Origin of the sequence: Alkanindiges illinoisensis DSM 15370, from assembly GCF_000619845.1 — a bacterium.
Classification (GTDB): domain Bacteria; phylum Pseudomonadota; class Gammaproteobacteria; order Pseudomonadales; family Moraxellaceae; genus Alkanindiges; species Alkanindiges illinoisensis.
On the sequence record NZ_JHUX01000004.1, the window covers coordinates 173,014 to 288,356 of the forward strand.

106 protein-coding genes and 2 tRNA genes (1 of these 108 running past the window's edge) are annotated in these 115,343 nt (G+C 48.0%); 43 read left to right on the forward strand and 65 right to left on the reverse strand.

Features of this window, described 5'->3' with window-relative positions; genetic code table 11:
- From lpdA to sdhC, 7 genes are all read right to left on the reverse strand, one after another.
- A protein-coding gene (gene lpdA, locus Q337_RS0109625; protein ID WP_026471420.1) for a dihydrolipoyl dehydrogenase crosses the window boundary here: on the reverse strand, window positions 1-173 show its 5' portion. The gene continues 1,264 nt to the left of window position 1, outside the view; the window shows 173 of its 1,437 coding nt (coding positions 1-173); it begins with the start codon at window positions 171-173; its stop codon lies beyond the left edge, outside the window.
- Between the two features lie 141 nt (window positions 174-314).
- A complete protein-coding gene (gene odhB / locus Q337_RS0109630) occupies window positions 315-1,568 on the reverse strand; it encodes a 2-oxoglutarate dehydrogenase complex dihydrolipoyllysine-residue succinyltransferase (RefSeq protein ID WP_026471421.1) in 1,254 nt (417 codons plus the stop codon).
- Window positions 1,569-1,570: 2 nt separating this feature from the next.
- Complete coding sequence (locus tag Q337_RS0109635) at window positions 1,571-4,426, reverse strand: 2-oxoglutarate dehydrogenase E1 component (RefSeq protein ID WP_034279993.1); 2,856 nt, start codon at window positions 4,424-4,426, stop codon at window positions 1,571-1,573.
- 698 nt (window positions 4,427-5,124) lie between these two features.
- Window positions 5,125-5,835, reverse strand: coding sequence for a succinate dehydrogenase iron-sulfur subunit (locus Q337_RS0109640; RefSeq protein ID WP_026471423.1), 711 nt, complete (start codon window positions 5,833-5,835; stop codon window positions 5,125-5,127).
- 13 nt (window positions 5,836-5,848) lie between these two features.
- Window positions 5,849-7,693 (reverse strand): succinate dehydrogenase flavoprotein subunit, encoded by a 1,845-nt coding sequence (gene sdhA, locus Q337_RS0109645; protein ID WP_026471424.1) that lies wholly within the window; start codon window positions 7,691-7,693, stop codon window positions 5,849-5,851.
- 12 nt (window positions 7,694-7,705) lie between these two features.
- The gene (gene sdhD, locus Q337_RS0109650; RefSeq protein ID WP_026471425.1) at window positions 7,706-8,071 is read right to left on the reverse strand and encodes a succinate dehydrogenase, hydrophobic membrane anchor protein; all 366 of its coding nucleotides are present in this window, start codon (window positions 8,069-8,071) and stop codon (window positions 7,706-7,708) included.
- Window positions 8,071-8,475 carry a succinate dehydrogenase, cytochrome b556 subunit gene (sdhC, locus tag Q337_RS0109655; protein ID WP_083698576.1) on the reverse strand — a complete coding sequence of 135 codons (405 nt, stop codon included), beginning with the start codon at window positions 8,473-8,475 and terminating at the stop codon, window positions 8,071-8,073. The genes sdhD and sdhC overlap by 1 nt, the downstream gene beginning before the upstream one ends.
- An 818-nt stretch (window positions 8,476-9,293) precedes the next feature.
- Between sdhC and gltA the strand changes: the two genes are divergently transcribed.
- Window positions 9,294-10,580 (forward strand): citrate synthase, encoded by a 1,287-nt coding sequence (gene gltA, locus Q337_RS0109665; RefSeq protein ID WP_026471427.1) that lies wholly within the window; start codon window positions 9,294-9,296, stop codon window positions 10,578-10,580.
- Between the two features lie 299 nt (window positions 10,581-10,879).
- Here the strand turns inward: gltA and Q337_RS0109670 are convergent, their stop codons facing one another.
- From Q337_RS0109670 to Q337_RS0109680, 3 genes are read right to left on the reverse strand one after another with little or no spacing between them, the layout of a single operon-like run.
- On the reverse strand, window positions 10,880-11,293 hold the full coding sequence (locus Q337_RS0109670; RefSeq protein ID WP_026471428.1) for an ExbD/TolR family protein: 414 nt from the start codon (window positions 11,291-11,293) through the stop codon (window positions 10,880-10,882).
- On the reverse strand, window positions 11,294-11,920 hold the full coding sequence (locus Q337_RS0109675) for a MotA/TolQ/ExbB proton channel family protein (RefSeq protein ID WP_026471429.1): 627 nt from the start codon (window positions 11,918-11,920) through the stop codon (window positions 11,294-11,296).
- A 16-nt stretch (window positions 11,921-11,936) separates the two neighbouring features.
- A complete protein-coding gene (locus Q337_RS0109680) occupies window positions 11,937-12,683 on the reverse strand; it encodes an energy transducer TonB (RefSeq protein ID WP_156935767.1) in 747 nt (248 codons plus the stop codon).
- A gap of 373 nt (window positions 12,684-13,056) precedes the next feature.
- Between Q337_RS0109680 and Q337_RS0109690 the strand changes: the two genes are divergently transcribed.
- The 3 genes from Q337_RS0109690 to Q337_RS0109705 all read left to right on the forward strand — a co-directional run bounded on the left by Q337_RS0109690 (window position 13,057) and on the right by Q337_RS0109705 (window position 15,465).
- Window positions 13,057-13,983: a patatin-like phospholipase family protein gene (locus Q337_RS0109690; protein ID WP_051526765.1), complete on the forward strand. Its 927-nt coding sequence runs from the start codon at window positions 13,057-13,059 to the stop codon at window positions 13,981-13,983.
- A 142-nt stretch (window positions 13,984-14,125) separates the two neighbouring features.
- On the forward strand, window positions 14,126-14,578 hold the full coding sequence (locus Q337_RS0109700; RefSeq protein WP_026471432.1) for an NfeD family protein: 453 nt from the start codon (window positions 14,126-14,128) through the stop codon (window positions 14,576-14,578).
- A gap of 35 nt (window positions 14,579-14,613) precedes the next feature.
- A complete protein-coding gene (locus Q337_RS0109705) occupies window positions 14,614-15,465 on the forward strand; it encodes an SPFH domain-containing protein (RefSeq protein ID WP_026471433.1) in 852 nt (283 codons plus the stop codon).
- A 95-nt stretch (window positions 15,466-15,560) separates the two neighbouring features.
- Here the strand turns inward: Q337_RS0109705 and Q337_RS0109710 are convergent, their stop codons facing one another.
- From Q337_RS0109710 to mazG, 11 genes are all read right to left on the reverse strand, one after another.
- A complete protein-coding gene (locus Q337_RS0109710) occupies window positions 15,561-16,490 on the reverse strand; it encodes a polyprenyl synthetase family protein (protein ID WP_026471434.1) in 930 nt (309 codons plus the stop codon).
- A gap of 163 nt (window positions 16,491-16,653) precedes the next feature.
- A complete protein-coding gene (locus Q337_RS0109715) occupies window positions 16,654-16,998 on the reverse strand; it encodes a zinc ribbon domain-containing protein YjdM (protein ID WP_026471435.1) in 345 nt (114 codons plus the stop codon).
- A 131-nt stretch (window positions 16,999-17,129) separates the two neighbouring features.
- Window positions 17,130-17,675, reverse strand: a complete 546-nt coding sequence (yjgA, locus tag Q337_RS0109720) for a ribosome biogenesis factor YjgA (RefSeq protein WP_026471436.1) — start codon at window positions 17,673-17,675, stop codon at window positions 17,130-17,132.
- Window positions 17,676-17,678: 3 nt separating this feature from the next.
- A complete protein-coding gene (locus Q337_RS0109725) occupies window positions 17,679-17,948 on the reverse strand; it encodes an HPr family phosphocarrier protein (RefSeq protein WP_026471437.1) in 270 nt (89 codons plus the stop codon).
- Window positions 17,945-18,796: an RNase adapter RapZ gene (gene rapZ / locus Q337_RS0109730; protein ID WP_026471438.1), complete on the reverse strand. Its 852-nt coding sequence runs from the start codon at window positions 18,794-18,796 to the stop codon at window positions 17,945-17,947. Before rapZ ends, Q337_RS0109725 begins: the two co-directional genes overlap by 4 nt.
- Before the next feature lie 113 nt (window positions 18,797-18,909).
- Window positions 18,910-19,758 (reverse strand): pantoate--beta-alanine ligase, encoded by an 849-nt coding sequence (panC, locus tag Q337_RS0109735; RefSeq protein ID WP_026471439.1) that lies wholly within the window; start codon window positions 19,756-19,758, stop codon window positions 18,910-18,912.
- A gap of 145 nt (window positions 19,759-19,903) precedes the next feature.
- Window positions 19,904-20,710 (reverse strand): 3-methyl-2-oxobutanoate hydroxymethyltransferase, encoded by an 807-nt coding sequence (panB, locus tag Q337_RS0109740; RefSeq protein WP_026471440.1) that lies wholly within the window; start codon window positions 20,708-20,710, stop codon window positions 19,904-19,906.
- A gap of 98 nt (window positions 20,711-20,808) precedes the next feature.
- Entirely contained in the window at window positions 20,809-21,348 is a 540-nt protein-coding gene (gene folK, locus Q337_RS0109745; protein ID WP_051526766.1) for a 2-amino-4-hydroxy-6-hydroxymethyldihydropteridine diphosphokinase, read from the reverse strand.
- Window positions 21,345-22,844 carry a polynucleotide adenylyltransferase PcnB gene (gene pcnB, locus Q337_RS0109750; RefSeq protein ID WP_026471442.1) on the reverse strand — a complete coding sequence of 500 codons (1,500 nt, stop codon included), beginning with the start codon at window positions 22,842-22,844 and terminating at the stop codon, window positions 21,345-21,347. Before pcnB ends, folK begins: the two co-directional genes overlap by 4 nt.
- 163 nt (window positions 22,845-23,007) lie before the next feature.
- Window positions 23,008-23,430, reverse strand: coding sequence for a helix-hairpin-helix domain-containing protein (locus Q337_RS18390; RefSeq protein WP_084494807.1), 423 nt, complete (start codon window positions 23,428-23,430; stop codon window positions 23,008-23,010).
- Between the two features lie 202 nt (window positions 23,431-23,632).
- Entirely contained in the window at window positions 23,633-24,451 is an 819-nt protein-coding gene (mazG, locus tag Q337_RS0109765; RefSeq protein WP_228133114.1) for a nucleoside triphosphate pyrophosphohydrolase, read from the reverse strand.
- An 84-nt stretch (window positions 24,452-24,535) separates the two neighbouring features.
- Between mazG and Q337_RS0109770 the strand changes: the two genes are divergently transcribed.
- On the forward strand, window positions 24,536-25,309 hold the full coding sequence (locus Q337_RS0109770; RefSeq protein ID WP_026471444.1) for an SDR family oxidoreductase: 774 nt from the start codon (window positions 24,536-24,538) through the stop codon (window positions 25,307-25,309).
- A gap of 82 nt (window positions 25,310-25,391) precedes the next feature.
- On the forward strand, window positions 25,392-25,919 hold the full coding sequence (locus Q337_RS0109775) for a hypothetical protein (protein WP_026471445.1): 528 nt from the start codon (window positions 25,392-25,394) through the stop codon (window positions 25,917-25,919).
- 166 nt (window positions 25,920-26,085) lie between these two features.
- Here Q337_RS0109775 and Q337_RS0109780 read toward each other — a convergent pair whose 3' ends face one another.
- From Q337_RS0109780 to cysM, 4 genes are all read right to left on the reverse strand, one after another.
- Window positions 26,086-28,392, reverse strand: coding sequence for a RelA/SpoT family protein (locus Q337_RS0109780; protein ID WP_026471446.1), 2,307 nt, complete (start codon window positions 28,390-28,392; stop codon window positions 26,086-26,088).
- Between the two features lie 67 nt (window positions 28,393-28,459).
- The gene (gene rlmD, locus Q337_RS0109785) at window positions 28,460-29,878 is read right to left on the reverse strand and encodes a 23S rRNA (uracil(1939)-C(5))-methyltransferase RlmD (RefSeq protein WP_026471447.1); all 1,419 of its coding nucleotides are present in this window, start codon (window positions 29,876-29,878) and stop codon (window positions 28,460-28,462) included.
- Between the two features lie 97 nt (window positions 29,879-29,975).
- Window positions 29,976-30,782 (reverse strand): 3'-5' exonuclease, encoded by an 807-nt coding sequence (locus Q337_RS0109790; RefSeq protein ID WP_026471448.1) that lies wholly within the window; start codon window positions 30,780-30,782, stop codon window positions 29,976-29,978.
- Window positions 30,783-30,850: 68 nt separating this feature from the next.
- Window positions 30,851-31,792, reverse strand: coding sequence for a cysteine synthase CysM (gene cysM / locus Q337_RS0109795; protein ID WP_407636767.1), 942 nt, complete (start codon window positions 31,790-31,792; stop codon window positions 30,851-30,853).
- A 210-nt stretch (window positions 31,793-32,002) separates the two neighbouring features.
- Here cysM and Q337_RS0109800 point away from each other — a divergent pair, with 210 nt between their 5' ends.
- Together Q337_RS0109800 and Q337_RS0109805 are read left to right on the forward strand one after the other, a co-directional pair.
- Window positions 32,003-34,942: an ATP-binding protein gene (locus Q337_RS0109800; protein ID WP_026471450.1), complete on the forward strand. Its 2,940-nt coding sequence runs from the start codon at window positions 32,003-32,005 to the stop codon at window positions 34,940-34,942.
- A gap of 95 nt (window positions 34,943-35,037) precedes the next feature.
- Window positions 35,038-35,826, forward strand: a complete 789-nt coding sequence (locus Q337_RS0109805; RefSeq protein ID WP_026471451.1) for a crotonase/enoyl-CoA hydratase family protein — start codon at window positions 35,038-35,040, stop codon at window positions 35,824-35,826.
- Between the two features lie 294 nt (window positions 35,827-36,120).
- Here the strand turns inward: Q337_RS0109805 and Q337_RS0109810 are convergent, their stop codons facing one another.
- Window positions 36,121-36,552 (reverse strand): hypothetical protein, encoded by a 432-nt coding sequence (locus Q337_RS0109810; protein ID WP_026471452.1) that lies wholly within the window; start codon window positions 36,550-36,552, stop codon window positions 36,121-36,123.
- A 219-nt stretch (window positions 36,553-36,771) separates the two neighbouring features.
- Entirely contained in the window at window positions 36,772-37,194 is a 423-nt protein-coding gene (locus Q337_RS0109815; RefSeq protein ID WP_026471453.1) for a hypothetical protein, read from the reverse strand.
- A gap of 220 nt (window positions 37,195-37,414) precedes the next feature.
- Between Q337_RS0109815 and Q337_RS0109820 the strand changes: the two genes are divergently transcribed.
- The 3 genes from Q337_RS0109820 to Q337_RS0109830 all read left to right on the forward strand — a co-directional run bounded on the left by Q337_RS0109820 (window position 37,415) and on the right by Q337_RS0109830 (window position 39,645).
- Window positions 37,415-38,290, forward strand: coding sequence for an NAD(P)-dependent oxidoreductase (locus tag Q337_RS0109820; RefSeq protein WP_026471454.1), 876 nt, complete (start codon window positions 37,415-37,417; stop codon window positions 38,288-38,290).
- A gap of 87 nt (window positions 38,291-38,377) precedes the next feature.
- Complete coding sequence (locus Q337_RS0109825; protein ID WP_026471455.1) at window positions 38,378-39,157, forward strand: hydroxypyruvate isomerase family protein; 780 nt, start codon at window positions 38,378-38,380, stop codon at window positions 39,155-39,157.
- 98 nt (window positions 39,158-39,255) lie between these two features.
- A complete protein-coding gene (locus Q337_RS0109830; protein WP_026471456.1) occupies window positions 39,256-39,645 on the forward strand; it encodes a tautomerase family protein in 390 nt (129 codons plus the stop codon).
- Window positions 39,646-39,710: 65 nt separating this feature from the next.
- Here Q337_RS0109830 and Q337_RS0109835 read toward each other — a convergent pair whose 3' ends face one another.
- The 4 genes from Q337_RS0109835 to Q337_RS0109855 form a co-directional block, all read right to left on the reverse strand.
- Complete coding sequence (locus tag Q337_RS0109835; RefSeq protein WP_034279862.1) at window positions 39,711-40,370, reverse strand: fumarylacetoacetate hydrolase family protein; 660 nt, start codon at window positions 40,368-40,370, stop codon at window positions 39,711-39,713.
- An 81-nt stretch (window positions 40,371-40,451) separates the two neighbouring features.
- Window positions 40,452-40,748: a ribosomal protein L7/L12 gene (locus Q337_RS0109840; protein ID WP_051526768.1), complete on the reverse strand. Its 297-nt coding sequence runs from the start codon at window positions 40,746-40,748 to the stop codon at window positions 40,452-40,454.
- The gene (locus Q337_RS18395; RefSeq protein ID WP_051526769.1) at window positions 40,726-41,337 is read right to left on the reverse strand and encodes a hypothetical protein; all 612 of its coding nucleotides are present in this window, start codon (window positions 41,335-41,337) and stop codon (window positions 40,726-40,728) included. The genes Q337_RS0109840 and Q337_RS18395 overlap by 23 nt, the downstream gene beginning before the upstream one ends.
- 177 nt (window positions 41,338-41,514) lie before the next feature.
- The gene (locus Q337_RS0109855; protein WP_026471459.1) at window positions 41,515-43,002 is read right to left on the reverse strand and encodes a SulP family inorganic anion transporter; all 1,488 of its coding nucleotides are present in this window, start codon (window positions 43,000-43,002) and stop codon (window positions 41,515-41,517) included.
- 317 nt (window positions 43,003-43,319) lie between these two features.
- Between Q337_RS0109855 and Q337_RS17370 the strand changes: the two genes are divergently transcribed.
- Window positions 43,320-44,669, forward strand: coding sequence for an SRPBCC family protein (locus Q337_RS17370; protein WP_051526770.1), 1,350 nt, complete (start codon window positions 43,320-43,322; stop codon window positions 44,667-44,669).
- 121 nt (window positions 44,670-44,790) lie between these two features.
- Here Q337_RS17370 and truB read toward each other — a convergent pair whose 3' ends face one another.
- The gene (truB, locus tag Q337_RS0109865; protein WP_026471460.1) at window positions 44,791-45,696 is read right to left on the reverse strand and encodes a tRNA pseudouridine(55) synthase TruB; all 906 of its coding nucleotides are present in this window, start codon (window positions 45,694-45,696) and stop codon (window positions 44,791-44,793) included.
- Between the two features lie 264 nt (window positions 45,697-45,960).
- On the opposite strand from truB, the gene Q337_RS0109870 reads away from it, so the two are divergent.
- Window positions 45,961-46,440 (forward strand): Hsp20 family protein, encoded by a 480-nt coding sequence (locus tag Q337_RS0109870; RefSeq protein WP_026471461.1) that lies wholly within the window; start codon window positions 45,961-45,963, stop codon window positions 46,438-46,440.
- 102 nt (window positions 46,441-46,542) lie between these two features.
- On the opposite strand, the gene Q337_RS17375 is transcribed toward Q337_RS0109870, so the two are convergent.
- The 8 genes from Q337_RS17375 to tpiA all read right to left on the reverse strand — a co-directional run bounded on the left by Q337_RS17375 (window position 46,543) and on the right by tpiA (window position 53,634).
- A complete protein-coding gene (locus tag Q337_RS17375; RefSeq protein WP_051526771.1) occupies window positions 46,543-46,968 on the reverse strand; it encodes a ribosome-binding factor A in 426 nt (141 codons plus the stop codon).
- Window positions 46,968-49,721, reverse strand: a complete 2,754-nt coding sequence (gene infB, locus Q337_RS0109880; RefSeq protein ID WP_026471462.1) for a translation initiation factor IF-2 — start codon at window positions 49,719-49,721, stop codon at window positions 46,968-46,970. The genes Q337_RS17375 and infB overlap by 1 nt, the downstream gene beginning before the upstream one ends.
- Before the next feature lie 12 nt (window positions 49,722-49,733).
- On the reverse strand, window positions 49,734-51,218 hold the full coding sequence (nusA, locus tag Q337_RS0109885) for a transcription termination factor NusA (protein ID WP_026471463.1): 1,485 nt from the start codon (window positions 51,216-51,218) through the stop codon (window positions 49,734-49,736).
- A 95-nt stretch (window positions 51,219-51,313) separates the two neighbouring features.
- The gene (rimP, locus tag Q337_RS0109890) at window positions 51,314-51,868 is read right to left on the reverse strand and encodes a ribosome maturation factor RimP (protein WP_026471464.1); all 555 of its coding nucleotides are present in this window, start codon (window positions 51,866-51,868) and stop codon (window positions 51,314-51,316) included.
- Between the two features lie 266 nt (window positions 51,869-52,134).
- Window positions 52,135-52,211 (reverse strand) — tRNA-Met (locus Q337_RS0109895).
- Window positions 52,212-52,327: 116 nt separating this feature from the next.
- Window positions 52,328-52,412 (reverse strand) — tRNA-Leu (locus Q337_RS0109900).
- A gap of 43 nt (window positions 52,413-52,455) precedes the next feature.
- On the reverse strand, window positions 52,456-52,815 hold the full coding sequence (gene secG, locus Q337_RS17380; RefSeq protein WP_051526772.1) for a preprotein translocase subunit SecG: 360 nt from the start codon (window positions 52,813-52,815) through the stop codon (window positions 52,456-52,458).
- Between the two features lie 9 nt (window positions 52,816-52,824).
- Complete coding sequence (gene tpiA, locus Q337_RS0109910; RefSeq protein WP_034280009.1) at window positions 52,825-53,634, reverse strand: triose-phosphate isomerase; 810 nt, start codon at window positions 53,632-53,634, stop codon at window positions 52,825-52,827.
- An 82-nt stretch (window positions 53,635-53,716) separates the two neighbouring features.
- Between tpiA and Q337_RS0109915 the strand changes: the two genes are divergently transcribed.
- From Q337_RS0109915 to coaE, 6 genes are all read left to right on the forward strand, one after another.
- Window positions 53,717-54,238 (forward strand): hypothetical protein, encoded by a 522-nt coding sequence (locus Q337_RS0109915; protein ID WP_156935768.1) that lies wholly within the window; start codon window positions 53,717-53,719, stop codon window positions 54,236-54,238.
- Between the two features lie 112 nt (window positions 54,239-54,350).
- Window positions 54,351-54,599, forward strand: a complete 249-nt coding sequence (locus Q337_RS0109920) for a DUF1653 domain-containing protein (RefSeq protein WP_026471467.1) — start codon at window positions 54,351-54,353, stop codon at window positions 54,597-54,599.
- Window positions 54,600-54,699: 100 nt separating this feature from the next.
- Window positions 54,700-56,421 (forward strand): type IV-A pilus assembly ATPase PilB, encoded by a 1,722-nt coding sequence (gene pilB / locus Q337_RS0109925; RefSeq protein WP_026471468.1) that lies wholly within the window; start codon window positions 54,700-54,702, stop codon window positions 56,419-56,421.
- A gap of 23 nt (window positions 56,422-56,444) precedes the next feature.
- Complete coding sequence (locus Q337_RS0109930) at window positions 56,445-57,671, forward strand: type II secretion system F family protein (RefSeq protein ID WP_026471469.1); 1,227 nt, start codon at window positions 56,445-56,447, stop codon at window positions 57,669-57,671.
- Window positions 57,671-58,543: a prepilin peptidase gene (locus tag Q337_RS0109935; RefSeq protein ID WP_026471470.1), complete on the forward strand. Its 873-nt coding sequence runs from the start codon at window positions 57,671-57,673 to the stop codon at window positions 58,541-58,543. The genes Q337_RS0109930 and Q337_RS0109935 overlap by 1 nt, the downstream gene beginning before the upstream one ends.
- A gap of 21 nt (window positions 58,544-58,564) precedes the next feature.
- Window positions 58,565-59,167 carry a dephospho-CoA kinase gene (coaE, locus tag Q337_RS0109940; protein ID WP_026471471.1) on the forward strand — a complete coding sequence of 201 codons (603 nt, stop codon included), beginning with the start codon at window positions 58,565-58,567 and terminating at the stop codon, window positions 59,165-59,167.
- A gap of 14 nt (window positions 59,168-59,181) precedes the next feature.
- Here the strand turns inward: coaE and Q337_RS17385 are convergent, their stop codons facing one another.
- From Q337_RS17385 to Q337_RS0109965, 4 genes are all read right to left on the reverse strand, one after another.
- Complete coding sequence (locus tag Q337_RS17385) at window positions 59,182-60,072, reverse strand: DMT family transporter (RefSeq protein ID WP_051526773.1); 891 nt, start codon at window positions 60,070-60,072, stop codon at window positions 59,182-59,184.
- 2 nt (window positions 60,073-60,074) lie between these two features.
- Window positions 60,075-60,824: a 23S rRNA (guanosine(2251)-2'-O)-methyltransferase RlmB gene (gene rlmB / locus Q337_RS0109950; RefSeq protein WP_026471472.1), complete on the reverse strand. Its 750-nt coding sequence runs from the start codon at window positions 60,822-60,824 to the stop codon at window positions 60,075-60,077.
- Between the two features lie 209 nt (window positions 60,825-61,033).
- Window positions 61,034-61,360, reverse strand: a complete 327-nt coding sequence (ppnP, locus tag Q337_RS0109960; protein ID WP_026471473.1) for a pyrimidine/purine nucleoside phosphorylase — start codon at window positions 61,358-61,360, stop codon at window positions 61,034-61,036.
- Between the two features lie 150 nt (window positions 61,361-61,510).
- Entirely contained in the window at window positions 61,511-61,948 is a 438-nt protein-coding gene (locus Q337_RS0109965) for a secondary thiamine-phosphate synthase enzyme YjbQ (protein ID WP_026471474.1), read from the reverse strand.
- Between the two features lie 249 nt (window positions 61,949-62,197).
- Here Q337_RS0109965 and recN point away from each other — a divergent pair, with 249 nt between their 5' ends.
- The 4 genes from recN to Q337_RS0109990 all read left to right on the forward strand — a co-directional run bounded on the left by recN (window position 62,198) and on the right by Q337_RS0109990 (window position 67,087).
- The gene (gene recN / locus Q337_RS0109975) at window positions 62,198-63,871 is read left to right on the forward strand and encodes a DNA repair protein RecN (RefSeq protein WP_026471475.1); all 1,674 of its coding nucleotides are present in this window, start codon (window positions 62,198-62,200) and stop codon (window positions 63,869-63,871) included.
- A gap of 219 nt (window positions 63,872-64,090) precedes the next feature.
- On the forward strand, window positions 64,091-64,645 hold the full coding sequence (locus Q337_RS0109980; RefSeq protein ID WP_026471476.1) for a YqgE/AlgH family protein: 555 nt from the start codon (window positions 64,091-64,093) through the stop codon (window positions 64,643-64,645).
- Window positions 64,645-65,082, forward strand: coding sequence for a Holliday junction resolvase RuvX (gene ruvX / locus Q337_RS0109985; RefSeq protein WP_034279867.1), 438 nt, complete (start codon window positions 64,645-64,647; stop codon window positions 65,080-65,082). Before Q337_RS0109980 ends, ruvX begins: the two co-directional genes overlap by 1 nt.
- 208 nt (window positions 65,083-65,290) lie before the next feature.
- On the forward strand, window positions 65,291-67,087 hold the full coding sequence (locus Q337_RS0109990) for an ABC transporter ATP-binding protein (RefSeq protein WP_026471478.1): 1,797 nt from the start codon (window positions 65,291-65,293) through the stop codon (window positions 67,085-67,087).
- A gap of 64 nt (window positions 67,088-67,151) precedes the next feature.
- On the opposite strand, the gene pgsA is transcribed toward Q337_RS0109990, so the two are convergent.
- From pgsA to Q337_RS0110020, 5 genes are all read right to left on the reverse strand, one after another.
- Window positions 67,152-67,736 (reverse strand): CDP-diacylglycerol--glycerol-3-phosphate 3-phosphatidyltransferase, encoded by a 585-nt coding sequence (gene pgsA / locus Q337_RS0109995; protein ID WP_034279870.1) that lies wholly within the window; start codon window positions 67,734-67,736, stop codon window positions 67,152-67,154.
- A gap of 266 nt (window positions 67,737-68,002) precedes the next feature.
- Complete coding sequence (locus Q337_RS0110000) at window positions 68,003-68,800, reverse strand: thioesterase family protein (RefSeq protein ID WP_026471480.1); 798 nt, start codon at window positions 68,798-68,800, stop codon at window positions 68,003-68,005.
- Between the two features lie 266 nt (window positions 68,801-69,066).
- The gene (gene uvrC, locus Q337_RS0110010; protein WP_034280017.1) at window positions 69,067-70,902 is read right to left on the reverse strand and encodes an excinuclease ABC subunit UvrC; all 1,836 of its coding nucleotides are present in this window, start codon (window positions 70,900-70,902) and stop codon (window positions 69,067-69,069) included.
- 252 nt (window positions 70,903-71,154) lie between these two features.
- Complete coding sequence (gene lpxO, locus Q337_RS0110015) at window positions 71,155-72,063, reverse strand: lipid A hydroxylase LpxO (RefSeq protein WP_026471482.1); 909 nt, start codon at window positions 72,061-72,063, stop codon at window positions 71,155-71,157.
- A gap of 146 nt (window positions 72,064-72,209) precedes the next feature.
- Entirely contained in the window at window positions 72,210-73,313 is a 1,104-nt protein-coding gene (locus tag Q337_RS0110020; RefSeq protein WP_026471483.1) for a hypothetical protein, read from the reverse strand.
- Window positions 73,314-73,658: 345 nt separating this feature from the next.
- Between Q337_RS0110020 and fadB the strand changes: the two genes are divergently transcribed.
- The 5 genes from fadB (at window position 73,659) to Q337_RS0110045 (ending at window position 80,137) form a co-directional block, all read left to right on the forward strand.
- Window positions 73,659-75,812: a fatty acid oxidation complex subunit alpha FadB gene (gene fadB, locus Q337_RS0110025; RefSeq protein ID WP_026471484.1), complete on the forward strand. Its 2,154-nt coding sequence runs from the start codon at window positions 73,659-73,661 to the stop codon at window positions 75,810-75,812.
- 12 nt (window positions 75,813-75,824) lie between these two features.
- Window positions 75,825-77,000 carry an acetyl-CoA C-acyltransferase FadA gene (fadA, locus tag Q337_RS0110030; RefSeq protein WP_026471485.1) on the forward strand — a complete coding sequence of 392 codons (1,176 nt, stop codon included), beginning with the start codon at window positions 75,825-75,827 and terminating at the stop codon, window positions 76,998-77,000.
- 99 nt (window positions 77,001-77,099) lie between these two features.
- Window positions 77,100-78,440: an SRPBCC family protein gene (locus Q337_RS18835; RefSeq protein WP_156935769.1), complete on the forward strand. Its 1,341-nt coding sequence runs from the start codon at window positions 77,100-77,102 to the stop codon at window positions 78,438-78,440.
- A gap of 128 nt (window positions 78,441-78,568) precedes the next feature.
- A complete protein-coding gene (locus tag Q337_RS0110040) occupies window positions 78,569-79,273 on the forward strand; it encodes a YidX family protein (RefSeq protein ID WP_407636773.1) in 705 nt (234 codons plus the stop codon).
- A gap of 153 nt (window positions 79,274-79,426) precedes the next feature.
- The gene (locus Q337_RS0110045) at window positions 79,427-80,137 is read left to right on the forward strand and encodes a DsbA family oxidoreductase (protein WP_026471487.1); all 711 of its coding nucleotides are present in this window, start codon (window positions 79,427-79,429) and stop codon (window positions 80,135-80,137) included.
- Window positions 80,138-80,236: 99 nt separating this feature from the next.
- On the opposite strand, the gene Q337_RS0110050 is transcribed toward Q337_RS0110045, so the two are convergent.
- From Q337_RS0110050 to Q337_RS0110060, 3 genes are all read right to left on the reverse strand, one after another.
- Window positions 80,237-81,307, reverse strand: coding sequence for an HlyD family secretion protein (locus tag Q337_RS0110050; RefSeq protein ID WP_026471488.1), 1,071 nt, complete (start codon window positions 81,305-81,307; stop codon window positions 80,237-80,239).
- An 84-nt stretch (window positions 81,308-81,391) separates the two neighbouring features.
- On the reverse strand, window positions 81,392-81,598 hold the full coding sequence (locus Q337_RS0110055; RefSeq protein ID WP_026471489.1) for a DUF1656 domain-containing protein: 207 nt from the start codon (window positions 81,596-81,598) through the stop codon (window positions 81,392-81,394).
- Window positions 81,582-83,690, reverse strand: a complete 2,109-nt coding sequence (locus Q337_RS0110060; RefSeq protein ID WP_026471490.1) for an FUSC family protein — start codon at window positions 83,688-83,690, stop codon at window positions 81,582-81,584. The genes Q337_RS0110055 and Q337_RS0110060 overlap by 17 nt, the downstream gene beginning before the upstream one ends.
- Window positions 83,691-83,997: 307 nt before the next feature.
- Here Q337_RS0110060 and Q337_RS0110065 point away from each other — a divergent pair, with 307 nt between their 5' ends.
- Window positions 83,998-85,305 (forward strand): hypothetical protein, encoded by a 1,308-nt coding sequence (locus tag Q337_RS0110065; RefSeq protein ID WP_228133115.1) that lies wholly within the window; start codon window positions 83,998-84,000, stop codon window positions 85,303-85,305.
- Between the two features lie 42 nt (window positions 85,306-85,347).
- On the opposite strand, the gene Q337_RS0110070 is transcribed toward Q337_RS0110065, so the two are convergent.
- The 3 genes from Q337_RS0110070 to Q337_RS0110080 all read right to left on the reverse strand — a co-directional run bounded on the left by Q337_RS0110070 (window position 85,348) and on the right by Q337_RS0110080 (window position 88,487).
- The gene (locus Q337_RS0110070; RefSeq protein WP_026471492.1) at window positions 85,348-85,878 is read right to left on the reverse strand and encodes a GNAT family N-acetyltransferase; all 531 of its coding nucleotides are present in this window, start codon (window positions 85,876-85,878) and stop codon (window positions 85,348-85,350) included.
- Window positions 85,879-86,000: 122 nt separating this feature from the next.
- Entirely contained in the window at window positions 86,001-87,974 is a 1,974-nt protein-coding gene (gene htpG / locus Q337_RS17395) for a molecular chaperone HtpG (protein ID WP_084494792.1), read from the reverse strand.
- Between the two features lie 216 nt (window positions 87,975-88,190).
- Window positions 88,191-88,487, reverse strand: coding sequence for a lysozyme inhibitor LprI family protein (locus tag Q337_RS0110080; protein WP_228133121.1), 297 nt, complete (start codon window positions 88,485-88,487; stop codon window positions 88,191-88,193).
- Between the two features lie 576 nt (window positions 88,488-89,063).
- Between Q337_RS0110080 and Q337_RS0110085 the strand changes: the two genes are divergently transcribed.
- Together Q337_RS0110085 and Q337_RS17400 are read left to right on the forward strand one after the other, a co-directional pair.
- Complete coding sequence (locus Q337_RS0110085) at window positions 89,064-90,767, forward strand: outer membrane protein assembly factor BamB family protein (RefSeq protein ID WP_026471494.1); 1,704 nt, start codon at window positions 89,064-89,066, stop codon at window positions 90,765-90,767.
- Between the two features lie 154 nt (window positions 90,768-90,921).
- A complete protein-coding gene (locus tag Q337_RS17400) occupies window positions 90,922-93,231 on the forward strand; it encodes a TonB-dependent receptor (protein WP_051526776.1) in 2,310 nt (769 codons plus the stop codon).
- Window positions 93,232-93,337: 106 nt separating this feature from the next.
- Here the strand turns inward: Q337_RS17400 and Q337_RS0110095 are convergent, their stop codons facing one another.
- From Q337_RS0110095 to Q337_RS0110105, 3 genes are all read right to left on the reverse strand, one after another.
- Window positions 93,338-94,705, reverse strand: a complete 1,368-nt coding sequence (locus Q337_RS0110095; protein WP_026471495.1) for a Na+/H+ antiporter family protein — start codon at window positions 94,703-94,705, stop codon at window positions 93,338-93,340.
- An 85-nt stretch (window positions 94,706-94,790) separates the two neighbouring features.
- Window positions 94,791-95,141 carry a hypothetical protein gene (locus tag Q337_RS0110100; protein WP_051526777.1) on the reverse strand — a complete coding sequence of 117 codons (351 nt, stop codon included), beginning with the start codon at window positions 95,139-95,141 and terminating at the stop codon, window positions 94,791-94,793.
- Window positions 95,142-95,174: 33 nt separating this feature from the next.
- On the reverse strand, window positions 95,175-96,056 hold the full coding sequence (locus tag Q337_RS0110105) for an alpha/beta fold hydrolase (protein WP_026471497.1): 882 nt from the start codon (window positions 96,054-96,056) through the stop codon (window positions 95,175-95,177).
- A 361-nt stretch (window positions 96,057-96,417) separates the two neighbouring features.
- Between Q337_RS0110105 and Q337_RS0110110 the strand changes: the two genes are divergently transcribed.
- On the forward strand, window positions 96,418-96,924 hold the full coding sequence (locus Q337_RS0110110; protein WP_026471498.1) for a GNAT family N-acetyltransferase: 507 nt from the start codon (window positions 96,418-96,420) through the stop codon (window positions 96,922-96,924).
- Between the two features lie 87 nt (window positions 96,925-97,011).
- On the opposite strand, the gene Q337_RS0110115 is transcribed toward Q337_RS0110110, so the two are convergent.
- The gene (locus tag Q337_RS0110115; protein ID WP_051526778.1) at window positions 97,012-97,392 is read right to left on the reverse strand and encodes a glycine zipper domain-containing protein; all 381 of its coding nucleotides are present in this window, start codon (window positions 97,390-97,392) and stop codon (window positions 97,012-97,014) included.
- A gap of 243 nt (window positions 97,393-97,635) precedes the next feature.
- On the opposite strand from Q337_RS0110115, the gene aroE reads away from it, so the two are divergent.
- Complete coding sequence (aroE, locus tag Q337_RS0110120; protein WP_026471500.1) at window positions 97,636-98,436, forward strand: shikimate dehydrogenase; 801 nt, start codon at window positions 97,636-97,638, stop codon at window positions 98,434-98,436.
- Between the two features lie 43 nt (window positions 98,437-98,479).
- On the opposite strand, the gene Q337_RS0110125 is transcribed toward aroE, so the two are convergent.
- The gene (locus Q337_RS0110125; RefSeq protein ID WP_026471501.1) at window positions 98,480-100,039 is read right to left on the reverse strand and encodes a hypothetical protein; all 1,560 of its coding nucleotides are present in this window, start codon (window positions 100,037-100,039) and stop codon (window positions 98,480-98,482) included.
- Window positions 100,040-100,306: 267 nt separating this feature from the next.
- Between Q337_RS0110125 and Q337_RS0110130 the strand changes: the two genes are divergently transcribed.
- Window positions 100,307-102,127, forward strand: a complete 1,821-nt coding sequence (locus tag Q337_RS0110130; protein ID WP_026471502.1) for an acyl-CoA dehydrogenase C-terminal domain-containing protein — start codon at window positions 100,307-100,309, stop codon at window positions 102,125-102,127.
- Between the two features lie 114 nt (window positions 102,128-102,241).
- On the opposite strand, the gene Q337_RS0110135 is transcribed toward Q337_RS0110130, so the two are convergent.
- Window positions 102,242-102,937, reverse strand: a complete 696-nt coding sequence (locus tag Q337_RS0110135; protein WP_026471503.1) for a hypothetical protein — start codon at window positions 102,935-102,937, stop codon at window positions 102,242-102,244.
- Window positions 102,938-103,321: 384 nt separating this feature from the next.
- Here Q337_RS0110135 and Q337_RS0110140 point away from each other — a divergent pair, with 384 nt between their 5' ends.
- A complete protein-coding gene (locus tag Q337_RS0110140; RefSeq protein WP_026471504.1) occupies window positions 103,322-103,561 on the forward strand; it encodes a PspC domain-containing protein in 240 nt (79 codons plus the stop codon).
- A 100-nt stretch (window positions 103,562-103,661) separates the two neighbouring features.
- On the opposite strand, the gene Q337_RS0110145 is transcribed toward Q337_RS0110140, so the two are convergent.
- Window positions 103,662-104,015, reverse strand: coding sequence for a hypothetical protein (locus Q337_RS0110145; protein ID WP_026471505.1), 354 nt, complete (start codon window positions 104,013-104,015; stop codon window positions 103,662-103,664).
- Between the two features lie 280 nt (window positions 104,016-104,295).
- Between Q337_RS0110145 and glyQ the strand changes: the two genes are divergently transcribed.
- From glyQ to Q337_RS0110160, 3 genes are all read left to right on the forward strand, one after another.
- Window positions 104,296-105,300, forward strand: coding sequence for a glycine--tRNA ligase subunit alpha (gene glyQ / locus Q337_RS0110150; RefSeq protein ID WP_026471506.1), 1,005 nt, complete (start codon window positions 104,296-104,298; stop codon window positions 105,298-105,300).
- Window positions 105,300-107,366, forward strand: a complete 2,067-nt coding sequence (gene glyS, locus Q337_RS0110155; RefSeq protein ID WP_026471507.1) for a glycine--tRNA ligase subunit beta — start codon at window positions 105,300-105,302, stop codon at window positions 107,364-107,366. Before glyQ ends, glyS begins: the two co-directional genes overlap by 1 nt.
- Window positions 107,367-107,528: 162 nt before the next feature.
- Window positions 107,529-108,416 (forward strand): TIGR01777 family oxidoreductase, encoded by an 888-nt coding sequence (locus Q337_RS0110160; protein ID WP_026471508.1) that lies wholly within the window; start codon window positions 107,529-107,531, stop codon window positions 108,414-108,416.
- Window positions 108,417-108,429: 13 nt separating this feature from the next.
- Here Q337_RS0110160 and Q337_RS0110165 read toward each other — a convergent pair whose 3' ends face one another.
- Window positions 108,430-108,990, reverse strand: coding sequence for a hypothetical protein (locus Q337_RS0110165; protein ID WP_026471509.1), 561 nt, complete (start codon window positions 108,988-108,990; stop codon window positions 108,430-108,432).
- 363 nt (window positions 108,991-109,353) lie between these two features.
- Window positions 109,354-109,917 carry a hypothetical protein gene (locus Q337_RS0110170; protein WP_026471510.1) on the reverse strand — a complete coding sequence of 188 codons (564 nt, stop codon included), beginning with the start codon at window positions 109,915-109,917 and terminating at the stop codon, window positions 109,354-109,356.
- A 219-nt stretch (window positions 109,918-110,136) separates the two neighbouring features.
- Here Q337_RS0110170 and Q337_RS0110175 point away from each other — a divergent pair, with 219 nt between their 5' ends.
- On the forward strand, window positions 110,137-110,796 hold the full coding sequence (locus Q337_RS0110175; protein ID WP_026471511.1) for a ParA family protein: 660 nt from the start codon (window positions 110,137-110,139) through the stop codon (window positions 110,794-110,796).
- 176 nt (window positions 110,797-110,972) lie between these two features.
- The gene (locus Q337_RS17405; protein ID WP_034279878.1) at window positions 110,973-112,061 is read left to right on the forward strand and encodes an AI-2E family transporter; all 1,089 of its coding nucleotides are present in this window, start codon (window positions 110,973-110,975) and stop codon (window positions 112,059-112,061) included.
- Window positions 112,062-112,106: 45 nt separating this feature from the next.
- Here Q337_RS17405 and hemW read toward each other — a convergent pair whose 3' ends face one another.
- Entirely contained in the window at window positions 112,107-113,330 is a 1,224-nt protein-coding gene (hemW, locus tag Q337_RS0110185; RefSeq protein ID WP_034279881.1) for a radical SAM family heme chaperone HemW, read from the reverse strand.
- 24 nt (window positions 113,331-113,354) lie between these two features.
- Between hemW and Q337_RS0110190 the strand changes: the two genes are divergently transcribed.
- The 3 genes from Q337_RS0110190 (at window position 113,355) to Q337_RS0110200 (ending at window position 115,326) form a co-directional block, all read left to right on the forward strand.
- Window positions 113,355-113,813 carry an EVE domain-containing protein gene (locus Q337_RS0110190; protein ID WP_026471513.1) on the forward strand — a complete coding sequence of 153 codons (459 nt, stop codon included), beginning with the start codon at window positions 113,355-113,357 and terminating at the stop codon, window positions 113,811-113,813.
- Between the two features lie 86 nt (window positions 113,814-113,899).
- Entirely contained in the window at window positions 113,900-114,355 is a 456-nt protein-coding gene (locus Q337_RS0110195) for a DMT family transporter (protein WP_026471514.1), read from the forward strand.
- A 158-nt stretch (window positions 114,356-114,513) separates the two neighbouring features.
- Window positions 114,514-115,326, forward strand: coding sequence for a hypothetical protein (locus Q337_RS0110200; protein ID WP_026471515.1), 813 nt, complete (start codon window positions 114,514-114,516; stop codon window positions 115,324-115,326).
- Window positions 115,327-115,343: the final 17 nt, after the last annotated feature.

A 115,343-nucleotide genomic window follows, 5' to 3' on the forward strand; every position in this document is an offset into this window, starting at 1 on the left:
GCTTTGGACGGAATACAGCCCACGTTCAGGCAGGTGCCGCCCATGGAAGGCTTGCCGTTATGTATACGTTTTTCAATACAGGCAACTTTATAGCCCAGTTGGGCTGCACGAATGGCAGCTTCATAGCCACCCGGGCCACCACCAATGACGACCAGGTCATATTGTTGTGCCATAGTTTTACTCCTTAACTTACAAAAGCTCAGGCTTCTGTAAGTGGCTTAATTTTTTCAAGAGGCAAATCATCAGAAATTTGTGCTTGCCTGTATTAATGACAAGCACTTGAACTTCATTGAGCCAATTACAGATCAAGCAGCCTACAAATCAAGCAGCAAGGACGCTGGATCTTCAATAAACTGTTTAATCGCAACCAGGAAGCCAACAGCTTCTTTACCATCAATCATGCGATGGTCATAAGACAGCGCCAGATACATCATCGGCAGAATGACCACTTGACCATTCACCGCCATTGGACGTTCCTGAATCTTGTGCATGCCCAAAATAGCGGTTTGGGGCGGGTTCAGAATTGGCGTGGACAGTAATGAACCAAAGGTACCGCCATTGGAAATGGTAAAGGTACCGCCAGTCATGTCTTCAATCGACAGCTTGCCTTCACGTGCCTTTTTACCAAAGTCGATAATGTTTTTTTCTACTTCGGCATGGTTCAGGCGATCCGTATCACGCAGCACGGGCACGACCAGACCACGATCAGAAGATACCGCCACACCAATGTCATAGTAACCATGGTAAACAATGTCATCGCCATCAATAGAAGCATTCACTGCCGGATAGCGCTTTAGGGCTTCAGTTGCTGCTTTAACAAAGAACGACATAAAACCTAGCTTGGTGCCATGACGCTTTTCAAAACGCTCCTGATACAGCTTGCGCATGTCCATAATGGGTTTCATGTTGACTTCATTGAATGTGGTCAACATGGCAGTTTGCTGGGTGGCAGACAATAAACGCTCAGCCACACGCTTGCGCAAGCGGGTCATAGGAACACGTTTTTCTACACGTTCGCCAACCGCCTGGCTCAATGCAGTAGGCGCTTGTGCAGTTGCTGGCTGGCTTGAGGTTTGTGTTGCTGCTTTAGGCGCATTCACATGATTGGTGACGTCTTCCTTGGTGACACGGCCACCACGACCTGTACCGGAAATATCCTTGATATCCAGACCCTGCTCGGATACTGCCTTGCGTACCGCTGGACTTTGATCGTTGGAAGATTCACCAGTTTGCTGGGTTGCTGCCGGCTCATCACGTTTTACAATCGGGGTTGCGCCTGCTTCAATTTTTTCAACATTCTTGGCAACGTCGTTTGCGCTAACAGCACCAACACCTGTCTCAAAGGTTGCAATCACTTCGCCAGACAGTACGGTTTCACCTTCCTGCTTGGCAATATTGCTCAAGGTGCCATCCGCAGGCGCTACAACTTCCAGCACAACCTTGTCGGTTTCAATATCAGCAATCACTTCATCGCGGGAAACAGGCTCGCCTACTTTTTTGTGCCAGGTTGCAATAGTGCCGTCAGCAACTGACTCTGGAAAGACGGGTGCTTTAATTTCGGTTGCCATAATTAGGATTCTCCTTGTTGATCAGGCTTACTTGTAGAGTCAAGACCCAGGGCATCAATCACCAGAGTAGCTTGCTGTTTTGCGTGTAAATAGGGTGAACCACTGGCCGGTGCTGCCGAGGCTGGACGACCAGCATAGTTGACCGGGATAAGCTGGTCTGGACGCAGACTGGCCACATCGCTATAGATCAGGTGAGCAATAAACAGCCATGCACCCTGATTCTGTGGTTCTTCCTGTGCCCACATGACGCGTTCCAGATTTGGATATTGCGATAACACTTCGCGCACACGGGTTTGCGGATATGGATAAAGCTGCTCAATGCGCACAATCGCCACATCATCCAGTTCTTCTTCGCGGCGTTTTTCCAGCAAATCGTAATAAACCTTGCCACCGCACAGTACCACGCGCTTAACGGCAGATTTATCCAGGTTATCCACCTCATCAATCACAGTTTCAAAGCGACCAGTGGCCAGTTCATCCAGTGTTGAGGTCGCCAGCTTATGGCGCAGCAAGCTCTTGGGTGACATGATCACCAGCGGCTTACGGGCTGGCCGAACCACCTGCCGACGTAATAAATGGAAAATTTGCGCGGGTGTAGTTGGCGTGCAAACCTGCATGTTGTCTTCAGCACACAATTGCAGGAAACGCTCCAGACGCGCGCTGGAATGCTCAGGCCCCTGTCCTTCATAGCCATGCGGCAACAGCAGCGTTAGGCCGCACAGGCGCTCCCATTTGGTTTCGCCTGAGCTGATGAACTGGTCAATCACCACCTGTGCACCATTGGCAAAGTCGCCAAACTGGGCTTCCCACACAATCAGGCTGCTTGGAATGGTGGTGGCATAACCATATTCAAACGCCAGCACAGCTTCTTCGGAAAGCAAAGAATCATATAGTGCAAAACGGGGCTGGTTTTCCTTAATGTGACACAGCGGAATATACTGGCTGCCATCTGTCTGGCTTAATAGCTTGGCATGACGATGCGAAAAAGTACCACGGCCTACATCCTGACCGGTGAGCCGAACCAGATAGCCTTCATCCAGCAAGGTGGCATACGCCATTGTTTCTGCCGCACCCCAGTTGAGGGGCAGTTTACCGGTTTGCATTTTCAGACGGTCATCAATGACTTTTTGCACCTGCTTTTGCAGCACAAACCCTTGCGGGAGCTGTGCCATTTTCTGGCCTAGCTCTTTTAGGCGTTCAAGTGAAACACCTGTATCCCAGCTATCTTCCAGCTGATGACCGACATAAGGCGACCAGTCTACATACAGCTTTTTATTGGGCTCACGTACCAAGGCATTGGCCACGTGTTCACCAGCCTCCAATGCAGAACGATAACTTTCAATCATATTGTCAGCATCGCTACGGTTAATCACTTCTTCCTTGATCAGCTTGTCAGCATATAAGGTGCGGGTTGTTGGTAGCTTGCTAATGACTTGATACATCAGCGGCTGGGTTGCAGACGGCTCATCCGCTTCATTATGACCACGGCGACGGTAACAGAACAGGTCAATCACCACGTCTTTACGGAATTCCTGCCGGAAATCCAGTGCCAGCTGGGTAATGAACACCACTGCCTCAGGATCATCACCATTGACATGGAAAATCGGCGCCTGCACCATTTTGGCAATATCAGTGCAGTATTCAGTCGAACGCGCATCTTCCTGATTGCTGGTGGTAAAACCAACCTGATTATTAATAATCACATGCATGGTGCCGCCCACGGTATAACCGCGGGTTTGTGACATCTGGAAGGTTTCCATCACCACACCCTGCCCGGCAAAAGCAGCATCACCATGCACAATAATTGGCAGTACGTCGTCACCACCAATATCTTCACGGCGTACCTGACGGGCCCGCACTGAACCTTCAACCACAGGGCCAACAATTTCAAGGTGGGATGGGTTAAATGCCAGCGCCAGATGAATTTCTCCACCGGGTGTCATCACATTACTGGAAAAGCCCTGATGGTATTTCACATCACCAGAACCCTTCTTGTTAAAGGTCTTGCCTTCAAACTCGCCAAACAGGTCAGCCGGGTTCTTGCCCAGAATATTGACCAGCATGTTCAGGCGGCCACGGTGCGCCATGCCAATGACCACTTCCTTGGTTCCTGCCTTACCGGAACGCTGAATGATTTCATTGATCATGGGAATAAAACTTTCGCCACCTTCCAGGCCAAAACGCTTGGCGCCGACATAACGACTGCCCAGATACTTTTCCAGACCTTCAGCAGCAGTCAGACGCTCTAAAATTGCGGTTTTTTGTTCACTGTTAAAATTAAACTGGCCACGGGCACCTTCAAGACGCTGCTGAATCCAGCGCTTTTCCTTGGTATCTACAATGTGCATGTATTCTGAGCCAATCGACCCACAATAAATGGCCTCCATGGCATCGACCATTTCACCCAGTGTGGTTTCAACCTTGCCAATGGCCAGATTACCGGTCTGAAAAACCGTATCCAGATCGGAACGTGACAAGCCATGCGCCGCCAGATCCAGATCAGGCACTTGCTCACGCTTGGCCAGATGAAGCGGATCAAGTTTGGCTTTTTGATGACCCCGGTTGCGATAGGCTGCAATCAGTTGCAGTACCCCAACCTGACGGCGCTCATGCTCAGTACTGACTGAACTTTGCGGCATGGGTTGCACACGGGTACTATTGCGGGCTAGTAATAGAAATTGTTCTTTGATATTGCGATGCGGCTGATCCCCTTTGGGGAACTGATCAAAATAGGCCCGCCAATCGTCTCCTACTGTTTCTGGGGCAGTGAGGTAACATTCATAAAGTTCTTCAATATATGCCGCATTTTCTGCGGATAATTCTGTGTCCAGACGCTGTGCGTCAACAACTTCTTGCATGAGACGACCCATTTTTCAATTGCAAAAATAATAGCTTGCCGGATAAACAAGCCACTTCACATTAAAGTTTCGGATACAAAACTTTAATGCTGCGTAAATGCCCCAGATTAAGAATCCAAGCCACCCACACACGACGACAACACAACCAAGCCAGGTTAACTGGCAAACGCATGCTTCCAGACAGACAAGTAAAACAGGCTTTTACGTCAGACACGTTACCCTGTTTTACTTACTTATCTAGCCGTACACCGTACCCGTCCTAAAACGGGCAATTTTTGCAAATCGAATTGGCCAAAACAAAGGATAGTGTAAGACACAGGTCTTTTGGCTTGGCGAATGCGACTTATTCAGCGGCATCTGTCCAGTAAATCTGGCAAAACTTTCAAATACAGACAAAAAGCGTTATCAATAATGGCTATTATTATGACCTTTCATCATCTGTTTTTCATGTGACAAATCGTATCATGAGTTACATAACCATCTGGATTTTTTTATTCAATAGCTGATATTAAGCCGTGAAATAATCCTGCTGATAATGAATAGCATACGAGATTTATGCCCTGTTTTCAGCCCAAATAAGACCAAAGTTGAAGCATAACTGCACTAAAAAGAAACACACGGGTTTTTTACAGTTAACCTGCAGCGAAAAAACAAAAAACGCGCCTCAAGGACGCGTTTTCTGACAGAACGAAACAGATTTAGCCTGCCTGCTCCAGTAACAGATTACGGATATGACCAATGGCTTTGGTTGGATTCAAGCCTTTTGGACATACCGAAATACAGTTCATGATACCGCGGCAACGGAACAGGCTAAATGGATCATCCATACGTGCCAGACGTTCGGCCTGTGCTGTGTCACGCGAATCAATAATGAAACGGTATGCCTGAATCAGTGCAGATGGTCCCAGAAACTTGTCCGGGTTCCACCAGAACGATGGGCATGAGGTTGAACAACAGGCACATAGAATACATTCATACAGGCCATTCAGCTTTTCACGGTCTTCCTGTGACTGCAAACGCTCTTTTGGTGGCGCAGGCTGGTCATTCAACAGATAAGGGCGAACCTTTTCATATTGAACATAGAACTGGTTCATGTCGACCACCAGATCACGGATCACCGGCAAGCCCGGCAATGGGCGAATGACGATCTTTTGTGGCAGTTCGTTCAGGTTCAATAAACAGGCCAGACCATTCTTACCATTGATGTTCATGCCATCAGAACCACAGATTCCTTCACGGCAAGAACGACGGAAAGTCAGGGTTTCATCCTGCTTTTTCAACTCAAGCAATGCATCCAGCAACATACGGTGGCTATCATTCAGCTCCAGCGTATATGTCTGCATATAGGGTGCTTTATCCTTATCAGGATCATAGCGATAAATTTCGAAAGTACGAGTACCTCTGCTCATCTTGAACTCCTGATTAGAATGTACGTGGCTTAGGTGGAATTTCATCCACTGTGAGTGGCTTTTGACGCACAGGCTTGTATTCAAGACGGTTGTCAACAGAATACCAGAGCGTATGCTTCATCCATTCGTCATCACGGCGACCATTGGCATAGGTTGGGTGATCACCCGGCAACTCATAATCAACCACGGTATGCGCACCACGGCACTCGGTACGCGCCGCTGCAGAAATCATGGTTGCCTTGGCAACTTCATACAGGTTTTCAACTTCCAGTGCTTCAATACGGGCAGTATTGAATACTTTGGATTTGTCTTTCAAATGCAGGTTCTTCACCCGTGGTGCCAGCGCAAGAATCTGTTTGACACCTTCATTCATCAGAGCCTGTGTACGGAACACACCGGCGTGCTGCTGCATGACTTCACGAATCGCATCCGCAACATCCTGCGCATTTTCGCCAGTAGACGAATTTTGCAGGGCATTCAAGCGACGGTTGGTGTTTTCCAGCACTGCATTTGGCAATGGCGCATAGTCATCGCCATGATGCTTGGTCACATAATCAATGATATGTTCACCAGCAGCCTTACCAAACACCACCAGATCAAGCAGTGAGTTGGTACCCAGACGGTTTGCACCGTGCACGCTTACACATGAACACTCACCAATCGCATAGAAGCCTTTTACAACTTCTGTAGGGTTATCCCCTTTGGGAACAACCACCTGACCATGAATGTTGGTTGGAATACCACCCATCTGATAGTGAATGGTCGGTACTACTGGAATTGGCTCTTTGGTACAGTCTACGTTGGCAAACTTCTTGCCAATTTCGAATACGGATGGCAAACGTTTCATGATGGTATCCGCACCCAGATGGGTCAGATCCAGTACCACGTAATCGCCATTCGGGCCACAGCCACGGCCTTCCTTGATTTCCTGATCCATGGAACGGGAAACAAAGTCACGCGGGGCAAGGTCTTTTAAGGTGGGCGCATAACGTTCCATGAACGGCTCACCGCTCTTGTTACGCAGCACGCCGCCTTCACCACGGCAGCCTTCAGTTAACAGTACACCAGCACCAGCCACGCCAGTCGGGTGGAACTGCCAGAATTCCATATCCTGCAATGGAATGCCCGCGCGGGATGCCATACCCAAACCGTCACCGGTATTGATATAGGCATTGGTAGACGCACGGAAAATACGGCCTGCACCACCAGTTGCAAACAGGGTTGCCTTAGCCTGGAATACCGCCACATTGCCAGTTTCCTGATCAATGGCCGTTACACCCAGAACATCACCCGCTTCGTTACGAATCAGGTCAAGTGCAATCCATTCCACAAAGAACTGGGTACCCAGCTCAAGGTTTTTCTGGTACAGGGTATGCAGCAGCGCATGGCCAGTACGGTCAGCGGCAGCACAGGCACGTGGCACGGCTTTTTCACCGTAGTTGGCAGAGTGACCACCAAACGGACGCTGATAGATGGTGCCATCTTCATTGCGGTCAAACGGCATGCCCATATGCTCAAGCTCATACACCACCTTGGGTGCTTCACGGCACATGAACTCAATGGCATCCTGATCACCTAACCAGTCGCCACCTTTGACGGTGTCATAAAAATGGTAGTGCCAGTTGTCTTCCTGCATGTTGCCTAAAGACGCACCAATACCACCCTGGGCAGCAACGGTGTGAGAACGGGTTGGGAATACTTTGGTCAATACGGCAACCTTCAAGCCAGCCTCAGCCAGCTGCAAAGATGCACGCATGCCCGAACCACCGCCGCCAACAATCACGGCATCGAAGTTCAGGGTTTCAATATTGGTAAAATCTTGATGTGGGGTTGATTTATTAAGATCAGTTGCTGCCATGATATGTTCCTATCAATGTGCCCAGAAAATCTGGATACCCCAGACCATAAACACAATTATTGCAACAATCGTTGCACATTGCAGAATCAGACGGTATGCACTTGCAGAAGGACCAATCTGCGCTGGCGTAATGTAGTCAGTAAATACTGTCCACATGCCCACCCATGCATGCCCAACCAGAGATAAAATAGCCAGCAGGCTAAAAATCTTCATCGGCAGGGTCATCATAAAGCCATACCAGGCCGTGTAGTCAAAACCAGGATGGAGCAAAATCCAGCCCAGAATCAGAATGGTATATACCGCCAGAATGACAGCACTCAGGCGCTGTACAATCCAGTCACGTGAACCGGAACCGGTCAAACCTGTTGCACTTCTCATCACAGCACCACCAACCAGATAAATGACGCCACAATACCAATGGCAGAAAGTACCAGCGCAGTAGTCGCAGCAGCACGGCCACTTTGCAGGCCCTCAGCGAAACCGATGTCGCCAAGCAAGTGCTTGATGCCCATAATCAAATGGTAGATCAGACCAGCCACAAATGCCCACACCACCAGACGGACAAGCAGGTTGCCGAAAATCTGGTCATGCACATAGGCAAAACGTTCTGGAGAAGCCAAAGAACCCTGTAATAGCCAGAGCAATACAGGAATAAGTAAAAAAATGATGATTCCAGACACGCGGTGTAGAATCGAAGCAATAGCCACGGGAGAGCGCAAATTTACCGCTAACACTTGGCCCATGGACAAATTGACAGGTCTGTTGCTTTTCACAGCGGGCATCCTGTAGGTAAAAACTCCCATTGGAGTTTGTATTAATTCGAAGGAAAGCTGGCGAAACAGGCGCTAAGCCTGTTAAAAACGACACGAAATTATAGTGCTGTTATGATTTAATTACAAACTGGCAGCGAAAATGAATTTCGTTTTTTTTGAAGCGCAAATGAGAATTGCTTCTTTAGTCAGGCTGTAATTCCATAACCTCCTGCCTGATGCATGCATTATCATTTACATGATTTTAGCCTGCATGCTAGAGATGCCAAGTGCTAGAGCAGTTCCAAGTGGCCTTCTTGCTTTAATGGATAGTTTGCCAAAATATGCCTGAAAAAAATCTTTTAATAAGGTCAAGTAAAATTTATGCGGCTAAAGTCTAAGAATAATTTTAAGCCATTGCCCTAAAAAGCAGCATCTGCATTTATTTAAAAATTATCATTCAATTCATTAAATTAGCTTAATAAAAACTTTGATACTGCATTTTTTTGGTCTTAAAGATTCAGGAATGGCAATTTTTTACAAATCTGCTTACAAATAGGATTGTCACCAATAACTTTGGCATATTGTATGCTATGTGACTTTGGCTGCTTGCCTGTCATTTATTATTGTGACCATGCATCAGCAAAGCAATCAACCAAGGTCGTATTTGTGATGACTTTTTTTGATTAAATTGGCATTTTAGCTTGAAGTATGATTGACAAAATTTTAGTTCAAACTAAGCTTATAGCGCATTTTTTTACATGGCGTTAACGGAATTTAACAATTACTTGTCTTGTAATTGATTTTCCGCACAATCGCATCCTATAACACCAGGACAGGAGAGTTTTTGAATGTCTGACGCAACTGGCAAAAAAGCCGTTCTTTCGCTTGATGGCAAACAAATTGATCTACCAATTTACAGCGGCACACTCGGGCCAGACGTTATTGATGTAAAGGATGTGTTGGCCCAAGGACACTTCACCTTTGATCCTGGTTTTATGGCAACTGCTGCCTGTGAATCCAAAATTACATTTATCGATGGTGATAAGGGCGTTTTATTACACCGCGGCTATCCAATTGATCAACTGGCTGAAAAAGCAGATTATCTGGAAGTTTGCTACCTGTTGTTGCACGGCGAGTTACCGAATGCCGAGCAAAAAGATGAGTTTGATAAACTGGTTCGCAACCACACCATGTTGCATGATCAGGTTCAGCGCTTCTATAACGGTTTCCGCCGTGACGCGCATCCAATGGCAGTAATGTGTGGTGTGGTAGGTGCGCTGTCTGCGTTCTATCACGATGGTCTGGACGTTGAAAATCCAAAACACCGTGAAATTACTGCAATCCGTCTGGTTGCCAAGATTCCAACCATTGCGGCCTGGAGCTACAAGTACACCATCGGCCAGCCGTTCATGTATCCGCGTAATGATTTGAGCTACGCTGAAAACTTCCTGTACATGATGTTTGCTACCCCTGCTGATGTGGACTACAAGGTAAATCCGGTACTGGCCAAAGCCATGGACCGTATTTTTACCCTGCATGCTGACCACGAGCAAAATGCTTCTACCTCTACGGTACGCATGGCTGGCTCTACTGGTGCCAATCCATATGCGTGTATTGCGGCTGGTATTGCGGCGCTGTGGGGTCCTGCGCATGGCGGTGCTAACGAAGCCGTGCTGAAAATGCTGGATGAAATTGGCAGCGTTGAAAATGTGGCTGAGTTCATGGAAAAAGTAAAACGCAAGGAAGTGAAGCTGATGGGCTTCGGTCACCGCGTTTACAAAAACTTTGATCCACGTGCCAAAGTCATGAAGCAAACCTGTGATGAAGTACTGGCTGCTCTGGGTATCAATGATCCTCAGCTTGCACTGGCTATGGAACTGGAAAAAATTGCACTAAGTGATGAATACTTCATTAAGCGCAACCTGTATCCAAACGTTGACTTCTACTCTGGCATTATCCTTAAAGCCATTGGTATCCCCACTGCAATGTTTACCGTAATCTTTGCACTGGCGCGTACTGTGGGCTGGATTAGCCATTGGCTGGAAATGCATAGCGCACCTTACAAGATTGCCCGTCCACGTCAGTTGTACACTGGCGCGACCCAGCGTGATTTTGTCAAGGTAGACCAGCGTTAATTTGCTGATTAATGCTTGAATACAAAAAACTCCCGTAAGGGAGTTTTTTGTTGGGCCTGATAAAAATTGATGTTCTTTAATAAAGATAAAATATTTACCTTTGGCCTCTTAATGGCTAATAATCCTTATCTTCTTTTTATTAAAATTATCAATGGCTTGTGCTGTATTAAGTTGCTTAGCATAAAATATTCATATCACTAAAAATTAAAGCCACCTATAAAAAGATGCGGCCTAGAACCTATGGCCAGACCGCGTTTTGCAAACAGAAGCTGTTAAATTTTTAGTCACTTCATCGGTTATTAAGACGCAGGCGCATCACTGACAAACGCCAGATCACTTAAACCGGCTTTGCTGGCACGCGCCATCACTTGCGCTACTGTATCGTAACGGGCATCTTTATCCGCACGAATTTGTAATGATGGCTTTTTGGCCTGCTGGGCAGCCCCATTCATACGCTCAGCCAGTTGCTCAAGACTGACCGCATCCTGATTCCAGTACACCTGCCCCTGTGCATTAATGTTTACCGACACAATTTCGGGTGGTTGCGGCGGTGTTGAGGCATCAGTTTTGGGCAAGGTTAGCGGAATACTGGGGTTCATGACAGTGGCCGTTACCAGAAAGATGATCATCAGCACCAGCATAATATCAATCAGGGGAATGAGGTTCATCTCATTCATGCCCTGTTCGTTTTCTTCTCCCAGATTAAAGGACATTTAGGCCTGCCCTCCAACCAGTGAGCTGGCTGTTGCTTTATGTGCCTGAGTCGTTTCTTGATTAGTTGCACCGGGCAGCAGGTTTTCAATCAGTACGCTATGCGCCTTGTCATGCAGCTCATGCGTCAGGACACGGTTCATGCGGGTGCAAATGTTGTAGGCCAGTACCGCAGGAATCGCCACGGCCAAACCAAGACCAGTCATGATTAGCGCTTCACCTACCGGCGCAGCAACCTGTGCCAGGCCAGCCTGCCCGCTGTTACCAATCGCCACCAGTGCATGAAAAATACCCCAGACTGTACCAAACAATCCCACAAATGGTGCAATGGAAGCAATCGTCCCCAGCACTGGCAAACCACGCTCAATATCAACCCGACTACGGGCCATTTGCTGTAATAAAGCCTGCTCGGCTACTACTTTGCGCTGTTCGGTACTTAATACAGAAAATTTGCCTTTCAGGTTATCAACCGATTGGGTCAATGCAAGCACTGCTGTGTTTTTGGCTTGACGGGTTGCCATGACACGTAGGATAAAAATGCACCACGTTGCAATCGACATGGCCAGTAAAACAAAGTACAGGGTTTTACTGATGGCATCGGCATGTTGCCAGTAGATTGAAAAATTCATGAGCGGGTGCTCCTCATTATTTAGATAAATTCAGTTCAAATGGCTGGATGGTATAAACAGGCACGGCAATCCCATTAACCCGATGTGGCGTAAATGTAGCGCGCTTTAAGGCACGGGCAACTTTTTGATCCAGGTTTGACAAACCAGAACTACTCACCACTTGCACATCGTCAACTTTACCGCTGGCAGAAATGGAAATTCTTAGTTTTACAGTACGCGCCTGACCTTTTAAGTCACTATCTGAAATTTCCAGACGCGGTGGACGAATATAGGACACCCCTTCAACCAGTTGTGGCGTGGTTGGCGGTGCTGGTTGCGGCTTAGGCTCTGGCTTGGCAACCGGTGGTGGCACAGGTGCTGGCTCAGGCACTACAGGCTTTACCGGTTCTGGTAAAGGCTCAGGCTGCGGTGCAATCACCGGCTGTGGTCGCTCGGAAACAGTCGGGGTTGCCAGCACTGGCTTAGGTTTGGGCAAGGGCTTAGGCTGCTGCTTAACCACCTTGACTTCTTTAGGCTTTGGCTTGGGTTCCGGCTTGGGCGGTTTAGGCTCAGGTGGTTTGGGTTTTGGCTGTTCAAGCTGGATGAAACGAACTTCCACCGGTTTTGGCGTTTCAGGCATTTTAAGCGTGATAGGCTTCATGGTCGCTAGCGCAGCCAATACGGCCACATGCGCCAGCAGTACCACAGCAACTGTCCCTAATGCATGGGGCTTGGTGCTGTTTTGCTTTGCTGGTGTTGTGTCTGCCTGAATCATTGCAGTCATAAACAATTACTCATCCGCGAGGACTTTTCAATAAAACGTGCCTGATGTACACCGTCCCTTGACTATATTGCCTAGTTGCAATACCGAGCTACCTGCTCCCCTGCACAGTTTGCAGGTTTTGTGAAGTGGTATAATAAATGAGAAGTGTTTTCATTTGCAATGCTGTTTGGTAAAAGTTTTTTTCAATGACTGTATTTATGACAGGTGGCTGGACTTTTTAGGCTATCTAAGGCGAGGTAAATGGGTTATTTAAATCCTGTCAAAATACCGGTAATCATAAAGATAAATCAGGTATCAAATGACAAAATTGCGCTTGTCTTTATGCAATAGGCTTTTATGATATCGGCTTTATTTTAAGCACCTGTTTGCACCTATGCTGTCGTTAAATTCTTATTTGAATCGTTTTTTTGTATTGATATTAAGCTGTGCCGTACTGGCTGGCTGCGATAAAAGCAGCAAAACAGTGACCCCTACTACCCCAGTGGTTAAGGTACGTGAACCTGTCATTGCGCTGGCGCTAGGCGGTGGTGGTGCCAAGGGATTTGCTCATATTGGTGCTATTAAGGTGCTGGAATCGCATGGCATTAAGCCAAAAATTGTGACTGGAACCAGTGCAGGCAGTTTTGTGGGTAGCCTGTATGCCAGTGGCAAGACCCCTTTTCAGCTACAGGAGCTGGCATTACAGCTTGAAGAAGCCGATATCCGTGATTTAACCATTAGCAAACAGGGCTTTATTACTGGTCAGAAACTTCAGGATTATGTCAATAAAAATGTTGGCAACCGTCCCATTCAGCAATTCCCGATCCGCTTTGCGGCGATTGCCACCCAACTAGATAATGGGCAAAAGGTCGCGTTCAACCGTGGTAATGCGGGTCAGGCAGTACGCGCATCCTGCAGTATTCCCAATGTGTTTGTGCCTGCCACGATTGCCGGCAAACGTTATGTGGATGGTGGGCTGGTTAGTCCAATTCCAGTGCAAACTGCCCGTGACATGGGCGCTGATATTGTAATTGCCATTGATATTTCAGCCCGACCCAAAGCTGGACAATCTACTAATTTATGGGGCCTGCTTGATCAGACCCTGAATATTATGGGTCAGCAAAGCATTAATCAGGAACTCGCGCAAGCGGATGTGGTGATTAAGCCTGCGGTGGGCAATCTGGGCGTTATGGACTTGAAATCCCGTCATCAAAGCATTCTGGAAGGTGAACGGGCAGCACAGGCACAACTGGCGGCCATTGACCTGAAAATCCAGCAGTTCAAGCAGTCTGCCCGAGCCCGGCAATCTGTTACCCGCTAGGTTTTTTAAGCAGTAATTTCAATAAAAATAAAAGATTAAGCCAAACTGCTTTTTTGACTTATTTTATCCTATAGCCGCCCAAACCATGGCGGCTTGCGGTATGATCAAAATAATAACGTAAACAGCAGGCAGGAGAAAAACCATGGATTTGATCCTTCAACCCTGGCACTGGATGGTTTTGGGACTCGCATTAATTATCTTTGAAATTTTTCTTCCTTCATTTACCGCACTCTGGTTTGGTGTGGCAGCCTGTGTGGTGGCCGTACTGCTCTGGATATTTCCGAGGCTAGGCACCGAAGTCCAATTGATGAGCTGGATCATTCTGTCAATTGGCTTTACGGTGCTGTGGTTCAAGTTTCTTAAACCCTTGTCACGCGATAAAACCAAGGCTGGTCTCGCCCGCGAAGCCATATTAGGTCAAGTGGGGATTATTATTGCTGTGCCGCTGGTTGAACATACAGGCGTGGTGCGTTTTGCCATACCGCTGCTAGGGGCTGATGAATGGCGCTGCCGCTCGCAGCAGGAACTGGCGGTGGGAGATCGGGTTACGGTGGTTGAAATACTGGGTAATGAGCTGGTCGTTATTAAAAATTAGGCTTTTGCAAAACGGTGATAACAAGGAGAATAATGATGTCAGGCAGTTTTATTGTGGTGCTGGTGCTGCTGATATTTGTCGCGGTGACCATTGCCAAAGGGGTACGCTTAGTGCCGCAAGGCTACAAATGGATTGTACAGCGGCTGGGTAAATATCATGGTACGCTGAATCCAGGCCTTAACTTTGTGATTCCTTATGTGGATGAAGTGGCCTATAAAGTCACCACCAAGGATATTGTGCTGGATATTCCCTCGCAAGAAGTCATTACCCGTGATAATGCAGTGCTGATCATGAATGCCGTGGCATACATTAATCTGGTGACGCCGGAAAAAGCGGTGTATGGCATTGAAAACTATACCTGGGCAATTCAAAATCTGGTACAGACCTCCCTGCGCTCCATTGTGGGTGAAATGGATTTGGATGATGCCCTGTCTTCACGCGATCACATCAAAGCACGCTTAAAGGCAGCCATTTCAGATGATATTTCTGACTGGGGCATTATGCTTAAAACTGTAGAAATTCAGGATATTCGTCCGTCCTCGACCATGCAGCAAGCGATGGAAGCCCAAGCTGCCGCAGAACGCCAGCGCCGTGCTACCGTGACCCGCGCCGATGGTGAAAAACAGGCCGCTATTCTGGAAGCGGAAGGTCGTCTTGAAGCCTCGCGCCGGGATGCTGAGGCACAGGTGGTATTGGCCAAGGCCAGCCAGGAAGCCATTGATCTGGTGTCATCAGCAATTGGTGAAAAGGAACTGCCGGTGACCTATATTCTGGGTGAGCAGTATGTCAAAGCCATGCAGGAAATTTCCAAATCGCCAAACAGTAAAACCGTGGTATTGCCTGCCGACTTGTTGAATACCTTACGCGGCTTTATTGGTAAGCCATAACTTTTTGCTTTATAGTTCAAAGCAAATATGACGCCAAAAAAACTACCTGTGTCAGGTAGTTTTTTTATAGCTTTTAACCGGACAGTATGATGCTGCTACTGCTCACGGTTAAGTAAAAAACGGGCAATCCCTTCCAGCGGTTCCATGTCCTTGGCGCTATAAGGCAAGCTCTTTAAAGCATTAAAGGCGCGCTGGTGTAGATCCTGTGCCAATGCAGTGGCTTTATCCAGTCCAATAATGGAAGGATAAGTGGCTTTCTGGTTACGCTGGTCAAGGCCAGCCGTTTTGCCCAATGCTTCTGTACTTGCCGTCACATCCAGAATGTCGTCCTGTACCTGATAGGCCAGCCCTAAAAATCCGCCAAATTCAATCAGCTGGCTATACAAGGAATCGCGCATTTCAATGCCAACACTGAGTGCGCCCATACCAATGGCAGCCTGGATGAGTGCACCAGTCTTGTTCAGGTGAATGGTTTCCAGATCCAGTTCACTAATGGTTTTGTTTTCCGCACTTAAATCCAGAACCTGACCCTGCACCATACGATTGGCGGCTTGTGCCAGTACACAGGATTGCTGGCTGCTCACCACCATGTCACGCGGTGTTTTCTCGGTATCCTGTGAAAAATAATTACTGTTTAAGACTTCAAATGCCATGGTTTGCAGAATATCCCCCGCCAGCAAGGCTGTGGCTTCACCAAAAACCTTGTGACAGGTGGGCTGGCCGCGGCGTAGCTCATCGTCATCCATGCAAGGCAAGTCATCATGCACCAGTGAATAACAGTGGATCAGCTCGATTGCGACAGCAGCACGGCGCGCCGCAATATTCAGGATTGGCTCATGCATAATGGCAGTGGCATAAGTGAGCGCGGGACGAATCCGCTTGCCGCCCAGCATGACTGCATGATGCACAGCTTCTTTAAGCGGTGATGGCAATAATTGCTGATCCAGAACAGTCTGCAAATCCAACTGGATGCGATCACGGGCTGCCGTTAAACTGTCTTGTTCTTCAGTGGTTAGCGTTACCATGGAATTTCTCACGTATCATTTTATGTTTTAACTGATTGTGCCTTAACTAAAATAACAATCTGTATTTGTTGTGTTTTTGCATACAGCATTTTTGAAGAAAGCGCATTTGTTAGCTTCTACCAGCATCAGACTCATCAAAGCAGACAGCCTGAATCAAAAGCCATCAGGCCTTTTTAACAAATTCGGATTTTAGCTTCATGGCGCCAATGCCATCAATCTTGCAGTCTATATCATGGCCATCACTTGCATCCGGCAGCAAGCGAATATTCTTGACCTTGGTGCCAACCTTCACCACCAGCGATGAACCTTTAACTTTCAGGTCTTTAATGACGGTCACAGTATCGCCATCACTCAGTAGATTACCATTGGCATCTTTAATCGGTTGAACTTCATCAGCAGTGGCTGTATCAGTGGCGCTCCACTCATGGGCACATTCAGGGCAAATCAGTTGGCTTCCATCTTCGTAAGTATAGATGGACTGGCATTGCGGGCAGGCAGGTAAGCTCATACGATATCCCCTAAAAAATTTAAGGGATTATACGGGATTTATGCAACCAAGACCTGCTTCATCACTACCAAAATGGACAACTCTTTCAAGTCGTACAAATGAAAAATGCAGGACATTGTTTGTTAAATACTTTATTTACTTTCATCAGACAGCAAGGCTACCTGCTGGACATAATTAACCAGTTTTTGCCGTGACTGTTGCTGGGTATTTTCATCACTGTTCTGGGTTATATCACGCTGCAAACGCAGGATATGCTGACGCAGGGTATGCCGCTCTGCCGCATGATACTGGCGCACAAAATCGTTAACGGCCTGATCGCCCTGTTCCAGCAAGCGGTCAATCCAGCGCATCAGTTGTGCCTGTTTTTTGGCCCCCTGCCGTGGCGATAGCGCACCCATGAGCACACTTTCATCTTCATTGCGCAATAGCTTGCCAATGCGCTGAAAATGCCGCCGTCGCGCCTCGAAGGATGTAATCTGCCCTAACTGTAGCAGGGCATCTTTTAATGCCTCATCAATCGGCAGTTTTTTAATCTGGTTGGCAGACAAGGTCGCCAGTTGCTCACCCAAGGCAGCAAAACGCTGTACAGCTTTTTTCTGTTCGGTCTTGCTGGGCCTGCCATCTAGGGCTTCCCATTCCTCTTCAATGGTCTTGCGTGATGCATTCTTGTATGGCATGGGCTATTCTGCCTCCATAAAACGGGCAGCAAATAAGTCACGAATCGCCTCAAAGGCTTTGTCTTCATCTGGACCGTTAATCACTAAACGTAAGGTACTTCCCTTGCCTGCACCCAGCATGAGCAGCGACATGATATTTTTGGCATCAATCAGGTTATTGCCACGACCCAGCTGGATATCGGAACGATAGCGGGTGGTGACTTCAATCAGGCGCCCGGAGGCGCGTGCATGTAAACCTAGTTTGTTAATGACATCTATGGTGGTATCTATCATGACCAGTGCTTCATTTCTCGATGCAAGGTTTGGGTAGGCCATTGTAGCTTAAGTGCGTCGCTGAGTCTGTTTACCAGATAAACAGACCGGTGCTGTCCGCCTGTGCAGCCAATGGCAACGGTCAGGTAATGTCGATGGCTTTCGGCAAATACCGGCATCCATTTGCTCAGAAACTGATAAATGTCATCAAACATTCCATTTACATTTTTATCAGAACCTAAAAAATCTTGCACGTCTTTATCAAGGCCTGTTTTGGGACGCAGTGCTGCTTGCCAGTGCGGATTTGGTAAATGGCGCACATCAAAGACAAAATCAGCATCCAGTGGAATACCATGCTTATAGCCAAATGATTGCAAAATCAGAATCATCTGGTCGCCCTGCCCCATCTTGACGGTCAGGGTTTGCTTAAGCTCATGCACATTCAGGCTGCTGGTATCCAGTGTCAGGGTAGCGCGGTTGGCAACCGGTGCCAGCAGTGCTTCCTCGGCAACCAATGCTTCCTGCAAGGTGCTATAGCGATCAGCCAGCGGATGACGGCGACGGGTTGCGCCAAAACGTGCCAGCAACACATCATCGCGTGCATTCAAAAATAGAACTTCAACTTCGCCATGTGCTTTAAGCTGCTCTAAAATGGATTCAAACTCCATCAGGTCAGAGCGCGGCGTACGTACATCCACACCCAGCGCCAGCATATCCAGATGGTTTTCCTGATCCAGCTTGGCCACGATTTCCGGCAATAGGGATAATGGCAAATTATCAATACTGTAATAGCCAATATCCTCCAGAATGTGCAGCGCAGAACTTTTCCCTGAACCGGAACGCCCGGATACAATAAGTAGTCTTTTCACCCTTCCCCCTGATACTTAAACAACTGATATTTCACTATTTGCAGGCAAGGTCTATCTAACTACGAAACTATGCGCCCAGTGTGTAGATTCAGTGTGTGGTTTCGGTTATTGATTTAGTGAATACTCTTAATGTGCAGGTTATCAATCAGGCGGGTACTACCCAGCTTGGCGGCTGCCAGAATTATCATATCCTGCTGAATGTCATTTACCGGTTTCAGGTCAGGCGTACGGGCTTCCAGATAATCCACCACAAAACCCTGGCTGGCCAGGTAGTCACGACCACGCTGCAAGATGGCATCCAGATCAGTCTGTCCCGATTTAATGTCCTGCTCCACCATTTTCAGGGTCTGATAAATCTGGATGGCCGTTTGTTTTTCTTCAGAAGATAAATACCCGTTACGTGAACTTAAGGCCAGCCCTTGTTCATCACGCACAATCGGCACCCCAATAATATCAATGGAAAAACACAGATCCGTGGTGAGGTGACGAATGACTGCCAGTTGCTGCCAGTCCTTTTCACCAAAAAATGCGGCATTGGGCTGTACCATGTTGAATAGCTTGGTAACTACCGTTGCCACTCCCGTAAAATGTCCGGGACGGCTTTTGCCACATAAGTCATTGGCAATATCATCAACCTGTACGGTGGTCAGCTGCGGCTTGTTGCCATACATCTGCTGCACACTGGGCGCAAAAATCATATCGCAGCCGGCATCAGCCAGTAACTGGCTATCCGCTTCCAGCGTGCGTGGATATTTTTCAAAGTCCTCGCCTGCCCCAAACTGGGTGGGATTGACAAAAATACTGACCACCACCACATCACAGTATTTTTTGGCTTCCTTAACCAAGGCAATATGGCCCTGATGCAGATTGCCCATGGTAGGCACAAAACCAATGCTCTTGCGAGCCAGACGTACCGGGCTTAGCGCAGCCTGTAGGCCTTGCAGGGTTACTTCAGTTCTCATTTTTTATAACTCTGTCACTTTTTGGCTAATTTTGATGGCGATGTATAAACACAGGCTTGTTAAGGGATTGAATCCTGTTTCAGTCTTGCCGTCAGGTTAACTTGCTTTAATCCTGCAAATCCACCGACGGCTAAACGGCTTAAATTTATAGTTCAATTTGAAAGGTATGCTCGGGTGCTGGATAGGTTCCTTCACGCACCGCCTGATGATAGCTTTTAAAAGCCTCAACAATTGGGTTTTCGCCCTGCTGATCTTGTAAAAAGTTGCGTACAAAACGCGCTGATTTGCCAAAGGTCAGGCCCAGCATGTCCTGCATCACCAGTACCTGACCATCACAATGCAGGCCAGCACCAATACCAATGACGGGTACTCCAAAACGTGATTGTACTTCCTTGGCTGCCTGCACGGGCACGCATTCCAGCAAGAGCATGGCAGCACCAGCTTCAACCACAGCTTCGCAATCGGCCAGCAACTGGTCGGCGGCGCTACGGGTTTTGGCCTGCACCTTATAGCCACCAAAAACATTTACCGACTGTGGGGTCAAACCCAGATGCACACAGGTCGGAATGCCACCCTGCGCCAGCACACGAACGGTATCAGCCAGCCATGCCCCGCCTTCGATCTTGATCATTTGCGCCCCGGCCTGCATCACCTGACGTGCCGAATCAATGGCTTCCGGCAAGGTGCTATAACTCATAAATGGCAGGTCGGCAATAATCAGTGCATGCTGGTTGCCACGGCGCACGGCACGGGTATGGTAGGCCATGTCCTGTACTGTTACTGGCAATGTTGAATCATGTCCCTGAATGGTCATTCCCAGTGAATCCCCAATCAGGATGGTATCAATCTGCGCCACTTCCATTGCCTTGGCCATGGTTGCATCATAGCAGGTCAGGCAGGAAAAGCGGGTACCTTCTGCCTTGTACTGTTGCAACTTGCTTAGACTAATCATGAGATATTCTCCGTGGCCAGATAGGGAAATAACAGCAACTGGTATCATTGCCGTAATGATGGCTTCGCTTAACTGCTGATTGTTTAGGATAAAGCTGCCTAAGAAGAAGCTACCCAAGATGAATCAGCAATCTGGCAAATACCCTTAGACTCTTGTGCAGCAAGACAATCCTTGATGGGCATGTCAGCAATATGCAACTGCGCATCAAGTTCAAGCAGCGGAATCACTACAAAATTGCGTTGCAGGATGCCGACATGCGGAATGGTGAGTTCCGGTGTATCAATGCATTGTTCAGCATATAGCAGGATATCCAGATCCAGCGTGCGTTCACCCCAGCGGCGCAGGCGAATACGGCCAGCCTGCTGTTCAATCTGTTGCAGTGCAGCCAGTAGTTCATGTGCGGTTAGCTGGGTTTCAAAGCCAGCCACCGCATTCAAATAATCCGGCTGGTCTTGCGGTCCCATTGGTTTGCTCAAGTACAAGCCAGATACGCGCACCAAACCCGTGGACAGCTTTTTTAGCGCCTGTACGGCCTGCTGCAAAATCTGTCTGGAATTGCCACTGTCATTGGACAGGTTGCTACCCAGCCCAATATAAACCAGATGGCTTTCTACAAGATAATTGGCCGCCACACTCATTTATTGCGGCCCATTTCCACCTGAAACTGCTCGCGCGGCTTGCGGCGACGGCGCGTAATCGGATGATTGGCATTTTGAACAGTCTTACTGGATGCAATCACGGCATGATCCAGCGAGTTATCAATTGCGCGGGCAACCTCGGCATTTTTTGAAGCACGGCGGCGCGCGGCTGGCCGGGTAGACGCCAGATCAGGAATTGATAAAATCACTTCATCGGTATCATCTGCGCTATCAGTAACACTGTCATCAGCAACATGACCCTCAGCAACCCGCTTGCGCTTGTCACGGATCAGCTGGCGGTTGTATTTCTGGATGGCACGCTCTTTGTCATCGGTGCTGAGTTCCTGATAGTCATGCCACCACTGCCCCATACCCTGCGTGCCGGTATCGCCAGATTGCTCACGCAAATACAGGAAATCATAGGCAGCACGGAAACGCGCATGTGTTGCCAGTGCTGGAATCTGGCGGGTTCGGGGTTCAATCAGCCGCGGCTGCATTTCCCACACTTCACGGATAAAGTTTTCTGAATAACGCGGAATAGCGGTTCTTAATGCCTGACGCCGTAGTGTATCCATCCCGGCCTGCGTGCGTGCTTCCACATCAGGCAAGCCTTTGTCTTTTAAAAGTTGTAGGCGCTTTAAATAAGCTTCCCACAGCAGCACCGCATAGAAAAATGCCGGATTAATGCTCTTGCCCTGCTTGATGCGCTGATCGGTATTAACCGCAGCCCGCTCAATAAATGGCGTGACCTGTTGTGGCACATCAGCAAACAGCTGCGACCAGATATGATGCTTAATCAGTAGCGGCAATAATTCAGTGAGATGACCAGCACTAAACATTTTCTGGCTTTCATCATACAACCGGTGCGGCGACACTTCGCGCAGCAGCACGGTCATATCGGGAATCAGAATATTGAGGATGGGCTGGTCAATGCTAAAGTTCAGCTTGGCCGCAAAGCGCAGCACACGCAACATGCGCACCGGATCCTCCTCAAAGCGTTGCACCGGATCACCCAGCAGACGCAGTTTCTTATTCTTGATATCATCCAGCGCATGGCAAAAATCCAGCAGCTTGTTTTTATGCGGCTGGTAGTACAGCGTGTTAATAGAAAAATCGCGTCGCGCATAATCCTGCTGAATGGTGCCCCAGGCATTATCACGCAGCACCATGCCACTGGCACTGGTCTGGGCCTGCCGTGGTGGGGCGCGGAAAGTGGCAACTTCAATCATGTCACGGCCAATAAACACGTGCGCCAGCTCAAAGCGACGGCCAATAATACGGCAACGGCGGCCAAATGTTTCACGGATCTGGGACGGGGTGGCATTGGTCACCGCATCAAAATCCTTGGGATGCAAGCCCAGCAGCAAATCACGGACACTGCCACCAACAATGTAGGCTTCATATCCTGCTTTGGTCAGGGTGTCGATAACTTCCACAATGGCCGGTGACAATAAGGCAATTGATAAACCATAGTCAGACGCGCGCAAAGTTTGCACAGACGGCAGGCTCCTAAAGGCAAATGCAACAACTAATAATGCGGCTGATAATAGCCTGTTGCCCGGTAATGAGCAATTATGCTTGGGTTTTTTTTCTTAACGGGCAAGCGCTCGCCAGCATTACCACTACATGGATTAAGGCTAAGCGCCTGCAAAATATCCGTTAGTTGAGACGAATCCGGTCACGGTTTTTCTCAAGGGTGGCTGGGCCAATTCCCTTTACAGCCAGCAAATCTTCCGGCTGTTTGAATTTTCCGTTTTGTTGCCGGTATTCCACAATGGCTTTGGCCTTTGCTGGGCCAACCCCAACCAGCGTATTGCTTAGGCTGGCTTCATCTGCCGTATTGATATTGATTGGCGTACTGCTTTTTTGCGAGGCAGACTTTTTGCCCGCCGTTACAGTTTTGTTTGCCGCAGGATTTTTAACCGTAGTGCTATTGGTTGCAGCACCAGGGCTTGTTGTAGTTTTGCGGGTTGCGGTACGCTGCTGGGCCAGAATTTGGTCATGCTGCTGTTGCTGGCGCGCATATTCATCAAAGCTGGTGTGCAATTCACGCGGCGGGTCGGCTTGTACCGGGCTAATCATGCTGAGCAGCCCTAACAGTACTAAGTCCAGCCACGTTAACAGCTTAGCCCTGTCATGCTTTGATTGATAAAATTTTTTGTTCATCATTGCTCTCTTTCACTTTTATTTTAACATGCTGTTTTTGAAAATTTAAAGTATATTGTTCTTAAAAATACTGGATAAAACCCAATTTCAAAAAATCAGGCTTAATTCTTTTCCTGCATTACTTTTTCAGGTGAATCTTGGCCTGTTCCCACAGGATATCCATGTCGTGCAAATTGCTTTGCTCAGGCGTTATCCCCTGTGCAGCCAACTGGTCTTCAATATAGGCAAACCGCTGGCGAAATTTGGCGACTGTACCCAGTAAAGCGGTTTCACTTTGAACATTGAGCTTGCGTGCCACATTGATCAGGGCAAAAAAGCAGTCGCCCAGTTCATCTGCAATCTGCGCACTATCCTGATGACTGATAGCCTGCTCCAGCTCGGCAATTTCTTCATACAGCTTGTCTTTGGCACCCTGCACATCCGGCCAGTCAAAGCCCAGTTTGGCTGCCTGCTTTTGCAAGTCCTGTGCCTGCATCAGCGCTGGCCCCGGCTTGATCTCATCCAGACGACGGCGCGGAGTTTTACCTTCATTTAACCGCTCGGTTTGCTTCACCTGCTCCCATAGCTGATTCACTTCAGTCTGGCTGGTTGCACTGGCCTCGCTAAATACATGCGGATGACGGCGGATCAGTTTGTGCGCCAAGCTATTCACCACATCACTAAAGTTAAAGGCCTGATTTTTACCAAAGGCAGGCTCGCTAAACATTTGTGCCTGAAACACCACCTGTAGCAGCAAGTCGCCCAGTTCATCGCGAATATCCGCAAGATGTCCCGACTGAATGGCAGCCTCAACCTCATAAGCTTCCTCAATGGCATAGCGGGTCAGGCTTTTTGGGGTTTGTGCCTTGTCCCACGGGCATTCATTACGCAAGCGCTGCATGATATGCAGCAGGTCATCAAGCTGGTAGGTTGACATTTTTTCTGATTCGCACCACATTGGTTTATCCTGCGCATTAAACACAAAAAGTGCCAGACTGCACAACATTAAACAATTTTAAATCGGTTTTTCAGGAGTTTTGCCATGTCCAAGGCCATTTTTATTACCGGTGCAGGCGCTGGCATCGGTGCAGCAACGGCCCAGCTTTTTTTGAACAAGGGCTGGCGTGTGGGTCTGTATGACCTTGATGTTAGTGCTATGCAGGCAGTTGCCGCACAGTATCCACAGGATCAGGTTCTCACAGGCTGGCTGGACGTTACCCAGCCGGAAGCATGGCAAGAAGCACTGGCCGGTTTTTTTGCATGGGCAGGCCGGCTGGATGTGTTACTGAACAACGCGGGCATTTTATTTTCCGGCCCATTTGAGCAAACACCGCTGGCCCAGCATGCCAAAACGCTTAATGTGAATGTGCAGGGTGTGATGAATGGCTGCCACAACGCACTGCCCTATTTAAAGCAAACCAAAGAGGCCTGTGTAATTAATCTATCCTCCGCCTCAGCGATTTATGGTCAGGCTGATCTGGCCAGTTATTCATCCAGCAAGTTTGCCGTGCGCGGCCTGACCGAAGCACTGAACATTGAATGGCACAAATATGGTATTCGCGTGATGGATATCATGCCATTGTTTGTACAAACCGGCATGGTTACTGATATGAATGCCTCCAGCATTAAACGTATGGGCGTTAATCTTACTGCCAGTGATGTGGCCAATACAGTCTATAAGGCCGCTACTGCATCGCCTGCGCTGGCACTGGTACACTGGCCGGTTGGCCTGCCTGCTAAGTTAATGTTTACCCTGTCACGCTTAAGCCCGCAACTCCTGAACGAAAAGGTAAACCAGTGGCTGACGCGCGGCTAGTTTTAATTGACTAATGTTTTAAATTTCAATACATTGAAAGCCAATAATCACAACGATAGCCTTGCCTACTCAGGAGCGCATCATGCGTCTATTTTTACTTGCTACAACGTTAAGCTTAGGGGTTACCACTGCACATGCTGGCCTGTTTGATACTTTAAATGCAGTCAGCCAGATTGCTGCCAATGTGAGCAGTTCAGGTAAAGTCACGACCAATGCTACCCCGTCTACACCGACGACCACCAGCTCAACCACACCGATTTCCACCAGCACATTGTCCCAGATGGATTGCCCAGCGCTGGAAGTTGCTGCACTGAATGGCACCCGTGAACTAGAACTGGTTAAAGCCAATATCCAACAAATTGATAGCCTGAATAATAACCCGCAGTACCAGCAACAAAAAGCAGCCAGCAGTGCCATTGGCACACTGGGTAGTTTACTGGCCAGCAAAGGCGGTAAAACCGGGGAATATGCACAGGCAGCTCAGCAACTGGGCAATGCTGGTGCTAGCTCGCCTGATCTGGATCTGGATACCCAGTTGGCATTAGGCAAAAAATACATGACGGATCTGGACAACATCCGTATTTATCAAAAACATAAGAAATGTTCATAAGATAAAATCTTCAATTAAAAAATAGCCCAGCGTGTTCGGGCTATTTTTTTGTCTTGTGAATTATTTTCTTTGAAATTATTAGAGCTATACTGCTGTCGATAACTCAGAAGTTATCCACAGCAGCGTTTGAATTGGCGTACTTTTTAATCAAGACTCATGATCAAGCTTATGCATTACCCAGCACCAGACGGCGCGCACTGATAATCCCCGGTTGTTGCTCCAACCGTGCCAGTAAGCGCGATAATTGCGCCAAGCCTTTGACTTCAATGGATAATTTCATATTGGCAATGCCGTCAGCCTCTGAAATAGTATTAACCTGACGGATATTGATATGATCGGCAAAAATAACCTGGGTTAAATCCTTGAGCAAACCACGGCGATCATAGGCTTCCACCACAATTTGCACGCTTTGACCCCGGGTAGGCTGCATTTCCCAGTCGGCTTCAATGGCACGTTCCGGTTCATGCTTGATCATGCGGCCATATTCCGGACAGGTCAGCTTATGAATGCTAACGCCCCGGTTTAGGGTAATATAACCACCAATCGCTTCACCATGCACGGGCTGACAGCACTGCGCCACATGCAGCTCGACATTATCCAGACCATCAATCAGGATGCCATGCGCAGACAATGTGTGGCTGGCACGCGGGTTTAAGGCTGGCTTGAGCACCAGCTCCGGCTCATCCTGATCAATACGCATTTGCCGGTTAATCTGGTTCATGAGCTGATGCAGGCCAATATCGCCAGTCACCAATCCAATCAGCACATCATCGCCGGTTTTAACATTAAACACCTGACAGTAATCGCTCAGGTCAATGCTTTTAGGATGAACTGCCAGCCGTGATAGTTCCTTGTTTAAAATATCCCGGCCAATTTCCAGATTCTTGCTGCGATCCTGCTGGCGAAACCAGTGGCGCAGCTTGTCACGCGCGCGTGAGGTGGTAATGTAGCCCAGCGAATTAACCAGCCAGTCGCGGTTGGGTTCACGGTCACGCTTGGTCAGGATTTCAACCTGCTCGCCAGTTTTTAAGCGATAGGTTAATGGCACATAGCGCTGATTGACTCGCGCCGCATAGCAATGGTTACCGACTTCAGTATGCACATGATAGGCAAAATCCAGCACGGTGGAATCGCGCGGCAGTTCCTTGATATCGCCATCGCGGGTGAACACATAAATCTGCTCAAATCCGTCCAGATCCTGCAACTGCTCAATATCATCAATATTGGGATCCTGATTGGAATCCTCATCTTCCAGCCGATCCTGATAATGCTCCAGCACGGCACGTAATGAATGCAGCCGATGGTTAAAGGACTGGTCGGTGCGCTTGGTGCCTTCCTTATAATTAAAGTGCGAACATACCCCAAGCTCAGCCTCATGGTGCATGGTAAAGGTGCGAATCTGCACTTCCAGCGACTTGTGCTCGGCAATCACGGCCGTGTGCAGCGAGCGGTAGCCATTGGCCTTGGGATTGGTAATGTAATCATCAAACTGGTTGGGAATGTGCCGCCACAACTGATGCACGATGCCCAGACTGTGATAGCACTCGGGCACGGTGTCGACCAGCACCCGTAAAGCGCGGATATCATAAAGCTGATCAAAGCTTAAGGCCTTGCTGCGCATCTTGCGGTAAATGGAATAAATATGCTTGGCGCGGCCAGTGACTTCCGCCGTAATGCCCTGTGCAGCCAGTTCAGTTTTAAGCTGCCGGGTGACATTCTGGATGTATTGCTCACGCTCCAGTCGTTTTTCATTCAGCAGGGTGGCAATTTCCTTGTAGCGCTCGGGCGACAAATAGCGAAACGCAAGGTCTTCCAGTTCCCACTTGAGCTGGGCAATCCCCAGACGGTGCGCAAGCGGGGCATAAATGGATAAAATTTCGCGGCCCACCCGCTCTTGGCGTTCGCGCGAGGCACTCGACAACTCACGCAGGGCAAAGGTTCGCTCGGCCAGCTTAATGAGCACTACACGCACATCTTCAGTGACTGAAATCAGCATCTTGTAGATGCCAGTTAAATGCTCGCGCTGGTTATTTTCAAAATGGTCTTCCAGTCTCTTATTGTTTTCAATCAGGTCAGACAGGCGACCCATGGCCAGTGTGCCCTTAACCAGCAAGGCCACATGCTCACCAAACAGACTTAATACTTCATCAAGATTAATAATATCTTCGCGTACACTGCGATACAGCAGGGCCGCAACCAAAGTGTCTTCATCGACTTTCAGATGCGCCAGAATATCGGTCATGCCGACACCGGTTGAAAATGCATTGGAGCGATGGGCTTTTTTCTGTGCCAGCGTACGCTCCATCACCAGATGGCAGGCACTGGACAGCTGGCTTAAATCGGTATCATCCAGCTGGGTACGCAAGCGTTCCAGCCAGATTTCCAGATCAATCTCGCCAAAGGACAGTTCGTCAGATTGAGCAACATCAGCATCGTCTAGCCGTCTGGGCAACTCTTCGCGTACGGTGACCATGCTACACTCCCATTATGCTTTTCAACAGTCAAATGACCTAAAGCCGTTCAAACCCAACTTTTCGCGCCTAGCTTTTTTCAAACAGGGCAATCGATTCCACATGTCCGGTGTGGGTAAACATATCCATAACCCCCGCCTTTTTCATGCGGTAACCCGACTGCGCCAGTATACCTGCATCACGCGCCAAGGTGGCTGGATTACACGAGACATAAACAATTCGTCTGGCATTAAATTTTGGTAAATAATGCATGACTTCTTCAGCACCCGAGCGTGGCGGATCAATCAGCAGGGCGTCAAATCCCTGTGCAGCCCACGGCTGGTATGAAAAGTCCTTGGTGAGGTCCTGCGCGTAAAACTCAAGGTTGTTCATGCCATTTAATGCAGCATTTTCAAACCCACGCGCCACCATCTCACTGCTGCCTTCCACCGCAACCACCTGACCGCTTGGGCCAACCCGGCGTGCCAGTGGCAATGAAAAGTTGCCCAAACCGCAAAACAGGTCCAGCACACGTTCGCCTTGTTTTAAGTCAAGCAAATCGCAGGCCAGAGTGACCATTTGCCGGTTCATATCCCGATTCACCTGGGTAAAATCCAGCGGTGAAAAGGCAAAGCGCACATTAAAATCCGGCAACTCATAATACAGGCGCATGGGGGCATCCGGCTGGTCGATGCGGTGCACGCTGTCATAGCCTTCAGGTTGTAAATACAGTTGCCAGTTAACTTCGTGGGCAAATGCCAGCAATTGTTGCACATCGCTGTCAATCAGTGGCTTGAGATGACGCACAATCATGGCTACCGATTTGTTGTCGATCGCCTGCCCATCAGCCGTAACATTTGCAATCTCATCGCCAATGGCCATTTCCAGTTGGGAAATGTTTTCACGGCCAGCAAGACCAATTAGCAATTGCTTGAGCTGCTCAAGTCGCTCGCCAATTTGCGCATCCAGTACCTTGCAGACATTCAAGTCCGTCAGATAGCTGCTTTTGCGCTCGCGAAAACCCACCAGCATGCGGTCTTTTTTAGCCACCCAGCGCACTCCCAGCCGTGCTTTGCGTCGGTAATCGGTGCGGGTGGAACGCAACGGAGGTAGCCATTGTTCTGGTTCTAGCCCACCAAAATGCTGAAAATGTGAGGCCAGTACATCGTGCTTAAAGCGGATTTGCGCATCCGGATGCATGTGTTGCAAGCTGCAACCGCCACAGATGCCAAAATGCGGACAAACTGGCTCAATCCGGTCTGGCGATGGGTTAGCCAATACCATCTCACAATCGGCTTCTTCGTATTTTTTATGGGTTTCATGCACTTGGGCATTCACGGTTTCACCGGGTAAAGCAAACGCCACAAACACCTTTTTACCAGTCTTATCAATGGGATGGCCTTCTTGCGTAGCATAGTGGCTAATGCCGCGTCCTTCATGACTTAACGCTTCAATGTTAAAGGTTAAAGATGGTTGCTGGCGTTGTTTTTCACGTTGCTTGCGTCTCATGTATCTATCCCAAAATGAACTTTCAGGCTGGCAAACAGGCTTTAACATACAAGCCTTAAGCTGGCTAAAAAATATAGGCGGTCGATAAAGCTAAAAATTAGCAAAGCGGATTAAAGGGCGTTAGTTTGGCATTGTTCTGCCAGTTGGCTAAAAACTCATGCTGGCCGGGCAACTGCTCGGCAATATAGTCATGGGTGAATTTAATCCAGTGCTGGTGTTCATCGCGGTTTAAATGCCCGCGCAGTAACTGCCAGCGCAGATAAATCAGCCAGGTGTTGATCACATCGCTTTCACAGTACTGGCACAGTACTTTCCAGTCCTGATTTTTCACATAGTCATGCACATGGTAGCCACTATGGCCCTGCTTGCCGGGAAAGCCCAGAAACAGTGCCAGCTCATCCAGCCGTTGAAAATTGCGTGCGTTAAACAGCGCGAGGCAATCCATCAGGTCAGTATGGCGATGCTGGTAACGGTTCTGGTAGTTGTCGTAGCGGCGGGCATTGTTAAAGTCGCCCTGATCGAGAAAACCCTGTGCGCTTAAGCCATAATGCATGGCCCGCAAAATCAGCACGGGCAAGTCAAAGGCCGTGCCATTCCAGCTCACCAGCGTGGGAAAATGCTTGTCAAACACGGACAAAAACCGTTTGATAATTTCCTGCTCGCTCATGCTTTCCTGACAAAAGGAAAATAGCCTGATCTGGCCTTCTTCCACCCAGATGCCAGAAATACAGACAATTTCATGCAAGGGCAAGCGCGGAAAATCACTGTTGCTTTCCTGTCGGCGGATGTTATTCATGGCCAAGACGGTGTCATCATCCGGCAAGTCTAGTCCATACAGGCGCGAACCGGAACGGACATCCGGAATGGTTTCAATGTCAAACACCAGCACTGGCAGGTTTAGCATGACAAATCCATTTGCATAAAAATCTTCCCTAATCAGCAACCCGGCTCATCTATATAAGCCTGCCCTGTTTAATCCACCACGGAAAACAGGCCAGTGGACAGGTAACGGTCACCGCGGTCACAAATAATACAGACAATCACTGCATCCGGCTGTTCCTGAGAAATAGCTTCAGCTACCTGAATGGCTGCCCATGCGGCACCGCCAGAGGACACGCCAGCAAAAATGCCTTCCTGCCGCGCAAGCTGGCGCATGGTTTTTTCAGCTTCAAGCTGCGGAATGTCCATGGTGCGATCCACCAGTGATGGATCAAAAATGGTCGGCAAATATTCCTTGGGCCAGCGACGAATTCCGGCAATGGCAGCACCTTCAGAAGGTTGCAGCCCAATAATCTGAATATCGGGATTTTTTTCCTTAAGGTATTTGGCCACGCCCATGATGGTGCCGGTGGTGCCCATGGAACTGACAAAATGGGTAATTTTGCCATCCGTTTGTTGCCAGATTTCAGGGCCAGTGGTCAGGTAATGTGCAGCACTATTATCCGGGTTGCCAAACTGGTTAAGCACCAGACCCTTGCCCTCGCTTTGCATTTGCAGTGCCAGGTCACGTGCCCCTTCCATCCCAGCAGTCTTGGCCGGTACTTCAATCAATTCTGCGCCATAGGCAGCCATGGCATCCTTGCGTTCCTGACTCATGTTATCCGGCATAATCAGGATCATCTTGTAACCGCGCATGGCAGCCACCATCGCCAGCGCAATGCCAGTGTTGCCACTGGTAGCTTCAATCAGGGTATCACCGGGCTTGATGTCACCACGGCGTTCAGCTTGCATAATCATGTTGTAGGCCGGACGGTCCTTCACCGAACCGGCTGGATTATTACCTTCCAGCTTGGCATACACACTGGCAGCGGTATGATTGGCCAGACGCTGCAAGCGCACCAGTGGCGTGTTGCCCACATAGTGATCCAAGGCATGCGGATCAGGATTAATCATTGTGTTATTCAAATCGGCCATTTTGCATCACCTGCCCAAAAGTGCGCCTATTGTAATGAAAAAGCTGGCCTGCTGCACGACCTTCTCTCAGATTCTCCAGCGGCAATCTGCAATACAGATGTTATGGCAGGGCTTTAGCAAGCCGATAGATTACAGTCGGAATCACTGCAAAGCATGTGAATTTGCAGGATTTCCTTTTATACTCGGTCAAAACCCAAGCCTATTAACGCCATGTCTGTACAACGCCTGCGCTGGTATCACCGTTTACGCATCACCAATGCCTATGGGCAACTGATTGCGCTGATTTTTTTGCCCATTATGATCCTGTCATCCGTGGGCGCCAGTCTGGTGTTAATAGAAACCGCGCGCTCCTCGCGTGCCGAACAGCGTAATGCGGCATTTGCCATTCTGGCGCGCTACCAGCCCACGGCACAACGCCTGAACCTGCTGCTGGACCAGCCGCAGCAGCATGAAAAAATCCGCTCCATTTTGCAAAACATGCTGAATGAATCCAATTTGCTGCGCGTGGCCATGATTGACCGTGAAGGCCGTCCACGCATCTCGTTTGGTTATGGCAGCAATCTGGCATGGCCCGTGTTTGAGGCGCACCGCGAAACCTTTGGCCCTCTGCATTCTAACATTGGCACCACCTATGGTCTGCGCGCCGGTTATACCAGCGACGGGCCAGTGTGGCTGGTGGTGGACATGGACAACAAACCACTACAACTGGCGCGTTACCGGGTGTGGCTGGTGCTAGCTGTTACCGGATTGCTGACGCTGCTGTTGCTATTGTTGTGCCTGAATTTTTATTCAAGGCGCTGGATTTCTCCCATTTATGAAATTCGCCTGCAACTGCAACGCCTAAGCGCTGACACGCTGGGCCAGGATATTCAAATTAATGGCACCGGAGAGCTGCGCCTGTTGCAGGTTGATCTGGTGACCCTATTGCGGCGCCTGCATGAAAGCTTTGAAGAGTTGCGCCAGCACACTGAACAAACCGAAGATGACTTGCGCAAGACACTGGATGCGCTGGAAATCCAGAACATTACCTACCGTAAGGCACGCGATCAGGCCATTACCGCCAATCAGGCCAAATCCGTGTTTCTGGCCAATATCAGCCACGAATTACGCACGCCCCTGAACAGTATCGACGGCTTTGTCAATTTGATGGCACGCAAGGGCAACCTGTCCGACCAGCAAACCATTTATATTCAAACCATTCAAAAATCATCGGCGCACCTGCTGGCACTGGTAAACGATGTGCTGGATTTTTCCAAGATTGATGCAGGCAAACTGGTGCTGGAACAGGCGCCATTTGATCTGGAACAGGCGGTGTTTGACGTGATTGACATGCTGTCGCCACTGGCCTGTGAGAAAAAAATCGACATGGCGGTCTATTATTATGAAGACATGCCCAGACAGGTGAATGGCGACGCCTTGCGCTTTAAGCAAATCCTGACCAATCTGGTGAGTAATGCCATCAAGTTTACCCCGGATGGTGACATCATTGTGCGGGCACGGCTGGAAGACAGTCTTGACGGCCATCATCTGGTACATATCTCGGTGCAGGATAGCGGCATTGGCCTGTCCGGTGCAGACCGCAAGCGCCTGTTTGAATCCTTTTCGCAAGGTGATCCTTCCGTCACCCGGCAATATGGTGGCACAGGCCTTGGTCTTGCTATTTCACGGCAACTAGTACAACTGATGCAGGGCAAAATTGGCTTTGAGGATAATCAGGAACGCCATCCCACCGACAAGGGCGCCACTTTCTGGTTTACCGTACAACTGGGCAAAGTAGCTGGCGATGAGATGTCGTGGCCCAGTCTTGATGACTGGAATATCCTGTCCTGCATTCAGCATCCGGCCAGTGCCAATGTATTGCGTGGCTATTTAAGCCAGCTTGAGGCACAGCAGCAGGAAGCCCAATCCATTCCCGACCTGTTTGGCCGCCTGATTCCGTTTGAAGCCCAGCGCCATGCGCATAGCTGGGTCATTGTTGATAGCGGCGGTGATACCGAAGCCTTATTGCGTGAAATCCGTACCCGTTACTACGGCGCGCTGGCGGTGTATGGCTACCAGATGGCGATTGATCCCGACATTCTCAAGCGCTATGACGCCGTGGCCCTGTATGAACCCATGAGCCGCTCTGCGCTGATTGCCATGTTGCAGCACGAACAACTGTTTAGCCGCAGCCAGCCGGAATTTTCCGGACAAGGCTTGCACATCCTGGCGGTAGATGATCATCTGCCCAACCTGATGGTACTGGAAGCATTGCTTAATGATCTGGGCGTAGAAGTGACCAATGCACATAGCGGTATTGAAGCCATTGAAGTGCTGACCCTGCGCCATGAACAGGGCCGTACCCCATTTGATCTGGTATTTATGGACATTCAAATGCCACGCATGTCCGGTCTGGAAGCCACTCAAGCCATCCGCCTGCTGGAACAGGAATGGGACACCAGCCAGCCTTTACCCATCATTGCCCTGACCGCCCATGCCTTAAATGATGAAAAGGAAAACCTGCTGGCCTCAGGCATGAATGACTATGTCAGCAAGCCCATCCAGATTGACCAGTTAGTGCGCATCCTCAAACAGTGGACCAATTCGCATCACAAGCCAGAGCAATCAAACCATACGCCAGACTATCTGGCAGCAGGCTATCTAGCAGCAAATCATGATTCAGCTTTTCCATCGGGCGAAAGCACTATTTCTGCCTCTAGCAGCAACTTTTATCCGGATGATTTTTCCCCTGAAGAATTTTACAGGCCGGTTAGTGGTGTCATGCAGCAGGAATTGCAGTCGCACATTCTGGACTGGCCAGAAAGCATCAAGCTGTCCAATGGTAAAGCCGACCTTGCCACTGAGCTATTGCAAATGCTGGTATCCAGTTTTGCCGAAGAAAAAACCCTGCTGAAAGCCCTAATGGACAAACAGGATTATGCCGAGCTTGAACAGCGCATTCACCGCCTGTATGGCGCCACCCGCTATATTGGCTTGCCGACATTGCAAGCACTAAGTCGCGCTTTTGAGAAACTGCTGGCAGATCAGCGCAAATCCGGTGCAACCATCAATGACAGCTTTATCGAAGATGTCGAGATGTATTACCAGCAACTGGTGGAGGCCATGACTGATCTGGACAGCGAAGCACAAAAAATCCTGAATCCAGGCTGAATTGGCAATTCATCCAACGTTCACTGACCCAATAGTCAACTTTTTAAAGCAGTTAGGCCGTATGATCAGGCCAAATACAACAGATGAGGTAAATCATGGCACTGGTAAGCCTGACCCGGATTGGCGAAATTGCCCACGTCCAGTTAAACCGCCCCGAAAAACGCAATGCCATGAGCTTTGCCATGCTGCATGAACTAGTGCACACTGCCAAAAAAATCAAAAAAGACAAAAGCATTCGCGTAGTGATCCTGTCGGGTCAGGGTGAGGCATTTAGCGCCGGGATTGACTTAAGTGATTTGAATAATCCCAAGAATATGGCGTATGCCGGATGGGAGTTGTTGAAGCCTGGACAGAGCATTTTTCAAAAGGCCAACCTGATCTGGCAAACCCTACCCGTGCCGGTGATTGCTGCCCTGCATGGTCATTGTCTGGGCGCTGGCATGCAACTGGCGCTGGGCGCAGATATCCGCATTTGCCATCCGGACTGCAAGCTATCCATTATGGAAAGCCGCTGGGGCCTAGTGCCGGATATGGGTCTGACCCGTTCTATCAAGGATATTATTCCACTGGATCTGGCCAAGGAACTCACCCTGACCGGACGTATTTTTGATGGCAACTATGCCAAGCAAATTGGTTTGGTGACACACTTAAATGCAGACCCGGTGGCACAAGCCATGCAACTGGCCGAAGAACTGATTCAGCGCTCTCCTGATGCCCTGCTGGCCGGCAAGCGCGTACTAGATGCCATGGCACATGCGCCAAAACGTGCATTACGCCTTGAAAAGCTGTGGCAGTTTAAGCTGATTTTGGGCCAGAACAGTAAGATTGCCCGGCTTAAGGATAAAAAGCCCGAAATGAATTTTAAGCCAAGGCAGTTTGGGTAGTCTGTCATGAGGTGTTGGGCTAATAGTCTAGCACCGTATAACCTTGCTCTGCGTTTGAATGAGCATATATACCACAAGACAAACATAGCGAAGTAGCTTTAAACTTACTCAGGATCAGGCTTCATATAACGACCCGTTGCAGAGCGGCAAAACAGTGCTTTGCTATTCGTTGCTCAGGGTTATAGTAGCGATTGTGGCTGTAATACAAGCCACTTTGCTAATCGAAATACTGCCCAGCAATGCACAGTGATGTCTATAGGAACCATAAGACCAGAGTTCTGAACATCACCAGATTCAACAGCTCTTACTATCTATAACCATTTTGTTCTCATTTAAATAAAAACAACCTACACCATGATAGCCTGCGCCACCATCAATCGAATAAAGATATTGAGTATTTAACTGTAGCTGCTTGGGTTTTACAATCTCATTAAATCCGCTTGGTTTAATGCCATAAGTCCATTTATAGGTGTAATCATTTTTAAAATTAAACCAGCTTCTTTCCCTACTTATCTCAATCTCCCATACTGTTTCTTTCAACGCACCATCAGGAACAGCACTATTATCCATTACGTAAAATCTAAAAACATTATCGAGCTTTTTGGCATCACTTTTAGATAGCTCAAATACAATTCCTGTATTGGCATTACCCGAAACAAGCAAATCAACCCTACCATAGCATGCCACTAACACTGGTATAAATAGTAAACTATACAAATAGCGCATTACCAGCCACCTCCAACACCACGGCTTTTCATAATATTAGGTAATCTACCTCTAAATACCTCTATAGCAAAATCATCCGCCTTAATAATAAAAAGCCAGAAGTAAGTTTTAAGCCTCGGCAGTTTGGCTAGTTAGCTTGAAAATACTGCAAGGGTTAAGTAAAAACTTAATCCTTGTTTTCTTGGCAAGATTAATATTTTTTGAATCAAAAACTTATTTTTAATAACTTAAACTATCTAACTCCCTTAAAACAAGCTCTGGAGAAGCAAGATAATCCAGTTCTTTTTGACTCCAAGACGCATACACTTTATTTTTTTCGGTTTCTAACTCATGTTCTTCAAGTTCAAAACGCGCATCGTAAATCCGAAAAATTAATTGATGAATATCTTCTTTTAAACATGGATTTTTTAAGTATTTTAAATAAAAGAAACTAATAACCAGTTCAGAGTCATAAGCACCCACGCCTGATAGCTCCTTAACAATTGCTGATATCGCTTCAGCGAATGACTGGCTTAAACTTAATGAAATCAGCCAGGGCTTTGGCGATTTAACCTGAGCGATAATGGTATCAGCCCAACCCTGTAACTCTTCCAAAGACCAATATTCAGAATCAACTATTGCATACAGTGCATTTAAATACATATTTTATCTTCAAGCGGATATAAAAAGAGTTTTAGCAATTCATCAAGGTAAAACTAGATTGTAAGCCAGTAATTTTTAATATTAGCAAAATATTGAACGTATCCATTGAAAGATATTTTCTGATCTATTCTAAAAACTCTAGGTGGCCGTACTATTTTTTGTTTTTACACATTTTAACCGATACAATTAAGCCTAAAAATTTATAGCAACTTGTTACTCCATGACCACCACTATCAAAAAATCAAAAATCGCTTTCCTCGGCATGGGACTGATGGGCACGCGCATGGCTAAGCGCCTGCTAGATGCAGGTTTTCAGGTTGCCGTCTGGAACCGGACGCTTGCTGTCTGCGAACCCTTACTACAAGCAGGGGCCAAAGCATTTTCATTTGATCAAGCCAGTACAGCAGACCTCATCATACTGTGCCTAGCCGATGACCACGCGGTTCATAGCGTTGTCCAGCAGTTGCTACCAAACCTGCGCAGTGGACAGGTGATTATTGATTTTTCCAGCCTGTCTGTTGAAATGACCCAACAACTTGCCAGTCAGGTGGCCAGCAAAAACGTGTTCTGGATTGATGCACCGGTATCGGGTGGCGTGATGGGCGCTGAAACTGGTACGTTGGTTATTTTTGCTGGGGGTGACCAGCAAACGGTGGAAACCATGCAACCTGTATTTGCACCGTTATCGCAACGTGTCACGTATATGGGATTAAATGGCACGGGTCAGGCCACCAAAATTTGTAACCAATTAATTGTCGCAGCCAGCAGCACACTGATTAGTGAAGCAGTTGAGCTGGCCAGACGCGCTGGTGTGGATACCACCCTGCTGGCGCCTGCACTGGCAGGTGGATTTGCGGACTCCAAACCCTTGCAGATTTTAGCACCGCGCATGGCAACATATTCATTTACCCCCATACAATGGAAAGTTCAAACGCTTGCCAAAGATTTAAATAATGCAATCAAACTGGCACGTCATCATCAGTTAGACATTCCGGTAGCAGCGACGGCGTTATCGCGGCTTGAAAAACACCAGCAAGACGGGCATAGTGAAGATGATTTATCCAGTATCATTTTGCTGCATAACCCTTCGTCTTGATTACGGCAGCACTGAGTTTGGTTGCATTGATACTGAACTATTGATTTTTAAAGATTCGTGTACAGGTTCCTGAACAGGTTTTAATCCATGCTGCATTTTTCTGCCAATTTATCCCTGCTGTTTACCGAAGTGCCCCTCATTGAGCGGTTTGCACTGGCCAAGCAGCACGGGTTTGATGCAGTGGAAATCCAGTTTCCCTATGAGCTGGCGATTGATGAACTAAACCAGCAATTGCAGCAGCATCAGCAGCAACTGGTGCTCATCAATGTACCCGCAGGTGACCTGATGCTAGGCGGTGACGGGCTAGCCTGTGTACCGGGCCGTGAGCACGAATTCCGGCAGGCGGTGTTTCAGGCTATTCGTTATGCCACGGCGCTGAATGTGCCTTGTGTGAATATTCTGGCTGGTCGCCAGTCGGTACATGCCGATTTGCTGCCCTGCCTAGAAACCATGGCCAAAAACCTGCGTTTTGCCTGCAATGAAATGAGTAAAGTGGGTATTACACCAGTTTTTGAAATTATTAATGGCATTGATATGCCGCGTTTTTTAATCCAGACCGTGGCGCAGGCACAGGAAATGCTGGAAGCGGTGAACCACCCAGCCCTTAAAATCCAGTTTGATTGCTATCATCTGGCCATGATGCATGAACCTATTCTGCAAAGCCTGCAGGAAAATATGTATCACATTGGGCATATCCAGTTTGCCGATTATCCCAACCGCCACGAACCGGGCACGGGTGAAATCAACTTTAGTGCCATTTTTGAGTTTATCCAGAACTCCAGTTATTTTGGCTATACCGGGGCTGAATATCGGCCATCTGGCGTTACTATCGACAGCCTGCACTGGTATAAACCCTTTGTGCAATAATCTATTTAAACGCTTATATTAAAAGAAAATTTAAGAAAAATATCCCAACAATTAATACTCAGCAATGATTAATAACGACAGAGAAAGTGAATAACCATATGGCCCAGATCAAGATTTATGCTTTGGCAAACACCATTACCCAACATCGGCAGGCGTTGTCTACAGCAATTCATACTGCACTGGTAAGTGCATTAAACTATCCGGTTGAAAAGAAATTTCAGCGCTTTATTGCTTTGGCACCCGAAGATTTTATTTTTCCGGCTGACCGCAGCGAGCAATATACTATCCTTGAAATTTCCATGTTTGAAGGCCGCAGTACTGCCAGTAAAAAAGCATTTATTCAGCAATTGTTTGCCAACATTGAGCAGCAATGCGGGATTGCACCGCAGGATATAGAAATTACCATTACTGAAACGCCACGGCACCACTGGGGCATTCGCGGGCAATGCGGCGATGAATTAAGCCTGAACTACAAAGTGGATGTATAACCTGCATAGTTGAATCAGCACAGCGCCTGGCTGATTCAACGAACGATCAGTATTAAACCACGCAATTAGGCCACAAAAGTTTGCCACGTTACGCCACCCAGCACCGTATGCAGGGTCATTTTAAGCTGATCGCCGGATGTTAATGCTGCCACACCGGCCGGTGTTCCGGTCATTACTACATCACCAGTTTCAAGGGTAAATACCTGACTGATATCCACCAGCAGATCCACCACGCCAAACAGCATGTCAGCAGTGTTGCCTTGCTGGCGCACCTCATCATTGACGCTCAGCTCAAAGGTGGTTTTGCCAAGGTCACACAGCATATCGGGTGCCAGCCACTGCCCCAGCACACAGGCACCATCAAATGCCTTGGCACGTTCCCAAGGCTGGCCTTTGGTCTTAAGCTGGTTTTGCAGGTCGCGCAGGGTTAAATCCAAACCTAATGTAACACCAGCAATGGCAGCCTGTGCCTGTTCAATAGTTGCATTTTTTAAAGGCTGGCCAATCCGGATAGACAACTCACATTCAAAATGACATTCCCCCAGCTCCTTGTTCCAGGTAATACCCTGCTCCAGCCCGGTCACACTGCTGGGCGGTTTTAAAAACAGCACTGGCGTTTCCGGCACCTCATTGCCCAATTCACGGGCATGTTCGGCATAATTACGCCCAACGCACACAATCTTGCTGGGTCGTTGGGAATTTGACAGGGTATTTAGCGGATTCATCACAGTGTCCTGCGGCTTAAAACAGTTTGAGTGTAGTCGGCTATGCGCCATATGAACAGGAAATTGCCAAAAAATTCATATTTAGAAAAACATCAGTGCCAGCATCAAGGCGACCAGCAACAAAACCAGTATACCCACTGTCATACTATAACGGCTTTTACTGGCCGTAATCCCGGCAGGTGTGGCTGCAACGGACTGTGGATGCTGCTGTTCATAGGCCTCAATCAATTCCTTGCTGTCTTTCAGGCCAAGGCCGGTTTGCTTGCGCACAATCTTGATGGCTTCAATCTTGCGGCCACGGCTTAGGGCCGCAATGGCCTGTGCTGGTAATTGTGTGCCATTGTCCGGTTGCTGGTTATCTGGCTGAAGTGTTGTCATACGATTTGCTCCCTGAGTGTTTTAATAACATCTGTTCAAATACAGCGGTAGTGGTGGTCTGCTCGACACTACGGCGCGGTATCATGCACATCATGCCGGATTCAAACACCAGCACATAACAAAGCTGGCCTTTGCGCAGGCTACTGACTTCAGACAACGCAAAATTTTGCTTGTCCTGCTTGTCGGCTATGCCATGATACAGCGTGACTTTACCCCCAGATTCATGACCTCCAGATTCATTGCTGGTAGTTTTCTGAGTTGAATGTGCATTGCTGGCATAAATATCAATACCCTGCACCACATGCGCAACCTGATGCTTGTGATACTGGCGCTTAAATAGCCAAGGCATCACACCATATTGCAGGGTTGCCTGTGATAAAAAGAAAAATGCACCCAGAATGACAAAATAACGGCCCTTGTCATCAAATCCTAGCCAAACACCCCATGCAATAATCAAGGCACAGGCCAAAGTCATCACCATGTGTATTTTGCCCTTACGCTGCCGGGTGGCCAAACGAAATCCATCCTGCGCTTCTGGCAAACTTAGGGTATAGCGCAGGGAAACAAGCGGACTTTCTGCTACAGACATAATTTTTTGACCATTTTTAACAACTGCATTTCAAATTCTGCCTCAAGCATGGCATAAACTTGGTGGAAGGCACTAATCATTTGATAATAAAACAAATAACCAAACGCATCACAGCAGTATTTTCTACTACTCTACGGCAACAGGCTTAACCCAGTCTTAATGCGGTTTAATGCCTCCCTAATGCAAAACCACATCATCCACCTTGCTGGTTTTGTGATGTTCACCAAAACGATCAACAATTGTGGCACTGGCCGCATTAAGGCCAATCACCTCAACCACGCTGCCCTGCTTGCGCAACTTGAACACCACTTTATCCAGTGCTGCTACGGCAGTGACATCCCAGAAGTGCGCCTGCTGCACATCAATAATAATACGGGGTACGTTTTCACTAAAATCAAAAGACTGGATAAACGCATGGCTTGAGGCAAAAAATACCTGTCCGGTCACGGTATAGGTGCGACACTGGGTCGTTTCATCCCATTGACTACTGACCGCCATAAAATGACCAATCTTGTTGGCAAAAAATACCGAGGCCAGCAACACGCCACAAAACACGCCCAGCGCCAGATTATGGGTTGCCACCACCACAGCGACAGTCACCAGCATGACAATATTGCTGGATAATGGATACTGGCGAATGCGGGTTACTGATTGCCAGTTAAAGGTGCTAATGGACACCATGATCATCACCGCCACCAGCGCCGCCATGGGAATCATCCTGATCCAGTCACTGAGAAAGACCACCATGATTAACAGCAATAAACCTGCCAGAAAAGTAGATAAGCGCGTGCGCCCACCGGATTTAACATTAATTACCGACTGGCCAATCATGGCACAACCAGCCATGCCACCCAGCAGGCCAGTGGCAATATTGGCAACGCCCTGCCCTTTGCATTCACGGTTTTTATCACTCGTGGTATCAGTCATGTCATCCACAATGGTAGCCGTCATTAGTGATTCCAGCAGGCCTACCGCGGCCAGCCCCAGCGCATACGGTAAAATAATTTGCAGGGTTTCCAGATTCAACGGCACTTGTGGCCACAAAAATATGGGCAATGTATCCGGCAATTCGCCCATGTCACCGACGGTACTGACCTGCCAGCCCATCAGCACTGTAAAGGCAGTAATGGCCAGAATACACACCAGTGGGGAGGGAATGATACGGCCAATTTTGGGAATGTAGGGAAACAGGTAAATGATGCCCAAGCCTGCAGCAGTTAAGGCATAAACATGCCAAGTAACATGAACCAGATGCGGCAATTGCGCCATAAAAATCAGGATAGCCAGCGCATTGACAAAGCCCACCACCACCGAGCGCGACACAAAACGCATCAGTGAACCCAGTTTCAGGAATCCTGCCAGCACCTGAATAGCACCAGTGAGCAAAGTGGCAGCCAGCAGGTATTGCAAGCCATGCTCCTTCACCAGTGTTACCATCAGTAGCGCCATTGCCCCGGTGGCTGCTGAAATCATCGCAGGGCGGCCACCAAAAAAAGAAATGACCACTGCCATGGAGAACGAGGCATATAAGCCAATTTTGGGATCAACCCCGGCAATAATGGAAAAAGCAATGGCTTCTGGAATCAGCGCCAGCGCCACCACCATACCGGACAGCACATCAGCACGAATATTGGAAAACCATTGCTGTTGAACGGAAGCAAACATATAAACACTCGGTAAATCTAGCACCTGAATACGCTGTCTAAACGCTGTGACCAATACTCTATAACCGGTATAGGCCAGTGAAGCAGATTCAGGCTATTAAAAAATAAGGACAAACCAGCAAAAGCCTGCTTCAGGCAGACAGTTAAAACTTTTGGTTTTTAGAATTCAGGGTGGCGTAGGCTGCCACAAAGGATGACAACGCATGCGTAACAAAGCAGTCAAACAAATATGAACGGATTTTAGCACAATTCTGCCGTTTTTCTGCACGATATTGCTCTAGAATAACAACCTATGGATCACGTTGATTAGGATATCACATGAGCACGATGATAAAAAAAGCCTCACCAGCGATTGGTTTAGGCATGCTGGTCAGTAGTATGACCTTTACCTGCACAGCTAGTCAGGCCGCCATTATTAACTGGCAGGACAATGTGCCTTCCGCCACAAAACCATTTGGCGGTAATGCGGCTCAGCTGGCCCGACTGGTAGACAATGACATCATGGTCTATAGCCATCCGGCCCAGGCATTAACCGTTCCCAGTAAAAAAGGCCTGCTGCGTTATAACAATGCCCGCTTTAGCTCTGCAGCCATCATTGTGCCTGCCAAGCCAGAACAGGTAAAACAACTCCTGGCCCAGTATTCCGGTTATGCGGGGCTGTTTCCCACCCTAACCAAAGCCACACTGCTTGAACAATCAGGCAACATCACGCAAATGAAATACCGCATTCATGTGCCTGTGCCCATTCCGGTACTCAGCTTTAATGAAGACGTGGTCATGCAGCATCAGGTGAGTGGCAACAGCATTCAAACCCTGATTGTGGATTCCCCCATCCAGTATGGCATGGGCAAGTTTGAATGGTTTCCGGTTGATAGCACCCACACGCTGGTGACCCTAACCCAGTGGGGTGATCTGGATAAACCCAAAGGCTTTCTGGTGAGCACCATCCTAAAAGCCATTCCCGAAGTCAAACAGGGTATTCCGCAAAGTGTGGATACGTTTGTACTGGAAACGCTCAAGCGCAAGTTTGCTCCAGATGGCAAGCTGCCAACCCAGGGGCCACGCCAGCTTCCATACAAAAAGCTGCAACAGGATGAAATCCAGCTGGTACAACAACTGAATGCCCGTTCTGGCAATCCGGTCATGTTCATTCACCGTCCGGTCAATATGCCTTACAGCAACCGCGCAGAGCCGCTGCAGTTTGTCAGCACCTATGCCACACTACGCGCACCTGCGGCCCGCAGTACGCAGGTATTGGGCTCACCTGCCAATTTTAAAAATATGTTTAGTCAGGTCAGCAAGGTTGAACTCAAACCCTTAGGCAAACAGATTACCGAAGCTGCAGTAACGGTTAAAGTAGGCCTTGGCGTAATAGCCATTCCATTCAAGATTAACCTGCGCTATTACAATGAGCCGCAAAACCGGCTGTATTATCAGGCCAACGGTGGCGATATTGAATACATGCAGGGGCAAATGCAGTTTAGCCCCCTTGCCAATCAGCAAACTTTTTTAAGCATGACCAGTGCTGGCAAGATTGGTGACAATGCCCCGTTTTTATTGAAAATTGGCAAATCACTGCCTTATTCAGACCTGTTACCCACAGTTGGTGGCGCGCCCGTATTCATTTATAAGGCCAATGAATACCTCAGTAAAAATCAGAGTTCCTAATCCTACGCTAAATTCCATTCCAATCTAGGTTTGGTGTGCAGTTGCACCGGCTAAAACAGTCACTTTTCTGTTTTAGCCTTTTTTTATACGCAATTTTCAACGCAATCTATTGAATAAAAAGTTAAAGATTGACCACCCGTTTTGGCTGTAACTGTCGCTCGTCATTCACTACGCCTAGCCCTAAAAAACGCTCATGCGCAAATACCAGCGCTTCACCCACTGGCATACTGTCAATCATCACTGCCTGTCCACGGCAAAAATAAAAATCCTCGCCATGATCCAACTGCACGCGTGGAAAATCACGAATGGATTCATACACGGGCAACAACAAGGCATCGCGCTGCTGCTCGGTCAGGCTTTCCAGATACTCAATAGTCATACTTTCATCCAGTTCAAAATGCCCGGTTTGCGTACGATGTAGCGTTTTCACGTAGGCACCCGAACCCAGTGCCTTGCCAATGTCTTCAGCTAGGGTACGAATATAGGTGCCCTTGCTACAACGCACTTTCAGGTCTATTGTATTTTCAGTAAACCCTTGTAATTCCAACTGATAAATCGTCACTGGCCGTGCTGGCCGCTCAATTTCAATACCAGCACGTGCCAGTTCATACAAGGGCCTGCCATCCTTTTTTAAGGCAGAATACATGGGCGGCACCTGCATAATATTGCCACGCAAACCTGATAATGCCTGCTCAATTAAAGCTTCTGACAAGGCGGGAATGGCAAACTCCTCAACCACCTCGCCCTCTGCATCGGCTGTAGTGGTGGTTGCACCCAGTTGAATGGTGGTTTGGTAGGTCTTGTCGGCATCCAGCAGGTAATGCGAAAACTTGGTGGCCTCACCCAGGCAAATTGGCAACAAGCCCGTGGCTAACGGGTCTAGCGCCCCAGTGTGGCCGCCTTTTTCTGCCCTAAAAATCCAGCGGACTTTTTGCAAGGCGGCATTGGAGCTAATACCCAGCGGTTTGTTGAGTAAAATAATTCCATTAACGGGTCGGCGCTGGATTTTCTGGCGAGGCTGATTCATGGATAAACAATTTTCAGGCAAAGATCAGCGCGCATTCTAGCAAAGTCAGCGCGTGCTTGCAGGGTTGCTGCCATGCAATTTCCCAGCATCAAAATTTTTAAATTTTTTTGATTTTTTGCCTTGAAAATTTGCCGGAAAAAACTATTTATCTCTTAGAAGTGAACCGCTCCACTTCAACATCAGGATGCTGCTTGGCGGGTCTTGATGGTGTATTGAACAACTGTGTTAATCTTACTTTGCTGATGAATTCAGGAGGTTTTTGTCATGACTACATTAAGCTTAAACCCTTTATTCCGTCGTAGTATCGGCTTTGATCGCCTTAACGATTTGTTTGAATATGCAATGCAAAGCGAAGCCCCTAATTATCCGCCATACAATATTGAAAAACATGGCGATAATGAATACCGCATTGTAGTGGCTACCGCGGGCTTTACCCAGAATGAACTGGACATCAATCTGGACAACAGCGTGTTGACTATTTCCGGTAAGCCCATGAGTAAAACACAGGATAATGACGTGGCATTCCTGCATAAAGGCATTGCGCAGCGCTCATTTAAATTGTCGTTACGGCTGGATGAGTACATTGAAGTGCAACAGGCTGCCTACGAAGATGGTTTGCTCAAGGTGGATTTACGTCGGGTGATCCCTGAAGAAAAATTGCCACGCAAGATTGCCATTCAGGGAAATCAGGGTAAACAGCAAACTTTGGAACATGCACCAACTGTATCAGACACAGAGCACTAATGCCTATGCATTAGGCTAAACGAAATGCAAACCTGCAAAATGCAAAAAAGCCACGGATTACCGTGGCTTTTTTATACAGATTTTAACAAGTAAAATAGCTGATTATTTGTCTGTATTATTTACTTCAGAACTGTCTGTGCTTTCATCAGTCGACTCATCGGGCCGTACTGCTTTGGCAATCAAATCCATCATGTAGTTGCCGTGCGCCGTCACATTGTCATAGTGAAAGCGCAAGCGTGGGGTAATCCGGGTCTTAATGCGACGGCCCAGTTCCTGACGTAAAAAGCCAGCAGCCCCATTTAGCACATCAAGGGTATCCTTATGTGCCTGTGCATTCTGGTCATTGCTAAGCTCACGTCCCATCACTGTCACATAGACATCGGCATAGCCCATATCCGGGCTTACCTTGATGCCGGATATAGTCACCAGACCGCCAAGACGCGGATCTTTTAACTCTGAGCGAATCAGGTCAGACAGCTCGCGCTGCACCTGATCACCCATGCGTTTTAGTCGTTGGCTACCCGCCATTAAAGACTCCGTGCAATTTGTTGAACGTCGTACACTTCAATCTTGTCCAGTTCCTGAATGTCGTTATAGCCTTTTACTGCCAGACCACATTCAATCCCTGCACGCACGTCGTTCACATCATCTTTGTGGCGACGCAGAGATTCCAGTTCACCCTGGAACACCACCACATCATTACGCAGTACGCGGATTGGCTTGTTACGATAAATCGTTCCTTCCATCACCATACAGCCTGCTGCTGCACCAAACTTGCTGGAACGGAATACCTGACGAACCTGCGCCACGCCCAGAATGGTTTCACGATGTTCTGGCGCTAGTTTGCCACTCATGGCAGCTTTAACGTCGTCAATCATCTCGTAAATTACGCTATAGTAACGTAAATCTACGCCATCCTGATCACACTTGATGCGCGCTGCACCATCGGCACGGACATTAAAGCCCAGCAACACGGCATCAGAAGATTCCGCCAGTGCCACATCAGACTCGGTAATTGCACCAACGCCGGAGCTAATGATGCGAACATGCACATCATCAATGGACAGGTCATTTAAGGCTGCACTAATGGCTTCCAGTGTACCGCGTACATCGGTTTTCAATACCAGGTTGACGGTTGGGACATCTTTCTTGCCCATTGACGCCATGATATTTTCCAGACGCATGGCGCTGGCACGTTCCAGACGGTTCTGACGCTCACGGGCACCACGGAAATCCGCCACTTCACGGGCTTTTTTCTCGTCACTAACCACCAGCACTTCATCACCGGCATTCGGTGCTTCCGGCAGACCCAGAATTTCCACCGGAATGGATGGGCCGGCTGTCTTGATTGGCTTGCCGTTTTCATCATTCATGGCACGCACACGGCCATACGATGCACCCGCCAGTACCAGATCACCCACATTCAGCGTACCTTTTTGTACCAGAATGGAAGTGACAGCACCACGGCCTTTATCCACACGGGCTTCAATCACTACACCCTGCGCTGCACCTTCATCAGATGCAGTCAGTTCCAGCAATTCAGCCTGAATGGAAATCAGGTCCAGCAGCTCATCAATACCCTGACCACTATGGGCAGATACCAGCGCTACCGGTACATCACCACCCCATTTTTCAGGCACGATCTGCTTGGCAGTCAGTTCATTCAGAACGCGATCCGGATCAGCACTTTCTTTGTCCATTTTGTTGATGGCAACAATGATTGGCGTTCCGGCAGCACGTGCATGGTCAATGGCTTCGGCAGTTTGTGGCATTACACCATCGTCCGCTGCAACCACCAGTACGACGATATCAGTGGCCTTGGCACCACGTGAACGCATGGCAGTAAATGCCGCGTGACCGGGGGTATCAAGGAACGTAATAATGCCTTTGTCAGTTTCCACATGGTAAGCACCAATGTGCTGGGTAATCCCGCCTGCTTCACCAGCCGCCACTTTGGAGCGACGGATATAGTCCAGCAGGGAAGTTTTACCGTGGTCAACGTGACCCATGATAGTGACAACTGGCGGACGGGTTTTTTCAGCACCACGCTCTTTGCGTGCTGCTTCCATCAGGTTGTCTTCCATGGCGGTATCGCTAACCAGCACAGGATTATGACCCATTTCCTCAACCACCAGGGATGCGGTAGATTGATCAATACTTTGATCCTGCGTGACCATCTCACCCATTTTCATCAGGGTTTTAATGACTTCGCGTACCTTCACAGCCATTTTTTGAGCCAGATCGGCAACCACAATGGTTTCACCAATCTGTACATCATAAATCTGTTTTTCAACCGGCTTTTCAAAACCATGCTTGTTCGGCTGGCTTGATTTTAGGCCACGCTTATTGGGCTGGAAGCTTTGTTCTTCCTGACCACGGCTCTTGCCACGTGTCTTGCCACCGCGCGGATTGGCAGTTGCCCCGCCACGCTTAATTTCACGGTTTTCTTTGTCAAATGACTCTTCATAAGCACGGCCAACCAGACCAGCAGCTAAAGGTGTATTGTCTTCAACCACCTTGATGCTAATGTCATCATTGGAGTACTTGGAAGCCATTTGACGCATTTGTTCAAGCGTACGCTTTTGCGCTTCTTCCGCTGCTGCACGACGTGCTGCTTCTTCGGCTGCTTTCAGGCGTGCCTCTTCAATCTCGCGAGCCTTTTTCTCTTCAGGCGTTTCCGACTTGCCACGAACTTCAGGCTTACGTGGCTCTGCCTTACGGCCTTCAGGTTTAGCAGGTGCTTTCGCAGGCGTATTGACAATAGCATCGCCATTGCGCTTTCTTACCACCACTTCAGTTTTGGCACTGCCACCAGCTTTCGTGCCTGGCTGATGTGCTGCGCGCATGGCATCCAGTGTGGCCTTTTGACGGGCATCAGCTTCTACACGCGACTGGGTTTCTGCTTTCTCACGCGCAATCATGTCCGCACGTGCCTTGTCAGCAGCTTCGGACTTGGCCTTGGCTTCTGCTGCCAGTGCTGCCGGATCAGGTTTTACAAACGTATGCTTTTTACGTACTTCAACATTAATGGTCTTGGCCTTGCCACTGGTACTGGCAACTTTGGCTGTACTGGTGGTTTTACGCTTTAAGGTAATATTACTGTTGGCAGGTGCCTGACCATGAGAACGTTTCAAATGTGCGACTAGTTGCTCTTGCTCTGATTCAGAAATAATGGCGTCAGCATTGCGGCCGGGCAAGCCAGCTTCTGTCAATTGCTCGAGCAGCTTCTCGACTGGACGCCCCACATTTTTTGCCAATTCTTTTACGGTTTTGTCCGTCATAATGCTCTACCCCTAATTAAACCATGATTCACGGGCTTTCATAATTAAATGACCAGCCCTTTGGGGATCCAGGCCTTCTATATCGGCAATATCATCTATTGCCTGATCGGCCAAATCATCTACTGTAACAACACCGCGTGCAGCCAGCGCAAATGCCAGCTCGCGGGTCATGCCTTCCATATTTAGCAGCTCTTCGCTTGGATCCTGAATGCTTTCCTGCTGCAACAGGGCATCAGCGATGGCCACTTCCTTGGCACGGCCTTGCAAAAGCTGTACCGTATCTTCATCCAGTTCAATCTCGTCAAAAGTCTCTGCCGGTACATAAGCCACTTCATCAATAGAAGTAAAGCCCATGTCCACCAGCGCTGTGGCAAGATCTTCATCCAGCTGCAAACGCTGAACAAACATATCAATATATTGCTGTGCTTCAGAAGCCTGACGCTCGCGATATTCATCTTCCAGCATCATGTCCAGCTTGTAGCCAGTCAGCTCGGAAGCAAGGCGGACATTCTGGCCCTGTGAACCAATGGCACGAGCCAGCTGGTCACTGGTAGCAAAAATGATGTCTGCGCTTCTGGCGTCTTCATCCAGCACAATACTGGACACATCAGCGGGTTCAAGCGCACTGGCAATATACTGTGCCGGATCATCAGACCACACCACCACATCAATACGCTCGCCATTTAATTCCTGCTGTACAGCCTGAATACGGGTTCCGCGCATGCCGATACACGCACCCACCGGATCAATACGGTGATCGTTGGTCTTAACAGCAATCTTGGCTCGCACACCGGGCTGACGAGCAGCAGTCTTGACCTCAATAATTTCTTCACTAATTTCCGGCACTTCTTTACGCATTAGCGCAATCAGCATTTCCGGACGTGCACGTGACAGCAACAACTGGGCACCACGGCCTTCGCGATTTACATTATATAAAATGGCATTGATACGCTGCTTGGGACGCAACAATTCTTTTGGCAGCATTTCCTCACGGGCCAGGTAGCCTTCGGCATTGTCACCCAGATCAATGATAAAGCCATCTTTGGTTTGCTTTTTCACTTCACCATAAATCAGCTCACCAACACGCGATGCATACTGATCCGCCACCATGGCACGTTCGGCTTCACGGATTTTCTGGACAATCACCTGCTTGGCAATCTGTGCAGCAATGCGGCCAAAGTCAATGGACTGAACCTGCTGTTCACGAATGTCACCGATTTTCCATTCATTCTGGTCCAGATCGCTAATCGCATCCTGACACGCTGGCATTTCGTGATCTTCATCTGCTACCACTTCCCACTGGCGGAAAGTTTCGTAATCACCAGTTTTACGGTCAATGGCAACACGCAATTGCGCTTCTTCGTCCACTGTACCTTCATAAAATTTCTTTTTGGTTGCCGCCACCAGCGCTTGTTCCAGCGCCTGAAAAATTGCTTCGCGGGGTACACCCTTTTCATTACTAACCGTTTCAACAACGGTAAGAATTTCGCGACTCATGATGTCACCTTCTAATCAATTAAACCTGTTATAAATCAGTTTGCTTTATGCTCATCCTAAAGGCGGCTTACGTCATTCACATGAATTGTGGCTGATTAATCCTCATACACCAGATTGGCTTTATCAATATTGTCGCCATCAATGGTTAAGCGCTGGCCTTCAACTTCCACCACAATCTGCTGTTCATTAAGCTCTAGCAGGGTAGCTGTCATTTTGCGACGGTTGGCAACAGCAGAAATTAAGCGCAGTGCAATTTTCTGCCCTACATATGCCTGCATTTGCGTGAGACTAAAGAACGGACGATCCCAGCCCGGTGAAGACACTTCAAGCGCATATTCACCAGAAATCGGATCATGCACGTCCAGCACACCACTAACCTGATGGGTAACCTGTACGCAGTCCTGAACACCAATACCGCGGCCAGCATCCTCATCTGTTTCATCAGCATTGGAAGCAGACGCATCCGTACTAACAACCAGCTGATCAGCGGCTGTAGTGTCGTCCTGATTTTCCGGCTTATCAATATAAATACGTAACAGCGAGCGTTTACCCTGTGGCAGGAATTCAATGCCCCATAGCTCAACACCACAGGCGGCTACAGCAGGAGCTATCAGGTCATACAAGGCTTGAGTTTTTGCAGAAAACTTCATTTATCTTCTTTAAAACAGATAGTTGGGAACTTGATGGGTCATCAGAAGTTGATGCAAGCGCACCTGCGCCACACCTGAGTTTAGGAAATTTTCAGGGCGCGGCAGCAATTGATGTTTCGCTTATCCATCACCATTAGGCTACATGACAAATAAAAAATGGGCGATATCGCCCACTTTATCAATACCTATAAACCTGATTGTTTAATACCCAAACATATTTATAGTACTGAACAAAAAGGCTCAACCATGTGAGCCTTTTCTAAATATGGTAGCGGGAGCTGGATTTGAACCAACGACCTTCGGGTTATGAGCCCGACGAGCTACCAGACTGCTCCATCCCGCATCAACAGGCAGGTATTATATACCAGCCTTCGCTTTTGTCAATGGTTAATTTCAACTAACCATCGCAAGCGCACACCTTACTGTTGCCCATATATTGATTTAAATCAATCAAATACATGGTACGAGGGAAGAGACTCGAACTCTCACGCCGTTAGGCACTACCACCTCAAGGTAGCGTGTCTACCAATTCCACCACCCCCGCAACAAGGCAGCCATTCTATGCGACCTCTTAAAAAAAAGGAAGCTTAATTTGTAGGGGTTTGCGACCCTGCTGCATTAATTGATGAACTTTCAACCACCGGCTTGGCAGAATCAGTCGGCAGTGTTGGTGCTGGCGCAGTCTGGCTTCCTGGTAGCTCATATAAGCGTGACACATTATGTTTGGCAAAAATGGCCAGTGCTATGCTGGTAACAAAGAAGATAGCCACCAGTACGCCGGTTGCCCGGGTTAAAAAATTGGCACCACCAGAGGCACCAAATACTGTAGCTGCCCCACCGCCACCAAATGATGCGCCTGCTTCAGCACCTTTACCCTGCTGAATCAGGATCAGGCCGATCATGGCCAGTGCAACCAGAATATGAACCACCAGTACAAGCGTTTCCACTGCGTTCTCCTACCCGGCCTTGCGGTCTTGGCTAAAAGCCCGGGCAATTTTAATAAATGAATCGGCATCCAGCGATGCACCACCAACCAGTGCCCCATTAATGTTAGCACAGGCGGCCAAAGATGCGGCATTATCAGGCTTTACACTGCCGCCGTAAAGTATGGGCAGATCAACAAGTGATGAATGATAGTTTTTTAGGCCTGCACGGATGGCCGCATGCATACTTTCGGCATCTTGCGGGCTAGCGGTTTTACCCGTGCCAATTGCCCATACCGGTTCATAAGCCACCATCAGATTTTGCTGCCAGTGCTGCAAGGCAATGCAATCAAAAACCTCATCAAGCTGATGAAGCACCACTTGCTCAGCGTGTCCAGCTTCACGCTCGGTCAGGGTTTCACCCACGCAAAAAACCACCTTTAACCCGGCACTGATTGCTGCTTGTAATTTTTCCCGCAAAACAGTGGCATCTTCGCCATATAGACTGCGGCGTTCTGAATGGCCAATTAAGGTCATATTTATACCAGCATTTGCCAGCAACTGTGCCGATACATCACCTGTATAGGCGCCCGTACCAGCAAAGCGGGAAACATCCTGAGCGATCACCTGAATAGGACTGTTAGCCTGCTGCGTTTGCTGCTGAACCATTAAAAGATGCAATAGGGTCGGCGCAACAGCCAGATTCACGTTGAGTAGCTCTGTGCCAGAAGCCAAATGTTCTGCAATGTGCTCAATTAATTGTTGGGTTAATTGTTGTTGTGCCACTGAGGTCTCTGGATTCATTTTCCAGTTTCCAATCACCCATGGCATAATAGCGGGCATAGCCTTGCTGCTCAGCATAGACAAGATTAATCCAATTTAGTAAAACTACGCGCATTCTAACTTAAAACCATAGATTATTTTAATGATGCCACAATTTATATCTTCAAATTTAAGCGACAACCTTGGCAAAGTAATGAACAAAATCTCTTCCAGAACATTAACGATAGTTTCCGAAGCTCAATTGAGCTTTGTTTCTCTTTTGACAGCTATATCTTTTTTATTATTCACTAGTCTGTTATCAACCAGTCTGCTAGCTGAAACAGTACAGCGCTGGCAGGATAGTTCAGGCCAATGGCACTTTGGCGATCATGCGGCCGCCAAAGGTCATGCCAGTAAATCCGTCCTTATTAAAATGCCCATTTCTGTGGTTAAAAATGATCAGGCTATTAATATTAACGATCTGAATTCTACAAAGGTTAAAGCCAAAAAGACACGTAAAAAATCTTCTGTATTGTCACAAACGGCCCGACAGAATGATCATTGTAATGAACTACGCCAGCAGCTTTATAATCCGACATTAAAATCCAAAAAGAGCCAGCGCATGCAAACTCTTACAGCGCGTTATGAACATGAATGCATTGCCGGGCATTATTATGGCAGTTAAATCTTAATTATTACCTGTGTTTTGCGTTAAAATATCCCAAATCAATGCATACATATTCATTGAAATTTAAAGGCTAGACCCTCATATGTTCTCTGAAAACACTTCAACTCAAATGCTTATTCCAGCAGGGATTTACCGGCACTATAAAGGTCATCGCTATCAGGTATTGGGCTGTGCCCGACATAGTGAAACTGAAGAATGGCTAGTAGTATACCGCTGTTTATATGGTGAATTTTCTTTATGGGTTAGACCACTGGCCATGTTCACCGAACAGGTCAGCCTGCCAAACGCTGAGTCTGTGCCACGCTTTGCTCTGGAAATTGCTACTGAGTTCACAGGTGTGGATTTAAACAAGCTTTAACAGTCGATTGTACTGATGGAGTGCCTGAGTTATAGTGTTTAATTATCAGGGATGGTCAACGTAATATATATGACAGCATATCTGTTAAGGTGGGATGTTCATGGCTGCTGAACAAACAGCGACGATATCATTTGGTGGTCTGGCACGACGCCTGGTTAATGACGGTGTTGTTACGGCTGCCAATATGCAGCGCGCAATTAGCGAATCACAACGTGATAAAACCACGCTGGTTACTGCATTAGTGTCTAATATTGGCGTTTCAGCAAGCCAGATTGCCAATATTATTGCCCAAGAATTTGGCGACCCGCTATTTGATCTTGATGCGCTGGACAATGACGCTATCCCACGCGATATTGTTGAAGAAAAAATCATTCGTCAGTTTTCTGCGCTACCCATTTTCAAGCGCGGCAATCGCCTGTCTGTGGCAATGAGTGACCCGACCCGGGTTGAAGCCATTGATGCCATCCGCTTTAACAGCAAGCTTACTGTTGATACAGTTGTGGTTGAAGAAGACAAACTTCAACGCATGATTGAAAAGTTATATGCCGGAGCCAGTAATTTTGCCAACTTTGGCGATGATGGCATGGACTTTGACTTGGAAACCGATTCAATTGACGGACAAAATGCTAAAGACGATGATGATGGACCTGTTGCTGACGAAGCCCCGATCGTTAAGTTTGTCAATAAGCTGCTGATTGATGCCATTCGTATGGGTGCTTCCGACTTACATTTTGAGCCCTATGAAAAAACTTACCGGGTACGTTACCGGGTTGACGGCGTCATGCGTGAAGTGGCCAAACCACCGGTGCAAATTGCTACCCGGCTAGCAGCACGCCTAAAAGTGATGTCACAAATGGACATTTCAGAGAAACGGGTTCCGCAGGATGGCCGGATTAAGCTTAAGATTTCCAAAACCAAGGCCATTGATTTCCGGGTAAATTCGCTGCCTACCCTGTTTGGTGAAAAGCTGGTGCTGCGTATTCTGGATCCTTCAAGTGCCATGCTAGGGATTGACGCACTGGGTTATGAGCCTGAGCAAAAAGCCCTGTTTATGGATGCACTGGACAAGCCTCAAGGTATGTTACTGATTACGGGTCCTACCGGTTCTGGTAAAACGGTATCGCTGTATACTGGCTTAAACATCCTTAATACCGTTGAAAATAATATTTCAACTGCAGAAGATCCGGTCGAAATTAACCTTGAAGGCATTAATCAGGTTAATGTGAACCCTAAAGTAGGCCTTACCTTTGCCAGTGCCTTAAAATCATTTTTGCGTCAGGATCCCGATATCATCATGGTAGGGGAAATCCGTGATCTGGAAACCGCAGAAATTGCCATTAAGGCGGCACAAACCGGTCACATGGTACTGTCCACCCTGCATACCAACAGTGCGCCAGAAACCCTGACCCGTCTGCGCAATATGGGTGTTCCGTCCTTTAATATTGCAACCTCGGTAAATCTGGTTATTGCCCAGCGCCTTGCACGCCGTTTGTGCAATAATTGCAAAAAATCGGTTGATATTCCAGCGCAAAGTCTCAAGGAAATGGGGTTTACCGATGAGGATATTGCGACAGGATTTACAGTCTACCAGCCTATGGGCTGTAGCGAATGTCGCGATGGGTATAAAGGACGTGTGGGGATTTATGAAGTCATGAAAGTTACCCCGGAAATTGCCCGCATTATTATGGAAGATGGCAATGCCATTGAAATTGCTGATGCATCACAGCGTGCTGGCTTTGCCAACTTACGCCGTTCAGGCCTAAGAAAAGTGATGCAGGGAATGACCAGCCTGCAAGAAATTAACCGTGTCACCAGCGAATAAGATTACTAGGGACGATAATAATCATGGCAACTAAAAAAGCCGAATTGACGCCTAATTTTGTTTATGAAGGTGTAGACCGTCGTGGACAAAAAGTTAAAGGAGAAATTCCTAGTAAAAATATGGCATTGGCTAAGGTTACCCTGCGCAAGCAAGGCATTACAGTGGCTAAAATTTATCAAAAGAAAAAGGATCTATTAGCTTTTTTAAGTAAAAAGAAAGTCAAAACCCTTGATATCACCATTTTTACCCGGCAATTGGCTACCATGATGAAAGCAGGGGTACCTCTGGTTCAATCCTTTGAAATTGTGGCAGAAGGCTTGGAAAATCCAGCTATGCGAGAAGTAGTGCTGGGCATCAAAGCAGAAGTGGAAGGCGGTAATAGTTTTGCTGGCGCTTTACGTAAATATCCACAATACTTTGATGATTTATTTTGTTCGCTGGTCGGTTCGGGTGAGCAATCAGGTGCTTTGGAAACCATGCTGGACCGTGTTGCAATTTATAAGGAAAAAAGTGAATTATTAAAACAAAAAATCAAGAAAGCACTTAAATACCCTATTACGGTTATTATTGTGGCTGTAGTCGTAACTATTATTTTGATGGTCAAGGTAGTGCCTGTATTTCAGGACTTATTTGCTGGTTTTGGCGCAGACTTACCAGCTTTTACCCAGATGGTTGTTAACATGTCCAAATGGATGCAATCCTATTGGTATATTTTAATTATTGTAATTGGTGCATCAATTGGGGCTTTTATAGAAGCTAAAAAACGTAGCAAGGCATTTCGTGATTTTCTGGACCGTGCTGCTTTAAAAGCACCTATTTTTGGTGATCTGGTTTATAAAGCCATTATTGCCCGTTATAGCCGCACCTTAGCAACAACCTTTGCTGCGGGTGTACCCCTAATTGATGCACTGGAATCTACTGCAGGCGCTACCAATAATGTGATTTATTATGATGCAGTCATGCGTATACGTGAAGACGTGTCCACAGGTCAGCAGCTTCAGTTTGCCATGCGTAGCACTGATCGCTTTCCTTCCATGGCTGTGCAAATGGTGGCTATTGGTGAAGAATCTGGCGCGCTGGATGCCATGCTAGAAAAGGTAGCCACTCACTTTGAAAATGAAGTGGACAATGCAGTAGATGGCTTGACCAGTATGATGGAACCACTAATTATGGCAATTTTAGGTGTTCTGGTTGGTGGCTTGGTCATTGCCATGTACCTACCAATTTTCCAGATGGGTTCGGTAATTTAATGCAAGACATTCTTCAGCTTTTATCCACAACCCCATGGTTACTTACTACTCTCATTGCCCTCTTGGGATTGTGTATTGGCAGTTTTTTAAATGTGGTCATTTACCGCCTGCCGAAAATGATGGAACAGGAATGGCGCTATGAATGCGCCATTTTATTAAATGATAGCCCAGCCAGTACCACACCAATTGAGTCACCTGTACTAACTCTAAGCAAGCCTGCTTCAACCTGCCCGCATTGCCAGCACAAAATTCGCTGGTATGAAAATATTCCATTATTAAGCTGGATAGTACTTCGCGGTAAATGCTCAAACTGCCAAGCACCAATCAGTATTCGCTATCCTTTGGTGGAATTACTCACCATGTTAGCTTCTATTGCTGTCGTGCTCACTTTTGGCCCTAGCCTAAAAATGCTGACAGCGCTGGTTTTAACCTGGGTACTTATTGCATTAACCGGCATTGATTTTGATACCCAGTTGTTGCCCGATAGCCTCACGCTGCCGTTGGCAGGCTTAGGCTTACTGATCAATACCCAGAGCTTATTTGTTTCTCCTGCCCAGTCGATTTGGGGCTATATCATTGGCTTTATGGCGCTTTGGCTGGTTTATATTGTGTTTAAGCTGGTGACAGGCAAGGAAGGCATGGGTTATGGCGATTTCAAACTATTAGCGGCATTAGGCGCTTGGTTGGGTCCATTAATGCTGCCCTTGATTATCCTGCTTTCTTCACTGGTAGGCGCCATCATTGGTATTGTTTTACTTAAAATCCGTAAGGAAAATCAACCATTTGCCTTTGGTCCTTATCTGGCCATTGCAGGCTGGATTGCCTTAATCTGGGGCAACCAGTTAATGACTATTTATCTGGGCAATGGCTAAAGTAAGGAAATTCAATCCACTATGGCTCTGATTATTGGATTAACAGGCGGCATTGGTAGCGGTAAAACGGCAGCCAGTGACTGGTTTGCCCAGCAAGGGATTACTGTGGTGGATGCCGATATCGTGGCTCGTGAGATTGTTGCACCGGATGAACCAGCCCTTAACGATATTTGCCAAGCTTTTGGCAACTGGGTATTACAGCCGAATGGTTCGCTGGATCGTGCGGCATTGCGTCAGCATATTTTTAGTCATCCTGAAGCACGTACAATGTTAGAACAAATTACCCATCCACGCATTCGCCAGCGAATCATTTCCCAACTGCAATACGCCACTTCACCTTATGCAATGCTGGTCTCACCTTTGCTGATTGAAAGCCGGCAACATGAACTGGTAAACCGGGTTTTACTCGTGGATGTGCCAGAACATCTGCAATTGTCACGCGCTAGTCTGCGTGACAGCCAGTCATCCGAGGCCATTGCCAAAATCATGCAGGTACAAATGCCGCGCCTGCAACGGCAAACACATGCTGATGATATTGTGGTTAATGATGGTGACTTAGCCCATTTATATCGCCAGTTGATTCCATTGCATCAGCAGTATATGGCACTGTCTAACACTATTTAATCCATGTCGTTGTGTTAACCCTGACGCAATAGCCGCCATGGTTGTAATGCGCCAATTCCCATTCCTAGCAGTCCCACACCAATCGCAAGATTCAAAGGTTCATTTAACAAGGGAACTGCAGCCAGTGCGGCCAGAAATGGAGCTAAGGCCAGCAGACTACCAGTTTTAAAAGCGCCTAGCCGCTCTACCGCACCAATATAAGTGAGCATCGCAATAATGACCACAAATACACCATGGAATACGCCCTGCTCTAACATCACCATGTGGCTAGCCTGCGCCAGTTTTTTGGGTAAAAAAAGTGCATACACCGGTAAATAAACGATTGCTGTCCAGATAGCTACACCAGCCATGGCCTGCCACGGCGGTAACATCCAGCGCTTTAGAAACACCGTATAAATACCCCAAAGCGCGGCGCCCAGCACAAAAAACGCATCACCTATGGATAGATAGAACTGTCCCTCATATTGCATGACAGCCATCATGCCGCCAAGTCCTGCCGCCATAAATAATAGGCTAATCCAGGTGTTTCTGCCAAAAGGCTCCTTGAGTACAATCCAGGCACTAATGGCAGTGGCCAGGGGCAGGAAACCATTAAGCCAGATTGCTGCATGGGCAGCGGGTGCATAGCTAAATCCGGAATAGACCGCACAGGAATAGCCAATACCGCCCAGTAATGCTAACCATAAAATCCGTTTATCCAGCAGGAATTTCAGCTCACGGCGCCACAATTGAATCGGCATTAACACTATAAAAGCCGTGGCAAATCGTAAAGCCGTAATATCCCAGGCAGTTAAATCCTGCTTGGCACCCAGTCGTGACATCAGGGTAAAGCTGCCCCAGATCAGCATGGTGATCAGTAACAGCAAATAGCCTTTTTTTATATCTGGTGACACAGTCTGGTTCATGCTTATAAGTCCTGTCCACGCTGCCGGCAGGCCTCATATAACACCATGCCGGTTGCCACGCTAACATTCAGGCTTTGCAGTTGACCAGACATTGGAATATAGGCCATTTGATCACATTGTGCCTGGGTCAGGCGGCGCAAACCCGTATCTTCAGCGCCCATTACTATAGCAATAGCACCCTTGAAATTACACTCGTCAACCGGCTTGGCCTGCTCATCCAGCAATGTGCCAATAACCTGCACGCCTTGCTCGCGAATGCTGGCTAGGGTGCGGGCCAGATTGGTTACCTGAATAAAGGCAATTTTTTCTGCGCCCCCGGCAGCAACCTTACGCGCAACTGGCGTTAGCCCTGCCGCACGGTCTTTTGGTACCACCACTGCATGCACGCCCATCGCGGCTGCAGTACGGATACAGGCACCCAGATTATGTGGATCAGTAATTTGATCAAGCACCAGCAAAAAGACATTCGCTTCACGCTGGATCAGTTGCTCCAAGTCTTGCTCATTCAGGCTGGGCGCTGCACGTACGGCGGCCACAATGCCCTGATGCTGGGGTGACCCGGCAAGTTTGGCCAGTGTGTCGCGGCTGGCACGCTGCACACTAATACCATGTGGTACAGCTTGCGCCAGCACTTGCGTCAGGCGTGCATCATCACGGCCCTGCAAGATAAACAGGCTTAAAATACTTTCCGGCTGGATTTGCAATAAGGCTTCCACACTATGCAAGCCAAAGTGATATTCAGGTTTAGCCATAATTTTCAGCGCACATGAGAACGGCGATACGTTCTTGAGTTAGGGAAATAAAATTTGAGGGAGTTAAAAATGAAAAATCCTGTAGCGCCATGCCCTACAGGATCGACAGTTCAGCCAGCGGATTGAAGGCAGCAATAAAATCCTTTGAAGATGGAATTTTATTGCAAATAAAGCAAATACCTAAAAACGCAGGATGCACATGTGCGCCATTAGCCTTCCAGATGACACACGTAATCCAGAGGTTCCTGGGTTTCAATAAAGAAACGGCTGCTGCCCGGTACATAAAACGACTGGCCGGCACGGTAAAGTTCGCTTTCAGCCTGATCCGCAATTTTGACCCGGCATTCACCGGAAATAATTTCCATGCGCTCAGGGACATGGGTTTCAAACACCAGCGGCTTTTCGGTTGGTAAAATGACACCAACTGTTTTTTTACTGCCATCATCAAACTGGACGGTATGGCTAATGCACTTTCCATCAAAATAGATGTTGGCTTTTTTAATAACCGTCACTTGATCAAATTGTGCTGGATTCATCATGTCACTCCGCAAAAGACCGCTGTAGTTTAGCGCAAGCACAAGTCGCCTCGCTAGAGCCTTTGGCAAAATATTCTGCAACTTAAGTCCTATACCAAGCTGTTATAAAGGCAAGCTAAATACAATTTGATTTTTAAGTAAAAAAACGCTTTATTCGCTTTTTGCCTGCCCTTGAAGAGTGGCTACAATCTGACGTGAGCCTGCCTGATCCCGATGTTCACCCAGATAAATGCCCTGCCAGGTTCCCATCCTCAGGCGGCCCTGACGAATAGGAATGGTGAGCTCACAACCAAGCAGGCTAGTTTTAAAATGCGCAGGCAAGTCATCCGGCCCTTCATCGTTATGGCGGTAGTCAGATTCACCTTCCGGCACCAGCCGGTTAAAAAAGCTTTCAAAATCCAGCCGCACATCCGGATCGGCATTTTCATTAATGCTTAAACTTGCCGAGGTATGCTGAATCCACAAATGCAGCAGCCCCAGCTCAAACTGCGCCAGCTCTGGCAATTGCTGCACAATTTCATGGGTAACCAAATGAAAGCCGCGTGGCCGAGCCTTGAGACTAATTTCCTTTTGTTGCCATTGCATCATAAACTGATTGTCCTATGAATATGTTGCCCTATAAATCGTAAGCAAATTTCAAACTAAGCGTGGATTAAACCAGCCTGCTCATGGGTCACTGAACGCTTGTGTTTCTTTAAGGATGCTTTTACCAGTAAAACTGCAAAAACCCGTTTAAATGGCTTTTCTCGCTTTGGCAAGCTGTGTACTATCAGCATGATTCGTCACCTTATTGACCAGCTATTAATTCAAGCATATTTCATGAAATAAAGGGTTTGAATGCTCACCAATTTAACATTACAAAACTTTGCGCTGGCCGAACAGCTATCACTTGATTTAGCAAGTGGTTTCAATGTGTTAACCGGTGAAACAGGTGCCGGAAAATCGTTATTGCTGGACGCTTTATCGGTTTGTCTGGGCGAGCGTACCGATGTGGCGCATGTGCGTTTTGGCACAGACAAAGCTGATGTCACCGCCAGCTTTGACTATAAAAAAAATGACCCGATTGATGCATGGCTGAGTGAGCGCGAGCTGAATGACAATGCAGATCTGGATGGTGAACATGCTGAAATTCATTTACGCCGGGTCATTTTAAACAATGGCCGTAGCAAGGCATGGATTAATGGCCGCCCATCCAGCCTGACTGAACTCAAGGAAGCCGGACGTCTGCTGGTACAACTGTATAGTCAGCATAGCCAGCAACAACTGCTGGAACCTCCCTATCCCAAAAACTGGCTGGATCGCTACACTGGCTTGCAGGCTCAGGCCCATGACGTGCGGCAGGCTTATCATCACTGGCAGCATTTACGTAAGGAACAGCAATCGGCACTGGCAGCAGCAGCCAGTCGGCAATCCCGCATGATTGAACTGGAAGCCCAACTGGAAGAAATTCTGCCACTGGCTACATTGAATTATACGGATCTCGAGCAGGAATATGACCGCTTAAGCCATTTTGAAAGCATGATGCAGGATTGTGCGGCGCTGCTGGATGGGCTGGATGAACAGGACAATAATGTCATGCAGCAACTGGCGGTGTTTAGCCGCCGCGCTGAAAGTCAGGCCAGCCGTTCAGCCCAGCTTGGCGAAGTGAGTGAACGACTGATTAATGCACAAAGCGAACTGACCGATGCCGTGGCCCTGTTGCGCCAGTTTGTTGATCAGCAAAATTTTGACCCGGAGCGCATGACCGAGCTGAATGAACATCTGGAAGTGTTTCATCGGCTGGCTCGCAAATACCGGGTGACGCCGGAAGAATTAAATGGTTTATCTGAAACCTGGCAAACCGAGCTGAATCGCCTGAATTTACTGGATGATCCGGAAGCGCTGGCCGCACAGGTTGAGCAATCGCATCAGCAATTCCTCAGTCTGGCGCAGGCGCTAGATCAGGCCCGACGCGCAGCAGCAACCCCACTGGCAGAAAACCTGACCCGTCAGGTACGCCCGCTTGCGTTGCCGGAAGCCTACTTTGAATTTGGTTTTGAAACACTGGATCAGCCCAATGCTGATGGCCTGTCACACATTCAACTGTATTTTACTGCCAATAAGGGCATTCCTGCGCAAGCACTGGCCAAAGTGGCATCGGGTGGTGAATTGTCGCGTATTGCGCTGGTGATGCAGGTCATGAATGCTGAAAAAACCGAAGCGGATGTATTGGTATTTGATGAAGTAGACGTAGGTATTAGCGGTGGTACGGCTGAAATTGTAGGCCGCCTGCTGCGTGATCTGGGCAAGCATGTACAAATCCTGTGTATTACCCATCAGCCGCAGGTGGCCGCACAGGCTGACCAGCACCTGCTGGTGGAAAAACAGCAAACCAAGCAGGCTTCCAGCATTATTTATGCGCTAGAAGACGAACAGCGAATTGTTGAGCTGGCCCGGATGTCCGGTGGTGTTGAAATTACTGAAACCACGTTGCAACACGCCCGTCACCTGCTGAACCTGAAATACTCCTGATCAGCAGGCCAGTTTTGCTATAAGTGTTGCTAAAGCCTAGAAGACTGTGTGGTCATTGGAAGCTTTGATTTAGTAGTCTCGGATTTAGTAGCCTCCAAGCCTTGCATTTGCCGGTTTTACCCTTATTATTTTTATTACAATTCTGATAACTGCAGTGTGACCTATGCCCAAGTGTACTATGGTGCCTGCATGGTCTACTGTTTAGGAGCATCCCCTACCTTGGCAAAAACTTACCTAACCCATCGCTGTTTGATTGCACCACCGCAGCTGAATGATGATTTTTTTGCCCAGACCATTGTTTATATTGCCCGACATGATGATCAGGGCGCCCAAGGTTTAATCATTAATCGGCCAAGCCATATTGAAATCAAGGACTTGCTGATTGATTTGCAGATTAGCCCGGATATTGTTAGGCCACATGCGGTGCTAGAAGGTGGCCCTGTGCGTCCGGAAGCTGGTTTTGTGCTGCACACCGGCAATCCGGTGTGGCAATCCTCTATTGCCGTGAGTGAAAATGTGTGTGTGACCACCAGCAAGGATATTCTGGAAGCCATTGCCCACAATGAAGGGGTGGAACGCTACCAGATTATGCTGGGCTATGCCAGCTGGCAACCGCATCAACTGGAAGAAGAGCTGGCTAAGGGCGACTGGCTGGTCTGCGATGCCGATATGGAACTATTGTTTAACCTGCCGTATGAGCAGCGCTGGTCAGCGGCGGCAGCCAAAATCGGGCTGGATACCAACTGGCTATCGCCCGATATTGGGCATGCTTGATGGATAATCCGCTACAAAATGTCATGGGCTTTGACTTTGGCACTCAGAAAATGGGCATGGCTATTGGCAACAGCCTAACCGGAACGGGGCAGCCGCTGCCGCTGTTTCCAATGCGTGATGGTATTCCCGACTGGGACAAGCTGGAACAGATTATTGCCCAATGGCAACCGGACTTGTGTGTGGTTGGGTTGCCGCTCAATATGGATGATAGCGAGTCTGAATTGTCTGCACGTGCGCGCAAGTTCGCCCGCCGTTTAAAGCACCGAATTAACAAGCCAGTCTGGATGCTGGATGAGCGGCTGACTACTCGCGAGGCCCGTCATACTCTGATGTCTTACCAGCAACAGGGCCATGCTAAAAAAACCAGTGCCGATAGTCTGGCTGCTGTAATGCTCATTGAAAGCTGGTTTAGGGAATCTGTGGGTATTGCACCTTAATTTTTTCATGCTCACTGTACGTTAATCTTTCTTCAAGCTGTTGCCTCTAAATATTATTAAAATTAAAACAATGAGGTGCGCCTGCTTTGTTATCGCTCCGTGTTTACTTTTTTATCGCTTTTCGCAACTTCTTCTGGTTTTATCTTGAGCCATTGCAAGCTGGTCGCCTACACTGAATCTGTCTTTTTAAACTGCTGATTTTTTCTTTATGACTCTCTGGCAGCTTTTCCAGAAGCTTAGGCCTTTTGTGCGTCCTTATCGTACTTTGGTGATTGCTACCCTGATTCTGACCCTGATTGGTTCACTCACTGCCCAGGTGAATGCACTCACGCTGCAATATGCAGTCGACAGTATTAATCATCTGATCAAGGCAGGACAGGGTCTGGCGCAAGGCTGGCATATTTTAATCACCATTAGTGCCGTGTTGCTGATCAAGGAAGTGCTCAATGCGCTGGTACAATTTGGCCAGAAATTTTATGGCGAACGCTTGCGGATTATGGTGTCACAGGATCTGGCACAAAATATTATTGAAAAATTTCTTACCTATCGCCTGACCTTTTTTACCGAAGATGACAATCAGGCCGGCAAGCTGCAAACCCGGATTGACCGCGGCATTGGCTCGCTCACCCGGCTGGTGCAAATCTTTTTTATTGATATTTTGCCGTTGTTTACTAGTGCTATCGTTGCATTGGGTTTAATGTTTTATGCCAATGTCTGGGTGGGAACTGTTGCGCTAGCCATTGTACCGGTGTATTTCTGGCTCACCTATGTTCAGGCACAAAAACTGGGCGGCTGGCGACGCAAACTGCGGCAGGGCCGTGAGCAAAAAAGTCAGGGTATCCTCAGCATCATCAATTCCATCACCGTGATTAAATCCTTTAATCGTGAAAACATCGAAGCCGATAAACAGCTGGGCCTGCAAAAGGACTTAACGCAAAACCAGATGCAAACCCGGCAAACCAGCTTTTTGTTTGATGGGCTAAAAACCTTTATCGAACAAATTGGCGTGGTGCTGATTATTATCCTGACCGCCTATTTTGTGCTGAACCGGCAAATGAGCATTGGCATGATCATGTATCACGTGTTGCTGTTTAATAATGTGTCCGCGCCGATTCGCCAGTTGCACCGGATTTATGATGAAATCAATGATGCCATGATTTATTCGGAAAGCTTTTTTACCATTCTGGAGGCAGATCAGGAAATTGAACCCACGGGCCAGCAAAAACCTGTTATTCGGGGGAAATTTGAACTCAAGCAGGTGGACTTTCATTATCCCAATGGCCACCATGCGCTTAAAGACATTAGCATGACTATTCGGCCCAACAAGATTACCGCGCTGGTGGGCTTGTCTGGCGCTGGCAAAACCACGCTGATTAGCCTGCTGGATAAATTTTATCTGGCCAATTCTGGCAGCATTTTGCTGGATGGGGTGGATTTAAAAGACATGGACACCGCTTACCTGCGTGACCATATTGGGTTGGTGCTACAAAAAAACCATATCTTTCAGGGGACGATTGAAGAAAATATCCGCTACGGCAAGATGAATGCCAGCATGGCAGAAATTGTTGAAGCGGCACAACAGGCGTCAATTCACGAGCAAATTATGGCACTGGAAAAAGGTTATGCTTCTGATGCGTTGCTTCTTTCCGGTGGCCAGCAACAGCGCATTGCCATTGCCCGCATGTTCTTAAAAAACCCGCCGATTATTTTTCTGGATGAACCCACCGCCAGTCTGGATGCCATTGCCACCGAGCAAATCAAGCACAGCCTTGACCAGATCAAGCAAGGCCGCACGGTGGTGATTATTTCGCACAGCTTATCGCAGATTATTGATGCCGATTATACATATGTGATGAAAGAAGGGCGCATTGTCGAGCATGGCGAACATCATGCCCTGTATAAAAACTCGCACGTGTATAAGGAAATTTTTGATGCCATGGCCAAAAGCCTGAATATTGAAAAAATTGCCAGAACACTTAGTCCCGCTGAAGAAGTGAAAAACTAGGATCTATTTTTATTTGTCATTAAAAAACCCTGACCATGCAGGGTTTTTTTATTAATCCAATGGATTAAGGCTGCTTTAAATACGGCCACGCGGCACGCAAATAAATAATCATTGACCACAGGGTTAAAATCACCGCGGTATATAACAAAATATACGCTGCTGGCTCAATGGCTTTCCAGTTGAGCAAAAACACGCTAATGGCAATCATTTGAAAGGCGGTTTTATATTTGCCCACGGTAGACACCGCCACACTGGTACGTGCGCCCAGTTCAGCCATCCATTCCCGCAAGGCGGATACAGTAATTTCACGCGAAATAATTACAATGGCGGCAAAGGCCATGCTAATGGTGGGCTGCCATTGCACCAGCACAATCAGTGCCGCAGCGACCATCAGCTTATCCGCCACGGGGTCGAGAAAGCGGCCAAAGGCAGAGGTCTGGTTTAAGACCCGGGCCAAATAACCATCCAGCCAGTCCGTCACAGCCGCCAGAATGAACAGGCTGGTCAGGATAATATGCCGTGTCCAGCTTCCTTCATGCCCATATACCCCAATGGCAGGTGGCCAATAGGCAATCAGCAAAAAAACAGGAATCAGTGCAATCCGTGCAATGGTTAGAATATTGGGAATGTTTAAAATCGTTCCTGCCATAGAAAAATCCACTAGAAGGAATAAGGAATTCACCGCATCATATCATGAGCGAGGGTCAGTGGCGATTGAGAATCGCCACCCGAGCGCAAGATGAGAGCTAGGCTCGAATAGCGAGGAATGAACTGCATTGCCGTGCAAGAAATCAACTTCATCTTTCGAACAAAACACGATTAAAGTGTTTTGGCCCTTTATCTATCCAAGCAAACCACTAAACCCCACGCTCAAACCGCAGAAATCACTAAAAAACTCTGACTCAACGCTTATCCTTAAATAAACACCGTCACCGTTTGACGACTTAATGCCACCAGCTTGCCTTGTGCATCCCAGATTTTGGCTTGTGTATAGGCATAGCCATCGCCTGCAAATTCAGTGTTGACCTGATACTGCCACCAGCTATCCCCGCTGGCCTGGGCTGGCAACTGGATCAGCTCAAGGTTCCAGCTCAGTGAACTGGCGGGTGCCACGCGGTTGTACATCGGCAATACTGAGGGTGGCCACATGTCGCCCAGCACAAATAAATGCGGTAGATTAATTTTTGCCACTTGCTCAGTGGGTTTTAAGCGCATCCAGCCGCCAAAATCCGGCTGCTTTGACCCGGTAAACGGCATCTGGCCTTCGGCCCACATTGCATCAAAATGCTGAAAAAACTCCGGTGTCATGCCGGGAATAAATGGCAAAGGCTGGCATTGTTCCGGCGCCTTAAACACCGGTGCATCATGACTACCCGGCAAATCAATCATTGATTCACGTCCCGCGCCAAAGCTAGCGACCAGCACGGATTGTACCTGCCCTTCCTGTAATAGCTGTACCTGAATGCTGGTAACCGATTTACCCGTGCGTAATACCTGTGCATTCAAGTGGGCAGTACCCGGTGCCACTGGGCCAATAAAACTGACAAACGCAGAACGCAAGACCTTGGTAGTGTCATTCACCAGTTGTTCGGCATGCGCCACCATCAGGCCAGCCACCAGTCCGCCAAACAAAGCACGCCCCTGGCCCCAGCTTTCAGGAATAGAAATTTCCTGCTGTTGTGCGGCATTTGCCAGTAATTGATCCAGTTGCATGGTGCTCTCCAGTTTCTTCAAGAAATACAAACGCGCCTGAGCCTGCTCATGAGCGCACTCAAGTGAGTTCCTTTTTAGGCAAAAGTAATGCATTTCTATAGCAAAAAATATGACCTAAACGTTCAGGCTTTTTTAAAAAACTGCCACACGCTGACCTGTTTTAAGCTTGTTATTTTATTAAACCCGTATGATGATTGTGATCTTGTTGCTTGAACCACCTTCCAGTCAGTGCCAACACAGCGACAGGAAGGCAGTAAAAAAGCAGTTTACTCATGCAGGATTTTATACACCGTACGCGCCAATGCCTTGCCAAAACCGGGCACCAGCGCCAGCTCATTTTCCGACGCTTTGAGCACGCCCTGTATGCCACCAAAATGGGTGAGCAAATCACGGCGACGTTTTGGCCCAAGTCCGGGAATCACTTCCAGTACCGAGCCACCTCGCTTTTTATCGCGCTTGGCACGGTGTTTGGTAATGGCAAACCGATGCGCTTCATCACGCACCTGCTGAATGAGATGCAAGGCCTTGTTGTCACTTTCCAGCTGGATTTTATGGCCATCGGTAAAATGCAGGGTTTCAAGGCCAGGTTTACGGCCCTCACCCTTGGATACGCCGATCATGAATGCATCAAGGTTTAAGTCTTGCATGACTTCCATGGCCATTTTCAGCTGACCCTTACCACCATCAATCAACAGCAAGTCCGGTAAAGGCGCTTTTTTATAACGCCGGGTTAAGGCTTGACGCATGGCTGCATAATCATCACCCGGGGTAATATCCTTGATATCAAACTGGCGATAATCACGTTTGCGCGCGCCGCCCTGATCAAACACCACACAGGACGCCACCGGTGATTCACCCATGGTGTGACTAATATCAAAACACTCAATCCGGTCAATAGGCCGCTCTACCAGTTGCTGCAACACTGCAAAACGGTCACGCAGTTCCAGATGATTGGACAATCGGGCGTGCAAGGCATTTTCGGCATTCATTACGGCCAGCTCCAGCCATTCTGCCCGGGTTTCACGTACCTTGTTTTTAATTTGTACACGCTGGTCAAAATGCTGTTTTAAGCCCTGTTCCAGGCTGGCAGCATCGGGCAAGGCTACATTAACAATCAGTTCTTCAGGCAGTTCATCGGCAAACTGGAAATAAAACGAGGCCATAAACTCGGACAGCATGCAGCCCAGTTGCTCATCAGTTGTTGTCTGACTATTGCCATTTTCCTGATAGGCAGAGGCCAGATCCGGAAAAAATGCCTTACCGCCCAGCATGCGTCCGCTACGCACATTCATTACCTGCACGCACACCACGCCAGCCTGTTGCGCAATCGCCAGAATATCGGCTTCACCTTTTACCTTATAGACAGCTTGCTGGGCTTGTACTTCACGCAACAAACCCACCCGGTCACGATAAAACACCGCTTCTTCAAACTTGAGCTGTTCAGCGGCGCGCTCCATGTTGCCAATCAGTTCCTGATTCAGCTCACGGGTATCGCCCTTTAAAAAACGAATGGTATGCGCCACATCCTGTGCATAATCTTCCGGGCTCACCAGTCCGACACACGGCGCACGACACCGCTTGATCTGGTATTGCAAACACGGGCGCTTGCGCTGGGCAAAAAAATTGTTGTCGCACTGGCGGACCATAAACAGTTTTTGCAGTACCAGCATGGTTTCACGTGCACTGGTCGCACTGGGATATGGGCCAAAAAACTTGCCGGCCTGATGCTGGCCCTTGCCGCGTCCAGCCGCCAGCCGTGGGTAAGGCTTATCGCTGGACACAAAGACGTACAGATACGACTTGTCGTCACGCAGCATGATGTTATACGGCGGACGATGCTGCTTAATCAGGTTTTGTTCCAGCAGCAGCGCTTCGGTTTCACTGCGCACCACCATAGTTTCAATATGCACAATGCGGGCAACCAACGCACGGGTCTTGGGGTGGTCAATGGTTTTGACAAAATAACTGGAAACCCGGTTTTTCAGGTTTTTGGCCTTGCCCACATACAACAGCTCACCGTTTGCCCCCAGCATTTTATAGACGCCGGGCAGGTTCGGTAAGTTGGCAAGAATGGCACGGATATTTGCAGCAATATCGGCAATGGTCTGAGGAAGACTCAAGGAATTTATCATCCCTTATTAATGAGGTTAAATGGCTAAAATTCAAGCGTAAATTCAGGCAGGACGGTCGCCTAAATCATCACTTACTTTAGCGTTATTTTATGATTGAAAACAGGATACCCGCGTAAGCGTAGGTAAAAAATTTTTAGTAAAAACATGGCTTAAAATTTAGCCATAAAAAAACCTGAGTTGAATTAGATCCACTCAGGTTTCTTGGAAAACAAATTTTAAAACTTAGGCAAAGAAAATCAGGTAAAAAATGCCACCAAAAATCAGCCACTTCAACAGGTAATACAACTGTCGATTGGTTTTTTTCAGGTTTTTGGCGCGAATACGGACCTGATACAAATAGCGAAATGCCTTGTTAATACCACCAGTTTGATCGCCAACTTCATTAGGTGAACTTGCGGCTGTCATCACATTTTTGGAAAACCAGCGGTTAAAACGGGCCACCAGCCTTGAACTTAGTGGCCGCTCCACATCACAAAACAGGATAATGCGATTTTGGTCAGTCGCATTTTCAGCATAATGCATAAAGGTTTCATCAAACACCACGCTTTGCCCATCACGCCAGCTATAGCGCTCGCCATCGACCTCAATAAAGCAGCGATCATCATTGGGCGTAACCAGGCCTAGATGGTAACGCAATGAACCAGCGTACGGGTCACGATGTCGCACCAGACGGCTACCCGGTGGCAACTCGGTAAACATGGCAGCCTTAATCGTTGGCAAAGTTTTCAGCAAGGCTGTGGTTTTTGGGCAAAGCTCGGCGGCTGACGGATGATGGCTGTCGTACCATTTTAAGTAAAAGCGCTTCCAGCCGGTTTTAAAAAATGAGTTAAAACCTGCATCATTGTAAGTGTCCGACGCCTTGATTTCCCCCTGACTCGACAACGCCTGTGCTTCATCACGGATCATTTGCCAGTTGGCATCCAGCACCGCCAAATCATTTAAATGGCTGGCTTTGGCATCAATATAGGGCTGATTCGGTACTCTGGAAAACAGATACATCCAGATATTAATGGGCGCCATAATGGTGGAATGATCCAGAATCTGGCGTTTTAGCGGCTGTTTCACGCGTCCACGTCGCTGCACATAAATGGCAGAAACAATAAATATAGCCAGGATAATCCACTTAATCATGCAGCACCTGCTTCAAGCAGCCTTAAAAATTGGCGCAATTTTAACACCAGCTATTAAAAATTGATCATTATTTAAGAAAATTATCTGGTGGAACTCAGAGATAAAAAAAAGCGGACTGTTGAGGTCCGCTTGTCTTGCTTATTTAGTTAGCAAAAAGCTAGATCGCCATAGCAATTTGGGATAGTTGGCTGCGGTAAATCCTTAATGCTGTCTGGATCAATATTAATTGTTTTGGTTTTTGCTTTATCAATGGCCTTATCAATAGCAGTAGCAGCTGCCTCATTATAGAAAGTACAGCTATTTTCCAAGTTATGAACTATCAAGTTCACTAGCTTTGGATCCTGGCCATCAGCTAGCAATTGCTTTTTACCTGCGGTAATTGTTTCAGCAATAGTCGTTTTACCACCGCCTGCTTCTGCACTAAATACTTTACCCTGATACTCAATGCCAAAAAGATACTGGATTTTGCCATTGGCGTTATAGTTTTTCAGCGTTAATGCACCCCAGTTGTATCCGGCCCATTTTTCCTTACTAACTATTGGCGCGGCAATAATATTTTCACTAAAGGCCAAGTTAGCCCAATCCTGCAGATTTTTTGCGTCTTTAATCTGAGTAGCACTAATATCTGGATCAAACTCAAGATAGTTTTTATTGGCTTCTGTACTTACTGCACGTAGACACTTCGAACCCTGAGGAAAATTTTCCTTATTCAGCAAGATTCTGGCAGCTAAAGGAACCTGTGCATAATCAGCTTGTGTGATTTCATTGTATATTGCTAATCCGGCAATGGTGGGAGCAACCACTGGTGCAATGGCCTGTCCACTTAAATCCACTGTTCTAAACTGATGCGTATATTCAAGATCAGTAGCACCAGCCTGATTATAGGGAGTTAGCACCCAGGTGCTGCCATTAATTGATTTAACGACGCTATCGCGAATACCTTTAGAAATATCAACGGTTTTTGATGTTTCAGGCTGATACAGTGCTTTATCTGTCAAATAATAAGAACTGTAATTATCGCTAAGACGGGTGCTGTTTAAATACAGTAGGTCATTTTTCCGGGTTAAGGATAGTTTTTCCCGATCCTGATCATCCATGCTATCCAGTTCATACATATATACTTTAGCTTCACCATCAAAAAGCGTTGGCTTTGCGCTTACTGCTGTATCACCATCTGACCCGCCACCACCACACGCTGTTAAAGCAAATGTCAAACCAATAACAGATGTTATCACCAGGTGTTTTTTCATATTTAAAACTCAAATTGGGTAAAAAAATAATGCAATGCGATAAATTGGAAAGGATTTCACATCAGGCCTTCTTTTGTTTAAAAAGCTGAGTGATGCTAAAGCCCTTTTATTTAAGTTATTTATTCATTATTGCTTCACAATTTTACAAAGCGTCACTTAAAAAGTCATGTAAATTTTGACTGGCTTAACAATTCGTGACCATTGCGTCATTAAGTAAGCAATATCTATTGTCATTTTCCCCTCATCTTGGCGTAAACTTAGGGCAATTTTTTACCGCCCTTGTTGCAACACTCGGCAAAGGCGTTTTACGTTCCTTAAAAGTCCTCCAAAAACAGGAGATTAGGCATGATCCACTCTGGCAATGCCATTACCGTCCAAATGCTTTCGGACGGGATAGCAGAATTCCGCTTTGATTTACAAGGCGAATCCGTCAATAAATTTAACCGCGCTACCGTTGAAGACTTTGCTGCTGCAATTGCCGCAGTGAAAGGCAATAACGATATCAAAGGTTTAATCGTGTCCAGCGGTAAATCCAGTTTCATCGTTGGTGCAGATATCACTGAATTTGGTGACAATTTTGCTCAGGGTGAAGCCGCCATTGCTGAATGGCTTGGCCCGGTAAACAGTATTTTCTCAAGCTTTGAAGATCTGGATATTCCTAAAGTTGCAGCCATTAATGGCATCGCACTGGGTGGTGGCTTTGAGCTGTGTCTGGTGTGTGACTATCGTGTGATGTCAACTGCCGCACAGGTTGGCCTGCCAGAAGTGAAGCTGGGGATTTTCCCGGGCTTCGGTGGCACAGTACGCCTAACCCGCGTGATTGGTATTGATAATGCCGTTGAGTGGATTGCCACTGGCGCGCAGAAGAAACCAGAAGCTGCGCTCAAAGACGGTGCGGTTGATGCTGTAGTTGCGCCAGAAAAACTGCAAGACGCAGCCATTGATCTGGTGAAGCAGGCTCTGGCTGGCAAGCTGGACTGGAAAGCCAAGCGTCAGGAAAAACTGGACCCGGTGAAGTTAAATCCATTAGAACAAATGATGGCGTTCAACAGCTCTAAAGGTGTGATTCTGGCCAAGGCCAATCCTGCACAGTACCCAGCGCCAAAACTGGTTCTGGATACCCTGCAAGCCTCTGCCAGTATGGGTCGTGATGATGCACTGAAAGCTGAAGCTCAGGGTTTTGCCAAAGCGGCAGTAACTCCACAGGCCGGTGCGCTGATTGGCCTGTTCCTGAGTGATCAGGTAGTGAAAAAAATCAGCAAGAAACATGAGAAAAATGCACATCCAGTAAATATGGCCGCTGTACTGGGCGCTGGCATCATGGGTGGCGGTATTGCTTACCAGTCTGCTGTTAAAGGCACACCAATTATCATGAAAGATATTGGTAACCCGCAACTGGCACTGGGCATGAAAGAAGCCAACACCTTGCTGTCCAAGCAGGTTGAGCGCAAAAAACTGACCCCGGCCAAAATGGGTGAAACCCTAGCGCGTATCCGCCCGACTTTAAGCTATGACGAGTTTAAAGATGTAGATATCGTGATTGAAGCCGTGACTGAAAATCCAAAAATCAAGGAAGCAGTTCTGGCTGATGCCGAGAAATCAGTACGCGAAAACACCATTATTGCGTCCAACACCTCGACCATTTCCATTACCCGTCTGGCCAATGCGTTAGCCCGTCCAGAAAACTTTGTGGGCATGCACTTCTTTAACCCGGTACACATGATGCCTCTGGTTGAAGTGATCCGTGGTGCCAAGTCTTCTGACGAAGCGGTGGCAACCACTGTAGCGCTGGCACAGAAAATGGGCAAAACCCCAATCGTGGTGAATGACTGCCCGGGCTTCCTGGTAAACCGTGTCTTGTTCCCTTACTTTGGTGCGTTTGACCTGCTGTTAAAAGACGGTGCAGACTTCCAGCAAATCGACAAAGTGATGGAAAAGTTCGGCTGGCCAATGGGTCCTGCCTACCTGATCGACGTGGTTGGCATTGACACTGGCGTACATGGTGCTGAGGTGATGGCGGAAGGTTTCCCTGACCGCATGAAGCCAAGCTATAAGGGCGCCATTGAAATCATGTATGACAACAAGCGTCTAGGTCAGAAAAACGACGTTGGTTTCTACAAGTACGAACTGGACAAAAAAGGCAAGAAAGCCAAGAAAGTTGATCCAGCCTCTTACGAGCTGATTGCCCCAATGGTAACTGGTGAAAAACGTGCGTTTGACGACCAGGAAATTATTGACCGCATGATGCTGGCCCTGTGCAACGAAACCGTTCGCTGCCTGGAAGACAACATTGTTGCGACCCCTGCTGAAGCTGACATGGCCATGATTATGGGTATTGGTTTCCCGCCATTCCGTGGTGGCCCATGCCGTTACATCGACCAGACTGGCGTGGCTGAATATGTTGCCAAGTGCGACCAGTATGCCCATCTTGGCAAAACCTATGAAGCGCCACAAATGCTGCGCGACATGGCTGCCAACAACAAGAAATTTTACGGTTAAGGAGCTGCGTGCATGAGTAATTTAAATCCACGCGATGTTGTGATTGTTGATGGCGTTCGCTCTGCCATGGGCAAATCCAGAAACGGCATGTTCCGTAATGTGCGCGCTGACTCTTTATCTGCCGAGTTAGTGCGTGCGCTGGTACGCCGCAACCAGTTTGACGTGAATGACGTTGAAGACCTGATCTGGGGCTGTGTGAACCAGACTTTAGAGCAAGGCATGAATATTGGCCGTAACATTGGTTTGCTGGCTGACCTGCCTAAAACCGTTGCTGGCCAAACGGTAAACCGTCTGTGTGGTTCTTCCATGCAAGCGATTCATACTGCGGCAGCGCAAATTGCAACCAATCAGGGTGATATTTTCATCGTGGGTGGTGTTGAGCACATGGGCCACGTGGGCATGATGCACGGTATTGACATCAACCCGGAAGCCTCCAAGCATTACGCGAAAGCCTCTAACATGATGGGCCTGACCGCAGAAATGCTGGGTCGCATGAATGGCATTACCCGCGAAATGCAGGATGCCTTTGGTGTTGAATCTCACCGCCGTGCCTGGGCTGCCACGCAAGAAGGCCGCTTTGCCAATGAAATTATTGGTGTTGAAGGTCACAATGCTGACGGCTTTAAAGTGCTGTGCGAAATTGATGAAGTAATTCGTCCTGATGCCAACCTTGAGTCTTTTGCTTCACTACGTCCTGTGTTTGATCCAAGCAAGGCCGGCACAGTAACTGCGGCTACCTCTTCTGCGCTGTCTGACGGTGCATCTGCCATGCTGCTGATGTCTGCTGAACGTGCCCAGTCTTTAGGCTTAAAACCACGTGCAGTAATCCGCTCTATGGCAGTTGCTGGCTGTGACGCAGCTATTATGGGTTATGGTCCTGTACCAGCCACCCAGAAAGCACTGAAACGTGCTGGCTTGACCATCAACGACATTCAAACCGTTGAACTGAACGAAGCATTTGCAGCACAAGGCTTGTCAGTGATGAAAGCGCTAGGAATCATGGACAAACAGGACATGATTAACCTGAATGGTGGAGCAATTGCACTGGGTCACCCGCTGGGTTGCTCTGGTGCGCGTATTACTACTACCCTGCTGAACGTGATGGAACAACAAGACACGCAAATCGGTCTTGCCACCATGTGTATTGGTCTGGGTCAAGGTATTGCAACCATTATCGAACGTGTTTAAGGTTTGATTTGGTGGTAAGAAAAATCCCCGTAGCAATACGGGGATTTTTTTGTGTTTAATCAACAAAAATGGCAAAGAGAAAAAGAGCGGCAATTTTAAATGAAAAATATGCTTAAAGATAAAAATAACGATCAACAATCATCCCATCAAGAGAGCACAATTTCAAAGAAAGAAGTGTTAGCACTTGCGGTACCAGCCATCATAACCACCACATTACTACTTATTCAAAATTCAATCCCAACATTGGCAGGACTAACTGCCTTTATCTTATTATTTAGTATTATAACTACGTTAATTATTGCTTATCGATATAATAAAGCGATTACTATTACTTGGCTTATCCCACTTGCAATTGCAGCAGCAGGCATAAGACTAAGCTATATAAAGTACCATTTATCCGGATCATTAGTATTTGTACTGACTCTTGCTATCTTAACCAGCCTTCTCTATGTAAAGCTCTTTTATTATTTATATCCCTATCCCCAGAATAAGCATAAAAATAAATCTGAAACCATTGCTTATTTAGGCCTACTGCTTTGTACAGTAGCTCTATCTGCTTTCTTTTCAAAAATACATTTGTCGATAGTTTCCTCAAGTTTTTTAGTTGCTTTGCCGTTATTAACTGGACTTTTTATTGCACTTTTTGCGCATATTAATCAACCAGATACAACATCTGCGTATATATTCCAGTTATGTACACAAAACTTTGTTATGTTTATTATTATTGCCATATTTCTATTGCAAGAAGGCATCATTTGCCTAGTCATGGCTTCCCCTATTTTGTTGACTTTACTTCTTTTAGGAGGAGGAATCGGTCATATTTTATGTAAAATAGGTATTAGACCAAAATCAAATTTGCCTGTTATGGCTGCTTTACCCTTATTATTGTTTTTACCTAAACCCCAAGCCAATACTCAATATAACCAGACCCATAAAGACATTATTATTAATGCCCCTGTGGAAGCTGTTTGGAAACAAATCAATCATATTAATGATATTAAATCAGAAGAGCTTGGCTCACATTTTATTTATAATATTGGTGTGCCCAAACCTGTTTCAGGCATGACGGTTGAAGAAAATAATGAATTAGTTCGTAAGATTTACTGGGAAAAAAACATCCATTTTGAAGAGCATATAACTGAATATATTCCTAATCAAAAAATTAGCTGGAAATTTCATTTTGATCAAACATCGTTTCCTTCCTATGCTTTGGATGAGCATGTCACTATTGGTGGAGAATATTTTGATTTATTGAAAACAAGTTATACCCTTAGTCCATATGGAGATAATAAAACAAAATTAGGTATTGATATTCACTACCGTTTATCAACCAATTTAAATTGGTATGCTAATTTCTGGGCAAAAACATCTTTAAATAGTTTTAGTAATGCCGTTTTAGAACTATATCAGCATCGATTGGAAAACAAAGTAAAAAGTTAAATTGAAGTTAGTAATCGACTTTTCATCTTTCTTACTTAATTTTAAGAACACGTAAACACTGGAATAGTGGTATACATTTTAGCATCTGTGGGAGTATACAAATTTAGGCAGTTAGGAAGTAACTCATGATGTTATGGCATGCAAAAACAAGATTGGCGGTGACTGTTTGCAGTATAGCCAGTGCTTTATTAGGCGGCTGTGCCACCTCGACACTAATCCATAAAGGTGATCAGGTTTATACTCAAACCACCAAGATTACCCTGGTTGAAGACACGGTTGTTGCATTTGGTAGACCTGCACAAACTGTGGCCAGTTTGCCCAGTGACAGTCTGGTCATTGCCGGGCAAAAAAATAGCTATGTGCTCACGCAAGGAGGCACTCAGTTCGTCACATTAATTAATAAGCTCGACCCCGCCAATATTCAGATTACGCAAGCCTTAAGTTTTTATTCTGAAAAAAATGACGGCCATTTTTCAGGCAAGTTACCGCTCACATACGTAAAGCTGCAAGAAGATATCAGCAAGAAAGACCTTGAGTTTTTTATTGCCAATGGTGCAGAAGAATGCTCAACATCCAGTGACAAGCGCATGAATGCACAACGTTTTTGTTTTAACATCAATCTGGCTGGGGTGGTATATCCAGTCGCCAGTAACCTGAGCGCACTTAAACCATTAAGTAAACCCTATCAAGTCAGCATTTATACCCGTAAAGAACAAAGCTACAAAACCAAGTCAAGCTTAAACCCATTTGAAAAACTGGTACTTTTGCCATTTGCCGTGGCCATTGATGTGGTTGCGTTACCGTTTGTGGTCGCTGAAAAGATTTTTGATTGATCTAACCCTAAAGAAACTTATGGCATTTTTTAGTGGTTTTACGCAGGCTTTTATCATAACGCTCACTAAACTTTACTTTAAATTTCTCAGGCCAAGCCTCATCTTTGGTTTATTCAAAAATATTAGAGAAGTTTTATGCAATCCACGCAACCTATACGCATCGACATCTGGTCAGACGTGGTCTGCCCCTTCTGCTATATCGGCAAAAAACGCCTTGAAAACGTCGCCCGTGAGGCTGGTATTGACATCGATGTGCATTGGCACAGCTACGAGCTAGACCCTAATGCACCTGCCAGCCACGACAGTTCGAATACCGAACGCCTTGCCAAGAAATACGGTAAAACGGTTGCCGAAATGGAACAGTTGCAACGGCAAATGGCCGAGATGGCAGCCGATGAAGGCATTGATTTCCAGTGGCAAAAAGCGCAATCAGGCAACTCGTTTAATGCGCACCGGATCATTCACCTGGCAGAAAGTCACGGACTAGCTGATGCGGCCAAGGAAGCATTTTTTTATGCCTATATGACCGAAGGGTTGCCAATTGGCGAGCGTGATGTGGTGGAACAGGTGGCAGCGCGGATTGGTTTGCCTGCCAATGAAGTCAAAGCCGTGCTGGATTCCGATCACTTTACCGATGAAGTACGGCAGGATGAACAAATTGCCCAGCAGCAACTGGGTATTCGCGGTGTACCGTTTTTTATTTTTAACCAGCAAATTGGTTTGTCCGGTGCTCAGCCACGTGAGGTGTTCCTGCAAGCACTTCAGCAGGCAGCTAACATCAGCGCCAATACTGACGACGAAATGGAAGACAAAGCAGCACCAATTTGCAATGATGAAGCTTGTGAAATTCCTGACCACAAGTAAAATTGACGCAGCCAAATTGACATAGCCAAATCAGGCTGCAAAAAATCCCCGTTCAGTGCGGGGATTTTTTAATTAAGCCTTAAAGCATTTAATGATGGCTTATCGCTTGTTTCGCCGATTGTCTTCCTCAATGCGCACAGTCACTGTTCGCCCAGCCACCAGCATGCTGGCATCGGGAATAGTGTCCAGTGTTACGCGCACCGGCACACGCTGCGCCAGCCGCACCCAGTTAAAGGTGGGATTAATGTTGGCCAGCATGCTGCTGCTGGACGTGCGCTCGCGGTCTTCAATACCGGCCGCAATGCCCTGCACATGGCCTTTTAGCTCACGGTTATCGCCAATCAGCTGAATACTCACCGGGTCACCAATGTGAATGCGGGACAGCTTGGTTTCCTCAAAATAGCCCACCACATAAAACTGTTTGGGATCAAGCAGTGCCGCAATGGGTTGGCCGGCCGTAATGTAATTGCCGGATTTGAGATCAAAGTTGGACAGGTTGCCATCACTGGGGGCTTTCACCTGTGTACGCGACAAATTCAGCAAGGCCAGATCCAGTGCGGCTTGTGCACTCGCTACATCAGCCACCAGGCCTTGTCTGCTGGTGCCCACCGAACTCAGGTTTTGCCGTTCCACTTCAATATTGGCTTGGGCCTTGGCCAGATTGGCTTGTGCCTCTAGCCGAGCAGCCCGGTAACGATCCTGTTCCTGCCGTGATACGGCATTGGCAGTTTCCAGTTGTTCAATACGGGCCAGATCACGCCGCGCACGCTCGGCCTCGGCTTGCGCGGCCTGTACGCCAGCCTGTGCCTGATTAATGGTGGCCTGTGCGCTGAGGCGTTGCTGCTGCGAATTGGCCAGATTCGCCTGTGCTTTGGCCAGATTGGCCTTGGCCTGCTCTACGGCAATTTCAAAACGGGCCGGGTCCAAGGTAAACAGCACCTGATCCTTTTTGACCAGCTGGTTGTCCTGCACCAGCACATCTTTCACCAGGCCTGAGACATCGGTTGAAATGCGCATCACATCACCGCGGATGCGACCATCACGCGTCCACGGCGCCTGCGTGTAATAGCGCCATAGTGATAGTGCCACTGCTACAGCTACAATGGCAATGATTGCAAAAATGATAATGCGCACAACCTGTTGAGACTTGATGTTCAGTGTCGTATTCATGATGCCTCGTCACATAAAACCAGTTAAGCCGTGTTTAGGGAAATCGTATTTAGTTAAACCCTAGCCAGCCAGAAGTAGGCTGATTTAAAACAGCAGGTGGCAAATCCACACAATAAGCCCAAGTACAATAATGTACAGGCACACGTTAAAAATTGTTGGCAGCGCCATCCAGCGGCCCAACTGCCATTTGTCCAGCAATCGGATCAAGCCGCTATACAGCACATAAGCCAGCAAGGCCTGAATCAGGATTAAGGGAATATAAATCCCGTAAAAATTAACCTCGCCAGCCATATGTTTCTCCTAAAGCCGGAATCGGTTCACTGGGCACCACATAATACCCGGCATGCTGGAACAGGCTACGCCGCACCCCGGTTAAAGCCACCAGCACCTGATCACGCAACATGCTGCTGGGCTGCAACAGGACCTGAGAAATGAGCTGGTCAATTTGCATAAGGAGTTGTGCCGTATCAAAGTCCTGATTGCTCAGGCGCGCGTCGTACCAGTTCCAGATTTGTTGCAACAACTGGCTCACCTGCTGGCTACAGGGTTCAGGAAGCCGATCCAGCGTGCGTTTGAGCCGGATGATATTGGTTGCCCCAGCCAGCTCCACAATGGACTGGCTAATATCCGCCTGAATTGCCGGTGCCCGCAAAACCCGGGGTGCCATCAGGCCAATCCGGTCCAGCAGGCGACGCATATAATAGGCCCATGGGTGCACCACCGGCTTTTCAATAATCTGCTGCACATCGCGCCATTGTAGTCGTACCAGCCGCTGCACGCTAAGTTCAGGCGTGGTGCTGCGAATCAGTGCCAGGGTAAAACTGGGTATTAAAATCCCAAGCACAATAGCCAGGCTGTTATCAATATAAGCCCCAAATACTGGCTCATTCAGGTTGCGGATATTCAGACCCATAGCGGTATTAATCAAAATCGGCAAGGCAAACCCGGTTAAGGCCGGATAAGGCAACATGCTGGTAAAAATCAGGAAAAACGGGAACAGCACCAGCATCAGGGTAAAAAAATCATGCACTACCGGGAAAATGGCAAACTGATAAATAAATACGACCAGCGCCGAGTAAATACTGGCCAGCCGAAATGACGCCAGTGCAGGCACTGGATTATCCAGAAAGGTCAGAATGCAAGCACACACGGCGGTGATTTGCGCTGCCATAAAGCCATACTGCCAGCCACTCATGTGCCATAAAAAACACACAATACCAATGGCCAGAAACGCTGATACTGCGCCACGCAGTGCCACGCCATGATCCCGATGCAGGCCTCTGTATAAGCCGCGATGCAAGCGCTGATCAGATAATCCATTTTGCTCAATAAAATCCGGCAGGCGCTGCCCGGTTTTAACACACTGCCAGATTAGCCGCAGGGTCTGGAAGTGCTGGATAAAAAAGATAAATGCCTCACGCGCGCTCATAATCATCAGCTTTTCGCGGGTATCGGCAATCGCCAGCATTTGCTCAAATTTTTGCAAAATGGATGGCGGAATAAAGCTGAGTTCAGTCTGGTTTTCTGGCGGTGTGCCTGCAATAAACTGCTCGGTTTGCTGTTGCACCTGCATCAGCAGATTATCAAAATTGGGCAATGATTCCTTAAGCGTATGCACACGGTCAGCCAGCGCTACCAGTGCAGGAACCAGCAATATCATTTGATGCTGCAATGCCTGCACGCTACGGGTTTGCCGTCGCAATGCACTGTTTTCATAAGACAGGTGAATGGCCAGCGCATGAATCTCAGTGCTATCTGCGGCAAAGCGCTGCGCTTCTTTCACAATAGTTTCCGGGCTGCTGTGTCCAGCCAGGCAATCCTTGAAATTGCTTTCAATGTCGCTAAACCATTTATCAATGCGGCCCGACAGCACCCCGGCAATATTCACTGGAAAAAACACCCGCGAAATCACGGTGGCACATAAAATGCCCAGCGTAATTTCCTCAAAGCGCGACAGTGAAATATCAAACAAATGGGTAGGATCGGCCACTGCACTAAAGCCAATCATGGCCATGGTATAACCGGCCAGCATAAAAAAATAGCTACGCGGTGTGCGATCTAGTAATGACACATACAGGCAAAAGCCAACCCACAGCGCAATGATCAGGCTAAATGGTAGCGGACTGTTAATAAATGGCGGTAGCACCAGAATGGACAGGCAAGCCCCGGCCAGTGTACCCAGCATGCGATACACGGCTTTGGACGACAGCACACCTGCCAGCGGATTGGCCACAATAAATACCGTCCCCATGGCCCACATTGGATTTTGCAGGTTTAGGGAAATGGCAATAAACAGCGCCAGCATGGCAGCCAAAAAGGTTTTAATGGCAAAAACAAGATCGTTGTTGCTTGGCCTAAAGGCCAGTAACGTCTGGAGTAACATGCTTTATGGCTCTATGATTAACACAGCGGTCAACCATTGAATTAAAACAGAATCTAGGAAAACAACCAGAGAATTTGTGTTGAAAATTAAAACTTAAGGCAGTCTTAAGAAAGCTATTTTATTACTTTTTCTTAAAATTTGGTAGTCAAAATTAAATTTTACTAACTTTAGAAAAAAGCAATCGTTTTCTTGCCATAACGCCGTAACAATTTTGTTTTCTTATTCATTGTTATTTAACAAAAAAATAATAACAAAAAAATGCCTGCTGCCCTACTTTTAACCCATCAATTAAAATGTTTTTGAAAAAATGAAAATTTATTTTTTGGGTGTAAGTACCATCATTGGTTTGGGTCTATTTGCCAGTCTGCCTGCACTGGCAGCAACAGGAAATACTGTACCAAGCACAGCTGTGCACCCTACAGCCAAGTCACATAAGGCGCTGACAGCCAAGGTAAAGTCCAAAAAAACTTCTGCTGGCAATACACGCAAAGTAGCTTCCGCACAAAAAGCAAAGCGCAAACCCCGTCCCAAAGTGGTTCAGCCTGCTGCATTCAATAGCCAGCCAGTTCTTGAACCTGTTCCCGCTGAACAGCCCAGTACTAGCCCTGATGCCAGCAACAAGCCGGAATTCATGTTAAGTGTGATTCCTGAAACCATTGATGCCATGCCAACCATTTTGCCTGCGGAATCACAGGATAAAATCGTTGCCTCACAGGAAGAAACCAAGGATAAAACCTGGGCAGACAAGCGGCATGAGCGCTTCCGGCAGTATTTGCAACGGCAGGCCCATAAGATGGATGACTGGTTTGGTGAGCCTGATCCGGAAAAACCGGCACGCGCCAGTATCCGGGTGATGGCAGATACCACCTGGAATGAATATGATGATATTGAAGTCAAGCCCCGGATACGCGGCAAGATCAAGCTGCCGACCCTGGAAAAACGCCTGAGTCTGGTGTTTGGTGATGACAGTCTGGACGATGAATTACGTGGCAACGTGGCCATTACTAATCCCAATGCAGCGGCTGAGCCTAAAAAAACGCTGGATCAGGACGCAACTAAACGGGAAAATAATTCGGTTGCCGTGCGCTTTAGTGACTGGATGAAAACCGATTTATTCGATACCGACTTTGACGTGGGGTTGCGTGATGGCGCAGAAGACGTCTATGGCCGGATCAAAATTTCACGGGACTGGACGCTACCGGATAACTTCACCACCCGTGCCGAGCAGGTCTACCGCTATGGCTCCAATAGCCAGAACTATGCACGCACCAACCTTGAAATCCGTCATCATCGCGATGGCGAACCATTTATTGCCGATCAGGCCAGCATTACCTATGCCGATGAGGACAAGGATGTGGGCGTGCGCTGGGAAAACCGCCTGTTTCGCCAGCACAGTTTTTTCCACGACAACACCTTTAGTTATGGCCTGTATACCGGTGGCCGTGCCAAGGACAAGGATTTTCACTTAAACGGCTACGGTCCGTTTGTATCATGGCGCCAGCCGTTTTTACGTGAATGGTTTTATTTACAGACCGACGTAAACTACTACAATGACGAGGATCTGAATCGCGACCATTACCTGTCCACCTTCCTGCGGCTGGAAGCGGTGTTTTAAGTCTTTTTTATCCTGTATGTTTCAGCTTATGATTTGATCAGGCTATGATTTAATTAAACTATAAATAGCCTGATCAATATACTCTCCGTGTAATTTTTCATTTGCCTTTAATATGCCTTCCAGTTGAAAGCCAAGTTTTTCTGGAATCTTCCGGCTTTTGTGATTATTAACTGCACAACGAATAACAACGCGCTGAATCGCATAGGTTTTAAAAGCCTGCGCAATGAGCACCGGCAAACTTTGCTGAATTAGCCCTTTGCCCTGATATTGCTCACCGAGCCAGTAGCCCACACTGGCGCTGTCATTACTACGGTTAAATTCATGGAAGCCAATGATACCTGCCAGTTTTTCCTGATAAAAAATGGCACACTGAAAGCCATTGCCACTGGCCCACTGTTGTTTGGTGGACTGGATAAATTTTTCGGTGTCTTCAATACGTTGAATAAAACCAACCCACGGTAGCCAGCGCGCTAAAAACTCCCGATTTTTGCTGGTCAATTCAAATAAGGCCGCTGCATGTGGCAGGTCCAATAGCTCTAGTGCCAATGAAGGGCTAATCTGTATTCTAAACATGGCTATTTTTCTTTAATAAGTTTGATTTTTAATAATCAGCATAGCAGTTTTTAGTTATTTTTATGCGCAAAAAAGGGAGCACCAGGCTCCCTTTTTACAGCTTCAGGTTAATTGCTAAACCCTTAACCCAACAGCAGGTTATTAATGCGTTTTAAATAGGCTGCTGGATCTTCTGGGACACCACCTTCAGCCAGTAGCGCCTGATCAAAAATCACATTGGCCAGATCATCAAACTGTGCTGAACTCTCCAGACGTTTCACCAGTGGATGCTCCGGATTGATTTCCAGGATAGGCTTGGTTTCCGGTACAGGCTGGCCAGCCTGTTTCAGCATACGTACCAGTTGTGGCGACAAGTCCTGATCACCCACCACCAAACAGGCTGGGCTATCCACCAGACGTGTGGTGACGCGCACTTCCTTGGCTTTGTCTTTTAAGCTATCGGTAAGCTTGTCCAGCGTGGGCTTAAGGGTTTCAGCCGCAGTTTCAGCGGCTTTTTTCTCTTCCTCGTCCTGCAACTTGCCCAGGTCAACCGCACCTTTGGCCACGCTTTGCAGTGGAGTGCCATCAAAGTCAGTCAGGAAGTTGAGTGCCCACTCGTCCACACGGTCGGTCATCAGCAGCACTTCAATGCCTTTTTTCTTGAACAGTTCCAGTTGTGGGCTGTTCTTTGCCGCCGCCAGACTTTCAGCGGTCAGGTAATAAATAGCATCCTGGCCGTCTTTCATGTTGGCCTTGTAATCGGCAAGCGAAACGGTCACGTCATCAGTGTTGGTAGAGGCAAAACGCAGCAGCTTGGCAATTTTGTCCTTGTTGCCAAAATCTTCGCCCAGACCTTCTTTCAGCACGGCGCCAAACTCTTTATAGAAGGTGGCAAATTTGTCCTGCTGTTCTTTGTCCTCGCTCTTGGCCAGGCTATCCAGCAGGCTCAGCACACGGCGCGCATTGCCTTCACGAATGGTGCGCACATCCTTGCTTTCCTGTAACAGCTCACGGCTTACATTCAGCGGCAGATCAGCGCTGTCAATAATACCTTTCACAAAGCGCAGGTAGGATGGCATCAGGTTTTCTGCTTCATCCATAATGAACACGCGCTTCACATATAGCTTGATGCCGGATTTTTGCTCGCGGGTAAACAGGTCATGCGGTGCCTTGGCTGGAATATACAAGAGCTGGGTGTATTCAGTGCTGCCTTCAACCCGGTTATGGCTCCAGGCCAGCGGCGCCTCAAAGTCATGGCTAAACTGTTTGTAAAACTCGGTGTACTGCTCGTCTGAAATATCTTTTTTGTTGCGGGTCCACAGCGCACTGGCCGAATTAATGGTTTCCCATTCATCGGTCAGTACCATTTTGCCTTCTGCATTTTCAGCATCGGCATCTGCACCTTCTTCCGCTTCCTGCCAAACTTCCTTTCTCATCTGGATCGGCAGGCTGATGTGGTCGGAGTACTTGTTAACGATTTGCTTGACCTTCCACGCTTCCAGATACTCTACGGCATCGTCACGCAGGTGCAGGATAATATCGGTGCCACGGCTTTCCTTGGTGATTTGCTCAACATCAAAATCGCCTGTGCCGCCGCTAATCCAGCGCACGCCATTGCTGGCTGGCTCACCAGCCTTGCGCGATTCCACGGTAATCTTGTCGGCCACAATAAAGCCGGAATAAAAACCCACGCCAAACTGGCCAATCAGCTGGGCATCGTTTTTCTGGTCGCCGGTCAGCTTGGACATAAAATCCTTGGTGCCGGATTTGGCAATCGTACCCAGGTTATCAATCGCCTCGCTTTCAGTCAGGCCAATGCCGTTATCGCTGATGGTAATGGTTTTATTGTCTTTATCCAGACTAATGCGCACATGCAAATCCGGATCATTTTCATACAGTGCGCCATTATTAATCCCTTCAAAACGCAGCTTGTCGCAGGCATCCGAGGCATTGGAAATTAGTTCACGTAGGAAAATTTCCGGATTGGAATATAACGAGTGCGTGACCAAATGCAGTAACTGGGCAACTTCAGCCTGAAAGCTATAACTTTTGGCCTGTGCGTTGCCGGTCTGCGAGTTATTTTGGTTTTCTGCTTGGTTTTCGGTAGATTCGCTCATTGTTAACTCCTGTTTAACCCAAAATGGTTTGTCAAACGGAGTGGGGCCAGTCCTGTTTTTTTTCAAGCATCAGAAGAATTGTTTGAGTTATTTTTATGCAATGAGATTGGCTTTGGTCAATAGTTTGACTGTGGATAAACGCTTGTTAATATGCTGTTAATAACATCAAAGTTATCCACAATTTGGCTTATTTTTTATCCAAAATTGAAAAACCCCTTAAAATGGGCCATGTGAAAACACCCGATCCTGTAACATCTGATCCAGTTGTTTTTGTCGGTTTTGATAGGCATTGGCAATGCATGCGACATTACTGCCACAACCGTTGCGCTGCTTAAGCCAGATCACCTGTTCATCAATCAGGTGGTCACGCCCGCCCATGGGCACCGCATGGCTCATAATATTAAAAGTGGTTGCCATTTTAACATCACGGTCATTGAGGCCACGGTTGGCACAAATGGTTTTTTCGGTATTCAGGCGTGCCTTGTTGCAATCAAAACTGGCGGCCTGCGCCATCGAACCCAAACCTGCCAGCAACAGGGTTGCCAGTAAAAGCTGCTGTATTTTTTTCATCTGTTTTATCCTGTTACGCTAAAGTCATATTTGAAGTCTAGCCAAGGCCAAAATCGCTTAAACAGGATTTTTGATCAGGATTGCCCGCTGTTTTGTAAGTCCCGACTGAACAATGAAGATTTAATGGCAGCTTGTGGTTTGGCAGTAAATAGTAATTCGAAAAGTACCTATGGTTTTAGTGCAGTACTTAAAGACATTGACTTGCTCTGCTAACGCTTACTATCAGCGCAAATGGCAGTTTTCGCCAGTTAATTTTAGGCAGGCTTTGCAATAATCGGTTTATGGCTTGCAGCCTTTTATCTAATATCAAAATGAGTGGAAAACACAGTGGGAACAGGTTTTAAGCTGAACTATAGCAGGGACATAAAACCAAGCTTTTTGAGTAATTTAGGTAAAACTGTGACGCTGTTCTCTTGGCTTTATCAGTACTGGCTGGTCACAATGGCATCAAACTGAAAAACGACAATACAAGCGTAATAAACAAAGCAATGCACGCATCAAGAACAAGGAGGCTTCAGGATGAAGCATTACGGGTTAACCACCTTACTGGCCATCAGTAGTCTGGGCAGCATGCAGGCTGCGCTGGCCTCACGCTGCAACACCCCCATTGAACCGGTGCAACAGGTGCTGGCCAACAGCTTGGGTTATAACCTGAGCAACACCCGGCAGGGCATTTCAGCCATCAATTCTGGCAATGTCAACCAGCTTGAACTGGCCTATGTGCACATTGCACCAGACCCGGATGCCACCGAGCGCCGAGGCTCGCCTGTACTCACCCGGCAAGTGATTTATACTCCTACCCGCTCCAGCATTGTGGCGCTGGATCGTGCCACGGGCTGTGAATACTGGAGCTATACCGTCAAGGTGGGTTCTTCACTATCTGGTGGCGATGGCTTTCGTGCCATGAATTATGTGCCTGCAATGGGCAACAAGCCGCCATTGGTCGTTGCTGGTGATAGTGAAGGCCATTTGCATGTCATGAATGCCCGGACTGGCCAGTTGCTGTGGCAAAAATTTGTGGGTACAGCGCCTGACTATCACCGCATTACAGCCACGCCGCAATTTTATCAGGGCAAACTGCTGGTTGGCATGGCATCACGTGAAATTTTTACTGCACTGTCCAAGCTGGTGCTGGCCTGTTGTGAATCGCATGGCCTGCTGGTTGCTGTAGATGCCTATACCGGCAAGATTGACTGGACCTATCACACCACAGCCCCGGCACAACGCCAGTGGGATTTACTGCAAGGCCCCAATGGCGTGCCCGTGTGGAGCACCCCTGCCATTGATGAGGATAGCCACACGGTTTATATCGGTACAGGCCAGAACTACAGTGCGCCCACAACCAACAATTCAGACGCCATCATTGCGCTGGACACCCGAAATGGCAAGGTTAAATGGATTTTTCAGGCCACAGCCAGTGACTCCTATCCCGTGGCCTGCGGTTCGCCATTTCCGCTGGATGGCCCCTGCAATCCCTTACACAGCAACGATTTTGACTTTGGTGCCTCACCCATTATCCATACCACCAGCAGTGGCCAAAAGGTAATTCTGGCCGGCTCCAAAAATGGCATGGTCTATTCACTGGATGCATCAAGCGGCAAGTTAAACTGGCAAAAACGGCTGGGAGCCGGGGCCAATCTGGGGGGTATTCACTGGGGCATGGCCACCGATCAGCAGCGCCTGTATGTGGCAGTCAGTGATGTGATGATCAATAAAATGAATGCCCTGTCTCTTGACCAGATCAACATGCCTTTTAGTGATACTGCAAATATCACCAGTTATCCCGGCAGTGCCCAATCGGGTGGCATGTCACTGGCGCCCAATGCCAAGCCCGGTATTTATGCGCTGGATATTGATCACGGCAACCTCCTGTGGGAGCAGCATCCCAGCCATATCGCCAGTGATGGCAACAGCTATCCTTCGGCTTATTCGGCAGCAGTGGCCGTCACCAATGATGTAGTCTTTGCCGGTTCGCTGGATGGGGTGATGAAAGCCTTTCGCAGCAGTGATGGCAAGGAACTCTGGTCATATAACACCGCCAAGCCGGTCAATGGGGTTAATGGCATCAGTGGTACTGGCGGCACCATTGATCAGGTGGGTGCGTATATTGGTGGCAATAATCTGATTATTAATTCCGGTTACGACCAGTTTGGCGGCGCAAATACCTTACAGGCCGGGCCGGGTAACGCAATGTATGTATTCAGACTGGCAGGAACACGATAACCTCCGATTTTTGATGCGATTTATCATTAGCACCAGAATGCTTTACGCTGTGGTTTATTGGCAAAACCCATCAAATCACTGATTTTTTTCGAGCCTGTTTTCGGCCCCTGTCTAACTCCCTGTGATAGACCGCTTGCTGCTTTAGGATTCTGTAATGACTGACCTGCCGGTTTTACGCCTGTTACTCAATTTACGTCCCACCCCACAGTACCAGACCTCGCTGATCATTAAACCGTTAATTCCGCTAATCCTGCTGTGTCCTGCGCTGTCGGTAATGGCGGAGTCTGGTACACCTGATCATCAGCAGGCACAACAGCAGCAAACTGGCACATGGCCCAGCAATATTGCAGCAAGCAGTTCAGCCAGTGGCTTAACCAAGCAGACCCCAACCGCTACGGTGCTCCCTACTATTGTCGTCACCGCTATACGGAGTGGACGTGATGCTTTTGAATTGCCTGCCTCGGTAGACCGTATTGATACCAGTACTATTGCCAGTGCAGGGCCACGGGTTAACCTGTCTGAAGCTTTAGTGCGGGTGCCTGGTATTAGTGTGCTCAACCGGCAAAACTATGCGCAGGACCTGCAAATTTCCAGCCGTGGCTTTGGTGCACGCTCTACCTTTGGCGTGCGTGGTGTGCGCCTGTACACCGACGGTATACCCGCCACCATGCCGGATGGTCAGGGACAGGCCGCCAACTTTGACCTTGAAAGTGCCGAGCGGCTGGAAGTGTTGCGCGGGCCATTTTCTGCCCTTTATGGCAATGCTTCGGGTGGGGTGATTCAGCTATTTACCGAAAATCCCCAGCCCGGCCAGAACCTTGAAGCCGGGGTATCGGCTGGTTCGGATGGCCTGCTGCGTGAAACACTCAAAAGCAGCGGCAAGTCGGGTGATTTAAGCCATGTACTTAGCTTGTCCAACATGGAGATTGATGGCTATCGCGAGCATAGTGCGGCCAAGCGCCAGTTGCTCAATGCCAAGCTGGGCTATGACCTAAGCCCTGATTCTAGCCTGATGCTGCTATTCAATGCCTTACACATGCCGGAAGCACAGGACCCGCTGGGCCTGACCCGCAGTGATGTCAATGCCAACCCAAAAGCGGTGGCACAACCCGCGCTGGATTACAACACGCGAAAAAGCGTGGATCAAAACCAGCTGGGTGCCGTGTTTAAAGGCCGTATGGGTAGTGGTGACATTCAGATTACCGCCTACGCAGGCACGCGTGACGTGCGCCAGTTCCAGTCTATTCCCGTTGCGCCACAAAACAATCCCAACCATGGCGGTGGCGTGATTGACCTTGACCGCAATTATCAGGGTATGGATTTGCGCTATAGCACCGAACACAGCTTGCTGAACCAGCCGCTACGCCTGACTGCCGGCATCTCACTGGATCAGATGGAAGAAGAGCGCAAGGGTTTCCAGAATTTTCAGGTCAATAATGGTGTCACCACACTAGGCATACTGGGCGCGTTAAAACGCAATGAAACCAACACCGCCAGCAATGTTGATCCTTATATTCAAGCCGAATGGGATGTTGACCCACAATGGATGCTGAGTGCTGGTTTGCGTAGCAGCCATGTGCGGTTTAAATCAAATGATCATTATATGATTAATGGAACAACGCCAGCTAACAGCAATCCGGATGGCAATCCAGACGATAGTGGCTCACGCCAGTTTTCTGATTTAACCCCAGTTTTTGGTGCGCTGTACCGCTATTCACCTGATCTGAATCTGTATGCCACTGCCGGGCAAAGCTTTGAAACCCCTACCCTAAATGAAGTGGCGTACCGGAATAATGCGGTACAGACAGCCGGCTTGAATAACACGGTGCAAGCCAGTAGCGGCTGGCATTATGAAGCAGGCATCAAGGCCAGACTTGCTGAGCAACTACGTGTTAATGCCGCCCTGTTCCGTGCCGATGTGGATGATGAAATTGCAGTGCTCAGTAACAGTGCTGGCCGTTCGGTCTATCACAATGTAGGCAAAACCCGCAGGCAGGGCGCTGAACTGGCTATTGAAAGCCAGCCATTTGACAATTTGCGCTTGAATGCTGCCCTCACCTATCTGGACGCCAGCTACCGCAACCGCTTTAATTTGGGTTCCAGCGGTGATGCTGTTGCTGCGGGTAACCAGATTCCTGGCACCAGCAAAACCATGGCATTTTTTGAAGCCGAATGGGCCATTCAGCCTTATTTAAAAACGGCACTGGAACTGCGCCATAGTGGCAAGATTTATGTGGATGACCGCAATAGCGATGCGGCTGACAGTTATACTATTGCCAGCTTGCGACTGGTGGCAGAACACAGTTTTGGCCCTTATACCCTGCAAGGTCTGGCCCGGCTGGATAACCTCACTGACCGAAACTATATTGGCTCGGTGATTGTCAATGAATCGAATGGCCGTTTTTTTGAACCCGCACAAGGCCGCAACTGGCTACTGGGCCTTAAATTAAACCGGCAGTTTTAAGCCCGACAGATCAGGCTTCTTTCATTACATAAACTTGTAAAAAACCAGCCAATGAAAGAAGCCGATGGGCTTAGCTGCTGTTCACAGCACGAGCCTAGGCCCCGGCTTATAAATACATGGCAGCCAGCCAGCCAAAAAGCACCAGTGGAATATTAAAATGAATAAAGGTCGGCACCACAGTATCCCAAATGTGATCATGCTGGCCATCAACACCCAGACCCGCCGTTGGCCCAAGCGTGGAATCAGACGCCGGTGAGCCGGCATCACCCAGTGCAGCGGCTGTGCCAACCAGAGCAATGGTTGCCAGTGGTGAAAATCCAAACTGCACGCACAGCGGCACATAAATCATCACCAAAACCGGCACGCTGGAAAACGATGAGCCAATACCCACAGTGACAAACAGGCCAACTAGCAGCATCAGCAACGCGGCCAAACCTTTGCTGGCCCCAATCAAATGCACCACGCTATTTACCAGTGAATCCACTTGTCCGGTCGCGGTCATCACCGAGGCAAAGCCTGCCGCAGCAATCATGATAAAACCCACCAGTGCCATCATGCGCATGCCAGCCACAAACACATCATCGGCTTCCTGCCACTTAAAAATTCCGGCGGCTGACAGCACTGCGAAGCCCACCAGTCCGCCCAGAATCATCGAGCCGGAATACAACTGGGCAATTAATGTCAATACAATTGCAAGGCTTGCCATGATCAATGTGCGCGGCTTGATGGCAGGCATGGCATGCGCTTCCTGCTCCAGTGTCTGCGCCATTTGTCCAAGGTCGTGTGATCCATCAACAGTCTGATACTGGCGTGGCTTGCGATACGACACAAATACAGCCACCAGTGTACCAACTGTCATCCCAGCTACTGGAATTGCCATGGCCGCTGGCATCATCCAGCGCTCTACCTGCAAGCCATAAGCCGCGCCCACCTTATTGATATTGCCCAGCAGCAATTCATTGAGAAAAATGGCACCAAAGCCCACTGGCAGCAGCATATAGGTGCCCACCAGTCCCAGCGTGAGCACACAAGCCGCAGCACGGCGATCTAGTTGCAGATAGTTGGTGACCTTGAGCAAGGGCGGCACCAGCACGGGAATAAAGGCAATATGCACCGGAATCAGATTTTGTGAAAACACCGCAGCAATCCACAAAATGCCCAGCAATAAATATTTAATAAATTTTTGCCGATGAATAGACGCTTCATGTCCCAGCAGTCCCAGTAGCTGGTGTGCCAGCAAATCCGGCAAACCGGAACGTGACAACGCCAGTGCAAACGCACCCAGTACTGCATACGCCAGTGCCACTTGTGCGCCATCGCCCAAGCCCTTATTAAAGGCTTCGACAGTGCCTGCCAGTCCCAAGCCACCCACCAGCCCGCCCACAATGGCAGCAATCACCACCGCCAGCACCACGGAAAACCGCAGTAACGACAGCACAAACATGATAACAATGGCAAGGACAATGGCATTCATAAGACAGGCAAAGCGAAAAAAAGACGCGCATCTTAGCAGAAAAACAGCGGAATTATGGTTAAAAATTAGCCCATTCAGCCTAAATTTACTTCCCTTTATGCGAACGCACAGTCACTTTTAAACCTGGCGGCTTGTTGGCAAACCATGCCGCAAAACGGGCAATTTCTGGCTGGCCGCGTAAGTCTTCAATCGTATGATAATTTTGTGCCAATTCCTGATTACTGAGCACGGCATGCACCTGCGAATGGCAGGCACGACACAAACAGGCAATTTCAGTTTTCATGGCTTGTTTATCAAATTGCCGCTTGGTGCGTGCCTTGTTATGACGTGACTGTGGAATCAGGTGATGGCGGGTTAGCGGCAAATGCGTGCGCCCGCAAAGCTCACAGGCTGCTGCACTGGCAGCCATTTCCTGCTCATTCATCACCCGATCCATAAATTACTTTTTCCTCATTTATCCTGAGTTTATTTATGCCGGCAGCTTTGGATGAGCCAGCGCAAACTCGCGAATATAAGTTGCCACCACATCCGGCTTGCTTAAAATTGCCCAGTGGTTGGCATTTAGCCGCTGCATGGTCAGGTCACTCACCCATTCCGGCAGGTATTGCATATAGGCTTCAGACACAAACGCATCTTTTTCCAAAATGATCACCTGCACCGGACAATGTGCAATGCGCTCACGGGGCTGGCTAAGCCGCTCAATAAAATTGGCACGGTATAGGTTAATGCCGTAAATACCATCCGAGGTTTGGGTAGGGTTTTCCGGCAGGCCGGGCGTACGTTCCAGCTGGTCAACCACCCGGTGCCATTTCTTGCCCAGATATAAACGCCAGCTTAAGGGTGCCAGTAGTGGCAGGTGAAAACCGGCAATGTACCAGGACTTGCCTAACTGCTTTAAGGTTTGCAGCGGCATGCTTTTAAACTGCTTGCGCAGGGTGAATGCCGCATGATCCAGCGACGGGCCAGATAATGTGGTAAACGACAAAATACGTCCCTGCAAGGCTGGCGTCGTTACCGATTCCCAGCTTTGAATGGAGCCCCAGTCGTGCGCTGCCAGATGAAACTGGCGATTGGGCAGCAATTCATTGACCACAGCCACCAGATCCTGAGCCAGCAGTTCAATACGGTAATCGCGGGTATGCTTGGGAATGGTGGACTTGCCGGCCCCGCGCACATCATAGGCAATTACATAAAACTGGTCGGCCAGTTGCGTTGCAATCGATTCCCACACCGTGTGGCTGTCTGGATAACCATGAACCAGCACAAGGGGCGTGTTGTCCGGATTGCCCCAACTTGTGGCAAACAGGCGAATTCCATTTGCCGCTTCAATCCAGTGGCGCTGAGATGACATAATGACCTCGAAATAAATTTTTAACCTAATAACTTTAAAATAGGCAACTTTAGAATAGACAACTGTAGAATAACCAACAGTCCAGTGCAAAACAGGCCTACCCTAGCAAAAAATAACGGGTTTATGTTGTCAAAACAGGCCAATTCTTGCGTTTCAATACCAGACAATCAGATCAATTGGCCTCACAATTCATTTTTTCATGGTCGGCAAAAAACCATCATACTATACTGACACATGCATTTTTCTGTATCCTGACGCATCTGTTTGACTGTTAAAGTTAACTGACTTTTGTCGGGAATTTTAAAAACAGACGACTGCTTTGCGGCTTTTTCACTTGCTTTAAAGTACTTCTTTTATTGTTATGCTGCACATCCGAACCGCCACGCTCCATGATTTGCCATTAATTTCTAGTATTCAGGCCGCCTGTTATGCTGCTGAGTTTATAGAAAATAACATTGCGTTTGCCAGTAAACTGCAACAGGCAGCCCATACTTGCTGGCTAGCCTGCGTGGATCAAAAGGTGGTGGCTTATCTGATTTGCCTGCCAGTCAGTCCAGCTACTTTTCCGCAGCTAAATGCTACTGAATTTTGCCTTACACCAGATGCCACTATGCTGTATTTGCATGACCTGGCAGTTCATCCCGATTACCGCACCAGTGGAGCCGGACGTCAGCTGGTGCAACATGCCAAGATGCAAGCTCGGCAAATGGGCTTTAACACCTTAAGCCTGATTGCCGTGCAGGATTCCAGCTCCTACTGGCAAAAACATGGCTTTGCAATCATTGATCCAGCCAGCCTCAATTTGCAGTATAAAGTGGCCAGTTTTGGACAGGATGCCTGTCTGATGCAGCAGGTTTTAGCCGATTGATGAGCCTGTAAAAGCAAAAAAGCCTGCGCTAGTTAATAGTTAGTCACAGGCTTTTTAAGCTTTAGTACAATAATGTGCTAAAGCATATTAACGACGGTTTTGCTGGTATTCACTGGCCGCAGCACCGGCTGCGCCACCAACCGCAGCACCCACGGCTGCACCACTGGCACCACCATGACGCTCACCAACAATGGCACCAACCGCACTACCGATTGCACCAGCCACGCTGGTTTGAGTGCTGGCACCCGTTGCATTGGTGCCAAGGCCTGTACCTGCTGCTGCACCAATTGCACTACCGGTACGACCACCGGCTTTTTGTCCAACCGCTGCACCAGCCGCACCAGCCGCAGCCGCAGCCGCTACCCGATTCTGGCTTGGCGTTGCTGTTGCACAGGCACCCACCAGTAATGCACCAGCCAGTGTAGAACTTGCCAGCAATGCTTTGGTCATTTTGAAATTAATAGTCATATTTAACTCCTGCGTGTTATTGCCTCACAATTCGGCCACACGCCCATCAATTGAATTTTGTGTTGTAAGCGTAGGCTACTCCAAAGCTTTTTAGTTTTACGTAGTGCGTTATAAAGCAAATTAATAGAGTTTTGTATATTTGGTAAATGTGCAATTTGCCCGTATTTCAATGTCCTACTGTTCCTTTTGGGTGCTGATTGCTTTTATGATAGCCCTCCATACACATGCTTAACCTGAATGCTTATGACCAGACAATTTGCCGTGGTGGGTAATCCCATCGAACACTCGCGCTCACCTGAGCTTCACCACGCATTTGCCAAGGCAACCGGCATTGACCTGAACTACAGCAGACGATTGGCACCACTGGATGGCTTTGCTGCCAATATCCAGGAATTTTTTAATCAGGGCGGTTCAGGCCTTAATGTCACGGTGCCCTTTAAGGAACAGGCCTATCAGTTGTGTGATGTGCTGACACCACGCGCACAAGTGGCCCGTGCGGTGAATACCCTGTGGCAGCAAAATGGCCAGTTGCATGGGGACAATACCGATGGACAGGGACTGGTTGATGCACTCAATGCACTGGGCTGGAAGCTGGAACAGGCAAACATTCTGATTCTGGGCGCCGGTGGAGCAACCCGTGGTGTGATGCTTCCACTGGCACAGGCCGGGGCAAGCCAGATTGTGGTGGCCAACCGCACCTTAAGCCGTGCCCAGCAATTGATTGACGACGTACAACCTTTTATCACTGGCACCAAATTATCAGCCATTAGTCTGGATCAGCTATCAGGCCAGTTTGACCTGATTATTAATGCCACCTCGGCCAGCTTAAGTGGTGAGTTGTTGTTGCTACCGCCAGAACTGCAATTTCAGCAGGCCTATGAGATGGCTTATGGCAAGCCATCCAGCTTTCTGGAACAGGCAGCCCAGCGTGGCGTGCCAACCAGCGATGGCTTTAGCATGCTGGTGGGACAGGCCATTGAAGCATTTTCGATCTGGAACGGCATCAAACCGCCCCTCAATGACTTTCTGTCATTGCAACATTGAGTGGCTATAAATCAGTGACTATAAATCCAGGTAACTGTAAACTTTACTCAGCACTGCCATGATCTGCTGAATCGTCTTCGCCAAAGCTTTTCAGCATGTCATCTGTTCCCAGTGATTTTTTGCTAAAAATACTGACCAGGCCACCCAACAGGGTGTCCTGCATATTGGCTTTTGCATCCACCCAGTTGCTGGCATTGGGTTTAAAGGCCACTTCTGCGCGCCCGTAGTTGGCAAAGTTCTGCTGATGGCTCAACTGCATGCTGAACTGCCCTTTGCTGCTGGGCTTAAATACCAGATCGTACAGTGCGCCAGACTCAATCATCCGGCCTTTGCTGTCCAGTAAAATTACCTGTTTTAAAGTAGAAGCCGGGTCAATTTTTTCCTCAACCATCTGCAAAATATGCTGATAGGTTTCCGGGTTTTGCGTCATCAACTGACTGGCTGCATCCGCACTGATCAGTTGTAGCGGTTGCTGCTGGCTGGCAGGTTGCTGGTTATTGGCCTGATCAGTGTCTGCTGCCTTAGTTTTGATAATTTGCTTAAGGCTGTTCTGGTTCAGTGACAAAAAGGTCGCCACATCGGCAATCCGGTGCGCCACGGGCTGGCTAAATTCCACCTTACGTACGGCTCCCTGCTTTTTTTCTGTTGCGGTCAGGCTGATGTCCCTGAACTGCTGGGCCTTGGGTAATTGATAACTGGCCTGCGTGGTTTGCTTGAGCACTTCAAATAACTGTTTAAAATCCGCTTTGTTCTTATAGGGTGACAAATCAACACGGCTGTACTTGCCATCATTTTGTACCTGCACCAGCCACGGCGACAGTGCAGACAAATCCACATATAAATGTGCCTGACGCACATCCAGCACCAGTGGAACACGCACATAGCCTGCCATGTTGCTGGCTTCGTAACGCATTTCTGGACTTAGCGCAATCTGGCCATGACGCAAATCCAGAGTCCCCTGATAATTGATACGGTAACGCTTGGCATAGGTATAAATCAGGTCTTCAATCAGTTTGTCCTTGTTCAGGCGGCTTAATCGACTGGTGGCCGTTTCGTTTTCGTCCTGCGCCTGCGTACTGTCATCTTCTAGGTTATCATGCTCTGTATTATCAGGCTTTGTGGCATCTTGATTTTTAGTGCTGCGGGCTTCTACAGCAGCTTCTGCTTCATCCGCATACAGCTCATTCACTTCCTGTTCAGCCTGCTGGCGGATTGCCTCCTGCTGGCTGGCGGTTAAGGTTTTTTTGTCTAATGCTGTGTCAGCATCATCTGCATACTCAGACTGGGCATCAGCCGTCAGCTCATCAATATAGCGCTGTAGCAATTGCTGCTTTTCTTTGGCCTTTTTTTGTTTTTCCAGCTCAGCCGCCGCCTGTAATATTTTGGGGTCGCGATTAAAGCCAAACTGGTTAATTTTAAACTGGCCACTAAACTGATAGCTGGGAGTGCTATACAACTGCTGATACCCGCTAATGACAGCCTGCTGCGGGGACAGGCTGGCCTTGTTTGGCATACTGGTACACCCTGTAACCATGGCACCGCCCATAATACTGAGCACCATCAGGCTTGTTTGGTTAAATCCCCGGATTGCTTTGCTATTCATGCCATGCTCCCATTGATGATGTCAGGCTATAATGTTGGTTTTTCATTGCTTTAGAATTGAAATTAAAAGAGTCTTTAAAATTTGCACTGGTGAACTATAGCCGACAAATCCGGTTGATACGCAAAAAATCGGGGACAGGCTTAAATAAAGCTGATTTGCTCTAGTGACAGTAAGTTGCAGGTTAAATATCAATGCTTTTTCTTAATGCAACCTACATAATTGATCATCTTAAATCCGTCTATTGATCATTTTTGTCAGGATTGTCCCATGCCTACTTATAAAGCGCCCCTGCGCGATGTCCGCTTCCTCATGAATGACGTGCTGGATTATCCAGCCCATTTCAAGACGCTTTCCAATGGTGAACTGGCCGATGCCGATACCGTTGACATGATTCTGGAAGGTGCTGCTGATCTTTGCGAAAATGTACTGGCTCCCCTGTACCAGTCTGGTGACGACGAAGGCTGTCATTTTGACAATGGCACGGTAACTACACCAAAAGGCTACAAAGAAGCCTATGATCAGTACGTCCAAGGCGGCTGGCAGGGTCTGTCCTATCCCGAAGAATTCGGTGGTCAGGGCCTGCCCATGTCGTTAAACCTCATCAAGTCTGAAATGATGGGAACTGCCAACTGGTCATTCACCATGTATCCCGGCCTGAGCGCTGGCTGCATGAACACCATTTTGCAGTTTGGTACTGACGAGCAGAAAAATACCTACATGCCAAACCTGACTCTGGGCACCTGGAGCGGCACCATGTGCCTGACCGAGCCACAGTGTGGTACGGATCTGGGCCAGGTTAAAACCCGCGCCGAGCCGCAGGCTGATGGCACCTACAAACTGTTTGGTACCAAGATCTTTATTTCTGCCGGTGAACACGACCTGACAGAAAACATCATTCACATCGTGCTGGCCCGCCTGCCGGATGCACCAAAAGGCACCAAGGGTATTTCCCTGTTCATCGTGCCAAAATTCTTTGTCAATGAAGACGGTTCTGTGGGCGAGCGCAACCCAGTATTCTGTGGTTCGATTGAACACAAAATGGGCATCAAGGCCTCTGCCACTGCCGTACTGAACTTTGACGGTGCCACGGGCTACCTGATTGGTAAAATGCACGAAGGCCTGCATGCCATGTTTACCTTTATGAATACTGCACGTATTGGTACCGCAGTAGAAGGCGTGGCGCATGCTGAGCTGTCGTTCCAGGGTGCCCTGCCGTATGCCAAGGAACGTATGTCCATGCGCGCCCTGTCCGGCAAGAAAGACCCGGAAAAAGTGGCCGATGCCATTATTCATCATGCTGACGTACGCCGCATGCTGCTCACCCAAAAAGCCGTGGCTGAAGGCGGCCGTGCGATGATTTATCATGCCGCACAGCTGGCTGACAAAATGACTGACAACCTGCTAAAAGGTGATCAGGCTGGCCACGACTACTGGGATGACAAACTGGGCTTTTTCACGCCAATCCTGAAAGGCTTCCTGACCGAGCTTGGCCTTGAAGCCTCTAACCTGGGCATGCAGGTGTATGGCGGTCATGGCTATATCAAGGAATGGGGCATGGAACAGATCGTGCGTGATGCGCGTATCTCTACCCTGTACGAAGGCACCACTGGGGTTCAGGCACTTGACCTGTTAGGCCGTAAAGTGCTGCTGTCTTCCAAAGGTAAAGTGGTTCGTGACTACACCGCAGAAATCCTGAAATTCTGTAGCCGTCATGCCCGCAATAAGCAAATGCGCCGTTTTGTCTGGGATCTGACCAAAGTTTGCGCCCAGTGGAACACCCTGACCATTCGCCTGATGCTGACTGCACGCAAAGACCGTGACATCGTTTCTTCTGCTTCTGTGGATTACCTGATGTATTCCGGCTATGCCATGATGGCGTACTTCTGGGCACAAATGGCTGCGGTTGCGCTGGAAAAAATTGAAAACGGCGGTACTGAAGTGCCTGAGTTCTATCAAGCCAAAGTACAGGTTGCCGAGTTCTATTTTGACCGCCTGCTGCCACGTGCTTCTGGTCATGCCGAAGCGCTGGTGTCACCATCGCGCACCCTGACCCAGATGGCACCAGAACATTTCAGCTTTGACTACTAAGTTGTTGCCAGTTTTGTCGCTGTAAACCTGCAAGAAAGGGCGCTTAATGCGCCCTTTTTTTATTGCCGTGTCAGTATTGCTAAAAAACTCAGTAACAGTAATGGGTTAGCTCAATTAGCTATTGGATGCCATCAGTGAATACTGGCCCAGTGCCTCAGCCGGTTCAACCATGGCACTGGCATTGGGCTGGAATTGAAGCTGGTTAAGCCCAATTTTCTTGAAGCTCCAGATTTCATGATTAGGTAAAATCAGCATAATATTCTGCCCATTGGCAGATACTGTCCATGCGGCAACTTCCTTGTCCAGCATGGCATTTACTTTTCCTTGCGCGGCCAGTGTGCGAATGGCAGAACCATCCGGCAACAAGGTTAAGGTCATGTCTACCTTATCACTGGAACAGGCTAAGGATTGCACCGTACAGGGAACTTGTCCGGTATAACGTCCGGCAAACTGTTTGACCAGTGATTCTGAGGGCACCGCCTGAACATTTGTTTTGCTTTCATTAAAAGCCGTGTGCATCACATCCTGATTGTTAATATAGCGTTCAGCAGACGCTGCTTCAGTGATTGATAAAGCAGCCGCACGTGCACTTTGCATATTGGCATGGTCAAGCGCGTTGTCTTCAAGAGATTCCTGAGAACGTGAACGTAGATCTAGACTGTTATTACAGCCGGACAGTAACAGCATGCCAGCCAGCAGGCTTACCGATAATAGTCGGCCTGGGTTGCCAGCAGCCGGATATGCTGCGCTGGGAATCACCGCGCGTGCAATGGTGCTTGCCTTGCCTGTTATCAGGGCAGTGTTAATCATCTATCTCTATGACCTCGATCAATTGATAATGAGGGCACGACCTTGTGTATTATTAGTATTGGAAGGGTCTTTAGCTCATCTGCTAGGATGAGTCATCTTATAATTGAACCGGCTTCAAATTGAGCAGTGTTTAGTGTTCTCTTGTGTTTTTTCTTTGCAGGAGTTAGCTAAAAAGTTAGTTCAGGAACATATACTTACGCTATTAACATTCTCTGCATTTTTTGCCCACACTGTGTACAAAGCCGACACACTTTCCTGCTTTAAAAACTAGCTATTAACCTTATATATTTAAATACTGGTCAGCAGAATTAACCTGCGATCATATTACATGATTTAGACCAGTTTCTACTTTTAATATTCGCATCGCGAAGGAGCATTGATACAATGAACAAGATTGGCCTGTACCGTTCACGCCGACGCAACATGATTGCCGGGGTTATGGGGGGTATTGCTGAGCGTTATGGCTGGAATACAAACTTGCTGCGCGTGATTTTTGTCATTGTTTCAATCTTCAGTGCAGCGTTCCCAGGGATTATTGTTTATCTGGTGCTGTGGTTACTCATGCCCAAACAACCCCGGCAAATTACACCCGCCCAGCCCCATGATCTTAGAACCGTTAATTGAGTGCTAACACTTAAAAAAAATTCGGCACTCATAACTTCCAAACTAAAAAGCCTCTATCCATTTAGAGGCTTTTTAATCGGTGCAATATAAGCCTTTCACTTTAACTCAAGTCACACTGGATGGCATTCACATCCAGCTTAATGCGCGGTGAATCACGCAAGTATTGCGCCAGAATTTGGGCATCATGCGGACTCTGGAAATTTAACGCTCTTAATGCATCGATCTGATCCAGCGTAATTCCTGTGGTCATTGCACAGTGATTAGCCACCTGATTTTCCTTGGTTACTTTAAACACTTCAGTATTATTGGCAAAATCAAGCTGCTTAATGCGTTGCTGCGCCTGATTCACTTTCAGTAAAGCCTGTTTCTGCTGGTTTGATGCAGCGTTCTGGCTAATCCAGTGTTCAGGCGTAGCAGGCGTTTGCTCGCTAAAATTTAGCGTTTTGGTGTTCATGTGCTGACATCCGGCCATTAATAATGCAGTCGTCGTTATCACAATTATGCTTTTCAAAAGATTCATATTCTGGAGAGTTTGATTTATGGTTGAACCAGTTTATGTCAGCATTGAACCATCGCATATAGCGCATTTGTAGATGATACTGATTACTTTATGATTAAAGAGTTGGCCTACCCTCGTTTAAGTTTTTAATTCAAGCCAGAGTTTCCCTTTGTCTAAACCCGGCAAATTCCCTATACTAATCGCCATTTTCTCACCTCAAAAACATGGATGCCACATGAGTCGCGCCATATCGCACATCGATACTTTTCAGGGCTTGATCTTAGCCCTACAAAACTACTGGGCTGAACAGGGTTGCGTGGTCTTGCAGCCTTACGATATGGAAATGGGCGCAGGCACCTTTCATACCGCCACTTTTTTGCGCGCGCTTGGGCCAGAAACCTGGAATGCAGCCTATGTGCAGCCATCACGCCGCCCCAAGGATGGCCGTTATGGTGAAAACCCTAACCGCTTGCAGCATTATTACCAGTTTCAGGTGGTGTTAAAACCCAATCCGGCCAATATCCAGCAGTTGTATTTAGACTCTCTAAAAGCCATTGGCATTGATACCCTCACCCACGATATCCGTTTTGTGGAAGACAACTGGGAATCACCAACACTGGGTGCATGGGGCTTAGGCTGGGAAGTGTGGCTGAACGGTATGGAAGTGACCCAGTTTACCTACTTCCAGCAAGTGGGTGGCGTGGAATGCTATCCGGTGACGGGTGAAATTACTTATGGACTGGAACGTCTGGCCATGTACCTGCAAGGCGTGGATTCGGTCTATGACTTAGTGTGGACCAAAGGCCAGTTTGGCACCGTAACCTATGGCGACGTATTCCACCAGAACGAAGTGGAACAATCGACCTATAACTTTGAACACGCCAATGTGTCCAAGCTGTTTGAGCTGTTTGATTTTTATGAAGAAGAATCCAACAAGCTAATGGCTGCCGAGTTACCACTGCCTGCCTATGAAATGGTAGTGAAAGCCTCGCATACGTTTAACTTACTGGATGCACGCGGCGCAATTTCAGTCACCGAGCGCCAGCGTTATATCCTGCGCGTGCGGGGTCTTGCGCGTGCGATTGCACAAAGCTATGTGAAAGCTCGTGCCAAGCTGGGCTTCCCGATGGCAGCGCCACATTTGCGGGATGAAGTATTAGCGCAACTTAAAGCAGCCGAAGATGCAGAAGCCTTATTGAGCAATGCCAAACAGCAACAAGAAAAACAGGGTGAGCAATAATGTCTAAACATACGGTCTTATTTGAGCTGGGCTGCGAAGAACTGCCACCCAAAAGCCTAAAAACGCTGCGTGATGCCTTAAAAGCTGAAGTTGAAAAAGGTTTAACCAGTGCTGGCTTAAATTTTAGCGGCATTGATGCCTATGCTGCGCCACGCCGTTTGGCCTTAAAAATTACTGATCTTGATGCGGCCCAGCCAGATGGCCAAAAGCGCTTTGATGGCCCGGCAGTACAAGCTGCTTATGATAGCGAGGGCAATGCTACCCGCGCACTGGAAGGTTTCCTGCGTAGTCAGGGTATCACCGCCGATCAGGTGTCGCGTTTTAATGCCGGCAAAATGGAAAAGGTCTGTTTTTATAAAGACATTAAAGGCCAAAGCCTTGATGAACTGTTACCTGCCATTTTGCAAACCGCACTGGATAACTTGCCGATTGCCAAGCGTATGCGCTCTGCGGCCAGCCGTACCGAATTTGTGCGTCCGGTACAGTGGGTGGTGTTGCTAAAAGATGATCAGGTCATTGACGCCACTATTCAAGATTTTAAAGCAGGCAACCAAACGTTTGGCCACCGCTTCCACGCCCCACAAGCCATTAGCTTAAAACATGCCAATGATTATCTGGAAAGCCTGCGTGCAGCGCACGTGGTTGCTGATTTTGACGAACGTCAGGGCATGATTTCTGCGCAAGTCAAAACGCTGGCAGATGAAGTCAATGCACAGGCCATTGTGCCCAGCGATTTACTGGATGAAGTGACTGCACTGGTTGAATGGCCAGTAGCCTTGCGCGCCAGTTTTGAGCAGCGCTTTTTGGCTGTGCCGCAAGAAGCTCTGATTTCCACCATGCAGGACAACCAGAAGTATTTTTGTCTGGTCAATGAAGCTGGCAAATTACAGCCTTACTTTATTACTGTGTCCAACATTGATTCCAAAGACCCTAGCCAGATTATTGAAGGCAATGAAAAAGTGGTACGTCCCCGTTTGTCGGATGCCGAGTTTTTCTTTTTGCAAGACCAAAAGCAACCACTGGCCAGCCGCCAAGCCAAACTGGCTAATATGGTATTTCAGGCGCAACTCGGCACCCTGTGGGACAAATCCGAGCGTATTGCCAAGCTGGCCAGTGAAATTGCCAAGCTGACCGATGGTGATGAAGCATCTGCCAAGCAAGCAGGCTTATTAGCCAAATGTGACCTGACCTCTGAACTGGTGGGTGAATTTCCGGAGCTGCAAGGTATTGCCGGAACCTACTATGCCCGCCTTGAAGGCCAGCCGGATGAAGTAGCCAATGCCATTGCTGAGCAATATTTGCCACGCTTTGCTGGTGACAATTTGCCGCAAACCAAGACCGGTACAGCACTGGCACTGGCGGATCGTCTGGATACGCTAGTGGGTATTTTTGGCATTGGCCAAGCGCCAACTGGCAACAAAGACCCATTTAGCTTGCGCCGTGCAGCGATTGGCATTTTGCGCCTGCTGATTGAAAACAAGCTGTCGATTTCCTTAAGCCAATTGATTGAACTGGCAGCACAGGGCTATGGGGATAAGTTAAAAGATATCCACAAAGCACAGGCCGATGCACTGCAATTTGTGGAAGGTCGCTACCGGGCGATGTATGAAGATCAGGGCGTGAGTGTTGATGTGATTCAGGCGGTACAAGGCTTAAATCCCGCGTCGCCACTGGATTTTGATTATCGTATTAAAGCGGTAAGCCACTTTAAAACCCTGCCCGAAGCTCAAGCTTTGGCCGCTGCCAACAAGCGCGTTGCCAATATTCTGGCAAAAGAAGGCAACGTGAGCGGTGATGTAGATGCCAGCTTACTGACTGAACAGGCTGAAAAAGACCTGTATCAGGCATTGCAGGCCATTTCCCCGGTGGTCACGCCGTTGTTGCAGTCACATGATTATACCCCTGCCCTGACTGAGCTTGCCACTTTGCGCGCACCGATTGATGCATTCTTTGATAACGTGATGGTGATGGCTGATGATGCGGCGGTTAAGCAAAATCGCTTGCGCTTGCTGGCCGAGTTACGTGCATTGTTTATTAGCGTTGCAGATGTGAGTGTGTTGCAATAAGTTATTGATTTAAGCTGTTATAAATGAAGCGGATATCATGTCCGCTTTTTTATTGATTATAATTTAAACAGCATAGATAACAAATCCACTTAACCCAATAAATTCACAATCTGCTATACATAATGAAAATCATCAAATATCTATAATTTTTAGGCAAATACCATGCATATCCTCATTACGGGCGGTAGTGGATTTCTGGGCACAGCCCTCATTCAACGCCTGCTGCACGACCAGCACAGCATTACCGTCACCAGTCGCCAGCCTGAACAGTTTCCCCTATCGCATCCCTTGCTCACCGTAACTACACTAAAAAAACTGGAAAGCATTGGCTATGCCGATATTGTCATTAATCTGGCTGGTGCTGGCATTGCCGACAAGCGCTGGACTGAACAGCGCAAAACCGATTTATTGCAAAGTCGCCTGCAAACCACGCAAGCCTTGATTAACTGGTTTAAGCAATTGGCAGTGAAGCCACAACAGTTTTTATCCGGCTCGGCAATTGGCTGGTATGGCTCGCATGACAATAATGTGCTGAACGAAACCAGTAAGGCACAAGCTGGCTTTACCCATGCGCTATGCCAGCAGTGGGAACAATGCGCCTTACAGGCACAGGAACTGGGGATTTCGACCACTCTGCTGCGCACTGGCGTGGTGCTGGATCAGTCTGGTGGGATGATTGCGCGCTTAAAGCCTATTTACCAGTTGGGCTTTGGTGGCAGAATTGGCTCGGGACAACAATGGATGAGCTGGATTAGCCGTGAGGACTGGATTAATGCGGTGCTGTTTTTAATGCAGCATCCGATTGCAGGCCCGGTGAATCTGGTGGCGCCTACCCCTGTCACGCAAGCGCAGTTTGCCAGGGATTTTGCACAGGCGCTGCATCGACCTGCATGGCTGCCGATGCCCACCTTTATGGCAAAATTGGCGTTTGGCGAAATGTCGCATCTATTTCTGGATAGCCAGCGAATTATGCCGGAATGCTTAATTCAGGCGGGTTTTAACTTTCAGCATCCAGATGTATCAAAAGCGCTATCGCAGCTCGTGCAATGAATAGCGTTTATATTTATTTCTCAACCCATTGAATGGCTTGCACGCGCAATAGCTCACAAGCGCCATCGCCAACATCGGTGCGTGACAGTGAACTGCGCCATGTCCAGCCATGATCATCGACCTCAACCAGATCACCACGTAAATTCACCAGATCACCCTGTTTCACCTGCTTTAGCTCAGCGGCAATTTTGGGATTGGCTGGAATAATGTGAATATTGGATACCAGTTGCATGGCTTTTTTGGGTGGCAAGGGCAGCTTGCTCATGCTCCAGGTCAGGTAGCGGTTATCCTGCCGCACACCAATCAAGGGATAATAATACTTGCTGGCCAGCAGTCCCTCACTCACGGCAAAATCCACCGGTGAAAACTGTGCTTCCCGGTCATTTTGATAGTCCTTGCGTCCCAGAATGCGAAAGTTGCCAGCAAACTGATCCAGCACTTTAACCTGCTGGTTTTGTGCAGGCGCCAAGCCTTTTGCAATGTTGAACTGCGCACTATTAAGCTGGAATTGGGCAGCAGGCCGATTGGCCAGTGCAGGCGTAGCTACTACAGACACGCCTAAAGCACTCAACAGTAAAATGCCGCCAATTTGCAAAACGCTTTGCAGGGATCGCACTGGTTTCTTTGTCCTCATACTGGAATTTACAGAAATAAAGTCAAGGGAAGTTTTATTCATTAAAACCTAAAAAAATCCATGAAATGCGCAGAAATCTCCGCAAGCTGTAACGGATTGCTGTTTTTTTGCGAAACTGTTTATTTTTAAAAGCTGCTTATCGTTGAAAACTGTGTATTTTTAGAATTTGCTTATTGATAAAAACTGCTTACTTATAAATTCTACTCATTGATAAATAATGTTTTTTTAACTCAGCTTATTTTTTTCTTGGAATTAATCAGGATTCAAAAGCTATATGCTAATTAATCCAATGAATAAAAATACCTATAGCCAGCGCACCTGATCAACCCGCATCAGTTCACAGGCGCCTGCACCAGTATCCTCACGCGACAAGGAGCTGCGCCAGTGCCAGCCGTTGCTCATTTCAATTTCAACCAGCGCACCTTGCAGATAGACCATATCATCCGGCTTGACCTTTTTTAGCTGTTTGGCCACTTCGCTATTGGCGGGAATGATATGCATGTTGGCACTGTGGATTTCAATCTCGCGCAAAGGAATGGGTGGCTCATGATCCACATGCCAGCGATACCAGCGGTTACTTTGGCTTATATCAATCTGCGAATAGACTTCCGGCTTGGCCATATCGCCCCAGCCCACTGCAAAATCCACAGGTGAAAATTGTGCTTCGGTGCCAATGCTGTAATCTTCACGGCTTAAAATGCGGAATTCACCGGAATAGGCTTCCAGTTCTTTCACCTGTACGCCCTGAGCAGCCTGTGTGCCTGCGCCAGTTGTCCATTGATCCAGATGTGGTGAAGGCCTTAGCCAGTGCGACCATGCTGCATAACCAATGGCCAGCGCCAGTAACAGGTAAAATCCACGTTCCATGATGATTTCTCTTATTGGATTGCCTTATTGGTTTGGCTTAAACCAGCTTGCAACGCAGACCGGATATTTTGTCCTGTTATCATAACCAGTCCATAGGGCAAAAACAGCAAAATTTTAAATCTTAGGTCACGCTAAGTTTCAAATTTCATTGTAGTTTTCACGAAACTGTCATATTTTTTCATTACAATTGAATAAACCTAATTATGTGTTGAACAATCATTGAAAACGATTCTGGTGGCCAATCATAAAGGGGGCTGCGGCAAGACCATTACTGCCATTACTTTGGCAGCCGCTTTGGCAAGACGGGGTAACAAAGTAGCACTGGCTGATGCCGATGTACAAAAGTCGTCACTGCAATGGCTAAAGTTGCGGCCAGAACACGCCAGTAAAATTATTGGGCTGGACTGGCGTCATGACGACAGCATTGGCGATACACCAAAAAAGGTCGATTGGCTGGTGGTAGATGCGCCGGGATCGCTCACCGACCAGCATGCGGCACAACTGGTGGCCACTGCCCATGCCATGATTATTCCGGTGCAACCCTCGTTTTTTGATGTGGACAGCACCCGGCGTTTTTTAAAGCACGTTGAAGACTTAAAGCGCGTGCGTAAAGGCAAGGTCCAGTTGCATTTGCTGGCCAACCGGGTACGCGCGCAATCCATTGGCAGCAAGCAGCTTGAGGACTTTTTTAGGCAAGTGGATTTTACCCCACTGGGCTGGATTAGCGAGCGTAGCGCCTATCCGCAGCTGGCGGCACAGGGCTTGAGCATTTTTGATCATCACCAGAAACAGTATCAGCCCATGCAGGCCCAATGGCATGAGCTGCTTAACCAGCTGGAACCACCTGCTGCCGGGCCTGTTACCACGTGGTATGCCTAGATTATTTTTGGTTTAGACCGCTCCTGATTACCGGGATCACACTGCTGCCGGGTTAGAGCAGATACAAATCCATGTGCTCAGACTGAATGATTCATAGATATTTTTCACTTTGCCGCTTGTGTAGGCATGTAGTTCGATTAACATAGCTGCATAACCCTCAGCATAATGAGACTGGTGTGCAAGACGTTTCAGCCATTCAACGCCTGCTTTTACTTGGCCTGTTTATTGGGCTAATGCTGCTTAGCTTTCAGGTTTTAAAGTTTTTTATTGTGCCTGTGGTATGGGCCGCCATTCTAGCCTATATCACCTGGCCAATTTATCAGGCCATTTTGCGGACTTTTGGCTATCGGCATAATTTAAGCGCGCTGACCATGACTACCATTTTAAGCGTGGTAATTGGCGTGCCGTTTATTATGGCTATTTTCCTGTTGCAGCATGAAGGCCGCGATTTGTATCTGAACCTGCAACGCCAGATTTTTGCCGGTGGTATTACCTTACCGGATTTTGTCCAGCATATTCCTATTATTGGCAAGGAAATGTCCCGCTTTGTGGCCCAGTTGAATGCGCATCCGCATGATCTGGCCAGCACCATCCGCAGCTGGATGCAGGGGCATATTGGCTATGGCCGGGTGGTACTGGGCGAAATTAGCCGCAATATTTTCAAGCTCACGCTGGCTATTTTAACGCTGTTTTTCTTTTACCGGGATGGCACTTTTATTCTGGATCAGGTGCGCATGGCCCTGAACAAGATTATTGGTTATCGTGTGCATGGTTATTTGCATGCTATTGGCGAAACCACACGCGCCGTCGTGTATGGCGTGGGCCTCACAGCACTGGCGCAAGCCTTGCTGGCTGGCCTTGGCTACTGGGTGGCAGGTGTGCCCAATCCGGTGGTGTTGACCTTCGCCACTTTTCTGCTGGCGCTGATTCCATTTGGTACGCCATTTTCATGGGGCGGTGTTTGCATCTGGCTGCTGTCGCAGGGTCACACCTGGGAAGCGGCTGGCATGGCAGTCTGGGGTTTATGCGTGGTGAGCTGGGTGGATAATATTATCCGGCCACTGGTGATTTCCGGTGCAACCAAAATTCCATTTTTGCTGATTATGTTTGGCGTACTGGGTGGCCTGGCCAGTTTTGGCATGGTAGGCGTATTTATTGGCCCGGTGATTCTGGCAATTTTGCTGGCAGTCTGGCGTGAATGGCTGCATCAAAAGCTGATTGAACCGGAACAGGAAGAACTGTTTGAAGAAAAGCCACTGCTATAGCTGTTATAACAGTGAAGCGGCTTTTTTTATGACGATTGTGTTGGGCTATTCCATAACAAATTCACTCAGCACATCATTTAAATAATTAAATCCGTGTGCGGTACATTGCAGGCGCTGCTCATCTGTAACCAGCAGGCCCTGCTGCCGCAACCGAGTCAATATGGATTGCAGGCTAGTGAGTGACAGGCCTGTCCGCGCCGCATAAAAAATACTAGGCACTCCGCCTTTTAACCGTAAGGCATTCATCATAAATTCAAATGGCATGTCATCGGCAGCAATGGCCTGCCAGTTCAGCATGCTGGCCGGTTGCTGGGCCAGATAATCCTTCGGTTGGCGGGTTTTCTGGAAACGGTAAATGCCCTCTGGCTTAGTTACCTTGCCATGTGCCCCCGCACCAATTGCCAGATAATCCCCAAACTGCCAGTAATTCAGGTTGTGCCGACAGGGTTGTTCTTTGGCCCACGCCGACACTTCATATTGCACATAACCAAGATTTTGCAGCACCGCTTCCCCGGCCTGCTGGATATCGGCCAGAATATCATCTTCTGGCAACACCGGCTGGGTTCTAAAAAATACCGTATTGGGTTCAATGGTCAGTTGATACCATGAAATATGGGTCGCGCCCTGACCAATTGCTGTGTGCAAGTCATACAGAGCCTGTGCCTCGGTTTGGGCTGGCAGGCCATGCATCAAATCAACATTTAAGCGGTTAAACCCCGCCTCACGCGCGCGGGTAATGGCCTGCATGGCATCATCCTGGCTATGAATACGGCCAAGACGCTGCAACTGTGCACTGTCAAAAGTTTGCACGCCCAGAGACAAGCGGTTGATCCCTGCTTCCAGATAATCAGCAAAGGGTTGATGTTCCAGTGTGCCGGGGTTAGCTTCCAGCGTAATTTCACAATCGGCACTAAAGTCAAACAGGGCTTTTAACTGGTTAAATAACCACTGGTAGCCTTTGGCCGAAATCAGCGAGGGCGTGCCACCGCCAATAAATACACTGGAAATGCATCTGCCTTGTGCCAATGGTTGCTGTTGTGCTGCATCTTGTATTAATGCCTGTAAATACGCTTGCTCAAGCGCGGCAGGCAAGGCACTATCTGGAAAATTAACAACAGATGTAGCCTCTTGAACTGCTTGCACTTTTGGCAAGGCATGCGAATTAAAATCGCAGTAAGGGCATTTTTTTACACACCACGGCATGTGAATGTACAGGGCCAGCGGAATGACTGCTGGCTCAAGTAAAACCGGATCGTGCAAAATGGGCATGACTGTCAATTTAGGAGTCTCAACGTGGCCTACTGGCTAATGAAATCTGAACCACAAGGCTTTGGCATTGACCATTTGCAACAGCGCGGTGTTGCATTGTGGGATGGCGTGCGTAACTATCAGGCCCGTAACTTTTTGCGGCAAATGCAGGCTGGTGATCAGGCACTGTTTTACCATTCCAATTGTAAAGTACCGGGCATCGTAGGTCTAATGACAATTGTCAAGGGCGGTTATGCCGACCCGACTCAGTTTAATCCGGAACACCGTTATTACGATCCAAAATCCACCCTTGATAAGCCGCGCTGGACGGGCGTGGATGTAGAATTTGTCGAAAAATGGCCGGAGATTTTGCCACTGTCCACCTTGCGCGAAATGCCGGAGCTGGAAGACCTGCCACTACTAAAAACAGGGAGCCGTCTGTCCCTCATGCCAGTAACACCCGCACAGTGGCAGGCCATTTTACTGCATAAACCCAGCGCATAGACCTCACTCTAAAATCAAATCAGTATGACGATATAACTGCCGCCACATCGTAATCATCAGATAAAAGCCATCAGGTAAATGCCACCATGAAAGGATTGGAACTCAGTACATTATTAATGCTAGGACTGGCTGGTGGCATTGCGCTGGCCAGTCAGGCCGGGGTTAACGCCCAGCTACGTCAGTATGTCAACTCGCCTTATCAGGCCGCCTTTCTTTCCTTTCTGGTAGGCACTGTGATTCTGGGTGCTGTGGTCATGCTGCAAACTGATTCAAGGCCACAGTTGCAGCACCTGCTGGGCATGCCACTCTGGCTATGGGTTGGTGGTTTGCTGGGTGCTTTTGGCGTGAGCGTGTCGATTATTCTGGCGCCACGGCTAGGCGCAGTTAACCTGACTATTATTATTGTGTGCGGGCAACTGCTGGCATCGCTAGTACTTGATCACTTTGGCTGGCTGGGATTTGAAAAACACACTATTAACTGGCAACGCATTGCCGGCGCACTTATGGTGATGGCAGGGCTGGTGTTAACAGTAAAGTACTAGTATTAATTTCTTTATAACAGGGTTTAGCCAAGCTCATACAAAGCATATGTCTGTGCTTACCTTAACAACATTTGTTCTCTACTAGACTAGGTTCAGTTCAATCCCCTATCCATAAGAGAACGTAAATCATGCAAAAAACAAAACTCAGCTTAAGTATAATGACTGGCCTTCTGGCTGCTGCATTAACCGGTTGCGGCGGCAGTGGCGGTGGCAGTGATGACAGCTATACGCCACCAGCACTACAAAATGGGCCTGGCGGTACCCTGCTTGGCTTTTATGCGGAAACTCAGGATGCTAATGATCCTAATGCGGAAGTTGGTGGCATTTATGTCGATGCGCCAAAAGATGAAGGACGTATCAAAGGCCGCGCTTCTTTCCGCTATTTTGACTGTCAGGACAATAACAGTAACAATCTGGAAATTGAAGGCAACAAGCTAACCAGCTACTTGTCTGGCACAATTGAAGGCGCACTGGATTCCACCTCTACCAATGAGAATAATACGGAAATCCTGCTGGCCTTTGACAAACTGTCCTATTCCCGCGCAGACGACAAGTACACTGGTGGCTACGTACTGGATCAGGACGGTAATGATAGCCGTACGGTTAAGGACTGCAATGGCAATGATCAGGATTTTGTCGTTGCACACAAAGGTACTATTACCCTGTATCCATCTGATACGGTATTCCCGAATGATTTTAAAGTGGATGTTAATGCCGCAGGTAATCTCGTTAGCTGGAGTGGTGCACCAAACGGTGTTCGCAAGGCTTTAATTGATGTAATTGATCCAAATGCGATTGGTAATAGCACCGCAAAAGGCATTGTTTATCAAACTATTAGTACTTCCGTGTTACCAACTCATATCGTGCCTAATGATGCAGTGACTGATAATACTAACTACGTGGTGGTGGTGCAGTTATTTGATGAAAATAATAAACCACTGGCATTTAAACAAGTAACTGCCAAGTTTTAATCCTTAGGCTTTAACTT

What these genes read in the sequence shown, in the direction of transcription:
- Q337_RS0109840 (WP_051526768.1), bottom strand. Translation starts at nt 40,748, where the DNA reads ATGACAACACTTCAGCCAGATAACCAGCAACCGGACAATGGCACACAA.
- Q337_RS0110000 (WP_026471480.1), bottom strand. Translation starts at nt 68,800, where the DNA reads ATGCAACTGGATCAATTACTGGCAAATGCCGCACAACAGCAGGAAATT.
- rlmD (WP_026471447.1), bottom strand. Translation starts at nt 29,878, where the DNA reads ATGAGACGCAAGCAACGTGAAAAACAACGCCAGCAACCATCTTTAACC.
- ppnP (WP_026471473.1), bottom strand. Translation starts at nt 61,360, where the DNA reads ATGAATCCAGCACAATTTGATCAAGTGACGGTTATTAAAAAAGCCAAC.
- Q337_RS0109640 (WP_026471423.1), bottom strand. Translation starts at nt 5,835, where the DNA reads ATGAGCAGAGGTACTCGTACTTTCGAAATTTATCGCTATGATCCTGAT.
- Q337_RS0110110 (WP_026471498.1), top strand. Translation starts at nt 96,418, where the DNA reads ATGCTGCACATCCGAACCGCCACGCTCCATGATTTGCCATTAATTTCT.
- Q337_RS0109830 (WP_026471456.1), top strand. Translation starts at nt 39,256, where the DNA reads ATGGCCCAGATCAAGATTTATGCTTTGGCAAACACCATTACCCAACAT.
- ruvX (WP_034279867.1), top strand. Translation starts at nt 64,645, where the DNA reads ATGGATAATCCGCTACAAAATGTCATGGGCTTTGACTTTGGCACTCAG.
- Q337_RS0109855 (WP_026471459.1), bottom strand. Translation starts at nt 43,002, where the DNA reads ATGTTTGCTTCCGTTCAACAGCAATGGTTTTCCAATATTCGTGCTGAT.
- Q337_RS0109670 (WP_026471428.1), bottom strand. Translation starts at nt 11,293, where the DNA reads ATGTCCTTTAATCTGGGAGAAGAAAACGAACAGGGCATGAATGAGATG.
- fadB (WP_026471484.1), top strand. Translation starts at nt 73,659, where the DNA reads ATGATCCACTCTGGCAATGCCATTACCGTCCAAATGCTTTCGGACGGG.
- htpG (WP_084494792.1), bottom strand. Translation starts at nt 87,974, where the DNA reads ATGAGCGAATCTACCGAAAACCAAGCAGAAAACCAAAATAACTCGCAG.
- Q337_RS0110040 (WP_407636773.1), top strand. Translation starts at nt 78,569, where the DNA reads ATGTTATGGCATGCAAAAACAAGATTGGCGGTGACTGTTTGCAGTATA.
- recN (WP_026471475.1), top strand. Translation starts at nt 62,198, where the DNA reads ATGCTCACCAATTTAACATTACAAAACTTTGCGCTGGCCGAACAGCTA.
- yjgA (WP_026471436.1), bottom strand. Translation starts at nt 17,675, where the DNA reads ATGCCATACAAGAATGCATCACGCAAGACCATTGAAGAGGAATGGGAA.
- sdhC (WP_083698576.1), bottom strand. Translation starts at nt 8,475, where the DNA reads ATGCCCGCTGTGAAAAGCAACAGACCTGTCAATTTGTCCATGGGCCAA.
- Q337_RS0110135 (WP_026471503.1), bottom strand. Translation starts at nt 102,937, where the DNA reads ATGATTAACACTGCCCTGATAACAGGCAAGGCAAGCACCATTGCACGC.
- Q337_RS0110115 (WP_051526778.1), bottom strand. Translation starts at nt 97,392, where the DNA reads ATGACTATTAATTTCAAAATGACCAAAGCATTGCTGGCAAGTTCTACA.
- mazG (WP_228133114.1), bottom strand. Translation starts at nt 24,451, where the DNA reads ATGTGGTGCGAATCAGAAAAAATGTCAACCTACCAGCTTGATGACCTG.
- Q337_RS0109790 (WP_026471448.1), bottom strand. Translation starts at nt 30,782, where the DNA reads ATGCTAAACCTGCCAGTGCTGGTGTTTGACATTGAAACCATTCCGGAT.
- Q337_RS0110105 (WP_026471497.1), bottom strand. Translation starts at nt 96,056, where the DNA reads ATGTCATCTCAGCGCCACTGGATTGAAGCGGCAAATGGAATTCGCCTG.
- Q337_RS17400 (WP_051526776.1), top strand. Translation starts at nt 90,922, where the DNA reads ATGACTGACCTGCCGGTTTTACGCCTGTTACTCAATTTACGTCCCACC.
- Q337_RS0110070 (WP_026471492.1), bottom strand. Translation starts at nt 85,878, where the DNA reads ATGTTTAGAATACAGATTAGCCCTTCATTGGCACTAGAGCTATTGGAC.
- Q337_RS0109715 (WP_026471435.1), bottom strand. Translation starts at nt 16,998, where the DNA reads ATGAGCTTACCTGCCTGCCCGCAATGCCAGTCCATCTATACTTACGAA.
- Q337_RS0110130 (WP_026471502.1), top strand. Translation starts at nt 100,307, where the DNA reads ATGCCTACTTATAAAGCGCCCCTGCGCGATGTCCGCTTCCTCATGAAT.
- Q337_RS18835 (WP_156935769.1), top strand. Translation starts at nt 77,100, where the DNA reads ATGAAAAATATGCTTAAAGATAAAAATAACGATCAACAATCATCCCAT.
- Q337_RS0109800 (WP_026471450.1), top strand. Translation starts at nt 32,003, where the DNA reads ATGTCTGTACAACGCCTGCGCTGGTATCACCGTTTACGCATCACCAAT.
- Q337_RS0109870 (WP_026471461.1), top strand. Translation starts at nt 45,961, where the DNA reads ATGACTACATTAAGCTTAAACCCTTTATTCCGTCGTAGTATCGGCTTT.
- Q337_RS0110195 (WP_026471514.1), top strand. Translation starts at nt 113,900, where the DNA reads ATGAAAGGATTGGAACTCAGTACATTATTAATGCTAGGACTGGCTGGT.
- Q337_RS0109825 (WP_026471455.1), top strand. Translation starts at nt 38,378, where the DNA reads ATGCTGCATTTTTCTGCCAATTTATCCCTGCTGTTTACCGAAGTGCCC.
- nusA (WP_026471463.1), bottom strand. Translation starts at nt 51,218, where the DNA reads ATGAGTCGCGAAATTCTTACCGTTGTTGAAACGGTTAGTAATGAAAAG.
- Q337_RS0109835 (WP_034279862.1), bottom strand. Translation starts at nt 40,370, where the DNA reads ATGAATCCGCTAAATACCCTGTCAAATTCCCAACGACCCAGCAAGATT.
- Q337_RS0109635 (WP_034279993.1), bottom strand. Translation starts at nt 4,426, where the DNA reads ATGCAAGAAGTTGTTGACGCACAGCGTCTGGACACAGAATTATCCGCA.
- Q337_RS0110065 (WP_228133115.1), top strand. Translation starts at nt 83,998, where the DNA reads ATGAAAATTTATTTTTTGGGTGTAAGTACCATCATTGGTTTGGGTCTA.
- Q337_RS0109805 (WP_026471451.1), top strand. Translation starts at nt 35,038, where the DNA reads ATGGCACTGGTAAGCCTGACCCGGATTGGCGAAATTGCCCACGTCCAG.
- Q337_RS0110200 (WP_026471515.1), top strand. Translation starts at nt 114,514, where the DNA reads ATGACTGGCCTTCTGGCTGCTGCATTAACCGGTTGCGGCGGCAGTGGC.
- panB (WP_026471440.1), bottom strand. Translation starts at nt 20,710, where the DNA reads ATGATTAGTCTAAGCAAGTTGCAACAGTACAAGGCAGAAGGTACCCGC.
- lpxO (WP_026471482.1), bottom strand. Translation starts at nt 72,063, where the DNA reads ATGATTAAGTGGATTATCCTGGCTATATTTATTGTTTCTGCCATTTAT.
- Q337_RS0109990 (WP_026471478.1), top strand. Translation starts at nt 65,291, where the DNA reads ATGACTCTCTGGCAGCTTTTCCAGAAGCTTAGGCCTTTTGTGCGTCCT.
- coaE (WP_026471471.1), top strand. Translation starts at nt 58,565, where the DNA reads ATGGCTCTGATTATTGGATTAACAGGCGGCATTGGTAGCGGTAAAACG.
- Q337_RS0110125 (WP_026471501.1), bottom strand. Translation starts at nt 100,039, where the DNA reads ATGAATAGCAAAGCAATCCGGGGATTTAACCAAACAAGCCTGATGGTG.
- hemW (WP_034279881.1), bottom strand. Translation starts at nt 113,330, where the DNA reads ATGCCCATTTTGCACGATCCGGTTTTACTTGAGCCAGCAGTCATTCCG.
- glyS (WP_026471507.1), top strand. Translation starts at nt 105,300, where the DNA reads ATGTCTAAACATACGGTCTTATTTGAGCTGGGCTGCGAAGAACTGCCA.
- Q337_RS0109820 (WP_026471454.1), top strand. Translation starts at nt 37,415, where the DNA reads ATGACCACCACTATCAAAAAATCAAAAATCGCTTTCCTCGGCATGGGA.
- Q337_RS0110080 (WP_228133121.1), bottom strand. Translation starts at nt 88,487, where the DNA reads ATGGCGCAGGCCGCCAGTTTTGATTGCAACAAGGCACGCCTGAATACC.
- cysM (WP_407636767.1), bottom strand. Translation starts at nt 31,792, where the DNA reads ATGGCCGATTTGAATAACACAATGATTAATCCTGATCCGCATGCCTTG.
- Q337_RS17375 (WP_051526771.1), bottom strand. Translation starts at nt 46,968, where the DNA reads ATGGCGGGTAGCCAACGACTAAAACGCATGGGTGATCAGGTGCAGCGC.
- panC (WP_026471439.1), bottom strand. Translation starts at nt 19,758, where the DNA reads ATGAGAACTGAAGTAACCCTGCAAGGCCTACAGGCTGCGCTAAGCCCG.
- Q337_RS0110050 (WP_026471488.1), bottom strand. Translation starts at nt 81,307, where the DNA reads ATGAATACGACACTGAACATCAAGTCTCAACAGGTTGTGCGCATTATC.
- Q337_RS0109680 (WP_156935767.1), bottom strand. Translation starts at nt 12,683, where the DNA reads ATGACTGCAATGATTCAGGCAGACACAACACCAGCAAAGCAAAACAGC.
- Q337_RS0109675 (WP_026471429.1), bottom strand. Translation starts at nt 11,920, where the DNA reads ATGAATTTTTCAATCTACTGGCAACATGCCGATGCCATCAGTAAAACC.
- Q337_RS0110170 (WP_026471510.1), bottom strand. Translation starts at nt 109,917, where the DNA reads ATGGAACGTGGATTTTACCTGTTACTGGCGCTGGCCATTGGTTATGCA.
- sdhD (WP_026471425.1), bottom strand. Translation starts at nt 8,071, where the DNA reads ATGAGAAGTGCAACAGGTTTGACCGGTTCCGGTTCACGTGACTGGATT.
- Q337_RS0110160 (WP_026471508.1), top strand. Translation starts at nt 107,529, where the DNA reads ATGCATATCCTCATTACGGGCGGTAGTGGATTTCTGGGCACAGCCCTC.
- Q337_RS0109770 (WP_026471444.1), top strand. Translation starts at nt 24,536, where the DNA reads ATGTCCAAGGCCATTTTTATTACCGGTGCAGGCGCTGGCATCGGTGCA.
- Q337_RS0110095 (WP_026471495.1), bottom strand. Translation starts at nt 94,705, where the DNA reads ATGAATGCCATTGTCCTTGCCATTGTTATCATGTTTGTGCTGTCGTTA.
- aroE (WP_026471500.1), top strand. Translation starts at nt 97,636, where the DNA reads ATGACCAGACAATTTGCCGTGGTGGGTAATCCCATCGAACACTCGCGC.
- Q337_RS0109690 (WP_051526765.1), top strand. Translation starts at nt 13,057, where the DNA reads ATGCTGTCGTTAAATTCTTATTTGAATCGTTTTTTTGTATTGATATTA.
- infB (WP_026471462.1), bottom strand. Translation starts at nt 49,721, where the DNA reads ATGACGGACAAAACCGTAAAAGAATTGGCAAAAAATGTGGGGCGTCCA.
- Q337_RS0110085 (WP_026471494.1), top strand. Translation starts at nt 89,064, where the DNA reads ATGAAGCATTACGGGTTAACCACCTTACTGGCCATCAGTAGTCTGGGC.
- Q337_RS0109725 (WP_026471437.1), bottom strand. Translation starts at nt 17,948, where the DNA reads ATGATAGATACCACCATAGATGTCATTAACAAACTAGGTTTACATGCA.
- Q337_RS0109965 (WP_026471474.1), bottom strand. Translation starts at nt 61,948, where the DNA reads ATGATGCAATGGCAACAAAAGGAAATTAGTCTCAAGGCTCGGCCACGC.
- folK (WP_051526766.1), bottom strand. Translation starts at nt 21,348, where the DNA reads ATGAGTGTGGCGGCCAATTATCTTGTAGAAAGCCATCTGGTTTATATT.
- Q337_RS0109915 (WP_156935768.1), top strand. Translation starts at nt 53,717, where the DNA reads ATGATGCCACAATTTATATCTTCAAATTTAAGCGACAACCTTGGCAAA.
- sdhA (WP_026471424.1), bottom strand. Translation starts at nt 7,693, where the DNA reads ATGGCAGCAACTGATCTTAATAAATCAACCCCACATCAAGATTTTACC.
- Q337_RS0109815 (WP_026471453.1), bottom strand. Translation starts at nt 37,194, where the DNA reads ATGTATTTAAATGCACTGTATGCAATAGTTGATTCTGAATATTGGTCT.
- Q337_RS0110055 (WP_026471489.1), bottom strand. Translation starts at nt 81,598, where the DNA reads ATGGCTGGCGAGGTTAATTTTTACGGGATTTATATTCCCTTAATCCTG.
- gltA (WP_026471427.1), top strand. Translation starts at nt 9,294, where the DNA reads ATGTCTGACGCAACTGGCAAAAAAGCCGTTCTTTCGCTTGATGGCAAA.
- Q337_RS0110020 (WP_026471483.1), bottom strand. Translation starts at nt 73,313, where the DNA reads ATGAAAAAACACCTGGTGATAACATCTGTTATTGGTTTGACATTTGCT.
- Q337_RS17385 (WP_051526773.1), bottom strand. Translation starts at nt 60,072, where the DNA reads ATGAACCAGACTGTGTCACCAGATATAAAAAAAGGCTATTTGCTGTTA.
- Q337_RS0110060 (WP_026471490.1), bottom strand. Translation starts at nt 83,690, where the DNA reads ATGTTACTCCAGACGTTACTGGCCTTTAGGCCAAGCAACAACGATCTT.
- pgsA (WP_034279870.1), bottom strand. Translation starts at nt 67,736, where the DNA reads ATGGCAGGAACGATTTTAAACATTCCCAATATTCTAACCATTGCACGG.
- Q337_RS0109930 (WP_026471469.1), top strand. Translation starts at nt 56,445, where the DNA reads ATGGCAACTAAAAAAGCCGAATTGACGCCTAATTTTGTTTATGAAGGT.
- Q337_RS0109780 (WP_026471446.1), bottom strand. Translation starts at nt 28,392, where the DNA reads ATGGTCACCGTACGCGAAGAGTTGCCCAGACGGCTAGACGATGCTGAT.
- rimP (WP_026471464.1), bottom strand. Translation starts at nt 51,868, where the DNA reads ATGAAGTTTTCTGCAAAAACTCAAGCCTTGTATGACCTGATAGCTCCT.
- rlmB (WP_026471472.1), bottom strand. Translation starts at nt 60,824, where the DNA reads ATGGCTAAACCTGAATATCACTTTGGCTTGCATAGTGTGGAAGCCTTA.
- odhB (WP_026471421.1), bottom strand. Translation starts at nt 1,568, where the DNA reads ATGGCAACCGAAATTAAAGCACCCGTCTTTCCAGAGTCAGTTGCTGAC.
- tpiA (WP_034280009.1), bottom strand. Translation starts at nt 53,634, where the DNA reads ATGCCCGCTATTATGCCATGGGTGATTGGAAACTGGAAAATGAATCCA.
- truB (WP_026471460.1), bottom strand. Translation starts at nt 45,696, where the DNA reads ATGAATCAGCCTCGCCAGAAAATCCAGCGCCGACCCGTTAATGGAATT.
- Q337_RS0110140 (WP_026471504.1), top strand. Translation starts at nt 103,322, where the DNA reads ATGAACAAGATTGGCCTGTACCGTTCACGCCGACGCAACATGATTGCC.
- Q337_RS17370 (WP_051526770.1), top strand. Translation starts at nt 43,320, where the DNA reads ATGAGCACGATGATAAAAAAAGCCTCACCAGCGATTGGTTTAGGCATG.
- Q337_RS0110100 (WP_051526777.1), bottom strand. Translation starts at nt 95,141, where the DNA reads ATGGATCGGGTGATGAATGAGCAGGAAATGGCTGCCAGTGCAGCAGCC.
- Q337_RS0109710 (WP_026471434.1), bottom strand. Translation starts at nt 16,490, where the DNA reads ATGGTAACGCTAACCACTGAAGAACAAGACAGTTTAACGGCAGCCCGT.
- Q337_RS0109705 (WP_026471433.1), top strand. Translation starts at nt 14,614, where the DNA reads ATGTCAGGCAGTTTTATTGTGGTGCTGGTGCTGCTGATATTTGTCGCG.
- glyQ (WP_026471506.1), top strand. Translation starts at nt 104,296, where the DNA reads ATGAGTCGCGCCATATCGCACATCGATACTTTTCAGGGCTTGATCTTA.
- fadA (WP_026471485.1), top strand. Translation starts at nt 75,825, where the DNA reads ATGAGTAATTTAAATCCACGCGATGTTGTGATTGTTGATGGCGTTCGC.
- Q337_RS18390 (WP_084494807.1), bottom strand. Translation starts at nt 23,430, where the DNA reads ATGATTAGCCCGGTACAAGCCGACCCGCCGCGTGAATTGCACACCAGC.
- Q337_RS0109700 (WP_026471432.1), top strand. Translation starts at nt 14,126, where the DNA reads ATGGATTTGATCCTTCAACCCTGGCACTGGATGGTTTTGGGACTCGCA.
- Q337_RS0109810 (WP_026471452.1), bottom strand. Translation starts at nt 36,552, where the DNA reads ATGCGCTATTTGTATAGTTTACTATTTATACCAGTGTTAGTGGCATGC.
- Q337_RS0110145 (WP_026471505.1), bottom strand. Translation starts at nt 104,015, where the DNA reads ATGAACACCAAAACGCTAAATTTTAGCGAGCAAACGCCTGCTACGCCT.
- Q337_RS0109935 (WP_026471470.1), top strand. Translation starts at nt 57,671, where the DNA reads ATGCAAGACATTCTTCAGCTTTTATCCACAACCCCATGGTTACTTACT.
- Q337_RS0109775 (WP_026471445.1), top strand. Translation starts at nt 25,392, where the DNA reads ATGCGTCTATTTTTACTTGCTACAACGTTAAGCTTAGGGGTTACCACT.
- pilB (WP_026471468.1), top strand. Translation starts at nt 54,700, where the DNA reads ATGGCTGCTGAACAAACAGCGACGATATCATTTGGTGGTCTGGCACGA.
- Q337_RS18395 (WP_051526769.1), bottom strand. Translation starts at nt 41,337, where the DNA reads ATGTCTGTAGCAGAAAGTCCGCTTGTTTCCCTGCGCTATACCCTAAGT.
- Q337_RS0109920 (WP_026471467.1), top strand. Translation starts at nt 54,351, where the DNA reads ATGCTTATTCCAGCAGGGATTTACCGGCACTATAAAGGTCATCGCTAT.